Below are 115,343 nucleotides of genomic sequence, written 5' to 3' on the forward strand. Positions count from 1 at the left end.
GCAGCATTTTGTCACCGCGTTTCTGGATCTGCACTTGAAAGGTGATACTGATAAGGCCGCTTACCTGGACGTCGTCGAAGATGGCGCCGACGGTGTTTATGCCATGAACCCGAACGGGCAGGCTCGCGGCGACCATACTTACTGGCGTGGTTTTGGCCAGGGCTCGGCGGTAGGTTTGAAGCTGTACCGCAACTGATCGTTGTTGTCAGACCACAGGCCCGGCAACAACGCCGGGCCTCAGCCTTTCAGTTTTGCTACCAGGCGCCGAAGCCCACTGCGCACGCCCGTGTTCAGCCGACCACCAGTATAGCGTCCCTTGGCCATATGCCGTATCCGGTACACGCCGGGCACCTCGATGGGTTCGCCCTGGGTCCGCAACAACCAGCGAAACGCACGATCTTCGTAAGCCTTGCACCAGGTCTCTGACGGTTGCTGATAGTAGGACAGGCTCTCGCAATAGCCCACCGCACGGGCGACATCGCCCTGAGTAATCTGGAGCGGGCCGGTAGCACGGTCACGCGGAAAGTGTGAAAACAGCCCGGGGTCAACATCCAGTACCTGCAAAGGTGTCATCACTGGCGACAGCAGTGGCGAGTCCGGCGGCAACAATCCGGTGCATTGTTCGGCGGACGGAAACACCAGCGCATCACGCCGCCCCTGCAGCGCCTGAGCCAGGCCATCAAGGCAATCCTCGCGGAACAACAGGTCGCAATCGGTAAACCAGACCCAGTCGGCAACACTGTTTTTGGCGGCCTGGTTGCGGCCAATGGCCCGGCGGAATAACGCCTGGCGTGGCAGCTTCTGCCAATTCCAGCGCACCCCCGGTACATCCACGCCAGCGAAATATTTTAGCAGCGCCACGGTCTTCTCATCCTCGTCTCCGTAATAGACGGTCATCGTGACATCCATCTGTCTGGGCGGGAACAACACCAGTGAACTGAGCTGGTAAACCAGCATGTGAGCATAATTCCAGCAATGGCTGACGATTTCGATATGCAAGCGGCCTGCACGGGCCTCACGCTGTTCAGGGCCGGGCAGGTCTGGCAAAAACCAGCTGGCCGGCGCCAGGCCACTGGCGGCCAGGCGCAACAGCCGACCCTGCATGGCATCGCTCCAACGTGGCTCTGGCACTTTGAATTCATTCATGTTGTCTGGCTTTTTGTTTGGCTAGAGGCAAAAAAGAACTATCTTAGCGGAAAAATGCGGGTTAATCTCTCTGCTGCACCCACTCAAATAAAACAGACATAACAATAATTAAGACATTTGGTTGTCACTTTGCTGACAAACTCAACCTGTTAAAGTGAAATGATGCGATATACCCAATATAAAAGCCGTAACCAATACGTGCTCTTCAATCAGAATGTGCTGAACGCTTTCTGCGACTCCATTTTCACGATCAAACCCGAGCGCCTGACACCTGTCTGCAGCGATGAACAGGGGCGCGGAACCGTTGTGTTTTTTGAACATGAAGAACGTGAGCTGGTGCTCAAACGCTATCACCGGGGCGGCTTGATTGGCCGGTTTGTCAGTTCTACCTATTTTTTCCGCAGCCTGAAGAAGGCCCGTATGTGGCAGGAATTCGAACTGCTGGCGCAAATGCGGGACATGGGGCTGCCCGTGCCGCGGCCGGTTGCCGCGCGCTGCACCAAAACCTCACCTTGTACCTATCAGGGCGAAGTCATCGTCGAACGAATCTGCAACGCTCAGACATTGGCGGAGCTGCTATGCAACGAAGCCCTGGCCGAGAAAACCTGGGAAGCACTGGGTCTGGTGATTCGTCGCTTCCATCAGCATCAGGTCGATCATGCTGACCTGAATGCCTGCAACATCCTGATCAATGCCACCGGTCAGATCTATCTGATCGACTTTGACAAGAGCCATATCCGTGCGCGCCACGACCATGGCTGGTGCCAGAGTAATCTGAGCCGCCTGCGCCGCTCACTGCAAAAGTGGAAAAACCGGCAACCGACTTTCCATTTTGAAGCGAAGCACTGGCGAGCGCTGGAACGCGGTTACCAGGGAGCTCAGGTATCGCCCGTCCGGTCTACGCACGCCGTGCCGGTCGCCAGCCGCTAGCATTTCCTAGCGAAAACTCAACACACCGTCTTCAAGCGCACCGTGCCTCAGCAGTTTGCGATCGCGTTTGTAGTACTGGGTATTCACCCACGGCTCACGATCTCCCTGTTTGGGAAAGCGATGCATCATGCGTTGCATATAACCAGCAGAAAAATCATCAATGAAAGGTCGCGGCGTCATGGCTTTATCGGTTTCCCGCAACCGGGGCCGGCAACTGTGGGTGCCGGTCTCATCCAGATGATTGACCAGACGGCAGAAGAACTCGGCAGTCAGGTCGGCGCGTAGCGTCCATGACGCATTGATATAACCAAAGGTGAACACCAAGTTGGGCACACCAGAATACATCAGGCCTTTGTAGGACCAGGTGTCAGCAAAATCCAGCGGTTTTCCATCCAGACTGAAGCTGACTCCGCCCAGCACTTTCAGATTGAGCCCGGTCGCGGTGACGATGATATCGGCCGGCAGCGTCTGGCCACTTTTTAGTTGAATACCTTGCTCGGTAAAACGCTCGATATGATCAGTGACCATCTCCGTCTGGCCGGTCCTGATGGACTTGAACAGGTCCGCGTTGGGCACCAGGCACAGACGCTGATCCCAGGGGTTGTAGCTGGGTGTGAAGTGCGTGGCAACATCGTAGTCCGGCCCCAGCTCTTTACTCACCATGTGCAGCAGCTTCGCCTTCAGTTGTTCTGGCCGGGTGCGTGAGCGCCGGTAGATAAACTGCTGCAGCAACACATTCTTCCAGCGCGTGATGGCGTAGGCCCAGGTCTCCGGCAGCACACTGCGCATGGCATTGGCAAGCGTGTCTTTGTCCGGACGCGATACCACGTAAGTCGGCGAGCGCTGCAGTACCGTGACCTGCGCCGCCTGTTCTGCCATCGCCGGCGCCAGTGTCATGGCGGTGGCACCCGACCCGATAATGACCACACGTTTATTGCGGTAATCCAGATCCTGTGGCCAGTGCTGGGGGTGCACCACCGGCCCGGTGAAGTCTTCGCGGCCAGCAAAATCCGGCGTATATCCCTGCTCATAACTGTAGTAGCCGGAGCACATCAACAGCATGCGGCAGCGCAGCGTAGTCGTCTGGTTCTCGCCCACGTCAATGCTCAGCGTCCACAGCGCGTCCGTTTCTGACCAGTCTGCTTTTAGCAGTTTGTGCTGATAGCGAATATGCGGATTGATGCCACGCTCGTCGGCGGTCTCCTTTACGTAGTTCAGGATTGCCGGACCATCGGCGATAGCCTTGGCCGCGCGCCAGGGTTTGAAACGGTAGCCCAGGGTATGCATGTCGCTGTCGGAACGAATGCCTGGATAACGGAACAGATCCCAGGTACCGCCCATGTCGGCACGGGCTTCCAGAATCAGGTAGGACTTGCCGGGGCAATTCTCCTGCAGATGCGCGGCGGCGCCGATACCTGACAGGCCGGCGCCTATGATGATCACGTCCAGTGTTTCGCGACCGGCTGCGGAAGCTGTTTGATCGGTTGCTGTCGCCACTTCGTTTACCTCTGTTTTTTTGACGAGCCGGAAGTATACCTAATAAAACCCGACAGAAGCTCCGTAGGGTGAGTTGAGTCGCCATTTTTCACCTCGACACCCCAGGCGTACACGTTTATTCTTGCCAGTCCTTTTTGGTAATGTCAGCAGCGGGGAAGTAGTGTTCCGGTTTTTCCTGATTTCGGCGATCAATGTCGAAACCCAAGAGTCGTCATCATGAGTTGCGGGAGACTCGTGCAAAAAATTGGTGCCGCGCTGGCCGTATTGCTGCTGAGCACCCTGTGCCTGGCTCAGGAACGGGATGCGCTACTGCAACTCACCCCTTCGACAGATCACTATCAACTGACGCCCTACCTGCACGTACTTGAAGACGTGCAGGGGCGCTGGGGCCTGCAACAGGCCATCGCTGAATTTGAGGCAACACCAACGCCTGCGTTAATGCGGGGCATCGACAATTTTGGTCTCAGTGACTCCGTGTACTGGATAAAAGCCGATGTTCAGCTTCAGGGTGAATCCGACGGCTGGTTGTTGGAGATGTCCTACCCGGCACTTGATCGCATCGACCTGTTCTATCGGGACGGCTCTGGCGAGTTGATTCAAAAAACCGGCGGCGACACCCTGCCATTCAGCTCCCGCGACCTGCAATATCCTACGGTTGTGTTCAGCCTGGATCTTAGCTCCGATCGCGTATCGTCGCTGTATTTCAGAGTCGCCAGCCAGGGCTCGGTGCAGTTCCCGATGAGCATCTGGCAGGGTGATGCTTTCCGCAATAGTCAGGTCAGGAACCTGCTGGGGCTGGGCCTCTATTACGGCATCATGTTCGCCATGGTCTTCTACAATCTGTTCATTCTGTTGTCGATACGCGACCGCAGCTATCTTTACTACATTCTTTACGTGCTGGGCATCATTGGTTATCAGATGGCCAACGACGGTCTCGCGCATCAGTTCCTGTGGCCTGAATTCCCGCAATTCGGCACCTACAGCCTGACCTCTTCCGCCTGCCTGGCGCTGGTATTTGGCCTGTTGTTCTGCACATCCTTTTTGCAGGTTAAGCAGCACAGTCCGCTGTTACACAAAGGCCTGCTGGGGCTGGCCGTGTTGACGGCGCTGGCCGGAGTTGCGCCCGTCCTGCTGGACTCCTACACACTTGCTGCCATCGCCACACCGGCGCTGGGGATTTTTGTCGCGCTGGTGATTATGCTGACCGGCTCCTGGATCATGTTAAAAGGCTTCCGGGCAGCGCGGTTTTTCATGCTGGCCTGGGTCGTGTTCCTCATTGCCACGATCGAAGTGTCAATGCAGCGTTACGGTTTGCTGGGCAGCAACTTCCTTACCGAAAACGGGATGTATATCGGCACTGCAATGGAAATGTTGCTGTTGTCGCTGGCACTGGCGGACCGCATCAACACGCTGACCAGAGACCGCGAGCTGGCCGTGACGCGCCTGCTGGAGAACAATGCGCTGACCATCCAGACGCTGGAGCGGGCTGATTCGATGAAAAACGAATTCATCGCCAATGTCTCTCACGAGCTGCGCACACCGCTGACCGGCATGGTGGGACTGCTCGATATCGTGATCCCGAAAGTGGAAGGTCGAATCGAGACGAAAGACATGGAGAATCTGGCGATGATACGCAGCAGTGGCTGGCGCCTGACCTCCCTGGTCAATGACATTGTTGATATTTCTGCCATCAACCGGGATTACCTGCGGCTCGAACGTAAACCGGTTGATATCAACACCATTGTCAACCTGGTGCTGGCAATGTGCCAGCCTCTGGTCGGCAACAAGGATCTGACGCTGAAATCGGAGGTGCCCGCTGATCTGCCGCTGGCGTTTGCAGACGAGGACCGGATTCAGCAGATCATTTTTAACCTGGTCTCCAATGCTGTGAAATTCACTTTTTCCGGAAGCATCACAGTCAGCGCCGAAGTCCAGGGATCAACGCTTCTGGTCAGCGTCCGGGACACCGGCATGGGCATCGCGAAGGAACGTCAGGAAGCCATATTCGAGGCGTTCGAGCACGAAGACAGCACCATTCAGCGTGAGTTCGGTGGTAGCGGACTGGGCCTGTCCATCGCCAATAAACTGTTGCATCTGCACGGCAGTCATTTCGACGTGGACAGTGCACCCGGCGCGGGCGCCTGTTTCCGCTTCGGCCTGCCCCTGGCGGGGGAGGCTGATTTGGCGACCGAGCAGAGCAGCGACACATCCCGACTGCTGACGTTGACACCCAGACCGGTGCTATTGCCATTGGCAGCGCCAGAATCACACACGTCGGAAAGTCCGGCAGTGAGCACTGGCAAGTCAATCCTGATTGTCGACGATGAGGCCATCAACCTGCATGTGCTGCAGGAATATCTCAAGGACCACTACCGGCTTCTGCTGGCTCAGGACGGCTTTGAAGCGCTGGCCATTCTCGAGCAAGAACAACCCGAGCTGGTGTTGCTGGACCTGATGATGCCACGCATGAGCGGTTATGAACTTTGCCGGAAGATTCGGGAAATACACTCACCAGGTGATTTGCCCGTTCTTATTCTGACCGCGAAGAATCAGGTCGAGGACATGGTCGCCAGTCTCCGGGCAGGGGCCAACGACTACCTGTCCAAGCCTTTCCTGAAAGACGAATTGCTGGCGCGTATCGACAAACAGCTTCAGTTGCACGACCTGATCCTGATGCGGGATGAGAACATCCGCCTGCAGGAACAGATCAGGCGATACCGCGACGCCGAGCTCAGGCTGCATGCGTCCAGACAGCGTCTGGCGTCAATGCTGGATGTTGGCAGCGATGCCTTGCTGGCTGTTGATGAAGGCGGAGATATTGTCTTTATGAATCGCCTGGCAGCTACTTTGCTGGGCGGCAACAATGCTGAACTGACTGGCAGGCCGGTTGAAATACTGGCCGGCAATCAGGATCAGCATCCATTCAATTTTCCATTTCAGCAGACCTATATTTCTGAGGACACGGAGGCACCGCGTTACTTCAGTTGTGAGTTACTTTGCTGCGCAGAGGAGACCGGTGCCAGCGAATCAGTAAAGACGCTGCAGGCCTGCATTCTGCCGCTAGACCTGGAGCAGGAATTTTACGTGATCGTACTTGAGCAGTTGACTGCCAGACCCGAACTGGCACCTGTGCCAGTAGCGTCAGGGGAACCGCCGCAAATGCCCAGACTGATCGAAGAAGTCACGCGTAATACCCAACGTGTACAACTGTTGAGCGAATTGTTATTACATATTTCCACCGACACCCTACAACAGCAAAGTCAGTTGCTGGACAAACTCGCGGCGCTGGATGTGTGGATGGAAGACCTTGCTCGCGTTGTGAACTTGAACGTTGACCAGGGCGAACTGGAATTCCGGCAGGCACTGGTGACATTAATGCAACAATGCGTAGACGTCTGGCAACGGACCACCCAGCGCAGCGTGCTCGACCTGGCCGAACAAAGTCGCATCTGGCGTGTCAGCATCGATAACGGTCGATTGCGGGCCCGTTCCATGGAGCGCTATCTCAACCTGAGCAAACTGCCGCGCAACCCTCGTTGGCGCGAAGTCAGCCGCACGGCCTATTACCTGCTGGGTAATCTGGCGTTGCGCCAGGACGACAAAGAGTCACTCGAGACCTCTCTGCAACGCATGCAGGACCTATTACGCAACCAGCGTTAGATTTCCCAAGCCTCTAAAAAATAAATAAAAATCCTGTATTTTTCCCGATTTCTCCCCGCCCTGCCTAACTTGTCCTTCGGTTTTACCGCACCCCGGCTGCTTCCTGTGTGAAGCTTAGCTCCCGTCATTCAGGCCAGCCGTGTGCCGTAGGTTAATCCCTGCCAGCCGGCCCCAAGTGCACTGGACACGTTTATGTTGATGAGAAAAATGGAACTGCCACAACGCTACAACGAACGCACCTTATCCGAGATGCGGGATGTCTTCCCACAATGCGCTGAGCGAGAGCTGCAACGCTGGGCACGGGCGCGAATTTATTTCCTGCTGGGCCGACAACCGGGCGACTGCCTCAACGAGCTGAGAGACATCGCCTGCTGGATACGGGATGAGCACAGCCACTGGTTGCTGCATGACTGGTTCTGGGATGAGTACGTCAGGATCAATTGCCGCGCCGATGCATGACCGGAGTATCAGCGTCAGTGACATCCGGATCACACAATACAGATAAACGATTGTTATAACAGAAGAGATTTTTATTATGGGAAAAGCATTAATACAGTCAGTCATCGGGCGCGCGGTCAGTATTCTTTTGGCGATAGCTGCCCCGGCTGCTCTGTATGCGGCGGACCCCATCGAGCAAAACGTGTCTCATGAAACAGCACCGTTTTGGCAAGGGTCCCTCTTTCTTGGACAATCGTTTACTGCGAATGCCACCGGTGATCTGGTAACGGTATCAATTCGCTCCAATGAGGCACAAACCGGTACGCTGACAGTTCTCGAAGGAGAGGGCATGTCCGGAACGGTCCTGCACACTCAGAATATAACCTACGTGGAATCATCCAGCGGATCGCTCGACACTATTACATTGAATACCCCTGTGGCGGTAACCCAAGATGCCGTCTATACACTCAAATTCAAGGGCCATTTCAACGGCCATGCTTTGCATATTGCCAGAGGCAATAGGTATAGCGGTGGGGTACTCTATATCGGATCTGATATATTTAGCACTATCGACATGACCTTCGCGGTACAAATCGCCGACAATCCTAAAGTCTCCAGCGCAACCTACGATCGTCAAACCGGGCAATTGGCCGTAACCGGCGTTAACTTTGTCGCCAACGGCGCCGGTGACGACGTCGATACAACCAAGCTCACAATCACCGGACAGGGTGGCAGCACTCATACGTTAAGCAATATTGCGGGAGTGGAAATCACCAATGCCACTTCATTTACGGTGACACTGAGCGGCGCCGACAAAGTAGCCGCCGACACACTGCTGAGCAGGAGCGGGACGAGCGCCACGGACAGTACGAATTACAACCTGGCGTTTGCCGATGATTTCATCACGGCCGTTACCGACGAAGATACCTCCGATGCCAGCAACACCATCACGGTCGCTAACCCTGTCGTCACACTGAGCACCGGATCGGCTACGGTCGCCGAAAATTCTGGCACATCGAGCATTACCGCCACGCTGAACCTCCCCAGCGCCAGCCCGGTGACAGTCAACCTGGCGTACAGCGGCACGGCCACCAGCGGCACCGACTATGGCGCTCCGTCCACGTCCATTACCGTGCCGGCCGGTCAGACCTCCGCCAACGCCGCCACTGGCATCACCGCCACGGGGGATAGCGTGTACGAAGGTGATGAGACCATTATTGTCGATATCAGTGCCGTTAGCGGCGCAACGGAGGATGGCACACAGCAGCAGACGATAACGCTTACTGATGCGCAAACCCAGCCAGTTGTCACGCTTGGCACTGGCGCCTCAAGCATCAGCGAGAATGGGGGTTCTACCACGCTCACGGCGACGCTGAGTCATGCCAGTGTGAATAATGTCATTGTCAACCTGGCGTACAGTGGCACGGCCACCAGCGGCACTGATTACGCGACACCCTCGTCGTCGATCACTGTGTCTGCCGGCCAGACTGTCGCCAACGCCGCCACCAACATCGCCACCATTAACGATACCGGTTATGAAGGGGATGAAACCATCATTGTTGATATCAGCTCGGTCAGTGGTGGCAGTGAGAGCGGTAGCCAGAGACAAACCATCACCATCACCGACGACGACAACGCGCCGCCGGTTTTTAATTCTTTCAGCGGATCGCTGGGCAGCGGGCTGGAAGACCAGGCAATCACTGTCAGTTTTGCCGCGCTGACCGCAGCCGGGGACGAGAGCGACCAGAATGGCAGCGTGCTGGCTTTTATTGTCAAGACGGTCGCCTCCGGCAGCCTACAGATCGGCGGTAACCCCTGGTCAGCGATCGGCAACAGCGTCATCCATAGTGCCGCCGATGCCATCTGGACGCCTGCTCAAAATGCTAACGGCACACTGAATGGTTTTACCGTGGTGGCGGTCGACAATCAGGAGGCACAAAGCAGCACGCCGGTGATGGCGCAGTTTGCCGTCACGTCGGTCAATGACAGCCCCGTCGTGACAACAAACACTACGCTGACGGTCAACGAAGGCGCGACCGCCACCATCACCAATGCAGCGCTGAACGCCACCGATGCGGACGACAACAGCGCCGACCTGAGCTATTCCGTCACCACCGCATCAACTAACGGACGCCTGGAGCTGAGCACGGATGCAGGCGTTACCATCAACAACTTCACTCAGGCTGACATCGACGCCAACCGGTTGCGCTATGTCCATGATGGTGGCGAGACCACTGCCGACAGCTTTGCCTTCTCGCTCGCTGACGGTGGTGAAGATGGCGCCCAGGCCGCGACCGGCGTCTTTACTGTCACCGTCAATGCGGTCAACGACGACCCTGCCCTCAGTGGCCTGCCCACGTCCATAACCGTGACCGAAGACCTGGCTGGCAATGTTGATTTGTCCGCTGCCACGTTTACCGATGTCGATGCCGGTGCCAACAGCATCAGTCTGTCTCTCACGGTAGCGGCCGGGAGCCTGAGCGCCAGCAATGCGGGCGGGGTAACGGTGTCCGGTTCCGGCACCACAAGCCTGACGCTGAACGGGTCTGCTGCCAATATTGATAGCTTTCTGAACTCGGTCAGCAGCATTCAATATACCGGGGCTGCCAATGCCAACGGTAACAATGCCACGACCCTGAGTGTCACCGCCAATGATGCCGGCAATGCCGGTGCCGGTGGCGGCACTAATGTGGCCCTGGGCAGCGTTGCCATCCATATTACCGCCGTCAACGACGGACCCAGTGTGGCGGCTAACACCGCGCTGCCGGTCAACGAGGGCGCGACAGCCACCATCACCAACGCAGCCCTGAACATCACGGATGTGGACGACAACAGCGCAGGACTGACCTTCTCCGTCACCTCCGTACCGGCAAACGGGCGCCTGGAACTGAGCACGAATGCGGGCGTGACCATCAACAGCTTCAGCCAGGCTGACATCGATGCCAATCGGCTGCGTTATGTTCATGATGGTAGCGAAACAGTCAGCGACAGCTTTGGCTTCTCCGTTGCTGATGGCGGTGAGGATGGAACTCAGGCGGCGACTGGCAATTTCTCGCTCACTGTCAACCCGGTGAATGACACACCCGCCATCAGCGGCGACCCGGTTCTGATGGTGGTTGTCGATACACGCTACAGTTTTACGCCGTCGGCAACCGATGCGGAGCGGGATACGTTGAGCTTCAGCATCGCCAACAAACCTTCATGGGCGACCTTTGATGGCAACACTGGCACATTACACGGCATGCCGAAAAGCGGCGATGCAGAGACCATCCGGAACATCACAATCAGCGTCAGTGATGGCACTGCAACTGTGTCCCTGCCAGCTTTCGATTTGCTAGTGATAGAACTGGAGGATGATGAATCAGGCACGACCGTTAATGAGGTGGTCTCCGGCAACCGCGTGTTTACCAACCCCAATGTCACACCTTCAGGTGTGATCGACGGTGGCTTTCTGGCCGGGCAGGTGACTAACAACGGACTGATTCGCGATGTGACGCTGGTATCAGGCACCCGGATCGAAGGCGGGGCACTCAGCGGCACCATTATCGGTGGCGGCAGCACCCCGGCGCTTATCAGCAATGCCAATATTACGCCGGGCACCAAACTGGAAAATGTCGTGATCAGCGCCAACACCACGTTGGGGGCTGACGTCCAACTGGGAAGCAATGTCCGCTTTGAGTCGCTGGACAATATTCCATCGGGCGTGGAACTGACCGGCGCCATGGCCACACTCGACTGGAACAACGGTGACCTGCGTGTAGTGGTAGATCTGCAGAGTAGCATTCTCACCTCCGCGAACGGGAACCCGGACACAAGTCTGATTCACTCCATCCAGCTACCGGATGGCTACGCGCCAGATAGCTATTCGGTCGACCAGAATGCTGACAATGGCGAAATTGAGGTAGCCGCCAACAATATGCGCAGCACGCTGTTACCGGTGCGGGTAAGCATGGCGGACCCGGATGCAGAGGAAGGCACGTTTATTAACGACGACGGGGATATCGAATTCGTCACCGGCAGCCGCCGTGTGGTAGTCAGTTACCCGGTGCTGCAGGACAAGTCCGCTTTCACCGCGTTCCTCGCATCCTTTGGCCTGGATTCCAGCTACGACACACGTGCCAACCTGGTGGCCAGGCCCAGGGCGCCGGCAGAAACCGCACAACAACGTGGTAATGGTCAGGTTTCCGCGCTGAGTGCCAATTTCTATTACATGGCGCGTCCCGACGTGATGGCAGTGGCTGCCGAACCCGGCAAAGCACCAGGCACCTATTTCGAAGCCGTACCGGGACTGGCGGGCGCCACGCTGATCACCCTGGTCTTTGCAGATGACAACGGAAAGCTCATGCAACAGAATGTTGTGCCGGTCCCGGCGGACTGGATGCTGTTGAAAGAAGGCCTGACAGCAATGCCCGATACCAGTGCCATTCGCATCGACCCACTGGGTATCATCTCGGTCAGTTTTCCCGGACAGACGGTGCGGGGCCACAGCGGCTTCGACGTCGTCCGCGACGCCCAGCACCTGGCCCAGCCTGACCAGGTTGTGTTCCAGTCGGCCGGTGACCTCAATCAGGATGGCAACGACGATTACTGGGTGATTTATCCCACCGGCGACCGACAGGCCCTGCTGATCTTTCCGTGAGTCCCATTTTGACGAAACCGGCCCAAGCGCTCATTGCAGCCAATTGGCACTTGCAGATGTGGGCCGACAGGCATAATCTGCGGCATGTAACAAAAAACAAAAAAATGGGAGTTACACGATGCTAACAACTAACAGGACCGGCTCTGGCCTGCCTGGCGTAAAATTGCGCCTGGCCAGTGCCCTCGTTTTGACCTTCGGCCTCAGCGCCCCTGCCGCCCTGACAGCGCAGGAAAACGTCGAGTGGGTCACCCTGGGTGGTGACCACGCGCATACCCGCTACACGCCGGCAGATCAGATCAATGCCGACAACTTTACCGAACTGGAAACGGCCTGGGTCTGGGATGGCGCCAGCTTCAACTCGTCCAGTGGTCGCTCCACCCCCAGTTATGTCGATGGCATGCTGTTTACCGTGGCCGGTGAACGCCGTCACGTTGTTGCCATCGACCCTGAGTCTGGCGAAACCATCTGGTCCTATCGCGAACCGCATACGTTCCGCCATGAATACTCCATGCGCAAAGACTACGGCAAGGGCGTGGCCTACGGCGAAGTCGACGGCAGGGGTGTTATCTATATCATCAGCCCGGCCTTTTTCCTGACCGCGCTGGATGCCAAAACCGGCGCACCACTGGAAGGTTTTGGTGGCCCGGTCGGCCTCGATGGCTTCCCGGAAACCGGCGTTGTTGATATGCAGCGCATCATTGCCGAGTACATGGGCTACGATTTTGACCCTTATTTCGGCATCCCGATAGAAGAAGGTTATATCACCGCGTCATCGCCACCCATCGTGGTCAACAACACCGTGGTGGTAGGCAACTCGGCCGAGCAGGGCTACAACCAGACCCGTATTGAAAACATCCCGGGCGACATCCTTGCTTTTGACACCAAAACCGGCGATTTCAAGTGGAAATTCAACGCCATTCCTGAAGCTGGCGAGTTCGGCATCGAAACCTGGGAGGGCATCCCCAATCCGCGCGAGCTGACGGGCGAAGTATCGCCCTGGGCACCGCTGTCTGCCGATGTTGAGGCAAACATTGTTTATGCCGTCACCAACCCGCCTACCATTGACTACTACGGTGGCCATGCCCCGGGCGACAACCTGTTCGGCACCAGCATTATTGCCATGGACGCTGAAACCGGTGAGCGCGTGTGGCACTTCCAGTTTGTGCATCACGATGTCTGGAACTATGACACACCCACCGCCCCGGTGCTGCTGGATGTGGAGATCGACGGACGCACCGTGCCCGCCATTGCGCAGGCCACGAAACAGGCATTTGTGTATGCCTTTAACCGTCTGACCGGCGAGCCACTGTGGCCCATTGAAGAACGTCCCGTGCCGCAGTCGCGCATCCCCGGCGAGCAGCTTGCTGCTACCCAGCCTTTCCCGACCAAACCCGCGCCATTTGATATGCAGGGTCTGACCGAGGACAACCTGATCAATTTCACGCCAGAGCTGCGCGCGCAGGCGGTTGAAGCGATTGCCGATTATGAAATCGGTCCTTTGTTTAACCCGCCCCTGCACAGCGACAATGACATCGGTAAAGTGGCAGCACTGTGGTGCCCTGGTGATGGTGGCGGCGCCAACATTCCCGGCCCGGCCGTTGCCGACCCGGTTAAAGGCATTCTTTACGTTACGTCGCGTTCGGCCTGCTCATCACGCATGGTTTCGGCCGCACAGGAACGTGACTCAATGATCGAGCTGCCAACAGGTACAACTTTCTCGCGTTATGCCTCGTTGCGTGCCTTGCCGGTCCGTGGGCCACAGGGCCTGCCTTTGTACCAGCCACCGTATAGCCGCATCACGGCAATCGACATGAACACCGGTGAGCACCTGTGGATGATTCCGGTCGGTGATACCCCCGATCGCATCAAAAATCACCCGGCGCTGGCGGGCGTGAGCCTGGGCAACACTGGCACTGGCGCTCTGGCACCGATGACGGTGACGCCCAGCATGCTGCTGTACGCCGGCCAGGGTGAAGGCGATGTGCCCTATCTGTTTGCTGTCGACAAGATGACCGGCGAAGAAATAGGTCGTGTCGAAGTGCCCGAGAACAGCAATTTTGGCATGTCCAGTTACATGCATGATGGCAAGCAGTATGTGATTCTGCAGACGGGCAGTACATTAACGGCAGTTGCACTGCCGGACTGAGAAACCCAATTGCCTCGCACTGCCTGCCTCGAATACGTTTTCGGGATTTTTAGATCAGGGTGAGGTTTAAATAAGAACGGGCGGAAGGCCATGGCTTTCCGCCCGTTTTTTTATGGCAACTCTGTGGTAGCATTTCAGGCGCCGCTTCTGTTGATGAGGGAACACACATTGAAAATCAAAGTTTTAATTGTGCTGGTCGCTATCGTGAGTGTAGCAATCGCTGCCCTGATGCGCTCCCCTTCGGTTAACGACATTGCGATACCGTCAGGCAACGATGCCATAGAACGCGGCCGCTATCTGGTTCACGCAGGTGGTTGCATCAGTTGCCACGAAGATGACGCAGGCACACTGAGTGGCGGCATGGCCATTGAGTCTCCCTTTGGCACTTTCTACGCATCAAACATTACACCTGACCCCGTGACCGGTATTGGCAACTGGCAAGGCAGTGATTTTTTACTGGCTCTCAAGCACGGCCGCACACCCGAAGGAAGTTTCTACTTCCCTGCTTTTCCTTATCGGGCTTACGCCGATATCAGTGAAACGGACGTACTGGATATTGCCGCCTACCTGATGTCTCTGGACCCGGTCACTGCGTCCACACCCGAGCATGACCTGCCCGCCTGGACAGGCCGCTGGCAGATGGCTGGCTGGAACCTGCTCGCCGACATGGCAGAACCTGAACCGGCAAGCTATGACGACCCACAACTGGCACGCGGCGCCTATCTGGCACAGACCCTGGGCCATTGTGGTGAATGCCACACGCCGCGCAATGCGCTGGGCATTCCACAATACGACCAGGCCTTTGCCGGTGGCGAACTGCCGGACGGGCACGTCGAGGCCATCAATACGGAAGCACTGGCTAACTGGTCAGAAGATGACCTGGCACTGTTCCTGTTTATCGGACTGAAACCCGATGGCGACTATGTTGGTGGCAAAATGGAACCGGTGATTGAACACAACACCGGCCAATTGACGGATGAAGACCGCCAGGCAATGGCAGCCTTTCTGAAGCGCGGCGGCAGATAACGGGCAGGCAACAGAAACGTCCGCCTACCGCCCGGAAATGCACCGCTCAGGGTTAACCGCAGCTGGCAACTCCAACGGATCAGCAACCACCCTCCCCTCGTTCTCCAGTTGCTCAAACGCTGCCTGTTGCAGCATTCTCACTTCATGGCGGGACATGCCCAACTCGTAACCGGAACATTCGTTTTCGCCGAGCGAGCGTGGATCACGCCCGGTGAGGTTGCCGAACACCACCAGGGCTTCCAGATAATAGCCGTAAGTGCTGGCGTGGTAGTGATCCCAGGTCCACAAGTTGATCTTGTCTGGCTCGATACCGTCATAAGGATTTGGGTCAGCGATGCCAAGCTCCATAGCGCGGGTCCAGGCTTCACCGACCGGGTTGACAGCAACCACGCCCGGTGCGGCGGCAGCCAGATCGTAACCGGCGCGAACATCCAGTGCCATCTGTTCGATGGGTTTGCCACTCCAGGGACTCTCGGCTGGATAAATCTGGTCGGCACGGGACCAGGTTGCAGTCAGGTACACGTCTACATCCGGATTCTTGCTGCGCAGGAAGTCAGTCATCGCCGCGGTACTGGTCACCAGCCCGTCGGGGTTACCCGGATCACTGGCATCCAACGTGCTGTAACCGTGCATTACCACCTGGTCCCACGGCCGGCGGCCGATGACACCGAGCTTGTTTTGCAGATGAAAATCGATATTACTGCCACCGCGGGTCTCCAGATAAACATCATAGTCCAGACCCGCCTGGTCTGTGAAAGACTTAAACAGGGCCGGCACACCGCCGATACCTTCGTTGTTCAGATCGGTTACGGTATCAGCCCGATAAAAGCGTGAGGCGGAGCCGTAACCATAAGTGAAGCTGTTGCCAATGAACAGGACACTGGTGTCCGCCAGAGCGTTTACGGGGCTTGTCAGCAGCGCCAACATGGCAACCTTTTGTAGTGTGCGAATCATGGTTATTTACCTCATTAATCCTGTCCCGAGCCTGCGGCTCGTCATTCCGGCATAAGTGAACAGAACCAGGACTAATGCCAGATCCCGCGACCAATCTTGTAACAACATACACGTAATCGGGCTCTTTTTGTCAATCAAATGCAGACACTAGGTCATCGTCGTCCTGTCTCGCAATCCGTGTACCAACCGGTAGAGTGCTGGCAACACCACCAGTGTCAGCAGCGTTGAGGACATGATGCCACCAATCACCACCGTTGCCAGAGGTCGCTGAACCTCGGAACCAATTCCGGTATTCAGTGCCATTGGCACAAAGCCCAGTGAAGCCACCAAGGCTGTCATCAACACCGGACGCAGGCGGCCAAGTGCGCCTTCCATCACCGCAACATCCAGAGACCGACCCTGCTCGCGCAGATCGCGAATAAACGACAGCATGACCAGGCCGTTTAACACTGCGATACCGGATAGCGCGACAAAGCCGACGCCGGCGGTGATAGAGAAGGGAATGCCACGCAGGGTCAGCGCCAGCACACCGCCCGTCAGTGCCAACGGAACGCCGGTAAAAATAATGCCGGCGTCGCGGAACGAGCCCAGCGCCATCATCAGCAGAATGGCAATGATCAGCAGTGTCACTGGCACTACTAACAACAAGCGCTGAGACGCTGACTGCAACTGCTCAAATGTACCCCCGTATTCGATCCAGTAGCCGGGTGGCACATCAACCCCACGCGCAACCGCCTGTTGCACGTCACCCACAAAGGAGCCCAGATCACGGCCACGTACGTTCGCCGACACGACCATGCGGCGTTTACCGTTCTCCCGGTAGACCTGGTTGTAACCGCTGGCAATGCTGAACTCCGCCAATTCGCGTAACGGCACGTAACTGCCATCGTCCAGGGTGACGGGCAGGTCGCCATAACGATCCGGATTTGTGCGGATGGACTCGGGCAGACGCACCACAATATCGGAGCGTTGATCGCCTTCATAGAAGGTTCCTGCAACTGCACCACCCAAGGCCATGGCGACGGTATCCTGCAAGTGAGCGATGTCCACGCCGTACCGCGCCATGACGTCGCGTCGAGGTTGTACTGTCAGAACCGGTAAACCCGTAGCCTGCTCCATGGCAACATCGGCGGCTCCAGGCACAGTGCTGATGGCGGCTTCAATCTGTTCGCCTACCGCCAGTAATTGCTCAAAGTCATCACCAAATACCTGCACGGCAAGCTCGCTGCGCACACCGGCGAGCAATTCATTAAAACGCATCTGTATCGGTTGCAGGAATTCATAACGGTTGCCCGGCCACTGTTCCACTACCGCCTCCAGATCCGCCACCACAGCTGATTTAAGTTTGTCCGGATCCGGCCATTCATTCCGCTCTTTCAGAATAATGAAAGTGTCGGCCACACTGGGCGGCATGGGGTCTGTCGCGACTTCAGCGCTGCCGATTTTGGAGAATACGCGCTGTACTTCTGGCACCTTGCCAATCTCACGTTCCAGCACCTTTTGCAGTTCGACCGATTGTTGCAGCGATGTGCCCGGAATACGCAACGCGTGCATGGCGATATCGCCTTCATCCAGATTGGGAATGAATTCGCTGCCAAGACGACTCGCGAGCACAATACAGACACCAACGAATGCCAACGCCGCCAGCACCACAACCCAGCGAAAACGTAGTGCCATCTTCAGCAACGGTTCGTAAGCCCGTTTTGCCAACGACATCACCGGATTGTTTTTTTCCACCACCGGTTTACGGAACAGGATAGCAACACAGGCCGGCACAAAGGTGATCGACAACACCATGCCACTGAGCAGCGCAATGACCACCGTGATCGCCATCGGATGGAACATTTTGCCTTCGACGCCTTCCAGCGCAAAAATCGGAATGTAAACGGCGGTGATGATAAAAACGCCGAACAGTGCTGGTCGAATCACCTCGCGGGTTGCCGCTGACACCGTCTCCAGTCGCTGCCTGATGTCCAGCCGCCCGTTGGCACTGGCTTCACTCAATCGTCGCAGACAGTTCTCCACGATGATGACACTGCCATCAATTATCAGACCAAAATCGAGGGCGCCCAAACTCATCAGATTGGCACTGACCCGACTCTGCACCATGCCGGTGATGGTCATTAACATGGCGATCGGAATGACGGCAGCGGTCAGAATCGCCGCGCGGATGTTACCCAGCAGCAGAAACAGCACAGCAATCACCAGCAATGCACCTTCAAGAAGATTCTTCTCGACCGTTGCCAGTGTTTTTTCAACCAGTCGGGTTCGATCATAGACCGTGTTGATTTCAATACCGGGCGGCAACGTCTCTCTGATTTCATCCAGACGCGCGGCGGTATCGCTGGCAACGGTGCGGCTGTTTTCACCAATCAGCATAAACACGGTACCCAGAACGGCTTCCTGACCATTGTGGGTGGCAGCCCCTGATCGGAGCTCACGACCGACACTGACAGTGGCGACATCACCGACACGGATCGGCACACCCTCGTGTTGCGTAACCAAAACCTGACGCAGGTCATCCAGCGACTCTGCCTGCCCCGGCACACGCATCAATAGCTGTGAGCCGTTGCGTTCTATAAACCCGGTGCCACGGTTGTTGTTGTCACGCGCCAGAGCACGAAACACAGCTGCGCTGTCGAGTCCGACACTGAGCAGTTTCTCCGGGCTGGGCGCCACCAGTATTTCTTTTTTGAAACCACCAATGGGATTTATCTCGACCACGCCCGGGACGCGCAACAGTTGTGGCCGGATGATCCAGTCGTGCACAGATCGCAGGTCCGTTTCAGTCACAGGCGAGCCATCGGCGTTGGTGGCGCCGGGCACTGAATCCACGGTGAACATGAATATCTCACCCAGACCGCTGGCGATTGGACCAAGCCCTGGCTCGAGCGTTGTTGGCAATGATCCGCGCACTGACACCAGCCGTTCGCTGACCTGCTGGCGCGCAAAATAGATATCGGTGCCCTCTTCAAACACAACCGTCACCTGCGACAGACCGTAACGCGACAGGGAGCGGGTGTATGACAGATTGGGTATGCCGGTCATCGCTGTTTCCAGTGGAAATGACACCCGCTGTTCAACTTCCAGCGGCGTATATCCCGGAGCGGCCGTATTGACCACAACCTGGACATTGGTAATGTCGGGGACTGCATCAATCGGCAGGCGGTAAGAGTTCCACACGCCCAGCGCCATCAACATCCCCACGATAACAATCACCAGGCCACGTCGGGCCAGCGAAAAATTGATAATTGCAGCTAACATGGAAAATCCTCAGTGATTGTGGGAAGCGCCGGATTTTTCGAGGTCAGCTTTGACTATATAGCTGTTCTCCGTCACATAACGGGTGCCGGGGGCCAGCCCACTCAGGACTTCTGCCCAGTCACCCGACTGTCGCCCCAGCTCCAGCACACGCGCCTGGAAGTCGTCACCATCGCGGACATAGACCACTGTCGCGTCCCGGAAAGACTGCAGTGCTTCCCGCCTGACAGCCAGTGGCACCTCGTATTCACCGGTGCGAATGTCGGCGCTAACCCAGGTACCGGGAATCAGTCGTCCGTTACTGTTATCCAACACAACCCGCGCAATCACTGCCTGATTGCGTTGAGCCTGGGGCAGCATCATGGCAATAGTGCCAGTGTGGATTGTTGACATGTCGCCTGCACGAAGAGACACGGGCATACCTAGAGCAATCTGCTCACGGTCTGACGGAAATATTTCCAGGTCGACCCAGACCGAAGACAGGTCGGTGATGACCAGTAGCTCACCGCCATTGGTCTGCTCACCCACATTGGCATCGCGTTGTGTGACCAGCCCGCTCACCGAAGCCACCATCGTGTAACGATTCAGGCTTTCGTTGCTTTCAATATCCAGCAGAAGCTGACCTGTTTCAACCCGGTCACCCACGGCGACATGAACCTGCTTTATTTCGCCGTCAAACCGGGCGCTAATATGAGTCACCTGATCGGTATTGGTCCGGATGTGACCGTAGGCAGTCACCAGCTCCGCCATCACTACCGGCCCCGCCTGTTCAGTGACGATGCCCAATGCCTGTTGTGTTTCGGGTTCGATGTGCGTTCTGCCCTCAACCTCGGCGTGGCCTTCGTGACTGTCATCTTCATTGGCTTCGTGCGAACCTTGATGAGGTTCGTCCTGAGCGTCGACACGGGAATCAGACTCATGCTGAGCGTCACCACAGGCTGCCAGCGACAACACGAGCATCAGGATCATCATCAGTGTTTTTATTGAATACATGTTTTTAAACCTCATTCCGGAGTGCGGGTTGGCACAAGACGTATACCCGTCAGTCGTTCAATTTCGATCATGCGCAAGTGCGCCTGTATACTCGCCTCCGCCAGTTCACTACGCGAATCCAGTACATCGTTCTGAGCCTGTAACCATTCAAGGTAACTGTAGCGGCCCAGCTCATAGGCTCGCCGCGATTCCGACAGCGCTTTCTCGAAGCGGGGGATGACGTTGTCTCGCAACGCGTCGACGCGATGTATGCTGTGCTCGAGTTCCAGGTACAGCACTAACAGTGCCGTCTGTATCCGCACCCGGGCGGCGTCTTCGCTGGCGACACTGCGCTGCAGATTGGCGCGCGCTTCGGCGATACGGCCCTGATTGTTATTGCCTCGATTCAAGGGAATGGTGATACCGGCCACAAACCCGGTATCAGAAGTACTCTGCATGCGTTTGATGCCTGCGTTGAAACGCCACAACCCCTGACTTTGCGCCTGCGCCAGGCGAAGCTTTGCATCGTGTAATCGTTGTTCCGACAGATAACGCGACAGCTCCGGGTTCTGATCAATACGTGACACCAGTTCTGTAAACGGGGCAAGTGTCGGCAAATTCAGCGGATCACCTTCGACATGACTGAAGGCCGGCGACAGCTCGCCCCATTGCGCAGCCAACCGGTGATAGGCCGCTTCCAGTTCATGGTCAATATCTTCACGATAGAGCACACGCCTGGCCAACGCTGCCTGGGCACGAGACAACTCGGCGGTTAGCGTAGTGCCTGCATCAACCCGGGCCCGGATAGCGGCAACCGTCTGTTCTGCCAACGTCAGTGCCTGATCGGCGATGTCACGCCGCATCTGCTGTGCCAGGGCTTCCGTGTAGTGGCGTGCGGTTTCGGCAGCCGCGTCCAGACGCATGACATTGGCCTCGGCGGCCAGCACCTGCGACCCGGCCCGCGCCGTATCAATCCGCCTCTGGCGAAGCCCTCCCTCCAATACCCAGGCGATGCTCACGGTGGCTTCGACGCCAGACAGACCTCGTGCATTCCCCGTTCCGAGGACATTTTCGACGCTGACACCCAGTTCCGGCCTGGGAGACAGTCCTGCCTGCAAAATGCGCCCATCCTGGGCGTCCAGTGCATAGTTGAATGCGAGCAATTCCGGGCTGCGCGTTAGCGTGGAAACGATGGCATCGTCCAGCGAAATGCTGTCTGCCGCATAGGAATTGCTGACAAAAAGCAGCAACAGCGTGCACAGCAACGGCACAAGTGGCCAACGCCGGGTTCCGACGCGAGCCTGAATGGTTCTGTTCATTAATCTGGTTCCATTAAAAATGCATACGAACTGACTGTCCGACACCAAAACCGGCGACGGATGATCAGACTACTTAATGTGCAGGTTTAATGGTTGGGCGGAGGAACCGGGGGGGGTGTAGGAAACGGAGCCATAGGCTGGCTGGTGGGCGGCTATTTTATCGTTAACCGCATTATCAAGAATGACCGGGAGTGAGTACGGAAGACCCGCAGTCAGATGGATGTGTACGCCGTGATTATGGTGGTCATGTCCGGGGTGATCGTGGCCGGGATGATCGGGTAGAGTCTCAGGGCCCGCGTGTGCATGCGGTGCATCATGATCTCCCTGATGAAAAGCGTACCCCAACGGGTGATCATCGTCAGGAAGGTGGGCACCCTGAGCCGCTCCGAACAGCAGAGAGTGGTTGAGCAGCAGAATGAATGCAAGCGCGAGCTTTTTGTTCAAGGTTCGAGGCTCTTTATCTGTTCGGGCAAAACATAAGAATGCATTATTTCACGCTAACATTGCGCAATCTTCAGCGTCAAGGCTGCATCAGTTATGTCGCCGAGTACCGCGTCAGTCGACGCGGTACTGGTCGTGACAGTTGCCACAGGTGGCGCCGAAGGCACGGATAGCAGCAATAGTCGTATTGCGATCACCACCGGAGGCTACCGCAGCAAATGTGGTGGCGGCGTCCTGCAGGTCCATGGCTTTCTGCCGGAAGTCATCTGTGTTGTCCCAGATCACCGGCAGAGCTTCGGTATCAACATCAAATTCCCGGGTGTCGTAAACGCTGAACACGTCCGGAATCATCGGGGCCAGTGCAGCGATACGCAAGGCATTGCGTTCAGCCACGGCGGCGTCGAATTCGGCGCCACGAGCCATGGCACCAATGGGCGCCATATTGAACCCCAGCAGCTTGAACACTGCCTGTCGAGTTTCGGTGGCACCCACCGCCAGCTCTGCTGGGGACGGCGGCGTATTATTCTGCGCATAAGCGGATACAACAAGGGCTGAGGTCAGCGCCAGCGCGCCCACACTGAGAACTTTTTTCAACATACGATCTGCTCCAGTTTTTTATATTGTCGACTACAATCGATTTGCCAGCGCCCAAAGAATATACAGGATTGCTGTCATATGCCAGTCAATGCGCTCCGGCTGCTATCCTCAGTCTCTGCTGCGGCGCGTGTCAGCTCTCGCGCATTTTTTCCACAATGGCAGATGTTGAACAGTTATCAAGAAACGCCAGTACACGTACGTCGCCGCCATAGCTGGCAACAAATTCGCCACCGACCACGGTGTCGACTGAATAATCGCCACCCTTGACCAACACATCCGGGCGTAGCAACTGCAACAGGGTTTCGGGCGTGTCTTCGGCAAAACTCACCACCCAGTCCACTGCCGACAGCCCGGCGAGCACGGCCATGCGACGCTCTACCGGGTTGATGGGTCGACCACTGCCCTTGAGCCGTCGCACAGAAGCATCATCATTGATTGCCACAATCAAACGATCACCCTGTTTGCGGGCATCTTCCAGGTAGCCGACATGGCCAGCGTGGATGATGTCGAAACAACCATTGGTGAAAACGATCTTTTCGCCATGGGCGCGGGCATCCTCGATAACGGCGGCAAGCTGCTCTGCGCTCATCACACCACGACCTGTGCCTTCCTGCAGTTGAATCGCCCGGCGCAGTTCGGGGCCACTGATGGCGGCCGTGCCCAGTTTGGCGACGACCAGCCCTGCTGCCAGATTCGCCAGCGCCATACCAGTCTCCATGGTTTCACCGGCGGCCAACGCAGATGCCAGCACTGACACCACGGTATCGCCGGCACCGGTGACATCAAATACTTCGCGAGCCTGTGCGGGCAGGTGCAATACTGGTCGCGCCGCCTGAATCAGGGTCATGCCGTGTTCGCCACGGGTGATCAACAGCGCGTCCAGGTCCAGCTTTTCGCGCAAGGTCTGGCCCTTGTTGATCAGCTCTTCTTCCGTGCGGCAGGGCCCGACCACGGCCTCGAATTCACTCAAATTCGGCGTCATCACCGTGGCACCGCGATACTTGATGAAATCATGGCCTTTTGGGTCCACGACCACCGGAATGGCACGTTCGCGAGCAGCCTGAATCAGCAGTTGGGGCTGACCCAGCGAGCCTTTACCGTAGTCTGACAGAATCAGCACCTGGGACGTGGTCATGGCATCAATCGCCTGTTGTTGCAGGCTGGCAACGTCGGCGTCAGCGAACGGTTCTTCGAAATCGACGCGCAGCAGCTGCTGATGCTGGCTGGTGACCCGCAGCTTGGTAATGGTAGGCGCGCTGGCAGAGGCCTGAAAATGGCACAGTACGCCGGCAGCGGTCAGGCGACGGGCCAGTTCATCCCCGGCCTCATCCTGACCGGTAATGCCGGCCAGCGTGGCGGCCGCGCCCAGTGCGGCAATATTCAGGGCGACGTTGGCAGCCCCGCCGGGACGATCATCGTTACCATTGACTTTGACCACCGGCACGGGCGCTTCCGGCGAGATGCGCGACGCCCTGCCGTGCCAGTAGCGGTCGAGCATGACATCGCCCACAACCAGTACGGTTGCCTGCTGAAAAGGAGGCATCTCCAGTTTCATTGTGTTCCCCTGCAAAATCCTGCGTGGCCGGCCAGCGGCGGTTATGTGGGCATGATACCACCGGCCAGTGCCGCCATAAACCACGCCCACCACCACTGCCGTGAGTCTGCTACAATGCCATAGCTTTGTACGCAGTGGGCTGACTGGTAGCGGGTTAATGACAGCCTGTAGCGGACTAATAACAGCCTGTAGCGGATTAATAACAGCCTGCTCACGAATAAAAACAGGACAACGCGTGGCACGACCAGCAAAACATGACGCTAAACTGAGCGATTTCCTCGGCCCCCGCTACTGGCCGACCTGGCTGGGTTATGGCTTTATCTGGTGTATAGCCCGGCTGCCCTTTGCCTGGCAGATGGCCATTGGCCGTGCGCTGGGGCTGTTGAGCTACAAAATCGCACGCAGTCGGCGTCATATCTGCGAAGTTAATATTGCCTTATGTTTTCCCGAACTGTCTGCCAGCGAACAACAGAAACTGGTGCGGGACACCTTCATTTCCAATGGTATTGGTGTCATGGAGATTGGCCTGGCCTGGTGCCGGAATCCGGAAGATTTCCGTGACCGTGTCACCGCCACCGGCCTGGAAAACCTGGTCGCGGCGCAGGCACAGGGGCGCGGCGTGTTACTGGTCAGCGCGCATTTCTCCACCATTGAGTTTGTGGGTTGCCTGATGTCTTTGCTGCACCCTTTTGATGTCACCTATCGCTACCATAAGAATCCATTGTTCGACACATTGATGAAGCGTGGCCGTCAACGCCACTATGGCGCGGTCATAGAACGCAAGGAAGTCCGCCATGCGCTCCGCAGACTGAAAGAAGGGCACGTGGTCTGGTATGCAGCTGACCAGGACTATGGCGCCAAATATTCTGTCTTCGTGGATTTCTTTGGCATCAAGGCCGCGACCATCACCGCAACCCAGAAATTTGCCAGTTTCAATAATTCACCCGTGATATTTTTGTCGCACTATCGCAATCCGGACAATGCCAGCTATCACCTCTATTTCAGTGAACCTTTACCGAATTTCCCCACGGGCGACGAGCACGTGGATGCACGTCGTATAAATGAGTTAATCGAAGAAGCCATTGTCAGAGAGCCCGCGCAGTACATCTGGCTGCATCGTCGCTTCAAATCAAGGCCCCCGGGCATGCCCAACCTGTACCGACGCCAGCCTGTTGATCCGTCAAAGAGCGAGTCTCAGTGATGCACCAAGATGCCATGCCAACCATCAGCGGCATTGGTCGCATCCGCTGGATCACCGTTATCATCAGCCTGCTGCTGTCCTGGCTCGCCCTGACACTGAATGACCAACCCAACCATGATGCCTATCAGTACGTGCGGGCAGCCGAAATGGCACTGCAAAGCGGGATATCTGACGCCTACGCGCATTATCAGTGGGCGCACTACTCCCTGTTACTGGCTGGCACTCATGTGCTGACTGGCCTGGATATGTTCGCGGCAGCTCACCTGCTTAATGCCTTGCTGTTTGCCCTGCTCAGTGTCAGCTTTGTCAATCTGGTTGCAGCCGCCACACCTTCACGCCGGGTGGTCTGGCTGTCGGCACTGATCATCCTGATATACCCGGCGCTGAATGAAATCCGTCCTCTGATTGTTCGCGATACCGGGTTCCTTGCGTTCAGTCTGCTGGCCATGTTGCAACTACTTCGTTACTGGCAGACGTTCCGCCTGCGTCACGGCATCTTTTTTACTCTGGCCTGTCTAATGGCCGCCATGTTCCGGCCCGAAGCGATCGCGTTCTGGTTTGTGGCGCCACTGGCATTGCTGGCCAATCAGTCCCAGTCACCTGCGGCACGCTGGCAGGCACTGGGCCTGATCACCGGCATCAGCGTGCTGATTGCCGTCTCGGTGACTGCCATCGTCGCTGCACTGGGGCAAATCGACCTGACACAGTTGTTACGCAGTTTTGCCGGTATCTATCAGCCTTTTGCCAACAACATCGCCCAGCTGTTGGGAGACAACACTTATGAACTGAGCCGGGCTGTTTTCGGTGATTACGCAGCACAGTTTGTAGACCACAATACACATTTCTTTCTGCTTTTCGGCCTTCTTGGCTTGCTGCTGGTGTTTATCATGAACAGTCTGGGCCTGGCCGCTACACCGCTGTTGATATACGGCGTTGTGAAAAAACTGCATCGCCTGCCCACCGGCGCCGCGACTGTATTTCTTGGCTGGTCGCTGACCGCTCTGGTCATTCTGGTCGGCTTCATTCTGCTGACCCGTTTTACGACTGGCCGCTACACGCTTATGTTCTGTCTGACACTGCTGTTGTGGCTGCCGTTTGTTGTTGATCGCGCGTGGAACCTGGCAGCAGCCAATAACCGGCGCAATACGTTTCTTCGAATCGTGATTTTTCTGGCGCTGTTCTCCGCCATCGATGCACACGTTTCTTTCGGTTCATCGAAGGCGCATCTGGACACAGCGACCATCTGGCTGCAGCAGAATACCCGGGCAGAAGCACCATTGGTGACCAATGAGATTCGTGTTGCCTATAATAGTCAACGCGTCGCTGAATACGATACCGTTGAGCGTGAAATTGATACCTCGCAGATCACCGAGGCACAGCCCGGCAGTATTATTGCCGTGTCGTTGCGGCGCAGTTTTTCGGCACTGGTCGAGGAGCAACTGGAGAGTGGGGAACTGCGATTGTTGCAGCAGTTCCCGACGGAACGTGGCGGTGACTTTCTGATCATGGAGAAAGACTTCTGACGCCTCGCAAGCGGTTCCAGGCTATCAGGACTCCGGACGTTTGGTCACCAACACATCCTGCATGATCAGGTAATCCAGATCTGAACCAAAAAACATGGCCAATGCATCTTCCGGCGAACAGATCATGGCTTCACCCGGGCGGTTCAATGAGGTGTTCAGCACAACACCATACCCGGTGTGTTTTTCCATTGCCAACAGCAACGCATGGAAGCGCGCGTTGACAGCTTTGCGAACAATATGAGCGCGCGTGGTGCCATCTTTGTAAACCACTGCAGGAAACATGTCGCGCCATTTTTCCTTGACGTCAAAGGTCAGGGTCATGAAGTCCGCCGGATGTTCGCCTTCCAGCATGTCGGTGGCGACACTCTCCAGCATACTGGGTGAAAAGCAGCGCCAGGCTTCGCGGAATTTTACTTTCTTGTTGATCATTTCAACGCTGTCGTGGGAGCGCGGATTACCCAGGATGCTGCGGTTGCCCAGAGCCCTTGGACCAAACTCCATACGACCCTGGAACCAGCCCACCAGATGTCCTTCACCGAGCAGCGCTGCGGCTGTTTCGGCTGGATTCTCCACCACTTCCCACACCGGCTTATCGCGGTGCGATTCACACGCCCGTACACAACGATCACTGGTAAAACGAGGTCCCAGGAAGGTATGTCGAAGCTTGCTGACCGCTACGTTGCGTTTGGCAACGGCATAGGCGCCGGCACCAATGGCAGTGCCAGCATCGCCAGCAGCCGGCTGCACAAACAGTTCCTTGACACTGGGCAGTGCCAACAGGCGCTGATTCAGCTTGACGTTGAACGCACCCGTGCCGGCGAACACAAGACGCCCACTGTCCTTGATGACGTCGGACAAATAGTGCGTTGTCATCGCGGTGGCTATCTGCTCGTAAAGCCGTTGAATGGATGCAGCGTAATGCACATAGGGGTCCTGGAACATATCACCGGCACGACGCGGCCCCAGCTTTTCAATCAGCTTGGGGCTGAAGTAATGCCCAACATCGCGATGTTTGTACCGTCGCAGCCCGACTGTCCCGATCAGTTTGGTATTCATGCGGAAGTTTTTGCCGCTATAGTCAGCCAGAAAAGACAGGTCATATTTGTCCGGGTCACCATGCGTGGCAATGCCCATGACCTTGGCTTCGCCATCCAGCATATTAAATCCCAGGTAATCGCAGATCGCAGCGTACATACCGCTGAGTGAATCGGGCTCGTACAGCTCCTTGATTTTGTGGATCTGGCCGTTCTCGCCGTAACCAAAAAACGTGGTGGCATATTCACCTTTCAGGTCGATGCCCAGAATCGCGGTCTTTTCCCGGAAACCACTCAGGTGGTAAGCGCTGGAAGCATGCGCCAGCTGGTGTTCAACCGGAACGAAACGAATTTTGTCCCAGGGAATGGCCAGCTCGCCGAGCATCGCACGCACCTGCCGCACATAGCGGCGATAACGTCGATTACCATTGATCAATGCATCGAGGCCACGCTCAGGCGCGTACCATAACCGGCTGGCATAGTGCCAACGCGCCGGGCTGAACAGTGATATTGGCGCATAGGCGATGGCCACCTGCTCTATCTGTCGCGGTTTCAATTTGGCTGAACGCAGGCAATAGCGGACCGACTCCACGGGCATCATGCCTTTGGCGTGTTTGCTGCGGACCAGGCGTTCCTCCTCGACAGCCGCGATAAGCTCACCGTCAATGTAGAGTGCAGCAGCGGAGTCGTAGCCCAGTGCGCCAGATAGCCCGAGTGTGATCAATGACATTGGTATTCCTGCTAGTCCTTTTCTGTCTTTTTCTGAAATGTACGTTTTTAACTAAGAGTGATTCATGTGCCTGTTTCAGCGACATCATCTCCGGATTCGATCGCTGCCGCCGCGTCCCGCAAATCTGGCAACAGATCCGGGCGTTGCTGCCAGTTGGCAAGCCAGCGTCTGATATCACGCCTGAAGTAGCGACTGAATGCGGATGCACCCTGTACTTCGCGCATCGCATCCAGATCCAGCACCACCAGCGCGTCACGGGTTACAACAAAGTTGGTGGCTTTCATATCGCCGTGGACAAATCGATGTATTTTCATCGTGCGCAACAGGTCGCTGATCCGCTCCAGCGTTTGTTGCCAGCGGGCGCTGTTTATAGGCTCATCCCCCACGAATTGCAAGATATCAGGGCCCTCTGTCAGCGCGGTGACATAATAGGCCTGACGTCGCAGCGGCCCCCAGCGCCGCTCCAGCATTAGCACCGGCGTCGGCGTAGCCACGCCAAACGTCTGCAGCATGTGGGCGCTTGACCAACAGCGCCAGGCCCGCGTGGGCCGGAACAGGCGACGAATGCCGTACCAGACGTTGCGCAGGTTATAACGCTTGACCACGTAAGTCCTGCCATCCAGGGCGATCGCAGTTACCGTGGTGGAATCCCCATCCTTGAGCATGGTGCCCTGATAAAAAAAACTGTCCGGGTCCCGGATAAACGCATCAACCTCCGAAGACATCAATGCGCGCTGGCAGACCGCAAAGCGTCCCCATTCACGATAACAAACACGTTCTTTGCTGTCGCGGAACAAGGTTGGTTTTAGCGCTCGCCATTGCCGCGCACGTTCGCCTGGATGGTTAGCGCTGCTGCCCTCTTGTCTGATATCGCCGGCGGCCACCTTAGCTACCCCCATTATTGGCAGCAGGCGCGTCCGAGCGGGCACGCGCCAGTTTGCGCTGATCGCGTCGCCAGGTTTTGTTGGCACGGGCCTGGATTCGCCGAATAAACGGCGCATGCACGACCAGAGCTTCCCGCAGTGGCAACCCGGTATATAACGTCAGGAAACGCAAGAGATCGGTTTTCGTCAAACCAATACCGAAGCTGGAGAAGTACAGGCCGGCTATGTCTTTCTCAATCCAGCGCGGACTGAGTGTGTCGCGTATCATGGCGCGATGCAGATCAATGACCGACAATTTCGGTTCAGCGCCAGGGTCAGGCTCACCGCCGGGCGGGCAATGCAGCAGAAAATGGCACAAGTAAAAATCGCGATGGCAGACACCGTTACCATGCAGGCGGCGACTGATGTGTGCGACCTGCTCAAGCAAACGACGTTTGAACACAAAGTCAGGACGACCTTGCGGCCACCTTGCACACAAGGTCTCAAGACTCACGGTATCGGTGAGCTCATCAGTAATCAGGAAGGAGTCACGATGCGCCGGGTTCCAGCCACGCTCGCCAAAGCCGGCGACGCTCATGGTCGGCACACCCAGCTCGGTCAGCCGACCAATGGCCAGCCATTCCTGTCGGGCACTGACAACAGGCAGCCGTACACTGATCAGGTTCTTGAAAATCTCGGACCAGCCGACGCCATGATGAATCTTGATAAAATAGGTTTTGCCGCCGGTCTCAAAACGCAATGTGCGACGAGTCTTTACCGATCGATAGACTTCGCCCTGCAACTGGTCAGCGACAACAAAGGGATCACGACCACGCCACTGAGCAGCAATATCTTCACGCAGATACACGGTCATAGCCACCCCCATGTTCATACCTGCTCTTGTTCTGCAGCGCCTCCTCTATAATAACCAGCGCCTGATCGGCCAGACCAAACAGATCAACCTTGCCGGCGTAAGCCAGGCCATTGCGCTTCCAGCTAGCGCGGTCTGAGGAAATCAGCATTTCGTGCAGGCGAGCATTGAGGTCAGACTGCGAGAACGGCGATGGACATACCTGACCGGCACCCGCGTCGGAGACATGGAAAGCATAACCACAGGTATCTGTCGTCAACACCGGCAGACCATTGATCACCGCTTCCAGCAAAGTATAACCTGCGCTTTCGCTAAGCGCCGGGTGTAACAATAAATCACAGCCCTGCAGAAACAGTGGCACATCATCACGACCGCCGAGAAAGTGACAGCGCACATCGATACCCAGCTTTCTCGCCAGACGCTGGTACTTCGCTGGTTTATCCTGACCAACAATAAAAAACCGGGTCTTGTTGCGAATAGCCACAGGCAATGCTGCCACCGCACGCAGAGCGCGGCTCAGCCCCTTGACGCGAAACCCTGAACCAATCTGCAGAACTGCATACTCATCGTCCTGCACAGCAAACTGCTGCCGGAACTGTTGCCTCATCGCAGACGTTTCCGGGGCGGGCAATCGATCCTGATCCAGGCCCGGTGGCAATCGGTGCAGACGATCCTCACAACCTGGGTAATGCTCACTGAAATCCTGATATTGCCGGGGTGACAACAACATCACCCGTGTCTCGCTAGCGGGCCCGAATACGGCCTGTTCGTTGCGCGCAAAATGCCGGTACCGTGGCAAATTGCGAGTAAAGAAACGGCGTTCGCGTTGCATACGTTCAGCAAAACACGGATCAGCGGCGAAGTATAGATCCAGACCCGGCATCTTGCTGAAGCCGACCACGGCGGCAACCGGGTTCTGCCGCAGCGCTGCACCGACCCATTCAGAATAACGCTGGTACATGACATGCCGCGACAGCGCACTGACCGGCACCCGGATCACCGTCACGCCATCAGGAATATCACCCTGCCACTTCAGGCAGTACACCCGAACTTGATAGCCTGCCGCCACACAGCGCAGCGCAATGCGCATAAAGTCGCGCTGTTGCCCGCCGTACGGAAAATATTGATAGATAAGGAACGCCAGCGTCATGGCCCAACCCCACGCGAAAAGCTGGCCTGAGCAATAATGCGTTGCAGATGCGACAACACGGCTTCCGGCGGCGCAGACCGATAACACGCGGGCGTTACCACAAAACTGCTGCCATCGCTCAGCGTGTCCGTCAGTGGCTGACCTTGATAATGACAATGTTTCTTCATACACGGTGCACAGGGAAGGTCGGATCTCAACTGCAGTTGATGATAGCCGAAAGTCCCTGATAAAAAAGGATTCGTGGCGCCATAAATAGAAACAGTCGGCCGGTTCAATGCCGCCGCCAAGTGACCCAGGCCGGTATCCACAGCCACCACACCAGTACTGGCGGACAGCTCGCCAGCCAGTGCGCTCAGCGACATTCTGGGCAGCACGGTAACCCCCGGCAGCCCCTGTGCCACATTGACCGCCCGCGCTTCTTCGTCAGCGGTCCCCCAGGGCAGTTTCACGTTATACCCGGCATCGCTGGCAAGCCGCGCCAGCTCGCGCCAATAAGGCTCGGGCCAGTGTTTACTGTCCCAGGTGGTGCCGTGCAGGAACATCAGCGTCGGGGGCGAATCGGGATCCGGTGCATGACTGTCTGCGCCTGGCAACGCAATGCCATAGTCCAGTGTATTGGTGTCAAACGCATACCCCATTGCCCGGGAGAATAACTGCCGCACCCGCTGCACTGCGTGCTCGGACCTGGGTACCGCATGGCGACGGTTATAGAGCCAGCTGGCGGCCGGCTCCTTAATACTGTTGCTGTCGAGACCGGCTATGGGGCCACGCGCCTGACGACTGATAAAGGCACTTTTTACCAGCCCCTGCGCATCAATGATGAGGTCGTACTGTGTGTGTTTCAACTGCTGCCGGAAACGACGCACTTCGGCACCAAACAGATCTCGCCACCAGTGCTTTCGCCAACGTCGTATCGCGACCGGAATCACGCGCTCTACTGACGGGTGCCAGCCCGGTATCTCCGCAAACGCCTCTTCCACCACCCAGTCAATCTTCAGACCCGGAATGGCACGCGCGGCGTCGGTCACTGCCGGCAGAGTATGAATAATGTCTCCCAGTGATGACGTCTTAACGATCAATATGTGCAAAGCAGTCTTTCCATGTGGTGCTCCGGGTTTGATCTGACATCAAGGCCGGTTTGCGCTGGAGGCTATCAATGGCTGCGACACTCGTCGCAGAGCTTCTATCACCTGTGCCGGCATTAGCTCGGTCAGACAACGTTTATGTCCCAGGGGGCAGATACGTTTGAAACAGGGTCGACATTCAATATCGATTGACATACATTCTACCCGATCTGTCAACGGCGGCGTAAATTCAGGCGAAGTTGAGCCATACACCGCCACCACAGGTCGATGCAGAGCGGCCGCAATATGCATCAGCCCCGAATCGTTGCTCACCACGGCACCGGCTACGGACAACAGGTCAATCGCCTGTGCCAGTGAGGTGCGCCCGGCCAGATTGTGGCACCTGCCCTGATCCGGGATGGTTAAACGGGCAATGATTGCCTCGGTCACAGCACGATCCTTGGCGGAACCGAACAACCATACCTGACCACCCGCATCCAAATGCGAACTGGCAACAGCAGCGTAGTGTTCGCTGGGCCATTGTTTGGCGTCACCGAACTCAGCGCCAGGACATAAGGCCAGAATATCCAACTCCGTCACCAGGGAAAACTCATTCATCGCCGCCAGCACCTGTTCCGGATCGGCGCGTAACTGCGGCACCGGAATCGGCTCTGGCAGTGCGCCCGGCAGTGCGGCATCTTTCGGCAACGCCAGCGCGAGAAAACGTTGCACCATCAACGGCAATTTCTCTGGCGCCAGTATACGGCAATCATTGAGTATCCAACTGCGCATTTCCCCACGCCAGCCAGTCCGCAGCGGAATCGCAGCGAACCACGGCACCAGTGCGGACTTGAATGAATTAGGCAATAGAATGGCCTGGTCATAGCGATGGGAACGCAGTTGCCGACCGAGCGCAAAACGGCGCGTCAGCCCCAGCTCACCGTGCGCAAACGGCAGGTCTATCGCACACGCCACCTGCGGCATGCGATCCAGCAGCGGTCGGCTCCAGGCCGGCGCCAGCACATCTATTTCAGCGTCAGGGTGTTGTACCTTTAACTCCATGAACAGCGATTGCGCCATCACCATGTCACCCACCCAGGAAGGGCCAACGACAAGAATGCGGCGAGGCGAGGTTGCGTTAGTTGTCATAGACAGAGAACACCTTTTGCCAAAGTTGAATCACATCTGCCTGAACTTTTTCCAGTGGTGCCAGCGCGCTGGCAATGGCTTCATCATTGGCCCGGGATTCGGGACCTGACTCCGTGTATTGCAGGGCAAACTCGTGCAGCGTCGCACGCAATGCCAGGTAGGCCGCGATCAGCCGCTCAATTTCCGCCTCCGAAAGCACGCCACAACCGGCTGCGGCTTCAAGAATTCGAATATTGTCGGAATAGGTCAATAGCGCCGGGCAGTCGACGGACTGGGACAACACAAAAAACTGTACCATAAATTCTATATCCACAATGCCGCCTTCGCCCTGTTTGATCACAAACGGTGGCTGTGAAGCGTTACGGCCGGCCTTGCGTGTCAGCTCCTCGCGCATGCGTTTGCGCATCTTGACGACGTCTTCAGCCAGCACCGCCCGATCACGAGGCTGAGACAGAATCTTTGCCCGCAACGCCTCATAATCAGCCGCCATCGCTGCGGAGCCAGCCACCGCCCTCGAACGCACGAGAGCCTGCTTCTCCCAGGTCCAGGCGTCTTTCTGCTGATACTGCTCAAACGCGGGCAAGGTACTGACCAGCAGCCCGGATTCACCTGAAGGCCGCAAACGCATGTCAACTTCATAGAGTTTGCCGGACACAGTATGCGTGCCCAGCATGGTGATCACACGCTGCGCCATGCGAGTGTAGAACTCACGACTGTTGATGCTCTTCTGCCCGTCGCTGGTCACAGTATCTTCATCCAGGGCGCCGTCGTGCAGAAATACCAGATCAAGGTCAGAGATGTAGCTCAACTCGATGCCGCCGAGCTTGCCATAGGCGATTGCAGCAAAATCCATGGTGCCGTGCTCGCCGCTCAGATTGACCGGGTAACCGTGCTTGTGAGTCAGATGCTGCCAGCACAAGGCCAGCACCTGCTCCAGCACGGCTTCGGCGGTGAACGTCAGATAGTCACTGACTTTCATCACCGTCATGGTGCCGGTAATTTGCGCCGCCGCCACTTGCAGCGTATGCGACATTTTAAAGTAACGCAGGTACTCCATCTGTTCTTCAAAGCTGTTTTCGCCAAGGCGCAGCAGACCCTGCGCCAACTCGGCCTGCAGCTCGGATTTTTCCGGAGGTTTCTCCATCACCGTCAGCAGTTCATCCAACAGTACCGGGTGCTGGCTCAGGAACTCGGCGACAAACGGACTGGCAGTGCACAGACGCACAAACTGTTTCATGGCACCGGGGTTCTCGGCCAGCAGAACAATATAGGCGGTCCGCCGTGCCACTGATTCCACCATTTTCATGACCCGGGAAAAACCCACGCTGGGCGTTTTCTCGGTTGCCAACGTTGCCAGCAGCAACGGCATGAATCGCGCAAAACGCGCCCTGCTCTCTGCCGGCAGTGTCTGGAAAACCTTGTCCCGGCGGAACGCCAGCAGTTGTTCACAGGTCTGTGCTGGCGCCTCATAACCAAGATCTGCCAGCAATTTTGTGGCTGCTTCCTCGCTCAGTTCCTGCTGCCAAAGGCCCTGCAACTCATCGTCATCGACATCATGCCGGCTGGCGTCATCGTCATCTTCGTCGGTATGAATGACATCGGTAAAATGCTGTCTGACTATGTCACGGTGCTGTTCCAGAACAGACATCAATGCCGACCAGTCAGCATGTCTGACATCAGGCACCGCCATGGCCAGTGCCACCCGCAGCTGTTCCTGCTCCGACGCTGGCAGCGACTGCGTCTGTTTGTTGGCAAAACCCTGCAACTTGTGCTCAAGGTCGCGCAGAAAGCTGTAAGAGTTCCGCAAGGCCTGCACGGTGTCGGCAGGCAGGTATTCGCCTTCGCGCAGCACGTCCATGGCGTTATACAAGGAGGTCTGCTGCAGGCGTTTGTCACGTCCGCCATGCACCATCTGTAATGCCTGCACCACAAACTCGACTTCCCGGATACCGCCGGCACCCAGCTTGATGTCCTGGCTCATGCCTTTTTTGCGAACCTGTTTGTTGATCTGCTGCTTCATGCTGCGCAGCGATTCGAAGGCGGAAAAATCGAGGTAGCGTCGGTAACTGAAAGGTCGCAGGCGCTGCATCAGCTCTGCACCCGCCTCCCGGTCGCCAGCAACGGTGCGTGCCTTGATCATGGCGTAACGCTCCCAGTCTCGTCCCTGGGACTGATAATAGTTTTCCATGGCATCAAAGCTGCAAACCAGCACGCCCTCGCTGCCGTACGGACGTAAGCGCATGTCAACACGAAACACAAAGCCGTCCGCTGTGACGGCGTCAAGTGCATCCACCAGCTGCTGGCCCAGACGCAGGAAGAATTGCTGACAACTGATGCCTTTGCTGGTTTCGCCGCTTTCGGGATAAGCAAAAATCAGATCGATATCGGACGACAGATTAAGTTCTGATGCACCCAGTTTGCCCATGCCCAACACAACCAGTTGCAGGGCCTTGCCCGAACGCGCTGCCACCGGTTCGCCGTGCGTCTGCACGGCCCAGCGGTGCAGTTGCGCCAGCGTCACGTCCAGACAGGCCTCGGCCAATGCAGACACTTCGGCAGCGGTTTCGCGCACTGAGGATAGTTTACAAACATCCCGCCAGATCAGCCGCAGCATCTGCCGTTGCTGAAACTGCCGCAACAGGGTTTTTAACCCGGCCTCGTCGGGCGTGTCTGTCAGATCCGCCAGGCTATCCTGCAGCTGGCCATGATAGTCATCCCTGATCAGATGTAGCAGCTCCTCACTTTTGACCAGCTCCAGCAACAGGGTCGGCTTTTCAATACAGAGGTTGGCGGCGTAATCACTCGCTGCCCACACCAGCGCCATCTGTTCGGCCAGCCGTCGCTGTTCCGCCAGCAGCTCAGGCAGCCCGGATGGCGCTTCCTGCTCACGTTCCAGCAGGCGCTGCCAGTAGCGCTCAATGATGGGCGTCAGTGCATCAGGCAGATGCTCGCAGGGTAATTGGTCAAGTGCGGATACGGCGTTGTCGGGCATGATTTCCTTGATTCGATCGGCCCCTGCCGGGCAAAGGGCGGTCTGTGTTCCGGGTTCCTGGGTTGACGGTCACCTGAGGATAACTGTCATACTGGCTTAACTGTCATAACCAGCCCGATAAGTTTATACTGCAGCGCCTCAAATACAAGCCGCACACGTCCGCGCGCGGCGCATTCAGGATTGTCATTGTTATGCTGCTGTTCCGACTCAACAACCTCTCTCTCGCCTTTGGCGACCAGCCCCTGCTGGACCAGGTCAACCTGACCATTCACAAAGGTGAGCGTATCGGTATCCTGGGGCAGAACGGTGCCGGCAAGTCCACCTTCATGAAGGTGTTGATGGGACAGATTGTGGCGGACAGCGGCGAGCTGTGGCGAGCCGAAAGCATCAAGGTTGCCTATCTTGATCAGAGCCTGCCCGCGCAGGATGAACAGACCATCTACGATTATATCGCCAATGGCCTGGAAGGCCTGGGCATCGTGCTGGCCCGCTATCACGCGCTGACCCACGATGAAGATCTGGATTGGGGCGACGAGAAGAACATGCACGAACTGGCGTCGCTGCAGAAGCAGATTGAAGAGCGCGACGGCTGGGCCTTTGAGCACAAGATTGAAGGCATGCTGGATATTCTTAATCTGCCCGCTGACGCCCGCATGAAAACCCTGTCGGGCGGCAGCCGCCGTCGCGCCGCATTGGGACGGGCCCTGATCAGCGATCCGGATCTGTTGATGCTGGACGAGCCCACCAACCATCTGGATATTCCCACGATTGAATGGCTGGAGAAGGCAATCAAGGATTTTCGCGGCGCCATACTGGTGATCACGCACGATCGACACTTTTTGCAGCAAATCAGTAACCGTATTATTGAGCTGGATCGCGGCCATGTCCGCAGCTGGGATTATGGCTATGAAAGCTTCCTGACTTTCCGCGATCAACAACTGGAAGCCGAAGACAAAGCCAATGCCGAGTTTGACAAAAAGCTGGCCGACGAAGAACGCTGGATTCGGCAAGGCGTCAAGGCCCGCCGCACCCGCAACGAAGGCCGCGTGCGGGCGCTCGAGGCCATGCGCAAGGAACGCAGCCAGCGCCGGGAACAGACCGGCAAGGCAAAATTCGGACTGGAACAGGGCGCCAGCTCCGGCAAAATTGTGGTGGAAGCGAACAAGCTCAGCCACGGTTATGACAAACCCATACTTAAGAACTTCTCCACCAAGATCCTGCGCGGCGACCGTGTTGGTTTTATCGGCGCCAACGGCAGCGGCAAAACCACCCTGCTGCGCATTCTGCTGGGCGAAACCCAGCCGGACGCTGGCGACGTAAAACTGGGCACCAACCTGGAAATTCTTTACTTCGATCAGTTACGCAATAAGCTTGACCCGGAAGCGACGGTGATTGACAACCTCGCTGAAGGCCGTGAGTTCATCGAAATCAATGGCAAGAACCGACACGTCATCAGCTACCTGCAGGACTTTCTGTTCCCGCCCAAGCGCACCCGGCAACCGGTCAAATCGCTGTCCGGCGGTGAACAGAACCGCTTGATTCTGGCCAAATTGTTCAGCAAACCTGCCAACCTGATCGTACTCGATGAGCCCACCAACGATCTGGACATGGAGACTCTCGAACTACTGGAAGAGCTGCTGCTGGAATTCACCGGCACGTTGCTGGTCGTGAGCCACGATCGGAAATTCCTGGACAACGTCATCACCAACTGCATCGTGTTTGAAGCACCTGGCGTCGTCAAAGAATATGTCGGCGGTTATCAGGACTGGCTGGATCAGGGCGGCAAAATGATGTCGTTTGAAGACGCGCCATCGGAAGCCAAAGCGGCAGCACAGAAAGTTGCGGAACCCGCCGAAGCAGCTCCATCTGCGCCAGCGCCCGCTCCTGCACCCAAAAAAGCGACAGCGACCAAAAAACTGTCCTTTAAACAACAGCGCGAACTGGAACAGGTCACTCAGCAGATCGAAAAAACCGAAACCGCCATTGCCGACATCACCGGCCAGATGGAGGACCCCGGCTTTTATGACAAGCCGGCCGCCGACGTCCAGGCCACCCTGCAACAAATGGCCGCCTTACAGGAAACGCTGGATGCGCTGTTTGAACGCTGGGCCGAGCTGGAAAGCGCCACCTGAGACAAACAACGGCAGGAAATAGAACTGTTTTGATTGTCCGTCCGTATCAACCACACCAGACGGACAGCCTCCTACTTCACTGGAGAGATCATGACAGGATCCGAAAATAAAAGTACCACCGCCCCGGCCAGCAACAGCAAACTGCTGATATTCATCATCCTGGCAATCGTATTTGCCGCGCTGATTGCCATCGCTGGCAGCGACGGCAGTGCCCGCATCAATGCCAGTGGCGTCGATATTCCGGTGTTTGCCCTCTGCGCCGTCATGGCTTTTGCCCTGAACTGGCTGATTTTTTTACCCTCCTATCTGGCTCAGACCGAACACTATTTTGACCTGACCGGCAGCCTTACCTTTGTCATGGTGATTCTGCTTGCGCTGGCACTGTCGCCGCCGCAGGATTGGCGCGCGGCAATCCTGGCGGTGCTGGTCTGCATCTGGGCCACGCGACTGGGAGGCTTTCTGTTCCTGCGCGTGCGCAAAGACGGGCGCGATGGCCGCTTTGACGCCATCAAGCCAGATTTTGTGCGCTTTCTGCTGACCTGGACATTGCAGGCGGTCTGGGTATTTGTCAGCAGCGCAGCCGCACTGGCAGCCATTACTAACACTGGCCGCGTCGATATTGGCATCTTTGCGCTTCTGGGTCTCGCCATCTGGCTGACGGGTTTTATCATTGAGGTAGTGGCAGACGCCCAGAAACGTGCATTCCGCGCTGATCCGGTCAATACCGGCGGCTTTATCAGCAGCGGCCTGTGGGCATGGAGCCGGCACCCGAACTATTTTGGTGAAATCATGTTGTGGATCGGCATCGCCATCATCGCCGTGCCGGCACTGAGCGGCTGGCAACTGGTGGCGCTGATATCACCGGTGTTCATTACCCTGTTGATCACTCGCGTCAGTGGCATACCCATGCTGGAGGCACGCGCCGAAAAACGCTGGGGCGACGACCCCACATATCAGGCATATAAAAACAGAACGGCACGGCTGATCCCGCGCCCGCCGCACTGATCAGACACTGAACCCTCAACAAGCGTCGCCGACTGCCGATACAGAGTCTGAATCTACCTATTTTTCCAGACCCTATCGGTACTCCATATCATGAACAGTATTCAAACCCGGCTGATGTCGGTTATCGTTGGCGGCATCGCCTTGTTGTTGGTCGTCAGTATCGCCGCTATCTGGTCCCTGACCGGCAAAGTCACAGAGTACCGTGACCTGATCGACACCCAGGTTCAACAGGAACGCGACATCCACAATCTCAACCTTAACTTCAAAATCCAGGTCCAGGAATGGAAGAATGTTCTGTTGCGCGGACAGGACCGCAACCGCCGCGATGAATACTGGGGCCGCTTCACCAATCTGCATGAAGAAATTCAGTCACGCGCCCTGTCACTGGTGAATGCCATGGCACCTGGCGCCGCCCGCAATTCGGTGCAGTCATTTCAGCGCAGTCACCAGCAACTGCTGGCGCAATACCAGAATGGTCTGAATGCCTTTAACGCCACCGGCATGAACCATAGCGCCGGCGATGAAGCCGTGTCCGGCATTGACCGCGAACCTACTGCGTTGCTACAACAAGCTGCCGACACCATTAGCACACAGAATGAAACCATTGCCACTGAATTGTCACGCAGCAGTCAGCAGGTGGCCGGCCTTGCACTCGTCGCGGTACTCTGTGTTGCCCTGATAATTTTGCTGGCCACATGGCAGACCATCAAACGCGGCTTTATTCGGCCGCTGCAGCAAATCATGGATATGATACACAAGTTGTCAGAAGGCAACTTCAGCCAGTCACTCGCCAGTTCACGCAAGGATGAACTGGGTAACCTCACCCGCGATCTGGCATTCATGCAATCACAGATCGCTGGCATCATCGGCTCAGTACAGTCGACCAGCGACGAACTCAACACTGCATCCGCTGATATCAACCAGTCTGCCAGCGAAATCTCCCGACACACGGGCGACACAGAAGTATGCACCGACCAGGTTGCCGCGGCTATTACTGAAATGACACAGACTGTGCAGGAAGTCGCCGGCAACGCCAACAATGTTGCCGCGTCCGCCGAGCAGGTCAGCAAGGCATCTGGCGAAGGCATGGCGATCATGGATCGCACCATTGCGGCCATGAATGAGCTGTCTGGCGAAGTTGATCACGTCTCGAATGCAATGGCCCGCCTGGAGGAAGACACCGCGGCAATTGGCACTGTGCTTGACGTGATCAAAGGCATCGCGGAACAGACCAACCTGCTGGCGCTGAACGCAGCGATTGAAGCGGCGCGGGCCGGAGAACAGGGTCGTGGCTTTGCCGTGGTCGCAGACGAAGTCCGCGCGCTGGCCAGCCGAACACAGGACTCCACAGCGGAGATCCAGCGCATGATTGAGACAGTTCAGAGCGGCGCCGCACAGGCATCATCGGCAATGCGCAAGGGCCAGGAAAGAACGCTGAGCACTGTCGATCTGGCGCACGCCTCTGGCAAATCACTGACCGAGGTGTCGCAAGCCATTACGCACATCAAGGACATGATTACGCAAATTGCCACGGCGGCGGAGGAGCAAACGTACGCGACCGAAGAGATCAATAAAAATGTCATCAATGTTGTAGATCTGGTTCAGGCTTCCCGACGATCCGCGCAGCATTCAACACAGACAGCCAATACGCTTGACGAAACCTCTGCGAAAATGACCCAACTGGTCCGCAAATTTGTGGTTTAGGTTAACAGTGTAAAGCTAAACGGGCGTCTGCACTGTTGTCTGGTGATGACGCCTCAGCATTAGTGCGCTATTCTTGCAGGGTTGCCGCGATTGACGCGAACAAAAAGGGCTTCAGACCCACAAGGATCCAATAATAACATGCACACGCAAGACGCTACGCCATCGTCCTCCTACTCCAAAGCACAGACCATCGGACTTGTATTGGGGCCACTGCTGTTTGCGCTTACTCTTCTGTTTTTTGCCCCCGAAGGCCTCAGTTTCGAGGCACGCGCGGTATTGGCAACAACGTTGTGGGTAGCGGCCTGGTGGATCACCGAAGCGGTTCCGATTCCGGCCACATCGTTGCTGCCCATTGTGCTGTTGCCAGTCACCGGTGCACTGGACGCCGGTACCGTTACGTCAGCCTACGGCAACGATATTATTTTTCTGTTTCTCGGCGGCTTTTTTATCGCCACGGCAATGGAGAAATGGAACCTGCACAAACGTATTGCCCTGGCCATCATTGCCTTTGTCGGCACCAGCACGCAGCGCATCCTGCTGGGTTTCATGATCGCCACTGCGTTTTTGTCAATGTGGGTTTCCAATACCGCCTCGGTGATGATGATGGTGCCGATGGCGCTGGCGATCACCGCCCAGGTAGCCAGCTCATTAAAAGGCAAACCCGAAGCCGGTGACATCCCGATTTTCGAAAAAGCGCTGATTTTTGGCGTGGGTTACGCCGGCACCGTTGGCGGTCTTGGCACGCTTATCGGCACACCACCCAATATTATTCTGGCGGCGCAGGCGCGGGAACTGTTTGATATCGATATTACTTTTGCCAGTTGGATGCTGGTTGGCGTGCCGGTTGTGGTGATCCTGCTTGCCATTGCCTGGCTCTATCTGGGCCGGATAGCCTTCAGGATGAGCATCAAGGGCCTACCCGGCGGCAAAGCCCTCATCCAGCAGGAGCGTGTAGCGCTTGGCCGTATTTCTTTTGAAGAAAAAGCAGTGGCAACGGTGTTCACCTTTGCCGCCTTCATGTGGATTACTCGCGGATTTATCTGGAGCGACCTGTTGCCGGAAATCACCGATGGCATGATTGCCGTGCTGGCGGCAGTACTGCTGTTTGTCATTCCAACGTCACCGGCAAAACCAGCACGAATCCTGGACTGGCAGGACTCGGTTAATATCCCCTGGGGTATTTTACTGCTGTTTGGCGGCGGACTGGCAATTGCAGCCGGCTTCCGTGGCACCGGTCTGTCCGAATGGATGGGCACCCAGTTGACCGTGCTGGACAGCTTCCATTTGATCGTCATCATTGCCAGTGCAACATTTCTGATTCTGTTCCTGACTGAAATCACTTCCAACACGGCCACCGCCACCATGATCATTCCCGTTGTGGCGGCGCTGGCGCTGGCGCTGGAGATCCACCCGTTTGCGCTGATGATTCCCTGTGCGATGGCGGCCAATTGTGCCTTCATGTTGCCGGTTGGCACCCCGCCCAACGCCATCATCTTCGCCACCAATAAACTGACCATTCTGGAAATGGTCAAAACAGGTTTTGCCATGAACGTGATCGCAGCACTCCTGATCGTGCTGGCTGTCTACTTTCTGGTTCCGGTGATCTGGGGTCTGGACTTAAGATCGGTCCCTGCAGCCTTCGGGCTGTGAACATGCCCACGCCATCGTATACTCCCCCGGTCGCTTTTCTTGACCTGCTGCTGGATGCCGTCTGCGTCGTCGACCCTGACGGTCGTTTCGTTTTTGTCTCGGCGGCCAGCGAACAGGTTTTTGGTTATCGGCCTGACGAAATGATTGGTCGCCTTATCTTCGATTTTGTTCATCCTGAAGACATCGCGTATACCAAAAAAACCGCCGAACAAGTAATGACGGCCGGTGAGATTCGCCAGGTGGAAAATCGCTACATCCGCAAGGATGGCACCACCGTTCACATCATGTGGACGGCACGCTGGCTGCCTGGTGAAAAACTCCGCATCGGGGTCGCCCGGGACATCTCTCAGCGTCGACGCAACGAAGCGGTCCAGGTTGCACTGTACGCCATCTCGGAAGCCTCACATACCGCCGTCGACCTGAGCGAACTGCGGAATCAGGTACACAGCATCATCAACACACTGGATATCCCGGGCTTTTACGACGAAGACAGTTTGAGCCAGCAGGACCAGGACCACTGGCAATTGCTGGCCAAACAGGTATCGGAAGCGCTCTCTCGCCGCGCGTTACTGGACAGGCTGCGCTACGCGGCACAGTACGATCCGCTGACTGGCCTGCCCAATCGCGAGCTGTTGTCCGACCGCATTCAAACTTCGCTGGCTCGCGCTCGTCGTCAACAGACCTCTTTTGCCCTGCTTTTTATCGACCTGAACGGTTTTAAATATGTCAACGATACGCTGGGGCATGCCGCCGGCGACCAGTTACTGCAGCGAGTGGCCCACCGCCTCAGTCAGACCGTGCGCGAGTCCGATACCGCTGCACGACTGGGCGGCGATGAGTTTGTCATTCTGATCGAACGCATTAACGAACGCAGCAGTGCTCAGGAAGTGGCTGACAAGCTGATCTCAGCCTTTGAGAAACCTTTTGTTATCAACAACACAGAACTGCCGGTCAGACCCAGCGTGGGTATTGCGGTCTACCCGTATGACGGTGAAGACGAACTGAGTCTGCTGAAATATGCCGACCAGGCCATGTACGCCGCCAAAGGCCAGCAAAAACTGGCCTGACGGCTGCACACCACGGGCAGTTCACATGAGCCAGGTCAGCGGGGCACGTACTGAGGCTGAATCAAATGCCTTGGGTCGGCACCTTCGCGGGGCACCAGCTTCTGCGGCCGGGCGTACTGATTGTCGGTGCCGTAGACGTTGCCATCAGCATCCACCGAGAAGGAATGCATTTCCAGCCAGGCAGTGGGGCCTTCACCCGGGAGCAGCCAGGTATAGACATGGTTACCCTGCAGATCGAACTGCATGATCTTGGGCGGCCGAATGTCCGTCACCCAGAAATAATCTTCACTGACAATAATATCCAGCGGAAAATTGGGCCCGGTCACCCGCATTTTTAATTCGTAGCGCGGATAGGGATCATTGCTGTCGCGATTGGTCTGGCGGAACACCTGAATATTCATATTGTTGCGATCGACAACATACACATCGTGCTCCGGCCCCATGGCCAAGCCATGCACACTGGCAAACTGGCCAGGCTCGCCGCCACGGCTGCCGAACTCGGACAGGTAGTCACCCTCCGGCCCCAGAATGACCACACGCGCGTTTTCCAGGCCATCGGCCACCAGCACGGTGCCATCGGGCAGAAAAGCTACGTCCTGCGGTAAGCCAAAATGGTTTTCATCGTCACCGGACACGCCTTTTTCGCCCAGTGTCATCAGCAACTCCTGCCCGTCCTGCGAAAACACATAAATGACGTGATTGGTTTCATCCACTACCCAGATGCGACGCTCCGGGTCGTAGGGACTGACTCGCAGACGGTGAGGGCCCGGGCCATCGGTACCGGCAAACAGGTAATCCCAGTGATCCCAGACCTCCAGCACATCGCCTTCGCTGTTGATCACATACATGACGTTCTGCCAGGTACGTCCCTGCCCCTGAATCACGTTCCAGCCCATGGAACCGGGGAAATTGGTGTACTCGGGCGGAATCGGATCCGGCAGCTCGGTCTCCCCTCGCTGCAGCACGATGATGCGATCTTTGGATTCTACGTGGACACCTGAATTACCACCCCAGGAGTAGCCCTGGCGAGCAAAAGGCTCAATCCAGTCAACGGGAATGTCGTAAGGCATGGGGCCAACAGGCTCCAGGTCTTGCGCCAGGGTCTGGCCGCCCCATGTGGAGAGCACCATTGCGGCTGCACTGAACACAAACGCTTTCAGCGTAGTGATGGTCGTAATATCTCGCCCGCTTGTCATAAAGCCACCTTCATTGTTTTTGTGTAGGCATTTTCTTCGAGACTAGCACAGCGAGCACCTGACCCCTAGTTTTTTACACGATTGATAAAATCCTGGCTTGTCGATAAGCTCAACGCATGACCCTGATTGAAATGGCATTTGCATCGGAAGCTTACGAGCGCTGCTGGCTGCTGCGCCAGGCGGTGCTGCGCACACCGCTGGGCCTGACGCTGGATATTCGGGAACGTACCGCCGAAGTCGGGCACCGGCATTTCGCCCTGATTACCGAGTCCAATGACCTGGCCGCCTGCATCAGCGTTGTGCCGATGACAGAGGGTCACGCCAAACTGCGGCAGATGGCGGTTAATGAAAATATGCAGGGGGCCGGGCTGGGGCGGGAGCTGATCACGCGGGTCGAAAGCTTACTGGCCCGTCAGGGAATCTGCCATCTGCATATGCACGCCAGAGACACTGCCATCGGCTTTTACACCAGACTTGGCTACCAGGTGGAAGGTGACCCCTTCGTCGAGGTCACCATCCCACACGTTAAAATGACAAAAACGCTGCCAACTCAGCTTTCTGGTTGACGGCTTATTGCGCAGCCGCCAGTCGTTGCACTATTTCGTAGTGCGCACGAACAAAGCGGTAAAACTCTTCTTCGATAATGCGCTCCTGATCACTGTGCGCGCCAAACCCAAGCGGGCCGTCCTCGGCATCGATGGCCGGCCCAACGCCATAACACTGGATGCCGCGCGCCCGCAGGTAGGCCATGTCGGTAGCACCGGTACTCATGGTGGGGATCACGGTAGTGTCATAGTGCGCCTGCATGACTTCCTCAATGACCCGGAAAGCCTCCGTGTCCAGTCGGCTTGAGGCACCAGGTCGCACATCACGCGCTGCCCAGTTGACGTTAACGCTGGCATCATTAACGACGTCTCGCAGTGCCACCAGAAATGCTTCCGGGTCTTCCTGCGGGAGCAGACGTACATCAAGCGTTGCCGTGGCATCGGAGGGGATCACATTGACGCGATAACCACCGTCGACAATGGTGGGCGAAATGGTGCTGAACAATACTGCCGCATTGCGCGGTTCATTCTGTTTTAGATAGGACAGCGCCCGATCGAAGTCAGCGGTGCCGGGACTCAGCAGCGCACGGTAACGGGCCGCCGCCTCAGGCTCGGAAACTGCTGCCAGGCGAGAGAAGTAGGTGCTGATGGTGTCGCTGAAACGCACCGGCGGTTGCCAGTCGGCGGCTGCGGTGATGGCTCGCGACAACGCCACAATGGCATTGCTTTGCAGCGGCACGGAGCCGTGACCGGCGACACCGGTGCTGCTTAGCTCAATGGCCCGTGGCAACTTCTCGCCAGTTTGCACGCCAGCGTAATGTACCCGTCCGCCCTGGCGCACCACACTGCCGCCTTCGGCGATACAATGCTCGGCGTCGATCCGGTGAAAGTGTTCGTTGACCATGTATTCAATGCCAATGCGGGTGGCGCCCTCTTCGCCCGACTCGGCCAGGAAAATGACGTCGCGGTCCAGTTCGACGTTCTGTCGTTTCAGCAGCAGCATGGTCATCAGCGCCGCCGCGACGTTGTCCTTGTCATCGACGGTGCCGCGTCCGTAGATCCAGCCGCCATCACGTTCGGCACTGAACGGCGGAAACACCCATTTGTCCGGGTCTACATTCACCGTGTCCAGATGCGCCATCAGCAACAGCGGGCGTTTGCTGCCGTTACCGCGCAAACGTGCCACCACATTGGGCCGATGCTCTTCCAGGGCATGGATATCAACCTCGATGCCTTCGCTTTGCAGCACTGACACCAGGTAGTCGCTCAGTTCGATTTCACGCCCGGGTGGATCGGTGGTGTCCATGCGCACCATGGTGCGGAAATGTTCCAGTACTTCTTCATCAACCTGGGTCCAATCCAACCCTTGGTCCTGGGCCAGGCCCTGGCTGGCAACAAACCCCATCAACACGGCACTGGCGGCCATGGTCAATCGCTTGAATACGCTCACGTGGCGCTTCCTCCAGGTCAAGCCGGTCATCGGCAAGACCTGAAGCGTACACCGCATCCGGCAGGCTGTCTACGCACCGCCGGCCGCCACCCTGGTTATTGCTCAGAAGGTTTTGCGCAGCCGCATTTGTATGAAGTTACGCGGATTCACCCGTTCCTGTTCGGAGAAGGCAATGGTCTGCATTACTCGATCTGACCAGCTTTGCCGGTTGATGCGGAAATCATCCCATACCGTATATTCCACTCGAGCAGTAAAGCTGTCACTGAACGTGTATTCGCCAAACGCGGTCAGGTAGTGACGCAATTCTACGTCGCGTCGCTGATCCGGATTAAATGTTGTTTCACGAAAATACGGGGTGTAGTCCAGACCCCACACCAGATTCCAGGTGGGCAGATCCTGTTCGAAATTTGCCGATCCGGTGAATGGCCTGACATCCGATATCTGACGCTCGCGCCCGGTGGTCGGGTCGTTTACCCGGGCATGGTCATACCGTGCATTCAGCGTCAGGCGGCCCCCGCTTAGCCCGATACGGTCCAACGGCAGTCGCAGGTCAAGCTCTACCCGGTCCAGTGACCCATCGCCAATATTACCAATTGCCGTCAGACCGTCTTCCAGCGGCAACACGTCGACCACATGACTTATCTCGTCATGGCGGAGTGTCAGTGACAGCACGGCATCGGCGCTTAAACGACGCTCAAGTACGGCCTCGGATACCCAGCGCTGTTCCGGACGCAGATCCAGGTTACCGCCCAGCACTTCATTGTTGGTCAGTGACGACGAGGCGGCAAAATCATTAAAATTTAACTGCCCCAGTTCGCGCTCCAGGCGTAAACGCAGCTGATGGTTTTCAATAAAATCCCAGGTCATTGCCAGGCGTGGCTTCGGGTAAAAAAAGCTGCGCTCGGCGGAGGCAGTGCCGATCTGCCGGATCCTTGACCGCTCAAGGCGAGCACCCGCCTCCAGCGTCAGTGAGTCGCTGCGTTGCCAGGTGGCAATGGCGGCTATCTCGGTACGCAGTTCGTTAACTTTCGTGGTGGACTGCGGAAGGGGTACGTTCTGACCATCAACAGTAAAACTTTGCTCGGTATCCAGCACGTTGTAAGCCAGTTCAGCACTGCTCTCCACTTTCATCCGGTCAGTGGGCTGCCAACGCAACACACTGCGCACAATGGACTCTCCGGTTTCACGCTCGGTGTTAAACCGTTGCAAGGTTGTGCCCATCAACGCAGAACTGACGCTTTCAATACGGCGTTGATTCTGAATCAAGCGAGCTTCCAGCGTCATGGTCTCCGACAGATTCTGCTCGGCCCTGACCCCCAGGTCGGCATCGCGGTTTTCCTGGGCAAAATCAAAGTGGCGCTGTGACGTCGGTGCGACATACTGCGTCCACTCTTCAAAGTCATTGATGCTGGCGCCGCCGGTAATTTCCAGCCGGCCTGCTGCCACGGGCGCGGCCCAGTCCGCACGACCACTCCAACCACCACCGTCAAACTTGTTTTCCCGTTGCTCGATATCCGTGACCTGGCCGCTACCATCGCGCCGCACCAACGTGCCGGTTCCGGTTGAATCGTTGATGGAAAGGCTGCGGCCGATATTAAACCCCCAGTTTGTGCCGCTGTCGCTGCTGCTGAACTCGTAGCGCCCGCTCGGAAGAGTGGGACCTCCTTCAAAGAAGTAAGTGCGCGCCAACAGGGATTGCTGCCGTGTCGCTTCATCGCTGAGTATCACATTGGCGACAACACTGTGACCCTGCATGTCGATGCCCGGCGCGCCGCCACGTATCAGTTCAACATGTGATACCCGACCCGCCTGAATGCGACCGAGCACAGATGAGACATTGTCAGTTTTGGACGCCGGCCGTGCGCCATCGATCAACACATTACCGCCGGCGCCAGCAAAACCACGGACATTATCACCGTTGTCGAGCTGAAAGCCTGGCAGGCGCTCGACCATGTCTTCCGCCGTCGCGGGGCTGGAGGCGGCAAAGAAATCCGGGTTGTAGACCAGCACCGCATCACGTGCGACACCTTGTTGTTTTTCTGGTTCCTGTGCCTGCACGGTCAGGCCTGGCAGGACAGCTAACAAAACAAGTAAAACTAAGTGTAATTTCATTGGTTTTTTCCTTCGTTAATTTTCAACTGCGGTAGTTGCTATCACCAAATCCGGGGCGCAGGAATCCGCATCGCAGCATCGCTGCGATCGGCATGGTTGAGTTCAGGGTTAAAGGGTGCGGGCTTCCCTGCCCGCAGAGGAGGGATCAGTTGGCGTGTAACTCCAGACGGCCGCTGACCGAGCTCATCTCGACAATGCCGGTTCCCTGTCCGGTGGAGAAATCGAGGCTGCGTGCCGGCCCGAATCGGGCGCGAGCGACTTCATCATCTGTAATATTGTTAATGATATTGCCACCGGCATGGCTTTCCAGATTGAATTGTGCATCGATATTACCGGGCAAATTCAGGATTATCTCACCACTGACAGTGCTGCCGATGATGACGGGTGAGATTGCTTCAGTCAGCATGACTTCGATGTCACCGTTGACGCTGCGCAGGGTGAGCTCACGGGTTCGTCTCAGCTGTGCCTCCACCGAACCATTAACCACGGTCACTTCCACTTCTTCGGCAGCGCTGGTGATGTCCAGCCCGCCATTAACGGCTTCATAGTAGGCGCGACCTTCTGAACCGGTATCGCGTATATCACCATTGACGGTCTGCAGATCTATGCGACCGCTATTGTCAGTGCTTCTGATATTGCCATTGACGGTGCGCAGATCAACGCGATCGGACAGGCCGGTCGCGGTGATATTACCATTCACCGTGTTCACCTCACTGCCACCCGCGACACCCGAGATATCAATGTCAACGTTGACCCCGATAAAACTGACGCGACTGCCCACGGGCACTACCATCTCCAGGTCTGACTCTTCCGCCCGGCGAGCCCTGCTGCCATTGATGTTTCGGGGCATCAGCACTTCAAAGTAAGTGAAGCCACTGTTTGAACGCAGCTCATAACCTTCTGCAAGTTCGTCCAGGGTACCGGAAACCCGGAAGCTGTTATCGTCTCCAACACGAATAACAACATCACCCCGCATGACCTCTATTTCAAAACTTTCGTTGGCACCAACCTGCCGGACCTCATCAATGGCAACTGGCGCCTCTGCTGCTGACAACATCTGCATGGTGATTACTGAAAATGTCAGCGCTGCTGCCCTGATCCATGACTTTGCTGAATTCATAATTCGTCTCCTGAAAAATAATCGTTGGCATCGACGCGACCGATCAGCCGCAGATAGTCAATTTGCTGAGCGTAAAGGCGCTGCATCTGCGCAAGCAGTTGTGGGTCGTCCGGATAATATTCCAGTGCGGTACTGACCTGACCAATCGCACTGTCCCAGGCGGCCATCTGATATTGCCAGTCACCAAAATTTCTGCTGCCTGGCATCAATTGACTTAACTGTTCAGCTTTGATGGGCTCAAACTGCTGCGCGATAACTACCTGTGCTGCGACTGCCTCTTCTTCCACTACATCATCACCGCCGGCTATTGCCGGTCCGGTGTTTTCCGGCACCAGTACAGCACGCCATCCCATGACCAGCATCAGGGTCAGTGCGCCCGCCACAGCCATTGGCTGAATTAACGCGGACAATCGGCGCTTTCTGACAGGCTCCCGTGCTGGCAGCTGGTCCGCGAGTGATGACCATAGATCGCGCTCCGGCTGAAGGTCGCTCGGCAGTGCATCTATCAATTGATCCAGTTCTTGTTCAGTCTTCACTCAGGAAACCTCTTAATAACTGCCTGGCACGGTGGTACTGGGACTTGCTCGAACCTTCGGCAATGTTCAGCAGCGTTGCAATTTCATTGTGCTGATGGCCTTCCAGTGCAAACAATACAAACACTGCTTTCGCCTGAGCTGGCAGACGCTGTATGGCCTGCTCAAGATCCCGAGCCCCGCCCACACTGCCACCGTCAGTGGCAGCGCCAGCATGTTCCACCCACGCATCCATCTGATCCGGGGCTACAAACGTCAGCCGTCGGTCCCTTCGCCAACAATCAACCGCCGTGCGTGTCGCTATCGTATGCACCCAGGTGGCAAAACTGCTGTCACCTTTAAAATCGGGCAGGCGTTGCCAGACCTTAACAAATATTTCCTGACTGGCGTCTTCAGCTTTCTGTCGATCACCGAGCAGACGCCAGCACACCGCATACACGCGCCCGATGTGTTGCTGATACAGCCAGTGAAAAGACTGACGGTCTCCCCCCTGTGCCAACTGTATGGCTTTGGTAACGTGTGCTGACATGAACCGATTGTATTCCCTGTTTGCTTAGTTAGACGACAACAGACGCCATAGGGTTTGAATCGGCGGAAATTATTTTACCCGGGAAGGTGAGATGCCGGAACTTAACCTGGGGTATAGCGATTCCCGGGCCAGAGATGGCGTAGCATCAACGTCAATGGCGTCCAGCTCAAGCCTCACGCCGGCGGGGTAACGACCCGGCTGAATATCCCCGAGCGCAGACCAGGCCAGAGCATTATTGCCCCTCCTGAAGCCAAAAACAGATTAACGATCAGTGCGGCGCCTCGCAGCGCCATGTGCTGGTAGATCAGCGTATGCACAAGCACCAGCATCAACAACAGAATGCCAGCCAGTAACTGCAGCAGCGACGTGCCGCGCAAGTCATTGTTGACCGATTGCGACAGCACAATGCAGGCCACCAGCACCAGCCACAACGTCGTCGTAGCGGCCAGGCCAGTCAATACAACCAGCAACGCACTGCCAGCAATGGCGACCGGCGTGCCCCAGACCAGCCCGATCCAGAGATTGTTGAGTGCGTCCCGGGTTTTCCGCCGTGCCAGCCAGATATTGATACCACTGACACACACCACAGACAACGCCAGTCCAAACACGCCATACAGAAACAGTATCGGCAAGCCACCAAATTCACCAAAGTGCAGCCGGAATACCGAAAATATCGCTTGCCGCCCAACAGAACCGTCGGTGTATCCGGCTTTGCCAAGATACTGCCCAGCGTGATCAAAACGATACTGCTCGGCATAGATCAGGCGGCCTTCGTGTTCGGCGCCTATGATCATGTATTGCTGCGGCGTATTGGCTTCCTCAATCGTGACGTAAAATGGTTTCGCGTCAGGCGCAACAATGGCCAGTTCATTCAGAGCCGCCTCCAGGTCCATCACCGCGACTTCCTGTTGCAGTGCCGGCGCTGCCCCATACACTTCATCCACAACACGGCCAGCATTGCCTTCGAACAAGGCGCTGGCAAAAAGCATGTTCATCAGCACGGCGATGCCAAAGTACGCCCCGGTGACGGCAATCACCAGATGGAAAGGCGCGCCCCAGACACTGAGCCGATTGTGCAAGTCGGTCTGCTGCAGGCGCCGGGAGCTCCCCCAGCGCAGACTGAACGCATCGCGGATGATATTGGGGTGGGAAAACAGACCGGAGATAATAAGGCCACAAAGCATGGCACCGAGTATGGAGACCACCACCATGCCAAAACTGCTCGGCAAATGCAGGTAGACGTGAAGATCTGCCAGCATCGTTGTCCACTGATGGCTGAGATCGTCACCGCGACTGCCGTCTTCGTTCAGATACCAGGCGCCTTCGCTGGAGAACAGCGACGCGCGCGGCTCATCAGGGCGCGGCAACATCAACAGAATGTCGCCGCCGACGTCGGGGGCAATCTCATGCAACTGATTGTAGACCAGCCCGGCGGTTTCAGCTGACATGGACTGGAACTCGGCTACGTCGGGTTGCTCCCAGCGCTCAAGGTATTTGGTAAACACCACAATCGTGCCAGATACGCAGATCAGATACATCAGGGCCCCGGTCAGCAGGCCCAACCAGGAATGGCTGCTGATGGAGTTCTTGACCAGCGAGGAAGGCAACGAAAGCTTCATTGTCGATTATCCGTATAAAACCAGGAAACTGACCAGCATTGCCAGCGTGAACGTCAAAGCCGGCCAGTACGATTTCGGCACTGCGCATGCCCACCAACAGGCCACACCCCAGACAGCAGGCATGGCATAGAGTGTCAGCACCAGCCTGTCGCCCTGCTGCCACGGCAACAGCTGTGCCAGTGCTGTTGTGGCCAACGCCGAAGCAGCACCTGCCAGTGGCACAACCACAATAAACAGCCAGCATTGGCGGGCAAATGCACTGGCATTCGGAAGCGCCAGGCCTGCACTGGAGGCTATTGCCGGCCGATCGGAAAGCTCGCGACGGGCCGCTCTGTCCGGCGATCGTTTACGGGCGTTAAACAACACCAGCAACCACGCCAGCACGGCGCTGACCAGAAAAACCTGAACAACACCAAACTCGACACCACTGGCAAGCGTCCATACCCACATTGCCAGCGCCAACAAGGCCCAGGCTGCCGGCACACGCCATTTTTTTGAATCAGCGCGGTCGCGCCAGGACAGGTAAAGGAGGCCAACTCCGGCGCCGTTTAATAACAATGCAATAGCTGCCACTGTCAGCATTTGACGTGGAGCTCGCGGCGGCACAGTGAAATAAAAGCAGGCAAAACGGTGCCGAGCTTGTACAACATGTCATAACCTGAGGAGGTGCGGATTTATTGCCCGGCATGAGCAGGGACGTATATACGCCAATAATAATGATATTAATTCTTATTTGCAACAAGCCCGACAACAGAGACAACAATTGAGTTGGTGAATTTGCGGTATCATGCCCACCTCACTTCCCAGACAGGCAAGCTTCACACATGGCCGCCAAATCAACCATATTTAAGGCAACGTTGCAGATATCCGACATGGATCGGCACTATTATCAGGAGCACAGCCTGACCATTGCGCGACATCCGTCCGAAACTGATGAGCGCATGATGGTCCGCCTGCTGGCGTTTTCGCTTAACGCCCATGAGCGCCTGGAGTTTGGCCGGGGGCTGAGTACGGAGGATGAAGCGGATCTTTGGCAGAAGGACCTGACCGGTGACATCGAACACTGGATAGATGTCGGCATGCCCGACGAACGCCTGGTGCGTAAAGCCTGCGGACGCTCACAACAGGTCACGGTCTATTGTTATGGTGGGCGCATTGCCGAGATGTGGCATGAGCAGCACAGTGCGCAGTTTAACCGTCAGGGCAATCTGCGTATCGTCAACCTGCCACTGGAGCAGACACAGACGCTGGCGCTACTGGCGCAGCGCACGATGAACCTGCACTGTCTGGTCCAGGACGGGTTGGTGTCATTCAGCGATGATAATAGCGCCGTCGATCTGGAACCGGTGTTGTTGTACCCGGCTCAGTAACCGAACCAGACCGCCCCGATCAGGATGACAGAGCTGGCCAGGAACAACTTCAGCATCAATGGCATCAGAAAGCGAAACCAGCGATCGTAGGGAATACCGGCAATGCCCAGAATCCCCATCAAAATGCCGTTGGTGGGAATGATCATATTGGTGAAACCATCCCCGAACTGATAGGCGAGCACCGCTGTCTGCCTTGAGATATTTAACAGATCCGACATTGGCGCCATCAACGGCATGGTCACGTAGGCCTGGCCGCTGCCAGAGGGAATAAAGAAGTTCAGCAGACTCTGCATCAGCAGCATGCCAACCACCGCCAGTTCGGCGCCGACCATGGTCAATGGGACGGACAGACCATGCACGATGGTATACAACACTTCGCCGTCTTCCAGAATCAGGGCAATGCCTCGGGCCATACCAATCAACAGCGCCGTGGCCGCCAGATCGGTGACACCTTTGGAGAATGCAACCGCGGTATCGTCCGGGCTGATACGGGCCACTACCGCGGTGATGATGCCCAGCGCCACAAACAGGGCACTGAGCTCGGTAAGATACCAGCCGTAAAAAATGACACCCGCCACCAATGTCATGATACCCAGCATCATGACCAGCAACACCAGTTTGCGGGTCCGCGTCAGCGGTGGATATTGGTCGGCAGAGACATCTTCATGTTCGTTGCGCAGGTCATAAACCAGACTCGCACCCGGATCCGCCTTGACGCGCTGCGCGTAACGGTACACATGATGGAAACCCAGCAGTAACAGTGGCAGAAAAATTGCCAGCCGCAAGGCAATACCTGAGCCTGGGGGCAGATCGGCAACGTCCTGCGCCACCATCACAGTAAATGGATTCATCGCAGCAGCACCGTAGCCAATGCCGTAACCCACAACCAGAATGCCGACCGCGGTCATCGCATCCAGGCGCATGGCCAGACAGAACGTCATCAACAATGCCACCAGGGTTATAAACTCAACTGCCATACCGAAGGTGCTGGCTCCCACGGCAAACGCAAACATGGGAAAGAATATCAACAGCCCGGTGCGCGTACTGAAGCGCTGCAGAATTCGACCCAGTAGCGCTTCTATGGCGCCCGTGTGGCGTATCACCGCCAACACGCCACCCACAATCAGAACAAAGAAAATCACACCCTGCGAGTCGGCCATGCCCCGGGGCACGGCCGTGAGCAGATCCACCACGCTGAGCGAAGGACTGTCCTCGAGCAGGGTAAAGGTGCCGGGAACCACCAGTTCCCGGCCCGCTTCATTCAAGGTTGTCTCAAATTCCCCGGCCGGCAGTACCCAGGTGATGACCAGGGCCAACACCTGCATGGCAAACAGCAGTACCAGCGTATTGGGTACCTTGAAGCTTCTCACTGTGGCTGCAATCCGCGGCGGCGCAACATGTGCTCAATATCAGGCAGACGCCCGGCAAAGTCCTGATACAGTTGCATGGCATCGACGCTGCCACCGCGTGACAACAGGGTATTGCGGAAGCGGTCACCGTTCTCACGCGTCATGCCACCGTTCTCCCGGAACCATTCGACAGCGTCCGCATCCAGCACTTCACTCCAGATATAAGAGTAGTAGCCGGCAGAGTATCCGCCCATGATGTGGGAGAAATACGGTGTGCGATAGCGCGGTGGCACCGGATCATAGTTCAGGCCGGCCTGCGCCAGAGTATGCGCTTCGAATGCCATGACCGCGTCGGCATCCGGAATTTCGCCGGGGGGCAACTGATGCAGAGCCTGGTCGATAATGGACGCAGCCAGGTACTCGGTAGTGCCAAAGCCCTCGTTGAACTGCGCAGCCTCCAACACACGATCCAGCAGATCCTGCGGAATGCGTTCGCCGGTCTCGTAGTGCAGGGCGTAATTTTCCAACACGTCGGGCCATGTCGCCCACATTTCATTAACCTGCGACGGAAACTCTACAAAGTCGCGCGGCACAGAGGTGCCGGCAAAACGTGGATACTCAACATCAGAGAACAGCCCGTGCAGCACATGGCCGGTTTCGTGGAACAAGGTGGTGACTTCATCAAAGGTCATCAATGTCGGCTCACCCGCCGGTGGCTTGGTGATATTCAGATGATTGCCGATCACCTTGCTGCCACCGAGCAGGCCGCTTTGGGTGTTGTAGCTGTTCATCCAGGCGCCACCGCGTTTGCTGCCGCGCGCATAGAAGTCGCCCAGCATCAGCCCAAGCCCGGTGCCATCCGCATCAAACACTTCCCATACCTGAACGTCTGGGTGGTACGTGGGCAGATCATCGCGTCGCTCGAAACTCAGGCCGTAGACCTGTTCGGCTGCATAGAAGACGCCGTTGTCCAATACGTTATTGAGTTCAAAGTACGGGCGCACTTCCGACTCATCGAATGAGTACCGTGCCTGACGTACTTTTTCAGCATAGAACGCCCAGTCCCATGCCTGCAGTTCGAAGGGCTCTTCGGCGGTTTCATCAATGACACGTTTTATTTCCTCGCCTTCCAGCCGGGCGTTGGCAACGGCCACGGGCGCCAGACCTCCCAGCATCTGGTTGACGACAACCTTGTTGCCGGCAGTCTGCTCGGACAGGATGTAATCGGCATGTGTCTCAAAGCCCAGCATCTGAGCACGTTCGGCGCGCAGCTTCAGGGTGTCCGAGACAATCCCGGTGGTATCAAACTCATTACCGCGACTGCCACGGGCCACCGACGTTTTCTGGATGCGTTCGCGCAGCGCACGATTTTCCAGCGACGTCAGTGGCGGCTGGCCGCTGGTGTTGCGCAGCGTGATTACGTACTTGCCATCTTCGCCACGACTTGCCGCTTCATCGGCGGCCGCCTGAATCTGGGCATCCGACAGACCAGCCAGTTCTTCGCGCGTGTCGACCACAACGGCCGAGGCGTTAACTTCTGCCAGCACGTTCTGGGAAAACTGTGTGCTCAGACTTGCCAGTTCGCTGTTGATTTCCCGCAGGCGTTCTTTCTGGGTTTCATCCAGCTGTGCGCCGGCACGAACAAAACCGGTGTGGTATCGTTCCAGCAATCGGTCAGACTCAGGGTCCAGTGCCAGCTCTTCGCGCTGTTGATACAGGGTGTCGACACGGGCAAACAGATCCGGGTTCAGCGAAATCGCATCACTGTGCGCGGCCAGTTTCGGCGACATTTCGCGTTGCACGGCCTGCATGTCCGGATTGGTGTTGGCACCGTTGATGTTATTAAAGATGCGGGCCACGCGCGTCAACTCCTGACCTGAACGCTCAAGAGCAACGATGGTGTTTTCAAAGCTGGCTGATTCGGGGTTGTTTGCAATTTCCTCGACCTCTGCCAGCTCCAGCTCCATTGCACGCTCGTAGGCCGGCAGAAAGTGCTCATTGCGGATCTGGTCAAAGGGCGGCATACCATAAGGCAGATCGCTGGGCGCCAAAAGCGGATTGGTGTCGGCTTCCATGGCAGCCGGGGGCGTGTTGTCCTGCATGTCCGTTTCTGTGACGGCGGTCTCATTGTCGCCACAGGCGCTCAACAGCAGGCTGAAACCCACAACAGGAAGTAGTGCGGGCTTGATAGCAGATTTAAGCGATGCTAATGAAGCAAGCGGCGCAAATGAGGACAGTCGACTGGTAATTCTGAGAACAGGTTTCAAATCAGGCTCCTGGGATAGTGGAGTGGGTTGACATCGAGGGCGCCTTGATGAGCGCCAGCGTTGTTGATGGCATTGATTGTTGATGGCATTGATTATAGCCATGCTAAAGGCTTCAGGCATAGTTAGGCCAGAGGCCGGACCCAAATGGGCCCGGCATCGAGTATAAAAGGCTTTAGCAGACACTACCACTCCAACATCATTCACCCAAAAGCTCTGGGTCGTGGCGCTGGCTCACGGCACCGTGACTGAGCGTCGGTACAGATGCCAGGTGGCATGACCAAGAATCGGCACAACAATGCCCAGGCCCACAAACAGTGGCAGCGAGCCGAGCAAGACCAGCCCTACGACAATGAGATACCAGGCGGCCATCGCCTTCCAGTTTGTCTGCACTGTACGCAGTGAGGTCATCAGTGCGGTTCCCAGACCTGTTTTTTGTTGCAGCATCATCGGCAGCGAGACAACTGTCGCCATGTAAACCACGACACTGTAGATAAAACCGATGAGCGTACCGGTTGCCAGCAATTGCCACCCGGCCGGCGTCATGAAGATCTGTTGAATCATGGCAACGACATCAGCCGGTGCCCGTTCAGCGAAAAACACGCTGTAGAGCAGCTCTGCCGTCATCAGCCAGGCGACGAACAGAGCGGCCAACAGCACCCCCATGATCGCAATCCCGCCGCGAGAGGGCGCTTTTGCCACATCGAACACGTGGTACCAGGAATAGTCCATGCCCAGTTCCCGGCGCCGGCTTAGTTCATACAGGCCGGCGGCCGCCAGTGGGCCTATTAACGCCAGTCCACCGACCAGCGGCAACAGCAGGGGCAGGAAATTCTCACCCAGGCCGATCATGGCAGCAAACAGTGCTATCAACAGGTAGATCAGGGTCAGAAAAACCCCGTGGGTGGGTTTGGCTTCAAAATCGGCCAACCCCTGACGTAGAACCGAGCGAAGTTCGGCGGGCTGGACAGTATGGATGACAGGCGTCTCACTACCTCGGGCGTCTGCAGATACATCGGTTCGCGCACTCATTGGCATTCTCCTCAGATCACAGCTTTCGGGTTGCTTGTTTGGCTCCTTTTTTTACTTGGCTCCTTCTTTGTTTACAAGGACACCATATCACAAGACCTGTTCGATGTAGCGAAAGTTGCAACGGCTGTAGGCCTGCCCGGAAGCCGCCGATGTACGCAACAGATCGATGCCACGGGTATCTCCCTGTGTTGTCCGGGTCTGGGACTCGGCAATGGTGAAGGTCAGGCTGTCACCATGATCAAAGGCGACACTGAGCTGAGTGCCCTCTGTCTGCCAGTTGCCGGCGAGGAAAACGGAGGTGTCACTGCCGGCAGCATCATCCCATTCGTAGATCTCGAGCATCGCCAGACCGTTCGCTGACAAACTGAGCTCGGCATCAATGCTTTCACATTCGCTCATGTAAACACGGGCCAGCTTTTCGATATTCAGATCAACGCTGCGGACTTCCGCCTGTCGCCGGGTCGCGATTTCCCGGCTGGTCAGGTACAGCCCGATGTTGTCGTCGGTATAGGAATGATTGTGCACGGAGTGGGACTCAACATGGACATCCGTCAGGCCGTGCCGCTGAAGCACATCCTCCAGGGCGTGAATGGTGGCCTGGTCGCGAACAACGCGCGGCATCACTATCGTAGGGTGCGTGATGCCGACGGGCACTTCGAGGTCCCGCAACTGCGGCGACAACCCCAGCCCGGCAATATCACCGGTCAGGGCCCTGAGCTCCGACTCAGTCAGGCTGTTATTGAACACATGCACTTTATTGGCAGCGCAGCCGGCAAGCAGCAACAGCAACAGCATCGACCTGATCATGACCATTCCGGCAAACCCTCACGTGCTAATTATTTAACATAATGCTAATATATTAACACCTGAAGGATGAGTCAATCACTTATGGGGACGGAGGGGATACTTTTTGATCAAAAAGTATCCCCTCCGTCCCCATAAGTGCCATAAGTGTCAGTGGTCAGTTTTCTTCCAGGACAACGGCGGTGCCGTAGACCAGAATCTCGGCAGCACCGGCCATGACGTGGCTGGTGGAGAAACGCACGTCAACGACCGCGTTTGCGCCCAGTTGCCTGGCCTCTGACGTCATGCGGTCAATCGACTGTTCGCGGGCTTCAGCCAGCATTTTGGTGTAGTCGCTGATTTCACCGCCGACCAGCATGCGCAGACTCGCCAGAATGTCGCGACCGACATGGCGGGCACGAATGGTATTGCCGCGGACCACGCCCAGGGTTTTGACTATTTTACTACCGGCAACGGCCGGTGACGTTGCAATCATCATCGTTCAATATCCTTGTAACGCTCGTGCTTGTGATGAAAAAGTGTTTCACGCAGGATGGATACAAACAGGATGGCGATGCCAATGACGGCAAAGACGCCACCCAGCTTCACCCACAAGGGCATGTCCGGACTTGTCAGCCATTCCCGGGCAAACTCCCAGCCGCCATAAAGCAGCAACATGATCAGGCCTACGGACATCAGCACCCAGCCCACACTGCGCTCCAGACGTCGGTAGACACCACTCCAGTAGCTTTGCCAGAGCGCCTTGTCAGGGTCCTGCGGTTGATTGTTCATGGTCAGCTCCTTCAGTGATACCAGTTCGTCAAATTCACGCCGCAATGCCGCATCAGCAGCCAGCAGCTCATCAAACCGTTGTCGTTGAATCGCATCGGCTTCGTCGTCGAGGACGGCCATCATCAGCGCTCGCGCTTCGGAATCAGTTGTGTTCATAACCATTTTCCTTCATCAATTGCCGAAATCGTTGCCGGGCTGCGTAGAGCCGCGACATCACGGTGCCGATCGGAATGCCAACAATGTCGGCCAACTCACGATAACTGTGGTCATGCATGTCCTTGAGACACAGTATTTCCCGGTCCTCAACACTCATCGCCTGCAGCACCCGATGCACCAGCACACTGTATTGCGCCGACTGACAATTTTGGCCGGGACCATCGGTCTCTGCAGGCTTGGCATCGATTTGCCCGACATCACCATCCTCGCGCCGACGTGAGTGGCTGCGCAGATGATTGAGAGCGATGCGTCGCAGAATTGTGTAATACCAGGGATAAAACGGCTGAGAAGGATCGAAACGGGAGATGTTCTGCCAGGCACGGGCAAATGCTTCCTGCGATACGTCGAGGGCATCATCGCTATGGCCGGTCAGTGACAGCGCATGGAAATACGCTGGCCGCTTAAGCAACTCAACCAGTTCCCTGAATGCCTTGCCGTTACCGTTCCGGCATTGCTGCAGTAAATCACTGTCTACGTGTATGTCGACTTTCATGGCTGGCATTCGCTTCCGTCGTCACCGTGTATCCATGACGCCGCGTTTGTGCAGCGTCTGAATATCATACACCGCCGGTCCCGGGTTTATTCGCCAGCCAATTACAAAACCTCTGTCGTCAGACCACAGACAGGATCAGGCCATACAACGTGAACTGCAGCGTGTGATAGCCACCATCAATGAGGAACAGTTTCAGACTACGCTGGGCAAACAGATAATTGATGCCAAAGGATGTCGCGACCCAGCCCGCCCCTGCGGCCACGCCCGCACCCAAGGCAAGTTGCAGGCTCGGATCGGGCCCCAGAAACATGGCAAACACAAAGGCGGCTATCAGGGACAGCAGCAATGCGCCGCCGAACACTTTAACCGGATTGACGTTGTCCGGGTTAACGCCGGTTTCACGTTGCCAGACCTTGCCGAACCCTATTGGGGAATACCATACCCCGCCAAGCGCAAAGGCCGAGAAGCCGGCAAGAAAAATCGCAATATAATTGATTTCCATACAGATTTCCTTTTTTTATTATTAAACCCGCATTTATGCCGTTATGGGGACGGAGGGAATACTTTTTGATCAAAAAGTATTCCCTCCGTCCCCATAAGTGGCCGTCATTCCGGCAGGATGCCGGTCTGTCTACCGTCCAGGCTCAGCGTATTCTTCTGCGCCCAGTAGTCCTGCACGCCTTCCCTACCGCGTTTTTCAGCCCATTTTTCCAGCGTTACCCGTTCACTTTTGTAGTCACAATGTGGCACCGCATAACCGCAGGAGGTCTGCACCATATCAATGGCCAGGCGGAAGATCTGACGCGCACCGTGATACTCAGGGAATTCACCGATGAGCTGATCCCAGTCAGCGTCACGTGGATGAATCACCTCAGCCTGACCATATAGACGCAGAATCAATGGCTGTTTGCCGAAGGAGCAGAACATGATGGTCATGCGCTGGTTTTCCATCACATGCGCCGCGGTTTCATTGCCACTGCCCGTCATGTTGAGCCAGATGGCTTCATTGGGTCCCAGAATACGCAGACTGTCCATGCCTTTGGGAGACACATTGACGCGGCCTTCGGCGCCGGCTGTGCCAACAAAGTAAATATGCTGCTCGCCGATAAAGTCGGTAAGCGTCGGTGATAATTCGCTGAATTTTTCTGACATGGCTGCTTCCTGTTGTCTCGTTTTACTGTTTCACTGATTCGCTGTTTCCCTGAACACCCGTTTAATCCCGCAGGCCCCTGCGCCATATTAACACCGGAAATCTGATTACAAAGCCTTCCTCAAATACTTGTCATTGTAATGTAGCGCACAGTTTTAAGGTCTGCTGTCGTGTTATGATATTTTTCAAATGTAAATCATCCAGCCGATCGACCCGGCTGCGTCAGGATCATTCGATGTTGACTGTGCACAGTCCTCGCAAATTCATCCGCGTCTGTCTGCCACTGGTGCTGGCCTGGACCGGTATGGTTGCAGGCGCAGTCAATGCAGCCGACGCCCCCACAGCCCCCGACCAACAGGCAACCGGCAGCGCGGGGAGAGCCTTCAGCGAAGAGAGAGCCTTCGGCGCGGAAAGAACCTTCAGCACAGAAAGAGCCCTTTTCCAGCGCGCCCGCGAAGCATTGGCACAGAATGACACCGCAACTTTTGCCGCGCTGCGCGAACAGCTCACGGGCTATCCGTTATTGCCCTATCTTGACTACGCCATGCTCAGCGAACGTCTGGCCTCACTGGCACAGGCAGACAGCGACGGCGAGCGTACCGACGGGCAATTCTTTGAGATAGACCAGTTCCTGCAACAGAACCAGAACTCCTACCTCGGTGACCGCCTCGAGCGCGAATGGGTCAGCGCGCTGGCGCGGGAAAATCGTGGTGCAGACCTGGTGCGTTACCATAACCCTGCCAATACCACGACGCGTCTTACCTGCCGTGCCATGCACGCAAATCTGGAACTTGGCGACTACACCACACTGGCCGACGCCGACCGTTTGTGGAACGTGTCTGTTTCCCAACCCAACGACTGCGACCCAGTGTTTGAAGCCTGGATGGAAGAAGGCTTTCTGACCCCGGATATCGCCTGGCAACGCTTCAGCAAAACGCTGCAGGCAGGACACCGCCGCCTGGCCAGCTACATCAGCACCCTGATGCCCGCGCGCGAGCGTGAACTGGCGGAGCTTTACCTGCGCATCGACCGGGAACCGGAGCGATTGCGCGACATGGACTCACTCAGCGCCCGCAACAGCGAAACCGAAGAAATCATCCTGCACGGCATCCGGCGCATGTTGACCATCGACGCGCCGCTGGCCATGTTGCTGCTGCAAAGTCATCACGACCGTCACGAATTCAATGCGGACATCTTTATCGAGCACCAGCGCATGATTGCACTGCGCCTGTTACTGCAGGGTTTTGTCAGTGAAACCGAAACGCTGCTGCGCAACACGCCCGAGCTGGTGACAGAAACACTGGTCAGCTGGATTCTGCGTGATGCGTTGCGCGGTCAGGACTGGGCACGTGTCGAAACCTGGCTGGCAAGACTGCCGGAGGATGCACGCGACAGCGAACGCTGGCGCTACTGGCAGGCGCGCATGCTGGAACAGAAAGGCACGCCGGAGGCCGATGCGCAGGCACAATCTCTGTACCGCCTCGTGGCCGCAACACGCAGTTATTATGGCTTCCTGGCAGCCGATTTACTGGGCCTGGATTATGAGCTGGCGGATACGCCTGTGGCCGTGGACGAGCCACAACTCAACGAGCTTTACGATATGCCCTCCATCGTGCGCGCCCACGAACTGTACTTACTCGGCGACGAGGTCAGTGCGCGCAATGAGTGGCAATATGCCGTGCAGCGCATGACACCACAGCAGGTTGCCGCCAGCGGCAAACTTGCAGACAACTGGGGCTGGCACCGTAACAGTATTCAGGCCATGATCCAGATCGGCTATTGGGATGATATGCAATTGCGTTTCCCGCTGGCCTATAGCGACCAGTTCGCCAGTGTCGCCTCTGAGCTCAATGTCCCCAAGCAACTTCTGTTTGCCATTGCGCGCCAGGAAAGCGCGTTCATGTACGATGTCAGGTCTCCCGCCGGTGCCCGCGGTCTGATGCAACTGATGCCCGGCACCGCCCGGGAAACTGCGCTTAGCGCGGGCATGCCGGTGAATACGGCGGACCTTTATCAGCCTGGCGTCAACATACGCCTGGGCAGCCGTTATCTGGCCGGCTTACTGGAAGAATTTGATGGCAACCGGGCGCTGGCTGCCGCCGCCTATAACGCTGGCCCCAACCGGGTAAAACAGTGGCTGCGTCGCAGCGCCGACAATCCGGTGCCGATGGATATCTGGATTGAAACCATTCCCTTCCTGGAAACCCGTGGCTATGTTCAGAACGTGCTGGCCTACTCGGTTATTTACGGTTACCGCATGGGAGAGCCGGCGCCGTTTCTGACAGAGGCGGAAGCCGGCGCTATTTTGTAGCCAGAATATCGTAGTGCGCGCCTGCGCCGATCTGCTGAAAATGCGAGAACCCGCAAGACGTCAGCAATTTCTGAATGTGCTGCGCAAAGACGCGGCACCACTGTGCCCAGGCTTTATCGCAATCTCTGCCATTCCGGCCGTGTCAGAAACGGCTGCGTTGATTGCCTGGACTTTTGCATGCGCCTGATTGATGCGCAGATTGTCCAGCAGATACTCAAAACTGCTGGCGACAGGCTCGAACGCGATAACGCCGGTGCAATGCGGGTTCCGCGCCGCAATGAGCGAGTACAAACCCTGATTGGCGCCGATATCTATAAAGCTGAATTCGGCGTCTAGACCGTCAAGATAATCTGAGAAAGCATTGCCATATCGCCCAAGACAGCAGAAATGAAACGTGGCGTCAGTCCATTTGGTTCGCAGATAAACGCCATAATGTGACTTGACGCAGGACACATTGTCGATCGTTATGGTTTGCAAAGAGTTCATCCGTAACACCCCGAACAGTACAACAGACGACTATGCTGCAAACGTTGTGACAAATTCTTAACACAGCACTGAACAGCACGCAGCGATTGAAGTTTTGCCCATTGCGCGTCACCATTACGCAGACCTGCAAGGACGCACACGCCTGCGCTTGCCCGCATTGGCCAAAAACGCTGCAAGGACCTCACTCATGACGCCACCCTCCTCGACCATTGAATCAACCCAACAGTCGCCCAGCACGCCAATAGAACGGACTCAGAAAACGCGAGCGCTGCTTATCGTCAATCCTAAAAGCAGGCAAGGTGCAGAAGCCGAGCTCGACCTGGGCCTGGAACGGCTGAAGCAGGTCGGCATGGAGGTCGAGTACCTGATTTCGCACAGCCCCGACGAAAGCTGCACGGCAGTGAAAGAACGTAAAGCGGACCTTAACCTGGTCATTGTTGGCGGCGGCGACGGCACCCTCAGCTCCATGATCAAGACCCTGTTGGAGTGCAAACTGCCGCTGGCCATTTTGCCACTGGGCACTGCCAATGACCTGGCCCGCTCGCTGTGTATTCCGGAAGAGCTTGAACTGGCGTTTGAGATCATCGCAGCCAACCATCGGCAAGCTGTCGATGTTGGCGAAGTTAATGGTCACTACTTCTTTAATGTTGCCAATATGGGTCTTGGCGTGCATGTAACTGAAGAGCTCAGCAGTGAAGACAAGAAACGCTGGGGGGTGTTCAGCTACGCTCATGCATTGATCGCCGCCATCATGCGCCACGACCAGTTCCATGCGCGTTTGACCCTGAATGACAAACACTATCGCGTGCGTTCGATGCATCTGGCAGTGGGCAATGGACGCTACTACGGCGGCGGTAATGTCATCAATGAGAACACCCATATCGACGACGGTAAACTCTCGCTATACAGCCTGCGGCCTTTGTCGACCTGGGAGTTCATCACACTGGCACCACTGCTGCGTAATGGCCAGCAGAGCCGTGACCGCCGTGTCTTCTGTGCGCAGGCTGAGGCAATAGATATTGATACTGGCAAACGGCGACTCGCCATCCATGCCGACGGCGAGCCGGTCTGCCACACTCCCGCCCGCTTTCGCGTGCTGCCAAAAGCACTGGAGGTTGTCGCGCCTGCAATTGACGAGCACAATCACATCAAAGATCATGCAACTGAATAACAGGGAGTTATAATCAGGTGAGTATATTACGCTCGGAACGGCAAGTGGCCTTGCAGGAACTGAACCGGATGCTGCTGGAGTCTATCGATCACTACCGGGACTCAGCCGAATTTGTTGATGATCAGCACGCGGCACAATTGTTTACGCGCATCGCCGACCAGCGTGAACCGTTGGCCGAGCAACTGGCACGTGCGATACGTGAAACCGGTGACCTTCCTTCGGCGCCGGACGCTGACGTAGAAACCGGCGAGCAGTTGCTTCACCGGCTGCATGCCTGGTTCACTGCTGATCAGGCGAGGGATGTCCTTGAGCAACGCCTGCAGGCGGAGTCAACGCTGGCTGAGACACTGGCGGAGAATCGGCATGAGACTCCCGATTCAACTTATCAGGCACTGCATCAGCGCTTTGTATCACTGGTGGAAAACGCCACTCAGGCCCTCAAAGAAGGCCTTTAGGGCAAAGCATTGCCGTCAAGGCCCTCCTCACGGCGTGGTGTGGGTCCCCAGCGGCAGGCCTTCTTCCATCACCGGCTCATCCAGCTCGTCCAGTTCATTAAAGCGGATCATGCTCTGCAATTCACGGATATAGGCCTGCCCGCGTTGCGAGTATCGCAGCAGACCTTCTGACAGCTCCAGCCCGGTGATCAACTCTTCATTCGCGCGTAGCCGCGAGCGCATCGCCCGCAAATCCCGATATGCATCATGACTGTTCAGATTGCGAATATAGCGCTCCACCGACTGTTCCGGTGAATCGAAAGCAGCCACTTCGTGGCGGGCACCGGCCGGACGTGATTCCGGGACCAGGCCACAACCCTCGACATAACACCAGTGGCCAAAGAAGTTGTTGCCTTCCTGGGCGAAACGCGACAGCCCCCAGCCGCTTTCTTTGGCCGCCTGTGCCAATGCCAGCGATGGCGGCACCACATCGACCCGGCGCAACAATGTGTCCCAATCACCCGGCTCATTGATATCAAACCCGGCTATCTCGTAGTCTTCTGCGAGCCGGTTGATCTGGCGTTGCTGCCGACCTGACAGCTCACTTATGTTGTCGCGCAAGCGCAGCAAGTCTGCGCGTAACTCCAGAATCTCTTCGTTGCGCATTTCCACCAGGGGCAGGAAATAACCAAAGAACGCGTCCTTGCGCGCATCGGTGTCTTCGAACAGCGCGAAGTCCGGCAATGGCTCTGGTTGCAGCGTCGGCCAGGCGCGCCAGCCGATCAAGAACAGACTCAGTGCGCCGATAGCCAGCATCACGTGTGCCGCCACTATCTGCGTGGAATTCCCCGCTGCGGCCGGCTGTTTCTGCTTTTCCGACAGTGTTTTATCAGACATGATTGAGTGCTTGTCCTCTCTGTACGTAGCCATGTTACTTTAACATGGGAGTCAACGTTGGCGATGCCATCTTGCTCATTTCGTTTGCTGATTCTGCGTCATACTCTGTTGTACCGGCATTGGCGAAAAACACCAGAGTCTTGTCAAATTCACCGATGCTTACGTAGCAGACCGATCAATGGTTCTGTGGCGAAATTCTTAATTGATATTTTTCAAACACTTAACTTTAGTATGTAAAATTGGCCCCGCTTTTGCAGAACTAACGATCAGGGCCGTGTTCTTTAGAAGCACGGTCACCACCATAGAGAGACTGACAGCAACATCAACCCAAAAGGACAATAATTGTGCGCATATTGCTAACTGGCATACTCCCCCTGGCGTTACTCTCCGGTACGGCACTTGCCGAGGAATGCAAAGACATCAATTTCACCCTGGACAGCGATGATATTCGCAGCCTGACGCTTGATGTCGGCGCCGGCTATCTGGGCATCATCGGATCTGCAGATGACAATGCCCCCATCGAGGTGCAGGCTCGGGCCTGTGCTGACTCTCGTCGCCGTCTCGACGACATGGAAATTCTGACTGAGCGACGCGGTGACACCTGGGAGCTGGAGACGGTGACACCAGACCAGAATTTTAATGTCTTCTCATTATTCTCCGGGTCCTTCAATGCCCACATCGACATCGACCTGACGGTGCCCGCGGGTCTGCTGCTTGATATCGATGACGGCAGCGGCAACATTGATGTCCGGAATTTTCACGGTGAACTGTTGATCGACGATGGCTCCGGTGATCTGCGTATTGTCGACTCCAGCGGCCCGGTCCGAATCGATGACGGCTCAGGCGATATCGACATCAGCGATGTTGAAGGCAGAATCGACGTTGACGACGGTTCAGGCTCCATGACAATCACAGGCACCCGGGATGTGCGCGTGCGCGATGGCTCCGGTGACATCCGGGTACGTGATACCGAAGGTGATGTTGTCATCGCGGATGATGGTTCAGGCGATATCCGCATCGAACGCGTCAGTGGCAACGTGCGTATTGACGATGATGGTTCGGGTGATATCACCGTGCGCGATGTACAGGGCGACTTTGGCGCCCGTGACACCGGGTCCGGTGGCATAGATTACCGCGACATTGGCGGACGCATCGACGTTCAGGATTAAGGCCTGCCCAGGCATCCTGCCCGTTCCATTGCATCGCGCAAGGGCGATGCCAGATGGTCCGGGCAGGTGCGGGTGAGCGAGACTGTCGAGCACTGCTGAAACTGGCAGAACGATGGCAGGGCCTCAACAAAAGAGGCAATCACTGACGATTCATCCGCTTCGCCGCTTTCAATGTGCAATGACTTGATTTCCAGTTCACCGGTTTTACGATGTGCCTTGCAGTCCATGCGCCCGATAAATTCATCACGGTAAAGCAACGGCAAACAGAAATAACCGAACTGGCGTTTGCCGGCCGGCACATAACATTCAATCTGATAGTCGTAGTCGAACAGCGTCTTCAGCCGGTCACGCTGGATCACGCTGTTGTCAAAAGGTGAAAGAATCTGTAATCGATCTGCTGCGCGAGGAAGACGGCGCTCCAACGCACCTGCAGGCAAAAAATAGACCTCGCCTCTGGTGTCGACCTGCTGCAAGCTCCCGTGTACCACTCGTTCTTCAATAAGCACTTTGACGGCGCCGCGAAGTGCCGCATTTCGCCGCAAATAGGTCAGACCTTTTAGTGACACCAGGCCATGGCACCTTAACTGTTGATCCACGATGTGATTGGCGAATTCCTCCAGCGTCGGCATCTGTGTATTCACATCTGCGGGCAACACCCGTTCAGCCAGGTCATACACTTTCTGGAAACCCTCACGATCACAGACCATCAGATCGCCCTGCATGTACAATTGTTCCAGCGCCTTCTTGGCCGGTTTCCAGTCCCACCAGCCAGCGCGCTTGCTGGCACCAGAGTCCACATCTCGCGAGCGCAACGGGCCGTCGCTCCGGATACGCGCCATCAGTTCGCCCATCAACTTTTCATCGCGGTTCCGGAACCAGTGGACCTGGCCACTTTTGATGGCGTGTTTGTACGGCAGAGAGAAACGAAAATCGGCCATTGGCAGGAACGCGGCCGCGTGGGACCAGTACTCAAAAATCTCACCTGCCGCCAACAACTGATTCAACATGGCAGGTTTGAATCCCGGCACCCGGGAATACAGCACATGGTGGTGTGCACGCTCAACCACGGAAATGGTGTCGATCTGCACGTAACCCAGATGCTTAATGGCATCGCGGGTGCCCGCCAGACCACGCCCGAAAGGCTGTGCCTGCGTCAGACCCTGAGCGGCCAGGGCAATGCGGCGCAGGCGTCCATGATGCCGGGAACCTGTCAGTTCAGTCACGGCGTTTCACAACCATTTTCGGCCAACCCCTGGTATTCGTCCCGATCAAACACAGATGTACCCGCAAAGGTTGCTTTGTACGCACAGCAACGATTCTGCGGATCGCTCCATTGTTCATCCATAAAGTCTGCCTTGATACCGTCCAGCGTCAATTCCTCGTTCATCATGCGGATACGCCGTTGGCGCCGGCTTCCAGAGACGCAAGGTCTGTCGGGGAGTCAGGCTCATCAGGCTTCTCCTGTTGTTGGTTAATTGATCCCGCTCGGGACAGCCTCGCCCCGGTATTCCGGCGTCTTTCTGACATCCCGGCATCTGACCGCGACATGACCCAATTATTTGTTACACTTCGGGTCCTGACAACACGACAGGGAGATGGGTCTTACAATGCCACAAACATACGCTTTTGCCGACCCCCTCATACTGTATGGTGTACCACATTCACTGTATACCGGTGTCGTGCGCTGCTATCTGCGCACCCAGGGCATTGCCTACATCGAGCGCCCCACCTCGCATCCGGACTTCGCACAACGCATCATGCCGACAATCGGGCGCAGCATCATTCCCGTTGTCATGCTTCCGGACGGCCGCATCATTCAGGACAGCGTCGACATCATTGACCACTTTGAGCAGTGTCGCGTGCCCTGGCCCGCGTATCCAGACGGTCCGCTGCACCGGATACTGGCCATCATCGTTCAATATTATGGCAGCCAGGCCATGCTGCGACATGCCATGCACTATCGCTGGTCCTACCTCGGGCAACAGGAAGCGTTTCTGCGTGACGCCTTCGCCGCTGGCTCCGGACACGACATGGCGGAAAAGATCATGACTCGCATGCAATCCTATCTGCCGCAACTGGGTATCACCGAGACCAGCATTCCCGTGATCGAACATTCATTTGAGTCGCTGCTGGATATTCTGGAACATCATTTCCGCGAGCACCCGTATCTGTTTGGCGGCCGGCCTTCGGTGGCTGACTATGGTCTGATCGGCCCCATGTTTGCACACCTGGGTCGCGACCCGGTGCCATCAGATCTGATGAAGCGCCGTGCGCCACGGGTATTTAGATGGGTTGAGCGGATGACCGCACCCAGACTGGATGCACCCGAATTTACGCAGTACGGCACTGACTACTATGCCAACGACTCGCTGCCGGAAACGCTGACGCCGCTGTTCGCACATATTGCGGAAGAGATATTCCCCGAACTCACCAGCAAACTGATGTTTATGGATGACCATGTAAATCAGTTAAAGCCCGCTGACGGGCAGCCGGTTTCCGACAAACCACATCAGCGTTATATCGGCGTGATCAATACACGGTTCCGCGATGTGCCGGTTAGCGCCGGTGTGCAGCCCTATCTGTTGTATATGCTGCGTCGCGCAGATGCCGTGATGGCAGGGCTGAATGAGTCAGAGCACTCACGCGTGCTGGCGGAACTTCAGCGCCACGGCCTGGATCAGGCCCTGCCCGGGCACCGGGGCTACAGTGTGGCAAGGCAAAACCATATAGAAGTCTGGGAGATAGCAAATTGATCGTTTATACGTTCTCGCCCATTTGCCTCCCCGTTAATTGGCAAACAGAACTGGTCACCGATGCCGAAGAAAAATGTCGGACACTTCAGGACCTGCTGGCAAAGTTCCCCGGTGTGGATATCCAACCTTGTCGCTGGCCCATGGGCTACGGCTCCCTTGCACACGATAGTCTGCCTGTGTTCTATCAGGCGGCGGCAGAAATCAGCTTACCTTCCATGATGCAGGAAGACGACGTACTTGGTGCGTCCCTGTTCTGCTACGACAATTGCCTGGCCGTGCTGGTCGTTGAGCTGCAAACATCCGTCGATCTGGACAATATTGACGACCTGGCGATCAGCCAGCGCATCGAGACACTGGCAACAGGCTATCTGCAACCGCTGCTGTGTTTTCTTTACGAGCAGGAAAGCCGCGGACGTCTTATCGCGCCAGCATCGTATAAAGTGTACGCTGATACAAAGACAACCCTGTGCGAAGGCAGACCGCTCTGGGTTGCCAGAATGCTGGTTCAGTCGCCGAGCCTCACAGCCGATCATTATCAGGCCTGGCTGCAAAACGTGGATGACGCTTCGGACCTGTTCTTGCTGGGATCCGGTAATTCATTGCTGTGCGACTATGCCCACCTGGCCGATATTCAGCGCGTGATGGTACTGTCGCAATTCCATGCCGCCTTGATGCTGCGCACGGAATCGCTGCTGGACAAAACCCTGACGCAGTTCAATGGCGCATACTTTGAACAAACCCATTCGCAACTGCATGACTCCGTCGACCTGCATCAATATCGCAATGATCATATTGAATTTATCAGTATTCAATATTCGGCGGCGCAGGCCGGCATGCAGGGCAAACGCCGCCAGTTGTTGGCGCAATTTGACAACGCATGGCAGGTACCGGAACAGGAGCAACGTCTGCAGCAGTTGGCGCAACTGGTACAGAAGCGGCTGGATCGTCTGGTTGATGCTTCGCGACGTGCACAAACCCGCAGCATTCAAACCATACTGACTTTCCTCGGTGGCCTTAGCCTGCTGGCACTTGTGGTCGATCTGGCAAGCCTGAGCAATGACATGGAGCACAACGAAACTGTCGGGATCCTTGATCTATTCACGTTGCTGTCCGCTGAAAACGTACTCAGTGTCACGGTGCTTATCGTGGTACTGTTGACTGCATATTTTTACAGGAACCACGAGTAACCCATGAAACGAATTCGGTATACCGTCACGCTTTCGGCACCTGTTTTCCCGTATCAGAATATCCTGGCGTACCTGACCCCGCATCTGGGTCAACATTTCGCAGGCGCCTGCTGTCGCCCCATCGACGGTATCTGGTCCACTGAGGGCCACCTATACCAGTCACACTACGATCACGTGGCGCAGGAACCGGGCATGCAGATTCTGATCAGCGTGCTGCCAGAACAAAAAGCAGCCGCCTATCAACAGATACAGATAATGCTGCAGGCATTGAAACGGGACCTGATGCTCGACCTTGACTGGGTGCATGTGGAGAGCGAAGAGGTTGAGGCCGGTCACTTTCAGCTCAGCCAGTTGACAGAATAAGTACGTTGGTTGAATAAGAGCCTTTCATGATCTCCATGCCTATGATCAGCCTCATCGACATCCTGCTTCGCATGATGGTGCTTGGCCAGTTGCTGTTACTGGGCGGGCTGCTGTTACGTGAACCCGCCACCACGCTCAGGCATTTGCTGCTCGCCGCTGGCATCAGCGTGGCTGGCCTGGTGATGTTGACAGCGCCAATCCCCGACCAGCACTACGGACTGCTGCGTAATCTTCTGCTACTCTTGACCGATGCTTTTGCATTCATCTTCTGGCTTCTGATTCGCTACCTGTTTGACGACGAATTTTGTCCCGGCAAATGGTCAAAGCCGACGCGGCTGGCATTTGCGCTGGCGGCTGCCGTGTACGTTTATGCGCTCGGCGTACAGGCAGGAAACTCGCCCCTGCACGATGTGATTCATGCGCTGGGACTGATGCTGACTGTGCATGCCGGTTATATCGCCTGGAGCGGATTTACCGATGACCTGCTGGATGCCCGCCGCCGCGCCCGAATCATGGTTGTGCTGGGCATCAGTGTGTACAGTGCAGTGCTGGTTTTGTTTGAACTGGCCGATGAGCATTTTCGCAACACCGCTGTATTCGGCCTGGCCAACGCCATAGTCCTGCTGTCGATTATCAGCTTCGCCATGAGTCGACTGTTTCGTCTACGCCACGATCCAGCCCAGCGCGAGCAACCAGATACGGATACCGGGATCAAGCCTTCCGAAACCGGCATGACCATCCCGGCTATGCCCCTCTCTACTACAACTTCGCTATCCTCCATTGATTCGGCACTGGCACAATCGCTGGATGCGTTCATTGCCCGACAGGGTTATCACCAGAACGGACTGACCATCTCGTCACTGGCCGGGCAGCTGGCGTGCCCCGAACATCGTCTGCGCCGCCTGATCAATCAGACCCGCGGGTATCGTAACTTCAACGGCCTGCTCAATGACCTGCGAATAGAAGATGCCAAAGCGCGACTGAGCGATCCGGCGTATGACAGCACACCAATTTTAAGCCTCGCGCTGGACCTGGGATACGATTCCATTGGCCCCTTCAATCGCGCCTTCAAAACTAAAACCGCACAGACACCCGGCGAATTCAGGCGCAGCATTCAGAATCGGCGCTAATTTTTGGGAATCGGCAAGACCTTGCTCGCATGCGCCGGGCAAACTCCAAAGCCTCAGTTCTGCTTTGGAGTTTGCTGTTATGTCTGTTCGCTCAATTATTGCCATCCTGGTGCTGGTTGTCTTTGCTGGCCTTATTTATCTGATCTGGCCAGCCTATGGGTTCATGGCCGAGACCAACCCCTCCCTGCGCAATCCCTGGCGCTGGCAAGATGTTCCTGTCGCAACGACCTGTCAGTCGTCGCCGATGGCGCCAGATTTGCAGTCGATTGCGGAGCAAGCCTGCGCGTTGCTATTGGCGCATCAGGCCCGTGTGCACGCACCTTCGCTTTCGGCGGCGGTCGCCATAGACGGCAGACTGGTCTGGAGTGGTGCGGTCGGATGGGCAGACCTGGGATCTCAGTCGCTGGCAACACCGCAAACCCTGTATCGTATTGGCTCCACCTCAAAACCCGTTACCGGTACGCTGCTCGCGCGCATGGTCGATGCCGGCATTGTTGAGCTGGACCAGCCCATTGGCCACTACGATGACGCACTGCCCAATTCTGACTGGCAACACCTGACACTAAGGCAACTGGCTTCGCACATGGCGGGCCTGCCGGAATACGAAACCAACCGGGACACATTGGGCCTGTATCACTCCATGGCACTGCGACGTGGACATTCAGATGTGCGCGAAGGTCTGGCTCTGTTTGATGGCAGCCCTCAACGCTATGCAGCCGGTAGTGCATTCGAGTATTCGTCCTTTGGCGCATTGCTGATTGCCTCGGTTTTACAGAGTGCCGGGGGACAGCCATACGCTGATCTGGTGCAGCAGTGGGTGCTGGAACCACTGGCACTAAACTCGCCTGTGGTTGACCAGGCTGTGACTGGCCGTGCCAGCTTCTATCAACTGGATGGCAGTCGTGTGCAGCCGTGGCGACGCGTTGATCTGAGCAATAAGTTACCCGGTGGCGGCTTTATGTCGCGCCCCGAGGACATGGTGCGATTGGGGGCGGCCTGGCTGGACCCGGGGTTTGTCAACGTTGACACACGCGAACGCTTCTGGACTCCACAGACACTTAACAACGGCAACGTCAATGAGCAGTCGTACGCTCTGACCTGGCGCTGGAGCGACACCGGCAACTACGCACATCACGGCGGTGTGTCCAAAGGCGCCATGGCCTGGCTGGCCGTGCATCCGGAACAATCCATGGTGATTGCATTAACCACCAATGTGAAGCTGGCAGAGTTCGGCGATTTTTCCTCAGTACAGGATTCACTGGTCGCATTGTTTAGCAAAAACGATGATTCAACACAGATAGATGCAAGCGAATGACCAGGCCATCAAACAGCAACCGGCCAGACCGGGGCGGGTCCTTCGGGGTCATCGGGCTCGCGGCTGGTCAGCAGGTAGTCGAGAATGGCATCCCGGATCGCCGAGCCCTGCGCCAGCCCCTGGTTGCCAAACAGACGATTGAACTCGAGCACGTAGGGATGACCACCAACCAGCGCAATGTCGAATCCGGCGTGATCCACACCCAGGTCGAGCGCCAGCCGCAAAGCCAGGTCTGTCACTGCGGACGGCACCGGGCTGTAGTCAATCTGACCGCCCTGGGCAACGTTGTTGTAAAACCCGCGGTCAGACTGCGTACGCCAATAGGCAGTAATGACTTTTGCGCCGACCACGACCACCCGTACATCACGATCAATGGGCAGATATTCCTGCACATACAGCACAGGTGAGCGGTCGCAATAGCGCTGCCAATCCTGACGATTCTCTATCAACCAGACGCCGTCTCCCATGCTGGCTTTGGGCAGTTTTGCAACAAAAGGCAAGGACATCAGCTGCCATAATCGGTCCTGAGCCTCGGCAGTATTGGCGTCGATTTCAGTCCAGGGCGTATGCGCCGGTGCTACCACCTGAAATGCTCGAGTCATCTCGACCTTGTCATGGCCTATTCGGTAACTCGCTTCACTGGGGAATACCCGGCACCCAAGCCCATAAACCAGTGCATTAAGCTGCCAGTATTCGGGAAACAATACCCAGTCAGCCTGGCGCAACAGCTCTTTCTGACGGAACAGATCGTCCGGTTTGAGTACGGTTGTGCCCGGCAGGCCGAGGGTACGGAAAATATCGAACGAGACCAGGTTCATTTACAGGTTGGTACCATCAGAAAAAGGCGCATTCTATGCTTAATTCCGGCGTTGGCAAGCGCTATTTTAGCCTGCCCGCCTCACCCTGATCACCAGGCCATAACATCGTACGACAATCATCAGTCAAAAAGGCGCACCGCTGTAAGTGGGCGCATAGGGCTGGCCCTCTGCTTCCGCCCGCCGAGCCCCCGCGAGTATCCCCGGCATGGCGTAATTGCCCTCGTGACAGGCATATTCGTAAAGCCGGTCATCACTGCGGTTCATGGGCAGTTCACCGCGCCATGGCTGTGAGTAGTTCTCCGGGTCAGTGACCTTAAACTGATAAAGAATCACATCCTCACTGACGCGAGTGAAACGCTCCACCACATGCATGTCGGTAGATCCATAGAAACGATGGCGAAGCGACGACCGCAGTGTCTGTTGCGGATGAAAGTGACTGGTTTCCACCACCAGTGTATCGCCTTCATAGCGGCCCACCGAGTGGCCCAGCCAAGGGTTGGTGGGCGAGTTCGGCATGGCGCCCTCAAGCGGGATGATACGCGCGTCATGATTCATCTCGGCGAGCAACATGACATAGTCGCGGGTTTGAACTATCTGCGTGAGGTTGTTATAGGCCACGGGCAATTTGGGTGGACCGGCGGTAGAGCCAAAACCCACAACGCAGCGCTCGCCCATGGGACGCACTTCCGGCCCGTCGTAGGACTCCCGCATCTGCATTGCAGCAATATGGTTGGCTCGCCCCTGTTCGTTATAAGGCAGTTGCCCATCCGGTGGATCAATAATAATGGACGTTCGCACTTCGCCATCAATGACTGCGAGTCGATCGCCGGGATCCATCCAGAAGGCATTGTATCCGCCCACATTGACACCGGATGGCGGCGCGTCGCGCTCAGGGTCACCGGGTTGATCCGCGGCCCTGCTACGAGCCTGCACCTGTGCTTCGATCTCGCTGGCCTCTTCGGCAGTCAGCGACTGCCGGCCGGCAAAACGATCCGGGCGCTCAAGGGTAGTCTGCGTCGCGATGGACCAGTTGCCCTGTAAATCGGGAATATCATTGTCAGTCTGAATCAGGCGAGTCTGACTATTGTCGGCCTGCGGGCTGAAGTCGACGGGTAGCAGCAGAACGGTAAGACAACCCAGGCCCAGTGTTGCGCGAAGAACAAACGAGCGAGACACGTGCATAACACTATCCCCTTGCTTTTTTTATTGTTGGTTCTTCATTTCGCCACATTTGACCGATCCAGTCAAAATGTTTCTTACCCACAGGCAGGCGAACCGGCGTCAGGTCGATTCCAGCACCAGGGCTTGAGGCAGGTGTAAATGCAGACGAAAAGGCGCACAATTTTCGGCATCGGGCTGTTCTGACAGTAGTTCTATGGACACGCCGCCGCCCAGTGCTTCCAGACTGGCACGCACTGCATCCATTCCCACGCCACGACCCGATGTCATACTGACCTGCTCTGCAGTGCTGATACCGGCATGGAAAATCAGCTCCGCCAGTTCACCTGTTGTACTTTTGGCGGTGGCAATGCCTGCCTGTCTCGCTTTATCAGCCAGTCGCTTCAGGTTCAGACCACGGCCGTCATCGCCGACCTGCAATACAAATTCATCACCCAATATTGCACCATGCCACTGCAACTGACCGGCCTCAGGTTTTCCCAGAGATACACGCTGTTCCGCAGGCTCAATGCCATGATCCATACTGTTGCGCATTATGTGTGTCAGCGCGCCTGCCAGTGCTGGCAGGCAGCTAGCGTCTAGCCGGATCTGTGCAAGCGGCCCGGACAAACTGACAACTGGCGCCGGCTTGTCCAGCTCCCTGGCCAGACGCGGCAAATCGCCGCTGAGCTCCAGCAGCCAATCCCGAAGCGAAGGCACACCAACCTGACTCAACAAATTAGTCAGCGCAGTATTTTTCTGTTCCAGCGCCAGCGCTTCAAGCTGCGCCAGCAGCGACGCCTCGATCTGTGTGCCGGTTGCCTTCTCGGCTTCCAGGTACCCAGATAACCGTTCCCTGTGCACCCGCCGATAACACTCCAGTGCCTGCATGACCACTTTCAGTTCTGTATGCAGCAACGGCGCATTGCGCTCCAGCACAGCCTGCTCCGATGCGTGCAGACTGTCCGTCACTGACAACAACCCCAGTGTTCTGGCGTTACCTTTGATGGTGTGCAGGTCGCGATAGGCCGTCTGCCATTCACCTTCATGATTGGCATAAACCCAGCTACTGACCTGCAGCAATAGGGCCGCAACGCAGTCGCAGGACTGCTGTATAAAATCGACAAAGCGCGAAGGCGTCACCGCCAGGATTTCTTCCAGCAGTCGCATTTCACGCTGCTGCTCATCGGCCTTCAGCTGCAGCGCGCGTATCTGCGTGATGTCGCGCACCACCAGCATCAGCCTTTCGACACAGTCGTCATCATCCACTAACGGTCGCCAGTGCAATTCCAGCAATTTGCGCTCGCCATCAAAGTCCAGTGTGATCTCGGCGGGCAAGTGATGTGCGTTGCAATCATACAGCAGCACATCTTGTTCAAGCACCGCCATCAGTGCCGCAGCTACCTGCTGCCGTTGATCGGCTCCCAGCGTGCTACGGGTAAATAACAGGTCCATGACAGGCTTTCCGGCGAGGTCATCGAGGGCAAGAATGCTGGTTAGATGAGACGAATAATCCTGGTTTAGGGTCAGGTCTGACTGAATGATACAGATACCCTGGCGCATATTCTGCAGGACTGACTGAATTTCACGATTTCTGGCATCCAGCCTGGCTGTATGCTCGTTTACCACGGCCAGTTGCTGCTCGTGGGCCAGCTCCACCAGTGCTCGCGCGCGCAGGAATCCCACGTAGGACCCTTTCCAGGTGATGATGACACCTTCGGCGTCTGGTTGAATGTGAACCTTCATGAGCACATGCTCAGTAATGGCATCAAGTTCCGCCACCGGGCAATTTGTCAAGAAATGCTCCAGTAACTTGGGTTGACCCTGATTCGCCAGTAGCGCCATACCGTACCGCGAATAGACGTACCCTTTAAGGCTGCGCTCACAAACCAGGCCCATCGGCTGCATGTCCGAATCAAGTACCGGGAAAAAATGTTCCTGCTTGTGATCGCGAAAAACCTCCAACACCTGCAACATGTCTGTGCTGACATGAACGGGACGGATGACGTCCAGGCCTCGGAGAATCCCCGGGTTACCTACGCCCTCGAGACTGGCAAGCAAAGCCTCGGGATCATGAAATCGGCGATCGGATTGACCCGTGTAAGCGGTCTTGTCACTTATTGCAGTTGCTTGAGCAGGCATGTTCAGCCCTCGCGTGAAGAATCACAAACACGCACTAAGTTATAGCTGAATTATTGCGACCGTATGACAGCCGTGGTTTTTATCTATCGTCATGAAAGTGACATTTAGATCAGCTAGCATCCTCGCTCCAAATGTACATTGCTTAGCAAGGAGGTGCCATGTCCATCATTATTCTCATGGCGTTGTCCATCCTGCTGGCGTTAGCTGGCATCATCGTTTATCGACTAAAAAGACAGCTCGAGGACCAACGTCTCAGAATCGCAGACCTTGTCCGGAACGGGGAAAGAGCGTTGCTGACTCAGGAAGAAGACGAAGCATGTCAACGTAACCTCCAGTCAGAGATTAACAGCCTGAAGGCACAGATTTCCCAACAACAGCTGCAAATGCAACAAGAACAGAACAGGTTGCTTAGCGAACGTAATGCGGAAGAACGTCACGCAGAGCATCGACTCAATGTCATGCAGCAAGACATGCAACGGGCGCAGTCACTGAACCATCGCTGGCAGGGCCTGAGCCGGGAGATAGACGAACTGGGTCAAATCGTGAACACTTTTGAGCGCTGGAATGCCAACCTGGACGAGATGCTGCAACACAACCAGGCGATGCAGCAGGAAAGTCAGGCGTTTGCGGCCATCACCAAGCAAACGGTATTGCTTTCCCTTAACGCCAGTATCGAAGCAGCGAGGGCCGGCGAGCACGGCCGCGGTTTTGCCATCGTTGCAGAAGAAGTTCGCGTACTGGCTAACCGATCAGAATTGCTGAACTCCGGCTACTCCGAACGCTTGTTACAGAGTGCTGCCGTGACCACTACGACCTTCCAGGACATGCAGGCGTCAAGTCGCATGATTCATACGGCAATACAGGAGTTGCGCCTGCAGTGTCAGACACTGGCAGACGCTACCCGGGATCTGGAGGAAGAGCATGTTCACACCAGAGCAGCCTGAATCCGGGCACCTCGACTCGGCCACCCGTGACCAACTGGGCGTGTTGCTTTGCCGCGGCCTGAGCGACAGCACCACCAGTCTCAGCCAGCCCCAGACACGCTGCCCGAAGGACAGCGCAGGTGAGGCCAACCAGAAAAACAGTTACCTGACTCTGCTCAGCCTGAGCAGTTACAGTTTTCATAGCCTGGCGCTGATTGTCGCCAACAGTTCCCGGGCGACAGTCGACGTCACGACTGACCTGCTGCTGGAAATGGGCAATACGTTTTGCGGCAGCCTGAAGCGACAATTATCCCAGCACCTGCCCAACCTGGGCATGTCCACACCCAACGCCATGACGGCAGGCTGCCTGCCGGCGTTACTCGACAGATGGCCGCAATCATTTGTCGCGGAATGCCATGACAGCCGTGGCCTGCACGTGAGCGGATGGTTACTGCTGCCATCGAATTTTTCATTGCAGTTTGTTGCCGATGTAACTGACGACGTAGTCAGCACCGGCGAGCTGGAATTGTTTTAACCCATTACAGAGGACTACCTTAATGTCATCCATACTGGTTGTTGATGATTCTGCTACCGTACGCGACGATGTTGCCAACTTTTTGCGTCAGCACAGCCTGAATGTTGTGACCGCGAACGACGGGCGTGAAGGTTTGCAGCAACTGCAAGCCAACAACACAATCAAACTGGTCATCTGCGACGTCAACATGCCGCACATGGACGGCCTGACCATGGTGGAGAAATCCCGCGGGGAACTACGCAGCCAGGTCCCCATCATCATGCTGACCACCGAGAATTGCCCCAAGATGAAGGAACGGGGCAAGGCGGCCGGCGTCAAAGGCTGGATTGTGAAACCCTTTAATGGCCCCGGCATTCTGGGCGCCATTCAAAAGCTGATGGCCAGTTAAGGCAAGTATCGACTCCATTTGGCGCCACTGTGCGCAGCGGCGCGAATGCCTTTGAGCAGGGAGTCACGTTGTCACAGCAGGCTGTCCGTAATTCTGCGCAGGTGTTGCTGATCGTCCTCTGCCAGTGATGCCATGACCGAAGCGGCCACCTGCCGAAATGAAACGTCAGCATCCTTGAAAACTGTTTTTCCAGCGCCGGTCAGCGTCACCAGGCTAACCCGCGCATCGCGTGCAGCCACTTCCTTGCTAATCAAACCGACTTTTTCCATCGGGTTCAGAAGGCGGGTGACCCCGGACGCGCTAAGTCCTACCTGCTGGGCGAGGTCGATTCGACGCATTTTCTGCGCTGGCGCACTATGCAACTGTTTCAGAACCTGAAACTCGGTGAAGCTGATGCCATGAAAGGACAACGGCCCCGACAGCTGCCTCTGGATTTTTGTATGCAACGCCACAAGTTTGAGCAGGAGCTCACTTTGTGATGAATTAGCCATGATGATTATCCTTGCTTGATGTTTGAGGCAGCAACTATATTGCAATATGCTTGACTGGTCAACTATATTACAGGCCGGTGGTTAGCAAAGTTGCCTTCCAACCGCTAATCACCTACTATTGCGGCCGCTTCAGGTGTTCTGCCGTCAGTTGCAACCTGCCGCCCTGCTTCAACAAGGGTCGACCGAACTGACAGCAGAATTAAACGGGAAATTGGTGCGATGCGCTGTGATCATCATGCGCTCAATGCCAACGCTGCCCCCGCAACGGTAAGCAAGTAAGCCACATCGATAAACCACTGTCAGTCAGCGCCAGGCGCAACAATTGATGGGAAGGTGATGAGGCTTGATAGACGTCAGCAGACGGCTATGACTTGCAAGCCCGGAGACCGGCCTGATGCCAACGACACGCTGCGGAGGGCAGTGCTGCGGAAAGTAGCGCCTGCTGTAGTGTATTATCACAGCTCCTTTCTGTTGCAGTTTCCTCGCCGCGTTTAACTACGTAACGCACTCGGGTGAGAGATTGCACATGTTGAAAAAACCTTCAAAAACAATTGATATCGCAGCGCTTAGCTGCGCCGCACTGTTCATTGCCACACTACCATTAGCCACTGCCGTCGCCGCGCAAGCGGATGCATCTGCCAACGCTGAAACCCAGGAAGTCATTATCACTGCCAACCGGTTGAACCAGCCGCTGGGTGAAGCCATGGCCGCTGCCACCGTGTTTACGCTGGACGATATCGAAGCGTCACAGGCGGAAAGCCTGTTCGAACTGCTCGCCGGTGCACCCGGCATCCAGATGGCCCGGACCGGAGGCCAGGGCACTCAGACCAGCCTGTTCATGCGTGGCACCAACTCCGACCACACACTGATTCTGATCGATGGCGTCAAAGCCAACACCGCCAGCGAGGGTTTCGCCCGGCTGGAGAACATCCCGGTGACCCAGATCCAGCGCATTGAAGTGGTACGTGGTCCTCAGTCCAGCCTCTACGGCGCCGATGCTATCGGTGGCGTCATCCAGATTTTTACCAAACAGGCCGAACTCGGCAATGCTGATACTGGCCTCAGTGGCAACCTCAGTGCGGCGGTAGGCACTGAGGCCACTGCCAATGGCAACGCTGGCATCAACATTCGCAGCAACAACACGGCACTGGCACTGAATGTGTCGCACCAGCAGACCGATGGTATCAGACCTATCCATACGCCAACGCCGAGCGCCCGTCGCAGCGCTTATGAAAATGACGCAGCAAACCTGTCCATTTCACACCAGTTCAGCAACGGCGCCGCATTGCGTGGCGGCTACGATCTTCGGGATTCCGAATTGAACTACGACGGTGGCATCAACAACACTGAAGGTCGTACCGCCAACCTGGCACTGGCTTTGCCAATCAGTGATAGCTGGCGCACGGGTCTTCAGGTCGCGCGCTTTAATGACGACAGCGTCAATGACAGCACCTTCTCTTCGCGCAGCCGTACGCGTCGAAATACCTTCAACTGGCAGAACCATGTGCAGGCCAATGACAACAACTCTTTGGTAGTGGGCGTGGACTTCGAGTCCGAAGACCTGCTTTATGAATCCAGTGGCGCCGTCCAGACTGACACAACGCGCGACAACAGAGCGGTGTTCGCGGTACTGGATACAGACCTGAGCGCTTTTAATACTACCCTGTCCCTGCGCAGCGACGACAATGAGCAGTTTGGCCAGAAAACCACTGGCAAGGCTGCCATTGGTACAGACCTGGGTGACAACCTACAAGTGTGGACCTCATACAGCACCGCGTTCAAGGCGCCCTCACTGGTGGAACTCTATGTCGACTTCCCGGGCTTTTTCTTTTTCGGTAATCCCGACCTGCAACCGGAAACGTCGCGCAACATTGAAGTCGGCCTGGAAGGCAGTCATGCCGGAGCCGCCTGGTCGGTTAACGCTTTCCGCAATGAGATCAAGAACCTGATTGCCACTAACGCGTCCTTTAACAGCCTGACCAACGTCGAACGCGCGACCATCAATGGCGTCGAACTGGCTGTTAATGGCACTCTGTTGGGCTGGAATGCCAATGCTGCACTGACGCTGCTTGATCACGAGAACAGCGAGACCGGACAGGAACTGTTACGGCGTCCCAACGAGATACTGAGTGCCGGCATTTCCCGCGAGTTCGATAAACTCAACGTTGGTCTGACCTGGCTTGTACGCGGCGCCCAAAAAGATGTTGATCCTGTGACATTCGGCACTTCGTCAGTTGCAGGCAACGCTGTATTCGACCTGGTCCTGGCCTATCAACTGCTCAACGATCTCAGCCTGCAACTGAAGGTCGGCAATCTGTTCGACAAGGACTACCAGGTGGTGGATGGATACAACACTTACGGACGCACTGCTCTGTTGACCACACGCTATCAATTCTGAGGAGTCGATAATGCCCATTTCCACACTAAGACACATGACCCGGTCCGAGCTTCTGACCATTGCTGCACTGATCGTTGTGGTGGCCGCCATGCGGATGATGCCACACCCGATGAACGTGACGCCGATCGGGGCACTGGGCCTGTTCGCCGGTGCCATGCTGCCTTCGCGTCTGGCCTGGCTGTTACCTGTGGCTGCGCTGTTTCTTAGCGACATGATTGTCGGTTTCTATGCGTTGCCAGCCTTGACGCTGGTGTATGCCGGGTTCTGGTGCAGCGCCGTTATCGGGCGTGTGTGGCTGGCCCGGAAGCGAACGCCCGGGCGATACGTCGGTGCTGTGCTGGCGTCGGCCACGGTATTCTTTGTCATCTCCAACCTGAGTGCGTGGCTGATGTATTATCCTCGCACCCTGGAAGGGTTTGTGCAGTGTTATGTCAGCGCCATTCCTTTCTTCGGACGCTCATTGCTGGGCGATGCGATGTACACAACATTGCTGTTTGGTATCTACGGCTACGTTCGACGCTACCAGCCCCAGTGGCAGACCGCCTGAGGCCAGTGTTATGCGCATTGTTTCATTGCTGCCCAGCGCCACCGAAATTATCAGTGCACTGGGCGCACATCAAGGCAAACATCACGAGTTGGTCGGCATATCACATAGCTGTGACTATCCACCCGAAATCTGTGAACTTGATGTATTGACCAGCACACGGGTACCCGTGCATGAAAGCCAACTCGTCATTGACCAGTTTGTACGGCAGGAGCTGGCGGCTGGTCGCGGGCTCTATGCGCTCGATATCGACTTGCTGGAAAAGCTACGCGCCGATGTTATTGTCACGCAGACTCTGTGCGATGTGTGCGCAGTTTCATCCGGGGATGTATATCAGGCGGTGTCCGCGCTGCCTGGCGACTGCAACCTGGTTGAGCTGGCGCCTTCCTGTCTGGAAGATGTCTACAACGACATCATTCGTGTGGGCGATGCAGTGCAGTCCGGAACCGCGGCACGTTATCTGGTAATGCAGTTACGCGGACGCGCGGAAGCTGTTGCCCGCCAGCAGATCCTGCAGGGCGAACGAGTGCTTTTCCTGGAATGGCTGGACCCACCATTCAGTGGCGGGCACTGGATACCTGATCTTATCGAGCTGCTCGGCGGCAACAGCTGCCTGGTGGAGTCCGGTCAGCGCTCAGGTACATTAAGCTGGCAGGCGATCTGCGACAGTGACCCGGATATTATCGTTGTGGGTTGCTGTGGTTATTCACTTGAGGAGTCCGAGGCAGCGCTGCAGTTGCTGTCCAGGCACGAAGCCTGGCTGTCGCTGCGGGCGGTGCGCGAGAACAGGGTGATTGTGGGTGACGGGAACGCCCATTTCAGCCGGGCCGGGCCGCGGCTGATTGATGGGCTGGAATTGCTGGCAGCAAAACTGCTGCCAGCAAGTTCAAAGCTGACTGGCGCCTGACGTATTCTCCCGGCAAAACTCATCCCGGGGTTTCAGGGAACCATCGTCACGGTAAAAGCTATCCAGAGCGTTGTAACGCACATAAATTTCTCGGCGCGTTGCGCCCGTGCAAATGACGCGATAGCTATCATTGTCATACACCGTGGCGTAAGACGGTGCTTCGGGCCTGTCATCCGATGACGCGCACGCGCTCAGCATTATTGCCGCTATCGCTGGGGCGATATATTTCAATCGATAAATCAGTGACTTAATCATAAGTCCTCCTTTTCGATGATTGCTCCATACACTTCACCTTAACATCTTTGACCTATTTTGTTCCAACCACGGCGAACGCCGCCCCCGTTGGATCCAACCCGACAACGATAAAGTCACCACCGGGCACCTCTTGCGGCGGCATTAGCACCTGACCACCGTTTTCAGTGATCGTGGTCACCACGGCCTCTATTGACGCTACGCGGAAGTAAAACTGCCAACAGGCCACTGGTTGCTGCTCGGGTTTGTGCATCATCGCGCCAATCACGCCACCGTGACGAATGAAATCGTAGGTGCCCATCGGTCCCATGTCCATTTCGCCGTCTTTAGACCAGCCGAAGTGCTTGCTGTAGAACTCCCAGGCGGCTGTCTGATCGGTTGTGTACAATTCGTTCCAGGCACAATGGCCGATTCGGGGTTTATCTGCAGCGAACGCCAGGCTGTGACCGCCGCTGGTATCCTGCATGATATAGAAGATCACCCCTTGCGGGTCATGGATCATGGCAAACCGCCCGATACCTGGAATATCGGTTGGCGGAATATGTTCGCCGCCGCCATCAGCCTTGACAGCTGCCACCGTGGCATCGGCATTGTCGACCCCGATATAGCCCATCCAGGCAGGCTGGGCGCCCGCCTCCAGCATGTCAGGAGTGAGTTCCATAACACCTGCTATTTCATGGCTCTCACCGGTGTCTGCGTCCTTTGCTGTAGCCAGCCAGTAGCTGAAACCGTCCATCGCATTATCGGTATATGTCCAACCCAATATTTTGCTATAGAATTCTCTGGCCTTAGCTGAATCAGTGGTCAGCAACTCGTACCAGACAAAATCACCCTCTTTGTTACTCATCATTTTTCTCCTTGATGAACGTGACGTTTTACTCCGCCTACAGTTCCACAACGGGCATGAAGCCACCATATATCATGCGTTTGCCGTCAAACGGCATCGGATTGGTGTTGGGGTCCATTCTGGGATCACTGCTCATGATTTCATGCAGCTTTTCCATCGCAGCGTCGCGGGTCGCCTTGTCTGGCCATTCAATAAATGAAAACACGACTGCTTCCTCTTCAGTCGCCTTCACGGCACTGTAAAAATCCGTGACCTTGCCTTTAGGCACGTCATCCTGCCAGCATTCCAGTACGCGAACCGCGCCACACTCCATGAATATCGGGTCTGCCAGCCTGGCGTGGTCGATAAATGCCTGTTTGTTAGCTTTGGGTACCGCGAGCACAAATCCGTCAATATAAGACATAGCATTCTCCTGTTAGTTGCATTCAGTACTCATTGGTCGCTTGAGTAGAGCGCAAATCGACAGGCAATAGCAAATTATCGTCTTGGGGACACGGGGGCTTGAAGGGAAAGGCTTAGTGCGCTGCGTGTCTGACAACGGCGGTGATCAGGATTTAGCCACCGCCGTGCTGCCATGACTCACCAAAGCGCCAATAAACATCAGCATGGCGCTGACTGCAAAGGTCAGCCGAAAGTCCTGTTGCCAGTCGATCAACAGTCCGGCCAGGGCCGGGCCGACCAGTTGTCCCAGCGCAAAGAACACAGTGACAAAACTGACTGCCATGGCAGCATGTTGTGGTTTTACGGTGCTGGTCGCGGCCGCCAGTACCGACGTGAACAGACCGGTCACCGACAGCCCGACCAGGACAAAATGCACCGTGAACGCCCAGGTCTGCGGCCAGATTACCGGCAGTAAGGTGGCAACAATGGCGACGGTCATACAAAACGTCAGCGCACGGCCGTGGCCTACCTTATCGGCCAGCCAGCCCCAGACCGGCCCGGAGAATATCGAGACAAAGCCCATCACAGCAACCAGCCGACCGGCGATGGGCGCGGCCACGCCTGCGTCCAGGGCAAAACTGTACATGAACAGCACCTGCACGATATAGGTCAGGCCGACCACACCGTAGATAAGTGCCATACGCACGACATGCGGGTTGCGGTAAGCGATCGCCAGACCCTGGCGCATGGAAATCGTTTCTTCGTGCTGCGGCGGATCGCGCAGAAAAATGCTCACCAGCACTATGGCAAGTACCGCGATACCGGCAAAGCTGGCCCAGATCAGTCGCCAGGATGCTTCGTCACCCGACTGGGTGATGATCGGCACCAGGGCACCTGCCAGCAGTATACCAATGCCCACGCCGCTACCGGCAAAGCCGATGACCATGCCACGACGTTCCGGATACCAGGCTCCGAGCAGAGAGACCAGTGGAGTAAAGGTAAACGCAGTGCCAAACCCCATCAGCGTCATGCAAAGCATTAACAGGGGGTAAGCAGAGAACAGACTGAGACCGGCATAACCAATGGCCCCAAGCGATAGCCCCAGCAGTATTGAACGCTTGCCACCGTAGCGCCCTGCAAACACGCCGGCATAAAGCAACAAAACCAGATAACCCAACGCCGTCAACGTGCCCAGATTGGCCGCCTGTGAGTAGCTAAGCGCCAGCGTCTCACGCATGACGGGCAATACCAGCCCGTACGCAAGACGGCCAAAGACCACCGCGACCAACGTGCAAAGCATGCTGATGGGGACGAGCACAAAGACAGGAGGCCGGCTGGCGGAGATAGACATAAATCAGGGCTTCTCAAAAAACCGGCGATTGTAGCACAGCTGACGGATCGGACTCGACGGCGCCAACACCTTACTGGCATTTGACTCGGTGCCGGGGGCTCGCGTTAACATGTATGAACACTTTGAGAAGAAGGAATCTGACCATGAGTGATCTGACAACACGAAAATGTAAACCGTGTGCAAAAGATGCCAGCCCGATGGGCGCCGAACAGGTGAAACAATACCTGGCCATGATCGACGCCGGGTGGAAAGTGGAAAACGAAGGCAAACAGATCAGTCGCACGTTCAAATTCGACAACTATTATCAGACATCAGCCTTTGTGAATGCGGTGGTGTGGATCGCTCACGGTGAAGACCACCATCCCGACATCACCTTTGGTTACAACAAGGCCACTGTGGTTTACAGTACGCATGCGATCGGCGGGCTGTCGGAGAACGATTTTATATCGGCCGCCAAGGTTGATGCACTGACTCAGTGAATCAGCATCGTTCCGATCATTCCCAACAGGAATCCGATGATGGCACCAACTGCTGGAAACCCCTCTCCGGTGGTTCGTGCGTCGGGGGCAATGTCTTCAAAAATCAGATAAAGAATGCCACCACTACAAAACATCAAAACCATGGCCAACGTCTGCTCATTACCTGATAACCAGGCAAAACCGACCCACGCCGACATCGGGCCCAGGAAAGGCGTCAATAAAAATATCAACCACAGGTGCTTGCGGGAAATTCCGCTGCTTTGCATTTCCTGATGGGCTGCAAATCCTTCAGGCAGGTTCTGCAGCGCGATCAATGCGGCCAGCAGATACGCACTGATTGAATTATGCGCGGCAGCAACACCAATCAGGATTGCTTCGGGCAAAAAATCAAGCGTCATACCCATAAACAACGAGGCAGTATTTTTGGTACGTTCAGCCCAGATACTGAACTGCCAGAACGCAAGCCCTCCGAACGCAAAGGCCACGGCGGCCGGCAGCACTGACAAACTCTCCATGCCGCGTGGCAATAACACCAGTGAAATGGCAGCCAGCAGCGCGCCGCCACCAAAATACGTCACAAAACTGTCCAGCTCACGTTGTGTGCAGAAAGTTGCCCAGGAAGATCTGGAAGAGATCAGCGCGCCCAGGGGTATGGAGAGGCCCGCCAGCAGCGCCAGTACCAGAGCTATTTCCAGCGATATCATCCGTGTGCCACCTCGTTACTGTTGCGTGCTCAATTGACCGTAACACTCGACGCGGTTGCGGCCGGCCGCTTTGGCTGCATACAAAGCCTGATCAGCGTGATCGAATCCGATAAAGCTGTCTATGCGCTGAAAAACATGGCTACTACAATAATATCATAATGCCCATTCGCGATTTGACAAGCCATTCTATATTTGGCAGCATTTTTACTCACGAAGCTGATCAAAGGGCTTTGTTCATCCCTTCGTCGGCTTCTGACATATTCACACATACACTCGAATTAAGGAGCCGACCATGACTAGCATGAAACTACTGGCGTCCTTAGGCGCCGCAATTTTTTCTGTATCCACCGTTGCACAGACACAGTCTCCATATCTGCAACCCGACGACACCTGGATCAGTCTCAGTGGCACGGTCGAGTCAGTTCATGAGGACGCATTCCTGCTGGATTACGGACGCGGGTCCGTCACGGTGGAAATGGACGACGGTGATCGTGACGCAGATGCTTACGCGCTTCTCAAAGGCGACAACGTGGTTGTCAATGGCTTAATTGACGATGATTTTTTCGAAATGACTACCATTGAAGCCAGCAGTGTTTATGTGGAATCCATCAGCGCCTATTTCTACGCCAGCGCAATGGATGAAGAGTCCATGCCGATAGTCTATGACCCGATTGTTACCGTGCATGGCCCACTTGTAGTGGGCAATACTACGCTGCAGGGTACGATCACCTCGGTCGACCCTGATGCGCAGGAGCTCACACTGAATACCGGCGCGACAATGCTGACCGTCGAGGTGGACGACCTGGGGTATAACCCGCTGGACAATGAAGGCTATCTGCAGCTGGACCCTCAGGATGTGGTCACCTTGCGCGGTTCAATATCGCAGGACCTGTTTGACGGTCGTGTGTTTGAGGCCGACGATATTATCAGCGTCAATTCATAATTCTGAGCGAGGTCAACCCGGTGCTTTATCTGCACCGGGTTTTGGCTCGGGGGCTTGCTGAGTTTCGCTTTTTGGTGCGGCGTCGCAAAGTCAGATTACTCCGAACGCAGCGACTTGACCGGATCTGAGGTCGCCGTTCTGAAGCACTGCGCCGCCACCGTCAGGATGGACAGTATGATGGTACCGGCAATAACCAGCACAAAAACCCAGAGGCTCAAATTCGCTGGTGCCGAGAACTGTTGGAAGTAGTAGGAGGTTGCCAGATACGCCAGACCACTGGCCAGCACACAGGCAAGCAAAACTGGCTTGATGAAATCGAGCGTCAGCAGTTCAACAATCGAGCGCGCCGACGCACCCAGCACTTTGCGTACACCAATTTCCTTGGTGCGGCGTTCGGTTGAATAGAAGGCTAAGGCGTATAAACCCAGTGCCGCAATCACAATCGTTATAAATGCAGCAAACTGGGCCGCGCGATTGATGCTGTTGGTCTCCTCATAAATCTGCTGATTGAACGTCTGCTCATAGAACTCACGATTGATGGGCGCGTCGGGACGGTGTCTGGCCCAGACCGTGTCGATGTGATTTAGCGCGCTGGTGCGCTGTAAAGGGTCAATTCTCACCAGCAAAGCATTCATTGGCTGGCGAGTAGCACGCAGAATCGCGGTCGACCGCATGGTGTCTTCCATGCCGCCGGACAGCCTGAAGTCGTTGACAACACCCACCACCCGGAAATTCAGATCGTTAATGATCAACACTTCGTCGATGGCCTCGTCAACACTGCCGAGACCAAATTTTTCCACCGCTGCCGGTGTGATCAGAATCCCGAAAGTCTGTTCACTGTCAGGCTGGCCATTGGGCATGTAGTCTGCAGGGAAGTCCTGTGAAAAGTTGCGCCCTGCCAGGATCTGTAGTTGCAGAGCATCAACGTAATTCTCGTCCACGCCTAGATGACTGACCGCTTGCGCCTGCTCAATGGGCTGGCTGGAGTGCCGCCAGGGATTAAACCCACCATTATTGGGTGGTGCACTCTGGGCCTTGCCCAAGGTAGTGATACCCGGATGCTGTCGCAATTCGTCAACCAGGGCATCGTAATTGAACTGCTCGGGATTTCTCGGGTTGTACATGGCGTCGATCACCACCAGATTACTACGGTTGAACCCAATATCAATTTCATTCAGGTATCGCACCTGCACGCTAATGCCGATGGCAAGAATGACCAGTATCACGGCAAAGGTGAACTGAATCACCGTCAGCCCTGAACGCACCAGTCGACTGGATCTGCCGCCGTCCCGTTTGCCGCTGATCGCATCTGTTGGCGCGAACCGGGACATGCGCAACGCTGGTACCAGGCCTGACAGAAAGCCGGTCACTAATACGAACAGCGTAATGATAAATGCCTGCGAAGAGCCAAACATGCTTGAGAAAGTGAAGGCCGTGCCAGTCAGCGCGTTATAGGGACCGATGGCAAGATAGATGACCGGTAATGCGACTACCAGCGCCAGCAGGGTCAACAGCATGGACTCCACCAGAAATTGCGTCAGCAGATCGTTTCGGGTTGCTCCCAGGGTTTTACGCACGCCGGTCTCTTTGCCCCGCTGCTGCATTTGCGCCAGCGACAGGTTGGCAAAGTTGATACAGGAGCTCAACAGGATCAGTGCGGCAAAGGTGACCAGACCGCCTAGCACCAGTGTGCGACTATAGTCGGCAACCGCGAAGCCCTGGCGCGGCGACAATTGCAGATCGGCCAGTGGTTCAAGGTCCAGCGTGATATCAATACGTTGTACAAAGTCGCGCTGCGTATCGGGGACATTGCGTTCAACAAAGTTTTCGAAGTCGGCACGTATGGCCTCAACTGAAGCGGGATCCGGTATGACTACATACGCCATGGTGCCACCAAAGCCAGCCCAGGCCGTGCTGTTCATAAAGTTTTCCCCGGCAATCTGTTGACCGGTCGGACTGCCGATCATGATTTCGATATCGATATGGGTATTAGGGGGCAGGTCTCTTATCACGCCTGTCACCCGCAGATCAGCCAGATTGTCGATAGTCAACACTTTGCCCATGGGGTCTTCCGGGCCAAAGTACTTGCGTGCAGTGCTTTGCGTCAGAACAACCGTATTAGGTTCGACCAGTGCTGTCTCTGAATCGCCCTGAATAAAATCGAACGTGAAAATCTTCAGGAACTCAGGCGTTACCCACCAGTACTCGTTGGTTGCCGACACATCGCCGTAGACAAACAGGCCGCTGCCCTGATTTATCTTCGCCGCCTCTTCTATCTGGCCGTAATCCTGAAGCAAGGGATTGAATATGCCCTCGGCGATTAAACTGGCATCAATGCGCTGGCCTGAGGTCGAAGTCAGGCTGGTCACCACCCGATAGATATTCTCGTGGTTGTCGAAATGTTTGTCATAACTGTTGGTGTACTGCACATGCATCAACACCAGTATGCTGCAGATCAGCCCCAGGCTGAGGCTGAGTACCTTGATGGCAGTAAAACCAGGTTGCTTGCGAAGATTACGTAAGGCAACGATCAAATAATTCAGGAACACGGTGGATACCCCCGCTGGGAGAATGGGATCAACTGTTTACAGAGCTGCGTCTTACAGAACGGCGTCGGCATCCGCTTTGGCATTGGCATCGACAATCTGGCCGTCGAGCAGACGCACCACCCGTGTGCCGTAGGCCGCGTAGTGTTCCGAGTGCGTGACCATGATGACGGTAGCGCCTTCCTGGTTCAGCTCTTTCAACAGCGCCATGACCTCGTCACCATTTTTTGTATCCAGGTTACCGGTTGGTTCGTCCGCCAGCAGAACTTTGGGGTTGGTCACGATGGCACGAGCGATGGCAACACGTTGCTGCTGACCACCTGATAACTGCTGGGGATAATGTTTGCTGCGATGATCGATGGCAACTCGTTTAAGCACCTTTTCCACGCGAGCCTTGCGCTCGTCAGCGGGTACCTTTTGATATAACAGCGCCAGGTCTACGTTTTGTGCCACGGTGAGCTCATCGATCAGATTGAAGCTCTGAAAGATCACCCCGATATTGGCTTTGCGGATACTGGCGCGCTGCGACTCATTGTAGCCGGCCAGGTCTTCGTCGTTGAAATAATAGTGACCACTGCTCGGCGTATCCAGCAGCCCGAGCATATTCAGCAGTGTAGACTTGCCACAACCGGACGGGCCCATGATGGAGACAAACTCGCCTTTTTCCACGGTCATGCTGATGTCATCCAGCGCGGCGGTTTCGATATCTTCGGTTCGGTGTACCTTGCAAATATTCTCGAGCTTAATCATGGTCTGCGTTCCCTGGTGTCACACTTTAGTTATTGACTTAGCTGCACACGATCGGCTTCAGCAATGGCGCCATACCCGGAGGTAATCACCCGCTCGCCCGCGCTCAGACCGTCCCTTACTTCGATAAACCGGTTGTTGCGTCGACCCACACTGATATCCCGACGATAGGCGTTCTCGCCGGCGTCATCCAACACAAAGACCCAGTTGCCACCGGTCTCCTGCACAAAACTGCCAACCGGTAACAACAGGGTTTCCTGTGGACTGCCCAGCACCAGCTCCAATTGCAGGGTTTGACCGCGACGAAGATTCTCCGGCACGTCAGTGTCAAAAATCAGATCGACTGTGAAAAGCCCGCTGGTGATTTCCGGGTAAACCTTGTCAACCACCACACTGTAGTTGCTGCCGGCCAGCTGGAAGCGTGCACTCTGTCCTGGTGCCACCCGGGACACGTAAAATTCATCAACCTGGGCGGCAATCTTGTACTGGTTGACCACATCAATCTGACCCAGGCGCTCACCGTTGATTTTGCTTTCACCAATCTGTACAGGCATTGAGGTCAGTTGTCCGGTAATGGGCGCACGCACCAACAGGCTCTCAAAGCTGCTTTGAGACAGGGCCAGGTTCTCTTCCAGCTTCTCGATCTGCTGGGCTATCTGTAACTGGCGATCCTGACGAATGCGATCCTCCAGCGCCTGACGAGCTTCGGTGTTGGCGAGCAGGCGCCGGTTAAACTCAAGGTCATCAATAATAACGTCAAAATTTTCCTGTGATATCAGCCGCTCAGCCACCAATTCCTGCTGCCTGCGCATCTGACGCTCCAGGGTGATAATACGGTACTCCAGATTGATAATCTCTCGCTCGGTGCTGAGCTGGGTGGTCTCGAGGCCGTTGGCAATATTGGTAAGGTTGTTGAGCTGTTCGGTGATGGCGGTATCGTTGCCGGCGACGCTCAGACGCAGAGAGGTGTTGCTAAGCTGCAGCAATGGTTGACCGGCCTCGACAAAAGCCCCTTCCTCAACAAAGATGCGCTCTACGACACCGCCGTTAACGGCGTCCAGAAACACGCTGTTCAGCGGTTGAACGGTGCCCCTGACCGACACCACGTCTTCCAGCGTGCCCATTTGCACATTGCTGATGATCAATTGATTGAGGGGAACACGTGCGGTACGGACTGACGCATTGCTTATCGCCTGGTACACAAACCAGATCACGGCACAGGCGACAACAAGCGCTATTGCCCATTGCCACCAGGGTCGGCCCTGCTTCTGGATAACCTTATCCATCGCCATATTGTTATTCCATTATTCTTGTTCTGTGCCGTTCGATGCGGACGGCTAACGATAATTCAATTATTAACGGAGCTCAACCTTGAGTGTTAAATTATTAACATTCCGGCAGCGCCACGGCCTGTTGTACCTGTTGTACCTTTTGTACTTGCAGCAATATCCGGGCCAGATATTAAATTATCGAAAATACAATGGCCTACGAAAATTCAAGGAATGGAAAGCCACTCAATGGTAGCGAAAGTGAATAAGTAGTGGCGAAACGGGAACAATTTGCGACTCATCAACAACCCGCCATTTGAACGATTTCGTTGGACGGAACATCGGGATTAGTGTCAACTAGCTGGACAGTTACTACAAGGAGTAGTTGAAAATGAGCGTTGGAACGATTCTCTTGATTGTGCTTGTTCTTATACTGGTAGGGGCGCTTCCGGCATGGCCGCACAGCCGAAGCTGGGGTTATGCACCAACCGGCGTCCTGGGGACGGTACTGGTAATCGTGCTGATTCTGGTGCTTCTCGGCAGAGTGTAGTCGGAACGGGTCGGCAGGGCCGGTATCAGCCGAGAAGTATTATCTCAGTTGACTGTCCTTGCTGCCCCGGCGATTGAGGCCCGGGGCTTGAGACGCCTCTTCTTCAAGCGCCGACTGGCAGCTGATGCACAATTGCACACCAGGGATGGCCTTGCGCCGTGCCTCGGGAATTTTATTGCCGCACTCCTCGCACAGCCTGGCACTTTTGCCATGTGTCAGCCCCTGACGAGCGCGCTCGACAGCTTCTTCAACACTGGCATCTATCTGATCCTGTACGGCGCCATCGCGCGACCAGCCACCGGCCATGAGTATTCTCCAACACAACGCTGACCCATATTAGTCCTCACCGGGCCTGTCATCAACCAGCCGGGCATACACATCGCCGCTGCCATCACGTACCTGACCAAGGTGCTGGCTCATGTCCCCGGCCGACAGCCAGCTCCCGAACTGCAGTCGGTGTGTTTCGCCAGGCGCCAGGTTGTACTGGTATTGACCCAGTTCTTCCAACCGGCTGATACAGGCCAGCGCCATGTCGATGGCAGCGGGGATATATTCAAAGGACAGCGCCGCCAGTGGCCGGGACAAGCCCTGCAGCACAGCCAGTTCAAAGCCTTCGACATCAATTTTGCAGAAACGTGGTTCTCCCCAGGTGTCAATCAGGTCATCCAGCGTGGTCACCGGCACTGTTACCTGCCGGTCCCACTGCACCTTGCTGAACGAGGCGTCCTGTTGCACGCGCGCGATCCAGTCCTGCGACAGGGTAGTGACCGTCGGTGTGCGAGTGCTGATGTGCAGCGTTGCTTCACCGGGCTGGGCGCCGACGGCTTTTTCTTCCAGAATGATGGCGACATCTTTGCCATAACGGCGCTGCAGGGTCTGCATGAACAACGGTTGCGGTTCCATGGCCACCACCCGGGCCCCCAGCGTACGCCAGGCCATCAACCGGTTGCCAACATGGGCGCCCACTTCAAAGCACAGATCATCACGCTGGATAAACTGGCCATAAAGTCGGCGCATGCGTGCCTGTCGGCCGGGAATGCCGTAGTACATCAGCAAGGATCGCCACAGACCCAAACGTGCCCGCCAGCCTGGTGTTGCTGTCACTGCAAGCCCTCCTGCTGCCTGTTGGAAAATGCTTCGATGAACTGATCGCGCAGCCGATCCATACGCCATACCGGCGCATCGTCATCAGGCAACAGACCCGGCTGCCATTGCCAGTCTGCGACCGCCTCAATGACGGCAGGGTCATGTGCAAGCAGATGCACGGGCACCTGTTTGTCCTCGCTGTCTCCGGTAATAAAAGGCGCTGCCGGATGATCGCCCAATACCATGACCACCAGATCTTCATCACCATATTCCTGAACGTAGGACACCAGGGTCTGCAACATATATTCAATTGATTGCCGGTAATGGTCACGAATACTGTCAACATCAGCCCAGACCTCTTCCGGGCTGAGCCCGGATTGCGCCTGAATATCAAAGGCCCGGCCATCGCCCACTTGTTCCCAGGGCAGTAACTGCGCCACTGGGGTCCAGGGTGCATGCGAGGAAATCAGCGCCAGCTCTGCCATGACTGGACGCCGGATGCCATCGCCGCGCTCGCGCTCATGCAGCGCGGACCACACGTACTGGTCGGGCATGGTGACCCAATTAAAAGGCAGGCCCTGGTAGCCAAAATTGTGTGCGTCGTAAATTTTGTCATAACCGTAATAACCACCCTCTGGCCAAACCAGACTGATAGCAGGCATGGCTGCAACGGTGCGCCAACCGGCATCACGAAACAGACGGTTAAGGGTCGCACGCTGACTGATGACGAGACTTTGATAGCGGGTTTCGCTGTCAATCCAGGCACCGGAAAGCGCTGAGGCGTGCGCCAGCCAGCTCAGCCCACCGACGGTGGGTGCAGTCAGGAACGCGCTACGCATATGGACACCGTCAGCCGCCAGTGATGATTGCGCCTGACTCAGCGTTGCCCGCACGGAATCAGCAAATGGCTCGCGCTCAAGCAAGGCCCGACCATAGGATTCAGCGAACACAATGTAGACATCCTTGCCTTGCAGACGGCCGAACAGGCCTGCGCCGGAGCGACCGCTCCATTCATCTTCGTTCACGATGGCGGCAAATTGACGAATATCGCGAACACTGAACACCGTTTGCTGCCCGTGCAGTACGAGTTGATCCCAGGCAAATGTGCCCGTGCGCCGCCACCCCGACATGTCGAGACTTATGCCCACCAGCAACAGGGTGACTAACACAGCGCCTGCCAGGCGCGGTGCTTTTCGAAGGCAGTGTTGGATACGTCGAAGCGTGACATAGGCCAGCCAGCACAACAGCCCCGCCGCCACCGCGAGCATCAGTCCTACGGCCAGCGCCGCAAAATCACCGAGCACGCCGGTCAGCAGGCGACTGCCATCGGCCAACAGATTACTGTCAAACACCAGATTGAACGGCCGGGCAAAGATTTCATGGGTGACCAGGTCTGACCCGCGCAGCAATACAGCCAATCCCAGCAGCACGGTCAATACCCAGCGACACAGATCGCCGGCACGGCCGGGCACCAGCAACAGCAGACCGATGACCATGAACTCCAGCGGCAGGAAAACGAACGCCTGAGGACTGATCCAGACCAGTCGATTGGGCAGGGTTAGCGCCACAAACAAGCCGACAAAGGCGGTCAGTGTCAGGACTTGGCGGGCAGTTGGAAGGTAACGCAATTTGAGGGCCATCGTTGTTGTGTCAGTGACAGAATACGCAGTGTACCCCATGCTGGACCATGTCGTATCTGCACAACTGACCCCACACCGCAAAATAAGGCGACATACGTTTACCAGAAGCGATAGATGCTATACTGCTGACAACTTGTCAGCGCTGATGTTTGACCTCTCGTCTCAATCAGCCGCACCGCACACTCTTTAACTCGTTAAACTCCCTCAGGAAACCTCATATGAGACCACGCTACCAGCTACTGACCGCGCTATTTGCCATTCACATGACGGGCGCTGGATTCGTGCATGCGCAGGGTCGTCCAACGCCCTATCCGTTGCCGGATACACCAGTGGCACTGGCCACTGCTAATGCGGAGATGACTGCCACCGTCATCGCCCAGGGCATTCCCCGGCCGTTCGGATTTGAGGTTCTGACCAATGGCGACATCCTGATCACCGATCGTTACACCCCGGCGCTACGCGTGATTCGCAACGACGTGCTTGATCCGCAGCCGCTTGGCGGACTGCCTGAGATCCGCACCGGCTTCCATTCCGGATTGCTGGATGTCATTGCGCATCCGCAATTTGCTGACAACGGCTGGATTTATCTCACTTACCACACCGCGCTGGCCAGCGACGGCGAGTATGCCATCACCTTGGGCCGTGGTCGCTATGACGGCAGCAACGAACTGAAGGATTTTGAGCAGCTCTTCATTGGCACGCCGATGACCATTTCCGGTGGCTCCCGTATGGTGTTTGCCCATGACGGCACACTCTTCATTACCGTTGGCGGCGCCATGGACAGACGCCCCCTGGCGCAGGATCTGACGCGACTGGAAGGCAAAGTACTGCGGCTGAACGATGATGGCAGTGTGCCGGCGGATAACCCCTTTGTCGATCAGGCCGATGTTCGACCGGAGATCTATTCGTACGGTCACCGCGACCAGTATGCCGTTGCCATTCATCCCGTCACCGGTGAACTGTTTCACGCCGAACTGGGTCCATTGGGCGGCGATAAGCTCAACGTCATCAAGGCCGGTGGTAACTACGGTTGGCCGCTGTATGGTTATGGCAGTTACAACGATGGCGAGCCCATGAAGAAACTGCCCCAGGAAGGGTTTGAGTCTGCGCTGCTGATCTGGCAACCGGGTATTGTGCCTTCCGGCCTGATGTTCTACACCGGCGATGCATTTCCCCAGTGGCAGGGCAACATGCTCACAGGCAGCATTCAGCGAGGACGCCTGCCTGGCAGCGGCGGCCTGGAGCGCATCGTGTTCAACGAAAACATGTGGGAACTGCAGCGCGAAACCATGGCAACGGAATTGCACCAGCGTATCCGCGATGTCGCGCAAGGGTCAGATGGATCTATTTATCTGCTGACCGAAGAAGATAACGGCGCCGTGATCAAACTGCAACCAGCGCAATAAACACGATTGACTGGCGCGCTGTGCACCGGCGCGCCACCTTAACACTTCCTGGAGAGTGCATATGCAAGATGCAAACAATAAACGTCGAATAGCTGCCTGGGTACTGGTTGTGCCGGCAACACTGTTTTTACTGATGGCGGGCACAACCAAAGTCCTGGGGGCCAATCCGCTGGCCAGTATCGATGCGATGGCGCCGTGGGTGTTCTGGATCGGTCTTGGTGAAGTAACTGCGGCGGTTCTTTACGCCGTGCCAAGAACATCAATCATCGGCGTGCTGTTCCTGAGTGCGCATCTGGGTGGCGCCATTCTGTTTCACATTATCAGAGGCGAAAATTTTGTTGGCCCCGTGCTGACCAGTTTCTGGTTTCAGTCACTGCTGCTCGTCAGCGTCTGGGTCGTGGTTTTGCTGCGTTACCCGGTAATCGTCAGGCTTGTCACTCAGGGCAAGTAAGCCGTGCTGTGACTTCAATTTCTATTTTCATTTTGTCGTCCAGCAAGCCAGCTTCGATCATCATGGCTGCTGGACGAACCTGACCAAGGTGTTTCTTCAGTACAGGCCAGCAAGGTTCAAAATCCGTTTTATCGGGCAGCACGTAGGTGACTCGGACGATGTCCGACAGATCGCTGCCTGCCTCCTGCAACGCTTTTTGAATATTCAGGAAACATTGCTCGGTCTGTTCAACAACGTTGTCCGAAATCGTCATGTTATCGTAGTTATAGCCTGTGGTTCCGGAGACAAAAACGTAGTCTCCGTCCACCACAGCTCTTGAATACCCGATCATGGCTTCGAAGTCAGAGCCACTGGAAATCAATTTTCGACTCATCAATATCCCATCCAATTAGTCTGTCTGTATTGTCCATCTTTCATCTTCGCACAGCACACAACCGTCACCTTCAAACATGCGGGCGGCCTGGTCGTCACCGCGCAGATGCATTCTTAACCAGGCCGTCATTACGCCCCGGTAACTGCCGCCAGTCTGCATCGGCGCCAGGTGAGTGGCTCCGCGCAGCGTCAACCAGGTTACCGGCACATCGGTGTTTTCGTAGATCGGCTTCTGGTGTGTTTCGGGTGGCGAAGTGACATCCTCGGCACCCGACAACAGCAACATGGGGCCATGTTGCCCACGCACGGCGGTCGGATTGAACTGCACGCCCTGAATGTACGGCTGTAGCGCAACCACTGTGTTAATGCGCATGTCGCGGCCCAGGTAGATGGCGCCCTCACCGCCCTGCGAATGCCCGGCAACCCCGATGCGCGCGGGATCCAGTCGTCCCTGAAACGGACCGCGCTCACTGTTCAGGTTGAGCGCGACATCCAGGCAACGGCTCATGTCACGACCGCTACCCGGATTTGGCGTCATGGCGGCAACCACAACAAAACCGTGACTGGCCCAGTGTTCCAACAGATCGCGATAGGCGGCCGGGCTGGTGCCTGTACCATTGCCCCAGATAATAATGGGGTGACGACCATAATCCATATTGATGGGATGGAAAATGCGGCAATGGCGCCCGCCCTGTGTTACGTCCACACCGGCGTAAGGACCGGGATCAAAAAAGGATTGATGCAGCGCCTGGTTATCCAGATAGGGCGCCGGCGCCACTGCGCACGCCACAAGCATCGATAAAACCAGAGATGCCAATATTGCGTGCGTCCCGACACTTACCGGTTTGTCAGGCATGCTTCTTCCTGCGCTTTTGCTTGATCGCGTACATGGCCTTATCCGCACTGGCCAGCAGCTCGTCGGCATCTGGCACCTCGTTTCCCTGCCAACTGATAACGCCGACGCTGGGGCCGTCGTACTGCAGATCCAGACCTGGCAAAACAAACGTGCCGGACATGGCGTCTGTTATCCGCGCCGCGATGACACCTTCGGCGTTATCAATCTGCTCACCATGGTTGACTGCTACCAGAATGAACTCGTCTCCACCATAACGCGCGGTCAGGTCACCACTTCGGGCCGTACTTTGCAGGCGCTGGGCAATCTCCTGCAGAAAGTCATCGCCGACGTCGTGGCCATGGGTATCGTTGATGACCTTGAAGTTATCCAGATCGACAAACGCCACATACACGGTCTCCCTGGTGCGTGCAGCATGACCCAGCAGACGTTTCATTTCGTCGACCAGATAACGTCGATTGGGCAACTGCGTCAAAGGGTCATGACGCGCGTGCAGGGTCAGGGTGGCATTGGCAGCTTCGAGCAGCTCATGCTCATGATGACGCTCAGCAAACAGCGTCAGTATCTGCCAACAGCTTTGCACCATGGCCTGCTCCGAGTCGCTGATGCTGTTCTCGCCCCCTATCAGCAGCACACCACCGAGCAACTCGTCACCGCTGGCAGCTGACATCAGGAACAGCAGACTCTTTTCGGATTGGCCGGTTAACGCCAGCGCCTCCTGAATGAGAGGATCGGCATAGTTGGCTTTGACAAACAGCGGCTGGAATCCGACTGAGGCACGAGCATCGCCCAGCATGGTGGCTATCAGCTCATGATAAGGCGCCTGGTCATCCTGCAGGAGACGCGTTGAGCCCCGTTCGGCAACAAAAGGCACTGCCCCTTGCCAGAAATTTCGCGCAGTAAAACTACGCGTGAGACCACGTAGCAATGTCGGCAATTCCGAGGCCGACAGACACATGGCACCTATTTCTGCAACGAACTGCATTTCCCTGGCACGCAACTCGGCGGCCAGTGCACGCTCGGTGGCTTCGCGGGCGACCTTTTCCCGAGACGCCTGTTGCGAAATCAAGCGGGTGAAGAGCTCCAGGATTTTGCTGACATCCGGGCTGACATCAACTTCTTTGGCGCTGGCTCCACACAATGTGCCGTACAGCTCGCCATCGTCGGTATAAACTGCGCTGCTCAGGTAAGTCTGCAGGCCCAGGGCAGCAGCGGCCTCGGAATCGCCCCACACGCCGGGCACGTCTCTGGTCAGGAAACTCTTCTCGTCCAGCGCACGTTTGCAAAGGGTGTCGCTCCAGGGCACCAAGAGACCTTCAGGAATGTTAAGGTCACCCATGTTGCGGGAATAAAGAATGCGCTGTACACCTGCCGCTTCATCAATCGTGGTGAGGTAGGTACTTTCAAGATGCGTCATCTTTTCCAGAAGCTCCAGCATGGGTCGCGTCAGCTCTTCCAGATTATTTGCCCGCGACACCGAGTTCGCCAGGTATTCCAGAGTGTCTACCATACACCCTCCGGTTCATTGGCCCGTCTAGAAATGGGCACGATCAGTCAGGATGACGTCGGCATCTTTCCACGCCATGAGTAGACGTTGTCGAGCCAGGTCGGCCTCTTCGGTTTCTCCGAGCTGCTCAAGCGCTTCGGTCAGCCCATATAAAGCCCAGCCGTTCTCCTGCAACAGTATCAGGTCTCTTTCAAATACATTAATCGCCTGATTGTATTCGCCGGCATCCAGATGCGCCTGCCCCAGAAACAGACGCATGGACTGAAGCCAATCCGGCGGCTCCATGTAACGCAAGGCATCCTGCAGGGCAACCGCCTGACGAAACGCCTGAATGGCTTCATCGTAATTGCCTCTGGCGCTGGCTATTTCGCCGGCGAGCGCGTAGGACGCAACCGCCAGCATGTCAGCGGTGGTATTGACGGCCGCCCGCTGGCGGTCCAGAACCGGTTCGTTGCGCAGTTCCTGCAGATTGTCATACTCCGCCTGTGCGGCATCGATATCATCCTGGTTCAGATACGCCGAGCCATGCATGTAATTGAGCATTCCCGCCAGGTATGGCTGGTCTGGCGCAGGGTTCTCCAGCGCCAGCAACTCATCAAATTGGCCGAATGCTCTAAGGGTCATCCAGTGCGCCACCAGATTGCGCAGTCCCCGCCCTTCAGCCAACGCTTCCGGGTCTGCCATCGCCGCCATGGGGCCGGAAATGGCCAGCGCTCGTTCACTGTTTCCCTGCAGGATGCCGGCCCAATGGATGAACATGGTGGCATGACCGCCGTGATTGGTAGCCGACAAAGAGTCTGTGCCGGTGCGAGGCAGTGCACGATTGCCCCAGGCAGCGACCACCTCATCATCGGCGCTTAAAGAACGCTGGTTGGTGTTGATGGCATCCTGATATCGACCAAGGCGCATGTAGATGTGACCGGGCATGTGTACCATATGCCCGGCCATTGGTGTCAGCGATTCCAGACGATCAGCCGAATCTTCAGCCCGACCTGGCTCAAGCGAAGCTTCCAGCAGATGGATGTGCAGGTGGGTCAGCCCCGGATGAGCGGGATTCTGCTCCATGCCGGTTTCCATGACCTCCAGCGCGCGCTCTACACCAGGCATCGCACTGCCGTCATCCTGGTCATAATAGGTCCATGGCGTGGACATCATGATGCCGTGTGCGACCAGGAAAGCCGCTTCCAGGTCATCGGGGTTGTTGGCGTAGTTGGTTTCTGCCGCGTCGATAAACGCCTGGGTGCGTGCCGCTGTGTCAGGGTAGGTGTCAGTATCAAACAGGGGCGCCAGCGCCTCGATCAGGCCCTGCTCGGCTTCCGGTCGGGTATTGCGGGCCGCCATGGCGGCATTAATGGCATTGCGACCAGTGCCCATGGGGTCATCCGGTGCCGCGCCATAGCGACTGTTGGGATTGGGTCCGCTGGCCAGCGCTTTACCCCAAAGGATCATGGGGTTGCCGGGTTCAAAGCACAGCGCAGCGTTAAACGAGGCGATGGCCTCTGGGAAATAGTAGCTGTAGGTCAGGCGCAGGCCCTGATCAAAGTAGACCTGGGTTGATTCCATGGCTGTGCGGATGCTGCGCCGATAAGTGCCGGCGTCAGACAGAACCGGCGCCAGGTCGTCAGCGCAGGCCGCCATGTCCTGCAGGGCAATCTGACTGATGGCCGGCGCGGGAGCACGCACAGCAACAGCTTCCTGAGGCTCCGGCTCATCGCTGCCGCAGCCAGCCAGAACGGCCAGCGCGATGGCGCCCAGCAGTATTGGGAATTTGCGATGGTTGTTTTCTGATTTCATGGTGAACTGCATCAGGTGTGTACTCGTGTTGTGACCAGATTAAGGCGTGTGCTGATCTCAGATTCCGTCATTATTGGCCTGAAATCAGACATTTGATGCCTATGACTATACGCCTGTGCGCTGCAGGCGCCAAGCCATTGGCGGGGCGCTGGACTGAGCGAGTCCGGCCTGTCAGTCGAAATCAACCGACATGATGGTAACCGGTGTCCCGTTGAATAACTCTTCGCTGAATATCTGCCATCCCAGCCCAGCATAAAGCTGGGCCTGATCCGGTGTGTACAGATACAGGCGTTTGACGCCGTTTTCCTGTGCGTGCTGCATGACACGTTTTACCAGTGTTGAGCCTATGCCTTTTTTGCGATGATCTTCGGCAACATAAACACTGGCCAGCCAGGGGCTGAGCTCAGGGTGGCTGCTCATGTCGTCGGCCAGAATACAGGCGGAGCCCAGCAGCTCACCGTCCTGCTCGGCCACATACGTCGTCGGTATCACCTTGCCTTCCAGATCTTCCTGCATTTCTTCGATACGCGCGTCCAGTGAGCGATGCGGATTCAGATACGACCACTCGGCATGATGCCACTGCGCCAGCGGCCGCAGGTGGTGGGGTTTGTCTTTGAGTGTACTGATCAGCGTCATGCGGCAGGTTCCGGTGATTAATAAAGAATCGGCAGGTTAGAAGTCGTGGCGTATATGTAATAGCATTGCTCTCCCGTTTTCAAGCCGAGAGCTTTTCCTGATGCGCCCACGCAAGATTCACCGCCTGGTCGGCATACTGCTGTTATTGCCGTTCGTCGCCTGGTCAACAACCGCCATATTCTTTCTGGTCCGCCCCGCCTACACCGATGCCTATGAACAACTGCAAGTGCAGCAACTGCCCATGGGCAACATCATTCAGTTTGTGCCTGACCCGTCATGGCTGGAAGCGCGATTCTCCCGCACGGTTCTGGGCGAGCATCTGCTGGTGCGTGATGCTCAGGGCTGGCAGCATCTGGACGCCTTTGCCCTGGACCCAAAGCCGGCACCCTCAGGCGAGGAGCTACGCCTGCTGATTAACGATGCCATTGCTCATAATCGGGAACGGTACGGCACCGTCGACAGCCTCTCAGGCATGACCGCCGTGACCGACACGGGCGTTGAGATCAGCGTGAACTGGGAGTCGCTGACAATGTCACAACACGGCCCGAATACTCGCTGGATAGACAAAGTCTATGACATTCACTACCTGCGCTGGACCGGGTTCGAGAATTTTGATCGCATTTTTGGCCTGTTTGGCTTATTTTTGTTGATCTACATGACCTACAGCGGCGCGCGTATGGCGTTGGGGCGACGATAACAGAAATAAAACAACTGATAACAGTTGGGGAGAATGCTGGATGTACGCTGACAAGAGAAAAGTTCAATCACTGGCAATTGCACTGATGACATCCTGGCTGGCACTGACTGTCGGCAACGCACAGGCCCAATCGGACGATTCCTATGAACTGCCAGATCCGGCCCGTTATGAGGAGGCTATACAGCGCTTTGAGCAGATGGACGAGCAGTCTCCTCCACCGGAGGACGCCATTGTCCTGACCGGCAGTTCCAGCATCATGTTCTGGAATCAGGACGCCCCTGCAGATCTGGCGCCACTGACGGTTATCCCGCGCGGTTTCGGCGGCAGCGTGATGCATGATATCGTGCATTTTCTGGATCGTGTTGCGTTGACTTACAAACCACGCGCCGTGCTGATCTATGAAGGCGACAATGACACCGGGCGTAATGACATTCCTAACGATGTTATTATTGAGCAACTGGAATCCATCATTGATCGCATTCACGCGGAACTGCCGGACGCTCGCGTGTATGTTCTGTCAGTCAAACCCAGCGTCGCACGCGAAGCCACCTGGCCAATTGCACAGGCGTTGAACGAGCGCTACCAGCAGGTGGCCGCGTCGGATCCATTGGTGCATTACATTGATGTCGCCACCCCCTTCCTGCAGGCCGATGGCACCGTGATGACAGACATCTTTGTTGACGACAATCTGCACCTGAACGAAAAAGGCTATGACATCTGGGCGGCCAGCATACGCGAGGTGCTGATGCAACACGAAGCCCAATACGAATAAGTATGGCGAAAGAATGGGGACGGAGGGGATACTTTCTGGTCAGAAAGTATCCCCTCCGTCCCCATTCTCATACAGTAGAATAATTTATGACCCCTGCCTTTGCATTCCCCAACTCTTCAGTTTACCGATTGCCCAGTCCCAGACGTATATCTGGAACGATATTTTGAGAATATCGCCTATCATCAGGATGCGTCCCAGGAGGCCCGCAAACAGACCGTATTTTTGCTCCTTGATGTGATGCACGGTTCCGTCAATCAATTCGAAACCCATCTTGCCGTCGAACTGCTTGGACGTATGGTTCAGTGCAATCTCAATCTTGAAACCTTCCCGGTATCTGCCAGGCACTGCATCCCACAGTCTACGTGTGACGGCTCGCTCGCCACCGATAATGGGCGTGTAGCGGAGCAGTTTGTTGAGCCAGATGGTTTTGCGCATGCGTACGCCCACATACATTTCAACGCGCCCGTCGACGACCGGTTCTACGATGCGAGACAGCATCTGTGGCGTGACACCCGTGACGTCAGCGTCGAGAAACAGAATCACATCGTGTTTCGCCGCCTGTACTCCGGCCGCCATGGCCGCGGCTTTGCCACTGTTCTGGTTCAGCACCAGCACGCTGGTCGCCCCCGCCTGCCTCGCAAGTTCAGCGGTGTTGTCGCTTGACCCGTCGTCAACGACAATCACTTCCCTGGCATACGTACATTGAAGTGCTTCCTGCACGCACTGACCTACAGTGGCAGCTTCGTTAAAGGCTGCAATAACTACAGAGACCATTGTTTTCTCAACCTGTTGCCCACCAAAATGTATCCACCAATTGTGACCAGCACAAACAGCAGAAAGGCGACTTCCACGTATTGCATGACTTCCCCCAGCCGATACGTGGTGCCGATAACCGAATAGGCGATAACTGTCAGCACAACCGTCACCGCAATGACACCTGCGGTATTGACGACCAGGTAGCTGCGCAGCGGCATACGGTGCACGCCGGCCAGGACCTGAGCCAGTGCCCGGGTGCCATAAATGAATTTGGACATGAAGAGTAACCGTTTGCCACCCGCCGAGAACGCTTTCTCCGCACCGGCAAAAAATCCCTCGCCGACTTTGCCGGACACGCGCGCCAGTGTCGACGCGGGGAAACGACGACCGAGACCATACCAGAGACAGTCGGACAGCATGGTTGCGATGATCGCCAGCAACAGTACGGCTGCAAGATCGATACGCTGAGTGGCAGCGAGATAAATGGCCGGCAACAACACCAGTTCACCGGCGATAATCATACCGACAAAAAGGGCCATGTAGGGATAGGCAGAAAACATGTCCAGAAAGGACAAAATGTATTCCTGAAAAAGACGCATAGAGTGTGACATCCTGTTAACAAAGCTCCTGCTGATTCCGATGCTATCTAAAAAACGACCAGGAGGCAAAGCAGTTTGTCACTCAATTGAAATGGTTTGCGCGCAGCAATGGGATCAAGAATGGGGACGGATCAAGAATGGGGACGGAGGGAATACTTTTTGCTCAAACTTTTTGCTCAAAAAGTATTCCCTCCGTCCCCATTCTTTCATTCTTTTTAGGAAGGAAACAGGGTTTTGAGGGCTTCGCGGGCGACCAGATCGCCGTGTTCCTGTACAAAATGACCGGCGTCGGCCACTTCCAGTGGCTCCGGGCAGCCACGAATGAGTTTACGCACGTTCTTCATCACCTTGGGCCCCAATACCGGATCACGCATACCCACGGCCATGAAACTGCGCCCCTGCCACTCGTCGCGCCACCAGTCACGCGCGCGTCGGGAAATCTCGGCACCGTCTGCATTCAGATGATCGGGCACCAGGTTGGGGAAGCGGCGCACACCGGCCTTGTAGCGCAGGCTAGGGTAAGGCGCGGCATAGGCCTGCGCCTCGGCATCGGTCAGCGCCGGTTCGGCGCGCTTCATCAAGGCTGCGATATCCAGATCCGGCCGGCTTGTGCAGTACGCACGCCAGTCTTCAAAGCCCTGACCCAGGGGGACGTCTCCAGTCCCCAGACTCGTGTTCATGATCAGCAAATGCGTAAACAACTGGCCAAACTCCATGGGCAAGGTCAGCCCCAACAGGCCACCCCAGTCCTGCACCACCAGTGTCACCAGTTGATCTTCGCGTCGGGTATCAATCACTGCGCGGATAAACGCCAGCAGCATGTCACGGTGACGGCTGAAGGTGTATATGGCGTCGTCTTCGGGTTTGTCGGAACGGCCAAATCCAATCAGATCAGGCGCAATCACACGCTGCCCGGCCGCCACAAAAACCGGCACCATTTTCCGGTACAGATAACTCCACGTCGGCTGCCCATGCAGGCACAACACAATGGAACTGGCATCGGCAGGGCCTTCGTCAAGGTAGTGCACCCGTACACCCTCAAAGCCCGGCAGGTTGTCCAGGTAGTGAGGTTGATAGTCGTACCCCGGCAGCTCTGCAAAGTTTTCATCGGGTGTACGCAATACGTTCTCATTCAACATGTTCAGTCTCTCTCAATCGTTGATGGGAGTGGAATGGTTAAAAAGTATTCACTCCGTCCCCATTAATAGAAAACAGCGAGCCATACGGTGTCAGTGTCAGGCAGGGTCCAGGCAACACGGTGGCGGCAATGCGCAGGAATGTCGACATAGTCACCGGCTCGCAGATGCAGGTCGTCGCGTTCGCTGTCAAACGCGATAATGGCCTCTCCCTGCACCACCATCACCCACTCGTGTCGGGTCTGGTCGTACCATTCATGCAACGGCGTGGCGTGACCGTGCGACACAATTCGCTCGATTTTGACGCCATTGCCTGCATGGCTGGCCAGCACCTGGATCAGCTCGTCCGTGCCGGGCGTTGCTGGCAGGTCTGCCAGCAGGTTGCCTGAACTGAACGCTTGCCTGTGAACCACCATGTCAGCCTCTCCGTTGCGTTTAGCTGTTATCATACCTGTGCGGGCACAGCTCGCCCAGCCATGACTTAGCAGGAAACGTTTTGACATCATCGGGCGCCGACACGACTCCATCACCTGAAGCGACCGCCGCGCTGCGCCGTGTGCTGCTGCTGATGATACTGCTGAATGCCTTTGCCACACCGCTGATGCTGTCCTCAGCCAACGTGGCACTGCCCTCCATCGCCACAGACCTCAGCCTGGACGCTGTGATATTGGCCTGGGTACCCATGGCTTACCTGATGGCGAGCACCATATTCGTGCTGATTTTTGGTCGTATTGCCGACAGTGTCGGCCGCAAACGCATCTTCCTGTTTGGCACCGCCGCCGTTGTGGTCAGCTCCGTTTATGCCGCCTTTGCCGTCAACAGCACCATGCTGCTGAGTGCGCGTTTTCTGCAGGGTGTCAGCGCGGCAATGCTGTATGCCACTCAAATGGCACTGGTGACCTCGGCGTTCCCCGCCAAAGAGCGCGGCAAGATGATCGGCCTGGTGGTCAGCTGCATTTATGTGGGCCTCTCCGCCGGACCCTTGCTGGGCGGTTATGTTATTGACCTTCTGGGCTGGCGCGCCGCCTTTCTGCTCCAGGTGCCGCTTGCCCTGGTGGTGCTGGCCCTGGGCGTGTTCAAGGTCCAGGGTGAATGGCGCGGCCGCACCCGGGTACCCTTTGACCTGCCCGGCGCCATCGGCTGGGCGATCAGCATTGTATTGTTCTGTGTCGGCGTTTCGCGCCTGCCAGCGCTCAGCGGCCTGCTGATACTGTCCGCCAGCGCCGTGAGCTTTACGCTGTTCCTGCGTCATGCCCGGCGCAGCGCCAACCCGATCTGGGATGTGAATCTGTTCTTTAACAATCGTGTCTTCACCGTGTCCAACCTGGTGTCCTTGCTGATGTACAGCGCCACCTACGCCATCGTGGTGCTGATGAGTCTGTACCTGCAGACCCTGCAGGGCCTGTCGGCAACCAGCGCCGGCATGGTACTGATGATCCAGCCCATCATCATGGCCGCGCTGGCACCGGTCACCGGACGTCTGTCAGACAGGGTAGAGCCACGCATACTGGCAACCGCCGGGATCACCATCACCACGATGGGCCTGTTTCTGTTATCGCGGCTGGATGCTGACAGCAGCCTGCTCTATGTCATCGGTTCACTGGTGATGACTGGCAGTGGCTTCAGCCTGTTCTCGCCGCCTAACGTCAATGCGATCATGAGCTCAGTCAGTGATGAACATGCCGGCACGGCCTCCGGAGCGGTCGCCACCACCCGACTGCTGGGCCAGCTTAACAGCATGGTGCTGGTGACGCTGGCGCTGGCGTTGATGATGGGCAACACACCGATCAGCCCGGAAACCTATCCTGACCTGGCCCAAGCCGTGGAGCTGAGTTTCAGCATAGGCGTGGCTCTGTGTGTTCCGGCCATCGTCCTGTCGCTGCTGCGTGGGCGCGTTCACCCTCGCCAGCATGCCGCTGACAAACCGAAACATCCCACTCACAAACACCCCACTCACAAACAATAGGCGAGCTGTCGATATGTCAGTGTTTACGCAACTCAGCGATACGGAAATTGCCCGGTTTGTCAGCCGTTTTGATGCCGGCGCCTTTGTTACCGCCGAGGGCGTCAGTGGCGGCAGCGAAAACACCAACTATTTTGTTGACTGCAGCGGCGGCCGTTTTGTGCTGACACTGGTAGAACGCGGCCCCAGCGCCGACCTGCCATTTTTTGTCAGACTGCTCGACTGCCTGCATGCTGCCGGGCTGCCCGTGCCTCATGCCATCACCGATCGCGATGGAAACGCCCTGCACACGCTCCGCAACAAACCCGCGCTACTGCAGCCCAGGCTCAGTGGCAGCCATGTCGAGCACGTCAATGCCAACCAGTGCGCGGCACTGGGCACAATGCTGGCGAAATTGCATAACTCAGCCTGTGACCTTGAGCGCACCAGTGATCGCGGCGCCGACTGGACCGTGCAGAAAGCAATGAGCTTACTGGATACCGTTTGGAAGTCGCATACGCCGTGGCTGGAGCCGGCGCTGCTGGTGCTCAAAGAGTGGCTGGATTTCTCGGGCAGCGAAGGCTTCAAGAACACCGACCCGGACACCAGCCTGCCGACATCCATCATTCATGGCGACCTGTTCCGCGACAACGTGTTATTTGAAGGCGACCGCATTACTGGCGTCATTGATTTTTACAACGCCGCCACCGGCTGGACCCTGTTTGATATAGCGGTCTGTGTGAACGACTGGTGTGTTGACGACTTTTGCCTGAATACAGATCGCACGGATGCGCTGCTGACAGCCTATGCCAGCGTCCACCCGTTCAGTGCGCAGGAACGGGCGTGCTGGTCACAAATGTTGCAACTGGCGGCGCTGCGCTTCTGGGTGTCGCGCCAGCAGTATGCGCTGGAACATAAAAACCAGGCCGGCGTGCTGGTGAAAGATCCAGAGTATTTTCATCGCGTCATGAAGATGCATGTGCAGAGCGGCCAGACTGTTGATCTGCCCTGATTCCTTTTTTGGCTCTTTTCCTGATTCTTGTCCTGATTCCGGTTCCGGTTCCGGTTCCGGTTCTGCGGCAAACACATGAATATGTCTTTATGACCACCAGTTTGTTAATGTTTGACCCTGTCGCCCGTTACGACTAAATCAACAGGACAACAATAAAATGCCTGACAATCAGCCCCCTCGTCTGCCAGCCAAACCCATACTGGCCCCCTTTGCCCTGTTCCTGCTGGCCAGCCTGCTGATGTACGCAGCACTGTTTCCGTTACTGTCGTGGACGGTGTTCTCCGAGGACGACTCCCACCTGATGCGCGTGGCCATCGACTACGCCTGGTGGCAGCACTTTTTTATGCCGGAAATTTACCGTGAACTGTCTGCGGCCAACTACACTCCGATTCCACTGGTGATCTACAAGACCCTGGTGTCATCGTTCGGTTTTAGCACCCATGCCTTCCTGATCTTCATGCTCGTGGCCATCAGCCTGGTGTCGGCACTCGCAGCCGTACTGACCGAGCTGATGACGCGTAACCGGATGGCGTCCTGGGCAGTCATGCTGCTGATTTTCTCCAGCATGTCCATGCACACACTGATCACCCGCTTCTACACCATGCATTATCTGATTGGCGGCATATTCGCGCTGGCAACGCTGGTGGTGATTTTTCGGCGGGATGTCAAAGACTGCTCACCGTGGCTGCCCTCGCTGCTGTTGTTGCTGGCGCTGGTGTCGAAAGAGGTCTACCTGGTGCTGGCACCACTGGTGGTGCTGATCGCACTGTACCGCCGCAACATCAGACTGGTCGTCGGCGCTGGCCTGGCATTATTGGTTTATCTGGCTTTGCGCACCTGGATGCTCGGCATGTCGGTCGACATTGGCGGCGAAAGCAGTTATTTCGCCGGCTTCTGGGGCATCAGCAGCGAAGCCTGGATCAGCTTTATCGCCTGGTACATGAAAACCAGGATGTTCATTCTGGCGGCGCTGGTACTGGCCCTGTTCATGAACTTCTGGCGCACGCTGCTGTTGTTGCCGCTGGCCCTGATTTTTGCCGCCCCGGGGCTGGCCGTCTCGCATGGTATCGTTGAACACACCCTGCATGGCGATCGCATATTTTTTGCCGTCGATTGTGCACTGGCGCTGGTTGCCATTATCTCGCTGTCGCAGTCGGCGTTCTTCCAGCGCGTTGCCCGGCCACTGCCACTGCTGGCTGCGTTCGCACTGTTCCTGGCCGTGTATGTGTTCAACAACGCCAGCTACCGTACCCAACTGGAACAGACCGCAGATTTTCGTATTACCCAGTTCCTGCTCGACAATCTGGCAGACCTTGAAGGCGCCACCCTGTTTGTTCCCATGAACTTCATTCAGGGTGACCTGATGCGGGTGAATGATGCCCTGGAGCAACCACGTTTTCTCATCACCCAGAACTGTGTCGCGGCACTGGGCGCCGCCGAAGGTGAGCTGTTCATGTTCAACGGCGCCGGTGAAGCCATCACTCGCGCCGAGCTGACAGCCAACTGCGTACCGGCCAGTGTCAATCCGGTGGTGGACATCGCGCCGCGTTACAACAACGGTCTGCTGCAATGGCAGCTGCAGTTCCCGGAAGGTTTCAGCGGCGGCGTGCTGTTTGTGGACCGTGCGTTTGCTGTGCCGATTCCGGCGTTCTCCCAGCAACTGGTGAAACCAGCGCCGGGCGAACGCTACCAGCTGTTTGCCAACAACGGCGTCAACTGGTGGTTCTCCGAGATCGCGCCGATGGACATCATCACTGACTGACCGGCCGAGCCCGATCCGGGCTCACCATCCGCAAACAGCCTGTTGACAGGCTGAACCCTCACTGT

The 115,343-nt window shown here is 56.3% G+C and carries 102 protein-coding genes and 1 riboswitch (1 of these 103 cut by a window edge); of the genes, 42 read left to right on the forward strand and 60 right to left on the reverse strand.

The window, feature by feature from the left end:
* Positions 1 to 196 carry the final stretch of an alpha/beta hydrolase family protein gene (locus tag PHACT_RS07765; protein WP_070116655.1) on the forward strand. The gene continues 1,097 nt to the left of window position 1, outside the view, so only the last 196 of its 1,293 coding nucleotides appear in the window; the start codon falls outside the window, past its left edge; its stop codon occupies positions 194 to 196.
* Positions 197 to 237: 41 nt separating this feature from the next.
* Here PHACT_RS07765 and PHACT_RS07770 read toward each other — a convergent pair whose 3' ends face one another.
* A complete protein-coding gene (locus PHACT_RS07770; RefSeq protein WP_070116656.1) occupies positions 238 to 1,146 on the reverse strand; it encodes a glycosyltransferase in 909 nt (302 codons plus the stop codon).
* 162 nt (positions 1,147 to 1,308) lie between these two features.
* On the opposite strand from PHACT_RS07770, the gene PHACT_RS07775 reads away from it, so the two are divergent.
* The gene (locus tag PHACT_RS07775) at positions 1,309 to 2,076 is read left to right on the forward strand and encodes a 3-deoxy-D-manno-octulosonic acid kinase (RefSeq protein ID WP_169819416.1); all 768 of its coding nucleotides are present in this window, start codon (positions 1,309 to 1,311) and stop codon (positions 2,074 to 2,076) included.
* 6 nt (positions 2,077 to 2,082) lie between these two features.
* On the opposite strand, the gene PHACT_RS07780 is transcribed toward PHACT_RS07775, so the two are convergent.
* Complete coding sequence (locus PHACT_RS07780) at positions 2,083 to 3,573, reverse strand: flavin-containing monooxygenase (protein ID WP_070116658.1); 1,491 nt, start codon at positions 3,571 to 3,573, stop codon at positions 2,083 to 2,085.
* Between the two features lie 216 nt (positions 3,574 to 3,789).
* Between PHACT_RS07780 and PHACT_RS07785 the strand changes: the two genes are divergently transcribed.
* From PHACT_RS07785 to PHACT_RS07805, 5 genes are all read left to right on the forward strand, one after another.
* Positions 3,790 to 7,233 (forward strand): 7TM diverse intracellular signaling domain-containing protein, encoded by a 3,444-nt coding sequence (locus tag PHACT_RS07785; protein ID WP_083264432.1) that lies wholly within the window; start codon positions 3,790 to 3,792, stop codon positions 7,231 to 7,233.
* Between the two features lie 192 nt (positions 7,234 to 7,425).
* A complete protein-coding gene (locus PHACT_RS07790; protein ID WP_070116660.1) occupies positions 7,426 to 7,692 on the forward strand; it encodes a hypothetical protein in 267 nt (88 codons plus the stop codon).
* A 76-nt stretch (positions 7,693 to 7,768) separates the two neighbouring features.
* Complete coding sequence (locus tag PHACT_RS07795; protein ID WP_070116661.1) at positions 7,769 to 12,310, forward strand: cadherin-like domain-containing protein; 4,542 nt, start codon at positions 7,769 to 7,771, stop codon at positions 12,308 to 12,310.
* A 118-nt stretch (positions 12,311 to 12,428) separates the two neighbouring features.
* The gene (locus PHACT_RS07800) at positions 12,429 to 14,456 is read left to right on the forward strand and encodes an outer membrane protein assembly factor BamB family protein (protein ID WP_139141473.1); all 2,028 of its coding nucleotides are present in this window, start codon (positions 12,429 to 12,431) and stop codon (positions 14,454 to 14,456) included.
* A gap of 168 nt (positions 14,457 to 14,624) precedes the next feature.
* Positions 14,625 to 15,482 (forward strand): c-type cytochrome, encoded by an 858-nt coding sequence (locus PHACT_RS07805; RefSeq protein ID WP_169819417.1) that lies wholly within the window; start codon positions 14,625 to 14,627, stop codon positions 15,480 to 15,482.
* Positions 15,483 to 15,506: 24 nt separating this feature from the next.
* Here the strand turns inward: PHACT_RS07805 and PHACT_RS07810 are convergent, their stop codons facing one another.
* From PHACT_RS07810 to PHACT_RS07825, 4 genes are all read right to left on the reverse strand, one after another.
* Positions 15,507 to 16,436, reverse strand: a complete 930-nt coding sequence (locus tag PHACT_RS07810; RefSeq protein WP_070116663.1) for an SGNH/GDSL hydrolase family protein — start codon at positions 16,434 to 16,436, stop codon at positions 15,507 to 15,509.
* Between the two features lie 147 nt (positions 16,437 to 16,583).
* Positions 16,584 to 19,700 (reverse strand): efflux RND transporter permease subunit, encoded by a 3,117-nt coding sequence (locus PHACT_RS07815; RefSeq protein WP_070116664.1) that lies wholly within the window; start codon positions 19,698 to 19,700, stop codon positions 16,584 to 16,586.
* Positions 19,701 to 19,709: 9 nt separating this feature from the next.
* Positions 19,710 to 20,690, reverse strand: a complete 981-nt coding sequence (locus tag PHACT_RS07820) for an efflux RND transporter periplasmic adaptor subunit (RefSeq protein WP_070116665.1) — start codon at positions 20,688 to 20,690, stop codon at positions 19,710 to 19,712.
* A gap of 11 nt (positions 20,691 to 20,701) precedes the next feature.
* Positions 20,702 to 21,988: a TolC family protein gene (locus PHACT_RS07825; RefSeq protein WP_070116666.1), complete on the reverse strand. Its 1,287-nt coding sequence runs from the start codon at positions 21,986 to 21,988 to the stop codon at positions 20,702 to 20,704.
* A 191-nt stretch (positions 21,989 to 22,179) separates the two neighbouring features.
* Between PHACT_RS07825 and PHACT_RS16185 the strand changes: the two genes are divergently transcribed.
* Positions 22,180 to 22,395, forward strand: a complete 216-nt coding sequence (locus tag PHACT_RS16185) for a hypothetical protein (RefSeq protein ID WP_139141474.1) — start codon at positions 22,180 to 22,182, stop codon at positions 22,393 to 22,395.
* 148 nt (positions 22,396 to 22,543) lie between these two features.
* Here PHACT_RS16185 and PHACT_RS07830 read toward each other — a convergent pair whose 3' ends face one another.
* Positions 22,544 to 23,026, reverse strand: a complete 483-nt coding sequence (locus tag PHACT_RS07830; RefSeq protein WP_070116667.1) for a c-type cytochrome — start codon at positions 23,024 to 23,026, stop codon at positions 22,544 to 22,546.
* Between the two features lie 130 nt (positions 23,027 to 23,156).
* On the reverse strand, positions 23,157 to 24,581 hold the full coding sequence (gene hldE, locus PHACT_RS07835) for a bifunctional D-glycero-beta-D-manno-heptose-7-phosphate kinase/D-glycero-beta-D-manno-heptose 1-phosphate adenylyltransferase HldE (RefSeq protein ID WP_070116668.1): 1,425 nt from the start codon (positions 24,579 to 24,581) through the stop codon (positions 23,157 to 23,159).
* 235 nt (positions 24,582 to 24,816) lie between these two features.
* Between hldE and lpxL the strand changes: the two genes are divergently transcribed.
* Both lpxL and PHACT_RS07845 read left to right on the forward strand, forming a co-directional pair.
* On the forward strand, positions 24,817 to 25,782 hold the full coding sequence (lpxL, locus tag PHACT_RS07840; RefSeq protein WP_070116669.1) for an LpxL/LpxP family Kdo(2)-lipid IV(A) lauroyl/palmitoleoyl acyltransferase: 966 nt from the start codon (positions 24,817 to 24,819) through the stop codon (positions 25,780 to 25,782).
* Positions 25,779 to 27,305 (forward strand): phospholipid carrier-dependent glycosyltransferase, encoded by a 1,527-nt coding sequence (locus PHACT_RS07845; RefSeq protein WP_139141475.1) that lies wholly within the window; start codon positions 25,779 to 25,781, stop codon positions 27,303 to 27,305. The genes lpxL and PHACT_RS07845 overlap by 4 nt, the downstream gene beginning before the upstream one ends.
* A 24-nt stretch (positions 27,306 to 27,329) precedes the next feature.
* On the opposite strand, the gene PHACT_RS07850 is transcribed toward PHACT_RS07845, so the two are convergent.
* The 7 genes from PHACT_RS07850 to glnE form a co-directional block, all read right to left on the reverse strand.
* A complete protein-coding gene (locus PHACT_RS07850; RefSeq protein ID WP_070116671.1) occupies positions 27,330 to 29,069 on the reverse strand; it encodes a carbamoyltransferase family protein in 1,740 nt (579 codons plus the stop codon).
* Between the two features lie 62 nt (positions 29,070 to 29,131).
* Positions 29,132 to 29,968, reverse strand: a complete 837-nt coding sequence (locus PHACT_RS07855) for a lipopolysaccharide kinase InaA family protein (protein ID WP_169819418.1) — start codon at positions 29,966 to 29,968, stop codon at positions 29,132 to 29,134.
* Positions 29,955 to 30,806 carry a lipopolysaccharide core heptose(I) kinase RfaP gene (rfaP, locus tag PHACT_RS07860; RefSeq protein WP_070116673.1) on the reverse strand — a complete coding sequence of 284 codons (852 nt, stop codon included), beginning with the start codon at positions 30,804 to 30,806 and terminating at the stop codon, positions 29,955 to 29,957. Before rfaP ends, PHACT_RS07855 begins: the two co-directional genes overlap by 14 nt.
* Positions 30,787 to 31,953 carry a glycosyltransferase family 4 protein gene (locus PHACT_RS07865; protein WP_070116674.1) on the reverse strand — a complete coding sequence of 389 codons (1,167 nt, stop codon included), beginning with the start codon at positions 31,951 to 31,953 and terminating at the stop codon, positions 30,787 to 30,789. The genes rfaP and PHACT_RS07865 overlap by 20 nt, the downstream gene beginning before the upstream one ends.
* Positions 31,950 to 33,041 (reverse strand): lipopolysaccharide heptosyltransferase I, encoded by a 1,092-nt coding sequence (gene waaC, locus PHACT_RS07870; RefSeq protein WP_083264437.1) that lies wholly within the window; start codon positions 33,039 to 33,041, stop codon positions 31,950 to 31,952. The genes PHACT_RS07865 and waaC overlap by 4 nt, the downstream gene beginning before the upstream one ends.
* Before the next feature lie 39 nt (positions 33,042 to 33,080).
* Positions 33,081 to 34,166, reverse strand: a complete 1,086-nt coding sequence (gene waaF / locus PHACT_RS07875; RefSeq protein WP_070116676.1) for a lipopolysaccharide heptosyltransferase II — start codon at positions 34,164 to 34,166, stop codon at positions 33,081 to 33,083.
* The gene (glnE, locus tag PHACT_RS07880; RefSeq protein WP_070116677.1) at positions 34,156 to 37,158 is read right to left on the reverse strand and encodes a bifunctional [glutamate--ammonia ligase]-adenylyl-L-tyrosine phosphorylase/[glutamate--ammonia-ligase] adenylyltransferase; all 3,003 of its coding nucleotides are present in this window, start codon (positions 37,156 to 37,158) and stop codon (positions 34,156 to 34,158) included. Before glnE ends, waaF begins: the two co-directional genes overlap by 11 nt.
* A 191-nt stretch (positions 37,159 to 37,349) precedes the next feature.
* Between glnE and PHACT_RS07885 the strand changes: the two genes are divergently transcribed.
* The 5 genes from PHACT_RS07885 to PHACT_RS07905 all read left to right on the forward strand — a co-directional run bounded on the left by PHACT_RS07885 (position 37,350) and on the right by PHACT_RS07905 (position 44,716).
* The gene (locus tag PHACT_RS07885) at positions 37,350 to 39,290 is read left to right on the forward strand and encodes an ATP-binding cassette domain-containing protein (RefSeq protein ID WP_070116678.1); all 1,941 of its coding nucleotides are present in this window, start codon (positions 37,350 to 37,352) and stop codon (positions 39,288 to 39,290) included.
* A 90-nt stretch (positions 39,291 to 39,380) separates the two neighbouring features.
* Positions 39,381 to 40,295, forward strand: a complete 915-nt coding sequence (locus PHACT_RS07890; protein WP_070116679.1) for a DUF1295 domain-containing protein — start codon at positions 39,381 to 39,383, stop codon at positions 40,293 to 40,295.
* 90 nt (positions 40,296 to 40,385) lie between these two features.
* Positions 40,386 to 41,999, forward strand: coding sequence for a methyl-accepting chemotaxis protein (locus tag PHACT_RS07895; RefSeq protein ID WP_070116680.1), 1,614 nt, complete (start codon positions 40,386 to 40,388; stop codon positions 41,997 to 41,999).
* 138 nt (positions 42,000 to 42,137) lie between these two features.
* Positions 42,138 to 43,649, forward strand: coding sequence for an SLC13 family permease (locus PHACT_RS07900; RefSeq protein WP_083264438.1), 1,512 nt, complete (start codon positions 42,138 to 42,140; stop codon positions 43,647 to 43,649).
* Positions 43,650 to 43,651: 2 nt separating this feature from the next.
* The gene (locus PHACT_RS07905) at positions 43,652 to 44,716 is read left to right on the forward strand and encodes a GGDEF domain-containing protein (protein WP_070116682.1); all 1,065 of its coding nucleotides are present in this window, start codon (positions 43,652 to 43,654) and stop codon (positions 44,714 to 44,716) included.
* 35 nt (positions 44,717 to 44,751) lie between these two features.
* Here the strand turns inward: PHACT_RS07905 and PHACT_RS07910 are convergent, their stop codons facing one another.
* Positions 44,752 to 45,912: an NHL repeat-containing protein gene (locus PHACT_RS07910; protein WP_070116683.1), complete on the reverse strand. Its 1,161-nt coding sequence runs from the start codon at positions 45,910 to 45,912 to the stop codon at positions 44,752 to 44,754.
* A 116-nt stretch (positions 45,913 to 46,028) separates the two neighbouring features.
* On the opposite strand from PHACT_RS07910, the gene PHACT_RS07915 reads away from it, so the two are divergent.
* Entirely contained in the window at positions 46,029 to 46,478 is a 450-nt protein-coding gene (locus PHACT_RS07915; protein ID WP_070116684.1) for a GNAT family N-acetyltransferase, read from the forward strand.
* Positions 46,479 to 46,482: 4 nt separating this feature from the next.
* Here PHACT_RS07915 and PHACT_RS07920 read toward each other — a convergent pair whose 3' ends face one another.
* From PHACT_RS07920 to PHACT_RS07950, 7 genes are all read right to left on the reverse strand, one after another.
* Positions 46,483 to 47,907 (reverse strand): M20/M25/M40 family metallo-hydrolase, encoded by a 1,425-nt coding sequence (locus tag PHACT_RS07920; protein ID WP_245730638.1) that lies wholly within the window; start codon positions 47,905 to 47,907, stop codon positions 46,483 to 46,485.
* A 102-nt stretch (positions 47,908 to 48,009) separates the two neighbouring features.
* The gene (locus PHACT_RS07925; protein WP_070116685.1) at positions 48,010 to 50,019 is read right to left on the reverse strand and encodes a TonB-dependent receptor plug domain-containing protein; all 2,010 of its coding nucleotides are present in this window, start codon (positions 50,017 to 50,019) and stop codon (positions 48,010 to 48,012) included.
* Positions 50,020 to 50,164: 145 nt separating this feature from the next.
* Complete coding sequence (locus PHACT_RS07930) at positions 50,165 to 51,139, reverse strand: DUF4097 family beta strand repeat-containing protein (protein WP_083264439.1); 975 nt, start codon at positions 51,137 to 51,139, stop codon at positions 50,165 to 50,167.
* Positions 51,136 to 51,675 (reverse strand): hypothetical protein, encoded by a 540-nt coding sequence (locus tag PHACT_RS07935; RefSeq protein WP_070116686.1) that lies wholly within the window; start codon positions 51,673 to 51,675, stop codon positions 51,136 to 51,138. Before PHACT_RS07935 ends, PHACT_RS07930 begins: the two co-directional genes overlap by 4 nt.
* The gene (locus PHACT_RS07940; protein WP_070116687.1) at positions 51,665 to 52,201 is read right to left on the reverse strand and encodes an RNA polymerase sigma factor; all 537 of its coding nucleotides are present in this window, start codon (positions 52,199 to 52,201) and stop codon (positions 51,665 to 51,667) included. Before PHACT_RS07940 ends, PHACT_RS07935 begins: the two co-directional genes overlap by 11 nt.
* Before the next feature lie 173 nt (positions 52,202 to 52,374).
* On the reverse strand, positions 52,375 to 53,820 hold the full coding sequence (locus tag PHACT_RS07945; protein ID WP_070116688.1) for a PepSY-associated TM helix domain-containing protein: 1,446 nt from the start codon (positions 53,818 to 53,820) through the stop codon (positions 52,375 to 52,377).
* A 6-nt stretch (positions 53,821 to 53,826) separates the two neighbouring features.
* Positions 53,827 to 54,402 (reverse strand): hypothetical protein, encoded by a 576-nt coding sequence (locus tag PHACT_RS07950; RefSeq protein WP_070116689.1) that lies wholly within the window; start codon positions 54,400 to 54,402, stop codon positions 53,827 to 53,829.
* 242 nt (positions 54,403 to 54,644) lie between these two features.
* On the opposite strand from PHACT_RS07950, the gene PHACT_RS07955 reads away from it, so the two are divergent.
* Positions 54,645 to 55,190 (forward strand): YaeQ family protein, encoded by a 546-nt coding sequence (locus PHACT_RS07955; protein ID WP_070116690.1) that lies wholly within the window; start codon positions 54,645 to 54,647, stop codon positions 55,188 to 55,190.
* Here the strand turns inward: PHACT_RS07955 and PHACT_RS07960 are convergent.
* The 9 genes from PHACT_RS07960 to PHACT_RS08000 form a co-directional block, all read right to left on the reverse strand.
* On the reverse strand, positions 55,184 to 56,560 hold the full coding sequence (locus PHACT_RS07960) for a YfcC family protein (RefSeq protein WP_245730640.1): 1,377 nt from the start codon (positions 56,558 to 56,560) through the stop codon (positions 55,184 to 55,186). The genes PHACT_RS07955 and PHACT_RS07960 overlap by 7 nt on opposite strands.
* Entirely contained in the window at positions 56,557 to 58,806 is a 2,250-nt protein-coding gene (locus tag PHACT_RS07965) for a M3 family metallopeptidase (protein WP_317622253.1), read from the reverse strand. Before PHACT_RS07965 ends, PHACT_RS07960 begins: the two co-directional genes overlap by 4 nt.
* A gap of 231 nt (positions 58,807 to 59,037) precedes the next feature.
* A complete protein-coding gene (locus tag PHACT_RS07970; RefSeq protein WP_070116691.1) occupies positions 59,038 to 59,835 on the reverse strand; it encodes a DUF2189 domain-containing protein in 798 nt (265 codons plus the stop codon).
* 87 nt (positions 59,836 to 59,922) lie between these two features.
* Positions 59,923 to 60,642: a hypothetical protein gene (locus PHACT_RS07975; protein ID WP_070116692.1), complete on the reverse strand. Its 720-nt coding sequence runs from the start codon at positions 60,640 to 60,642 to the stop codon at positions 59,923 to 59,925.
* A gap of 154 nt (positions 60,643 to 60,796) precedes the next feature.
* Positions 60,797 to 61,117, reverse strand: a complete 321-nt coding sequence (locus PHACT_RS07980) for a YbjQ family protein (protein ID WP_070116693.1) — start codon at positions 61,115 to 61,117, stop codon at positions 60,797 to 60,799.
* Positions 61,114 to 61,566, reverse strand: coding sequence for an anti-sigma factor family protein (locus PHACT_RS07985; RefSeq protein ID WP_070116694.1), 453 nt, complete (start codon positions 61,564 to 61,566; stop codon positions 61,114 to 61,116). The genes PHACT_RS07980 and PHACT_RS07985 overlap by 4 nt, the downstream gene beginning before the upstream one ends.
* Positions 61,553 to 62,128 carry an RNA polymerase sigma factor gene (locus PHACT_RS07990; protein ID WP_070116695.1) on the reverse strand — a complete coding sequence of 192 codons (576 nt, stop codon included), beginning with the start codon at positions 62,126 to 62,128 and terminating at the stop codon, positions 61,553 to 61,555. Before PHACT_RS07990 ends, PHACT_RS07985 begins: the two co-directional genes overlap by 14 nt.
* A gap of 109 nt (positions 62,129 to 62,237) precedes the next feature.
* Positions 62,238 to 62,621 carry a DUF1761 domain-containing protein gene (locus PHACT_RS07995; protein WP_070116696.1) on the reverse strand — a complete coding sequence of 128 codons (384 nt, stop codon included), beginning with the start codon at positions 62,619 to 62,621 and terminating at the stop codon, positions 62,238 to 62,240.
* A gap of 104 nt (positions 62,622 to 62,725) precedes the next feature.
* On the reverse strand, positions 62,726 to 63,271 hold the full coding sequence (locus tag PHACT_RS08000; protein WP_070116697.1) for a pyridoxamine 5'-phosphate oxidase family protein: 546 nt from the start codon (positions 63,269 to 63,271) through the stop codon (positions 62,726 to 62,728).
* Between the two features lie 233 nt (positions 63,272 to 63,504).
* Here PHACT_RS08000 and PHACT_RS08005 point away from each other — a divergent pair, with 233 nt between their 5' ends.
* A complete protein-coding gene (locus PHACT_RS08005) occupies positions 63,505 to 65,580 on the forward strand; it encodes a transglycosylase SLT domain-containing protein (RefSeq protein WP_169819419.1) in 2,076 nt (691 codons plus the stop codon).
* Positions 65,581 to 65,640: 60 nt separating this feature from the next.
* Here PHACT_RS08005 and PHACT_RS16040 read toward each other — a convergent pair whose 3' ends face one another.
* Complete coding sequence (locus PHACT_RS16040; RefSeq protein WP_169819420.1) at positions 65,641 to 66,057, reverse strand: FkbM family methyltransferase; 417 nt, start codon at positions 66,055 to 66,057, stop codon at positions 65,641 to 65,643.
* Positions 66,058 to 66,253: 196 nt separating this feature from the next.
* On the opposite strand from PHACT_RS16040, the gene PHACT_RS08010 reads away from it, so the two are divergent.
* Together PHACT_RS08010 and PHACT_RS08015 are read left to right on the forward strand one after the other, a co-directional pair.
* Positions 66,254 to 67,237 (forward strand): lipid kinase, encoded by a 984-nt coding sequence (locus PHACT_RS08010; RefSeq protein WP_083264442.1) that lies wholly within the window; start codon positions 66,254 to 66,256, stop codon positions 67,235 to 67,237.
* 17 nt (positions 67,238 to 67,254) lie between these two features.
* Positions 67,255 to 67,692 (forward strand): ferritin family protein, encoded by a 438-nt coding sequence (locus PHACT_RS08015; protein WP_139141477.1) that lies wholly within the window; start codon positions 67,255 to 67,257, stop codon positions 67,690 to 67,692.
* Between the two features lie 27 nt (positions 67,693 to 67,719).
* Here PHACT_RS08015 and PHACT_RS08020 read toward each other — a convergent pair whose 3' ends face one another.
* The gene (locus tag PHACT_RS08020) at positions 67,720 to 68,568 is read right to left on the reverse strand and encodes a glucosaminidase domain-containing protein (RefSeq protein ID WP_083264443.1); all 849 of its coding nucleotides are present in this window, start codon (positions 68,566 to 68,568) and stop codon (positions 67,720 to 67,722) included.
* Between the two features lie 344 nt (positions 68,569 to 68,912).
* Between PHACT_RS08020 and PHACT_RS08025 the strand changes: the two genes are divergently transcribed.
* Positions 68,913 to 69,737 (forward strand): DUF4097 family beta strand repeat-containing protein, encoded by an 825-nt coding sequence (locus PHACT_RS08025; RefSeq protein ID WP_070116699.1) that lies wholly within the window; start codon positions 68,913 to 68,915, stop codon positions 69,735 to 69,737.
* Here PHACT_RS08025 and PHACT_RS08030 read toward each other — a convergent pair.
* Together PHACT_RS08030 and PHACT_RS16325 are read right to left on the reverse strand one after the other, a co-directional pair.
* Complete coding sequence (locus PHACT_RS08030; protein ID WP_070116700.1) at positions 69,734 to 70,960, reverse strand: winged helix-turn-helix domain-containing protein; 1,227 nt, start codon at positions 70,958 to 70,960, stop codon at positions 69,734 to 69,736. The two genes, PHACT_RS08025 and PHACT_RS08030, sit on opposite strands and share 4 nt — an antisense overlap.
* Positions 70,957 to 71,127 (reverse strand): hypothetical protein, encoded by a 171-nt coding sequence (locus tag PHACT_RS16325; protein ID WP_169819421.1) that lies wholly within the window; start codon positions 71,125 to 71,127, stop codon positions 70,957 to 70,959. The genes PHACT_RS08030 and PHACT_RS16325 overlap by 4 nt, the downstream gene beginning before the upstream one ends.
* A 217-nt stretch (positions 71,128 to 71,344) precedes the next feature.
* Between PHACT_RS16325 and PHACT_RS08035 the strand changes: the two genes are divergently transcribed.
* The 5 genes from PHACT_RS08035 to PHACT_RS08055 all read left to right on the forward strand — a co-directional run bounded on the left by PHACT_RS08035 (position 71,345) and on the right by PHACT_RS08055 (position 76,485).
* Complete coding sequence (locus tag PHACT_RS08035) at positions 71,345 to 72,490, forward strand: glutathione S-transferase family protein (RefSeq protein WP_070116701.1); 1,146 nt, start codon at positions 71,345 to 71,347, stop codon at positions 72,488 to 72,490.
* A gap of 113 nt (positions 72,491 to 72,603) precedes the next feature.
* Positions 72,604 to 73,677: a hypothetical protein gene (locus tag PHACT_RS08040; protein WP_139141478.1), complete on the forward strand. Its 1,074-nt coding sequence runs from the start codon at positions 72,604 to 72,606 to the stop codon at positions 73,675 to 73,677.
* Positions 73,678 to 73,680: 3 nt separating this feature from the next.
* Positions 73,681 to 74,040: a hypothetical protein gene (locus tag PHACT_RS08045; protein ID WP_070116703.1), complete on the forward strand. Its 360-nt coding sequence runs from the start codon at positions 73,681 to 73,683 to the stop codon at positions 74,038 to 74,040.
* Between the two features lie 26 nt (positions 74,041 to 74,066).
* The gene (locus PHACT_RS08050) at positions 74,067 to 75,170 is read left to right on the forward strand and encodes a helix-turn-helix domain-containing protein (protein ID WP_083264444.1); all 1,104 of its coding nucleotides are present in this window, start codon (positions 74,067 to 74,069) and stop codon (positions 75,168 to 75,170) included.
* Positions 75,171 to 75,249: 79 nt separating this feature from the next.
* Complete coding sequence (locus tag PHACT_RS08055) at positions 75,250 to 76,485, forward strand: serine hydrolase domain-containing protein (protein WP_139141479.1); 1,236 nt, start codon at positions 75,250 to 75,252, stop codon at positions 76,483 to 76,485.
* 8 nt (positions 76,486 to 76,493) lie between these two features.
* Here the strand turns inward: PHACT_RS08055 and PHACT_RS08060 are convergent, their stop codons facing one another.
* The 3 genes from PHACT_RS08060 to PHACT_RS08070 form a co-directional block, all read right to left on the reverse strand.
* Positions 76,494 to 77,303 carry an ATP-grasp domain-containing protein gene (locus PHACT_RS08060; RefSeq protein ID WP_070116706.1) on the reverse strand — a complete coding sequence of 270 codons (810 nt, stop codon included), beginning with the start codon at positions 77,301 to 77,303 and terminating at the stop codon, positions 76,494 to 76,496.
* 123 nt (positions 77,304 to 77,426) lie between these two features.
* Positions 77,427 to 78,485 carry a hypothetical protein gene (locus tag PHACT_RS08065; protein ID WP_070116707.1) on the reverse strand — a complete coding sequence of 353 codons (1,059 nt, stop codon included), beginning with the start codon at positions 78,483 to 78,485 and terminating at the stop codon, positions 77,427 to 77,429.
* 99 nt (positions 78,486 to 78,584) lie between these two features.
* Positions 78,585 to 80,603, reverse strand: coding sequence for an ATP-binding protein (locus tag PHACT_RS08070; protein WP_083264445.1), 2,019 nt, complete (start codon positions 80,601 to 80,603; stop codon positions 78,585 to 78,587).
* 158 nt (positions 80,604 to 80,761) lie between these two features.
* Here PHACT_RS08070 and PHACT_RS08075 point away from each other — a divergent pair, with 158 nt between their 5' ends.
* The 3 genes from PHACT_RS08075 to PHACT_RS08085 are packed head-to-tail and all read left to right on the forward strand — an operon-like array spanning position 80,762 to position 82,449.
* Entirely contained in the window at positions 80,762 to 81,547 is a 786-nt protein-coding gene (locus PHACT_RS08075) for a methyl-accepting chemotaxis protein (RefSeq protein WP_070116709.1), read from the forward strand.
* Complete coding sequence (locus PHACT_RS08080) at positions 81,525 to 82,061, forward strand: hypothetical protein (RefSeq protein WP_070116710.1); 537 nt, start codon at positions 81,525 to 81,527, stop codon at positions 82,059 to 82,061. The genes PHACT_RS08075 and PHACT_RS08080 overlap by 23 nt, the downstream gene beginning before the upstream one ends.
* A gap of 22 nt (positions 82,062 to 82,083) precedes the next feature.
* Entirely contained in the window at positions 82,084 to 82,449 is a 366-nt protein-coding gene (locus PHACT_RS08085; RefSeq protein WP_070116711.1) for a response regulator, read from the forward strand.
* A 71-nt stretch (positions 82,450 to 82,520) separates the two neighbouring features.
* On the opposite strand, the gene PHACT_RS08090 is transcribed toward PHACT_RS08085, so the two are convergent.
* The gene (locus PHACT_RS08090; protein WP_070116712.1) at positions 82,521 to 82,940 is read right to left on the reverse strand and encodes a MarR family winged helix-turn-helix transcriptional regulator; all 420 of its coding nucleotides are present in this window, start codon (positions 82,938 to 82,940) and stop codon (positions 82,521 to 82,523) included.
* 158 nt (positions 82,941 to 83,098) lie between these two features.
* A riboswitch (cobalamin riboswitch) is annotated at positions 83,099 to 83,349 on the forward strand.
* Between the two features lie 117 nt (positions 83,350 to 83,466).
* On the opposite strand from PHACT_RS08090, the gene PHACT_RS08095 reads away from it, so the two are divergent.
* The 3 genes from PHACT_RS08095 to PHACT_RS08105 are packed head-to-tail and all read left to right on the forward strand — an operon-like array spanning position 83,467 to position 86,789.
* On the forward strand, positions 83,467 to 85,338 hold the full coding sequence (locus PHACT_RS08095) for a TonB-dependent receptor domain-containing protein (protein ID WP_070116713.1): 1,872 nt from the start codon (positions 83,467 to 83,469) through the stop codon (positions 85,336 to 85,338).
* Positions 85,339 to 85,348: 10 nt separating this feature from the next.
* On the forward strand, positions 85,349 to 85,885 hold the full coding sequence (locus PHACT_RS16190; RefSeq protein WP_139141480.1) for a DUF6580 family putative transport protein: 537 nt from the start codon (positions 85,349 to 85,351) through the stop codon (positions 85,883 to 85,885).
* Positions 85,886 to 85,895: 10 nt separating this feature from the next.
* Complete coding sequence (locus tag PHACT_RS08105; RefSeq protein WP_070116715.1) at positions 85,896 to 86,789, forward strand: ABC transporter substrate-binding protein; 894 nt, start codon at positions 85,896 to 85,898, stop codon at positions 86,787 to 86,789.
* Here the strand turns inward: PHACT_RS08105 and PHACT_RS08110 are convergent.
* The 4 genes from PHACT_RS08110 to PHACT_RS08125 form a co-directional block, all read right to left on the reverse strand.
* On the reverse strand, positions 86,769 to 87,044 hold the full coding sequence (locus PHACT_RS08110; protein ID WP_070116716.1) for a hypothetical protein: 276 nt from the start codon (positions 87,042 to 87,044) through the stop codon (positions 86,769 to 86,771). The genes PHACT_RS08105 and PHACT_RS08110 overlap by 21 nt on opposite strands.
* Positions 87,045 to 87,096: 52 nt before the next feature.
* The gene (locus tag PHACT_RS08115; RefSeq protein ID WP_211284386.1) at positions 87,097 to 87,891 is read right to left on the reverse strand and encodes a VOC family protein; all 795 of its coding nucleotides are present in this window, start codon (positions 87,889 to 87,891) and stop codon (positions 87,097 to 87,099) included.
* Positions 87,892 to 87,925: 34 nt separating this feature from the next.
* Positions 87,926 to 88,291 carry a DUF1428 domain-containing protein gene (locus PHACT_RS08120; RefSeq protein WP_070116718.1) on the reverse strand — a complete coding sequence of 122 codons (366 nt, stop codon included), beginning with the start codon at positions 88,289 to 88,291 and terminating at the stop codon, positions 87,926 to 87,928.
* A 144-nt stretch (positions 88,292 to 88,435) separates the two neighbouring features.
* Positions 88,436 to 89,620, reverse strand: a complete 1,185-nt coding sequence (locus PHACT_RS08125) for an MFS transporter (protein WP_070116719.1) — start codon at positions 89,618 to 89,620, stop codon at positions 88,436 to 88,438.
* Positions 89,621 to 89,763: 143 nt separating this feature from the next.
* Between PHACT_RS08125 and PHACT_RS08130 the strand changes: the two genes are divergently transcribed.
* Positions 89,764 to 90,099, forward strand: a complete 336-nt coding sequence (locus PHACT_RS08130) for a 4a-hydroxytetrahydrobiopterin dehydratase (RefSeq protein ID WP_070116720.1) — start codon at positions 89,764 to 89,766, stop codon at positions 90,097 to 90,099.
* Here PHACT_RS08130 and PHACT_RS08135 read toward each other — a convergent pair.
* On the reverse strand, positions 90,093 to 90,803 hold the full coding sequence (locus PHACT_RS08135) for a ZIP family metal transporter (protein ID WP_070116721.1): 711 nt from the start codon (positions 90,801 to 90,803) through the stop codon (positions 90,093 to 90,095). The two genes, PHACT_RS08130 and PHACT_RS08135, sit on opposite strands and share 7 nt — an antisense overlap.
* 292 nt (positions 90,804 to 91,095) lie before the next feature.
* Between PHACT_RS08135 and PHACT_RS08140 the strand changes: the two genes are divergently transcribed.
* Positions 91,096 to 91,746, forward strand: coding sequence for a hypothetical protein (locus PHACT_RS08140; protein ID WP_139141481.1), 651 nt, complete (start codon positions 91,096 to 91,098; stop codon positions 91,744 to 91,746).
* A gap of 95 nt (positions 91,747 to 91,841) precedes the next feature.
* On the opposite strand, the gene PHACT_RS08145 is transcribed toward PHACT_RS08140, so the two are convergent.
* The 3 genes from PHACT_RS08145 to PHACT_RS08155 are packed head-to-tail and all read right to left on the reverse strand — an operon-like array spanning position 91,842 to position 96,331.
* Positions 91,842 to 94,295, reverse strand: a complete 2,454-nt coding sequence (locus PHACT_RS08145) for an ABC transporter permease (protein ID WP_070116723.1) — start codon at positions 94,293 to 94,295, stop codon at positions 91,842 to 91,844.
* Positions 94,296 to 94,346: 51 nt separating this feature from the next.
* Positions 94,347 to 95,042 (reverse strand): ABC transporter ATP-binding protein, encoded by a 696-nt coding sequence (locus PHACT_RS08150; RefSeq protein WP_070116724.1) that lies wholly within the window; start codon positions 95,040 to 95,042, stop codon positions 94,347 to 94,349.
* Between the two features lie 29 nt (positions 95,043 to 95,071).
* On the reverse strand, positions 95,072 to 96,331 hold the full coding sequence (locus tag PHACT_RS08155; RefSeq protein WP_083264448.1) for an efflux RND transporter periplasmic adaptor subunit: 1,260 nt from the start codon (positions 96,329 to 96,331) through the stop codon (positions 95,072 to 95,074).
* 367 nt (positions 96,332 to 96,698) lie between these two features.
* Here PHACT_RS08155 and PHACT_RS08160 point away from each other — a divergent pair, with 367 nt between their 5' ends.
* Positions 96,699 to 96,857 (forward strand): DUF3309 family protein, encoded by a 159-nt coding sequence (locus PHACT_RS08160; RefSeq protein ID WP_070116725.1) that lies wholly within the window; start codon positions 96,699 to 96,701, stop codon positions 96,855 to 96,857.
* A 39-nt stretch (positions 96,858 to 96,896) separates the two neighbouring features.
* On the opposite strand, the gene PHACT_RS08165 is transcribed toward PHACT_RS08160, so the two are convergent.
* The 3 genes from PHACT_RS08165 to PHACT_RS08175 are packed head-to-tail and all read right to left on the reverse strand — an operon-like array spanning position 96,897 to position 99,583.
* Complete coding sequence (locus PHACT_RS08165) at positions 96,897 to 97,163, reverse strand: DksA/TraR family C4-type zinc finger protein (protein WP_070116726.1); 267 nt, start codon at positions 97,161 to 97,163, stop codon at positions 96,897 to 96,899.
* A 30-nt stretch (positions 97,164 to 97,193) separates the two neighbouring features.
* On the reverse strand, positions 97,194 to 97,961 hold the full coding sequence (locus PHACT_RS08170; RefSeq protein ID WP_245730642.1) for an FkbM family methyltransferase: 768 nt from the start codon (positions 97,959 to 97,961) through the stop codon (positions 97,194 to 97,196).
* Complete coding sequence (locus PHACT_RS08175) at positions 97,958 to 99,583, reverse strand: LTA synthase family protein (RefSeq protein ID WP_070116727.1); 1,626 nt, start codon at positions 99,581 to 99,583, stop codon at positions 97,958 to 97,960. Before PHACT_RS08175 ends, PHACT_RS08170 begins: the two co-directional genes overlap by 4 nt.
* A 218-nt stretch (positions 99,584 to 99,801) precedes the next feature.
* Between PHACT_RS08175 and PHACT_RS08180 the strand changes: the two genes are divergently transcribed.
* Both PHACT_RS08180 and PHACT_RS08185 read left to right on the forward strand, forming a co-directional pair.
* Positions 99,802 to 100,989, forward strand: a complete 1,188-nt coding sequence (locus tag PHACT_RS08180) for a PQQ-dependent sugar dehydrogenase (RefSeq protein WP_083264449.1) — start codon at positions 99,802 to 99,804, stop codon at positions 100,987 to 100,989.
* Positions 100,990 to 101,050: 61 nt separating this feature from the next.
* Positions 101,051 to 101,440 (forward strand): DoxX family protein, encoded by a 390-nt coding sequence (locus PHACT_RS08185; protein WP_070116728.1) that lies wholly within the window; start codon positions 101,051 to 101,053, stop codon positions 101,438 to 101,440.
* Here the strand turns inward: PHACT_RS08185 and PHACT_RS08190 are convergent.
* From PHACT_RS08190 to PHACT_RS08210, 5 genes are all read right to left on the reverse strand, one after another.
* Positions 101,424 to 101,828 (reverse strand): RidA family protein, encoded by a 405-nt coding sequence (locus PHACT_RS08190; RefSeq protein WP_317622254.1) that lies wholly within the window; start codon positions 101,826 to 101,828, stop codon positions 101,424 to 101,426. The genes PHACT_RS08185 and PHACT_RS08190 overlap by 17 nt on opposite strands.
* Positions 101,829 to 102,668 (reverse strand): alpha/beta hydrolase family protein, encoded by an 840-nt coding sequence (locus PHACT_RS08195; protein WP_070116730.1) that lies wholly within the window; start codon positions 102,666 to 102,668, stop codon positions 101,829 to 101,831. It lies immediately after the preceding gene.
* Entirely contained in the window at positions 102,661 to 104,175 is a 1,515-nt protein-coding gene (locus PHACT_RS08200; RefSeq protein ID WP_070116731.1) for a GGDEF domain-containing protein, read from the reverse strand. Before PHACT_RS08200 ends, PHACT_RS08195 begins: the two co-directional genes overlap by 8 nt.
* Positions 104,176 to 104,199: 24 nt before the next feature.
* Entirely contained in the window at positions 104,200 to 105,966 is a 1,767-nt protein-coding gene (locus PHACT_RS08205) for a tetratricopeptide repeat protein (protein ID WP_169819422.1), read from the reverse strand.
* A 171-nt stretch (positions 105,967 to 106,137) separates the two neighbouring features.
* Complete coding sequence (locus PHACT_RS08210; protein ID WP_070116733.1) at positions 106,138 to 106,602, reverse strand: GNAT family N-acetyltransferase; 465 nt, start codon at positions 106,600 to 106,602, stop codon at positions 106,138 to 106,140.
* A gap of 100 nt (positions 106,603 to 106,702) precedes the next feature.
* On the opposite strand from PHACT_RS08210, the gene PHACT_RS08215 reads away from it, so the two are divergent.
* Both PHACT_RS08215 and PHACT_RS08220 read left to right on the forward strand, forming a co-directional pair.
* Positions 106,703 to 107,299: a hypothetical protein gene (locus PHACT_RS08215; RefSeq protein WP_070116734.1), complete on the forward strand. Its 597-nt coding sequence runs from the start codon at positions 106,703 to 106,705 to the stop codon at positions 107,297 to 107,299.
* A 40-nt stretch (positions 107,300 to 107,339) separates the two neighbouring features.
* Positions 107,340 to 108,071 carry a GDSL-type esterase/lipase family protein gene (locus PHACT_RS08220; protein ID WP_070116735.1) on the forward strand — a complete coding sequence of 244 codons (732 nt, stop codon included), beginning with the start codon at positions 107,340 to 107,342 and terminating at the stop codon, positions 108,069 to 108,071.
* 84 nt (positions 108,072 to 108,155) lie between these two features.
* On the opposite strand, the gene PHACT_RS16195 is transcribed toward PHACT_RS08220, so the two are convergent.
* The 4 genes from PHACT_RS16195 to PHACT_RS08240 form a co-directional block, all read right to left on the reverse strand.
* Complete coding sequence (locus PHACT_RS16195) at positions 108,156 to 108,845, reverse strand: glycosyltransferase family 2 protein (protein ID WP_070116736.1); 690 nt, start codon at positions 108,843 to 108,845, stop codon at positions 108,156 to 108,158.
* The gene (locus PHACT_RS16520) at positions 108,833 to 109,426 is read right to left on the reverse strand and encodes a DedA family protein (RefSeq protein WP_245730645.1); all 594 of its coding nucleotides are present in this window, start codon (positions 109,424 to 109,426) and stop codon (positions 108,833 to 108,835) included. Before PHACT_RS16520 ends, PHACT_RS16195 begins: the two co-directional genes overlap by 13 nt.
* A 215-nt stretch (positions 109,427 to 109,641) precedes the next feature.
* On the reverse strand, positions 109,642 to 110,565 hold the full coding sequence (locus tag PHACT_RS08235) for a haloalkane dehalogenase (RefSeq protein ID WP_070116738.1): 924 nt from the start codon (positions 110,563 to 110,565) through the stop codon (positions 109,642 to 109,644).
* Positions 110,566 to 110,627: 62 nt separating this feature from the next.
* A complete protein-coding gene (locus PHACT_RS08240) occupies positions 110,628 to 111,011 on the reverse strand; it encodes a cupin domain-containing protein (RefSeq protein ID WP_245730647.1) in 384 nt (127 codons plus the stop codon).
* Between the two features lie 47 nt (positions 111,012 to 111,058).
* Here PHACT_RS08240 and PHACT_RS08245 point away from each other — a divergent pair, with 47 nt between their 5' ends.
* The 3 genes from PHACT_RS08245 to PHACT_RS08255 all read left to right on the forward strand — a co-directional run bounded on the left by PHACT_RS08245 (position 111,059) and on the right by PHACT_RS08255 (position 115,278).
* Positions 111,059 to 112,528, forward strand: a complete 1,470-nt coding sequence (locus PHACT_RS08245; protein WP_070116740.1) for an MFS transporter — start codon at positions 111,059 to 111,061, stop codon at positions 112,526 to 112,528.
* Between the two features lie 13 nt (positions 112,529 to 112,541).
* The gene (locus PHACT_RS08250; RefSeq protein WP_070116741.1) at positions 112,542 to 113,516 is read left to right on the forward strand and encodes a homoserine kinase; all 975 of its coding nucleotides are present in this window, start codon (positions 112,542 to 112,544) and stop codon (positions 113,514 to 113,516) included.
* 157 nt (positions 113,517 to 113,673) lie between these two features.
* A complete protein-coding gene (locus tag PHACT_RS08255) occupies positions 113,674 to 115,278 on the forward strand; it encodes a hypothetical protein (RefSeq protein WP_070116742.1) in 1,605 nt (534 codons plus the stop codon).
* The last annotated feature ends 65 nt before the right edge of the window (positions 115,279 to 115,343 follow it).

Origin of the sequence: Pseudohongiella acticola, from assembly GCF_001758195.1 — a bacterium.
Classification (GTDB): domain Bacteria; phylum Pseudomonadota; class Gammaproteobacteria; order Pseudomonadales; family Pseudohongiellaceae; genus Pseudohongiella; species Pseudohongiella acticola.

Excerpts from the sequence above, each read along its gene's own strand:
- PHACT_RS08215 (WP_070116734.1), top strand. The coding sequence starts at position 106,703 with ATGCGCCCACGCAAGATTCACCGCCTGGTCGGCATACTGCTGTTATTG.
- PHACT_RS08055 (WP_139141479.1), top strand. The coding sequence starts at position 75,250 with ATGTCTGTTCGCTCAATTATTGCCATCCTGGTGCTGGTTGTCTTTGCT.
- PHACT_RS08160 (WP_070116725.1), top strand. The coding sequence starts at position 96,699 with ATGAGCGTTGGAACGATTCTCTTGATTGTGCTTGTTCTTATACTGGTA.
- rfaP (WP_070116673.1), bottom strand. The coding sequence starts at position 30,806 with ATGACCGTGTATCTGCGTGAAGATATTGCTGCTCAGTGGCGTGGTCGT.
- PHACT_RS08180 (WP_083264449.1), top strand. The coding sequence starts at position 99,802 with ATGAGACCACGCTACCAGCTACTGACCGCGCTATTTGCCATTCACATG.
- PHACT_RS08000 (WP_070116697.1), bottom strand. The coding sequence starts at position 63,271 with ATGTCAGAAAAATTCAGCGAATTATCACCGACGCTTACCGACTTTATC.
- PHACT_RS16325 (WP_169819421.1), bottom strand. The coding sequence starts at position 71,127 with ATGATGAACGAGGAATTGACGCTGGACGGTATCAAGGCAGACTTTATG.
- PHACT_RS08250 (WP_070116741.1), top strand. The coding sequence starts at position 112,542 with ATGTCAGTGTTTACGCAACTCAGCGATACGGAAATTGCCCGGTTTGTC.
- PHACT_RS07790 (WP_070116660.1), top strand. The coding sequence starts at position 7,426 with ATGTTGATGAGAAAAATGGAACTGCCACAACGCTACAACGAACGCACC.
- PHACT_RS08010 (WP_083264442.1), top strand. The coding sequence starts at position 66,254 with ATGACGCCACCCTCCTCGACCATTGAATCAACCCAACAGTCGCCCAGC.
- PHACT_RS07980 (WP_070116693.1), bottom strand. The coding sequence starts at position 61,117 with ATGATGATTGCAACGTCACCGGCCGTTGCCGGTAGTAAAATAGTCAAA.
- PHACT_RS07925 (WP_070116685.1), bottom strand. The coding sequence starts at position 50,019 with ATGAAATTACACTTAGTTTTACTTGTTTTGTTAGCTGTCCTGCCAGGC.
- PHACT_RS08150 (WP_070116724.1), bottom strand. The coding sequence starts at position 95,042 with ATGATTAAGCTCGAGAATATTTGCAAGGTACACCGAACCGAAGATATC.
- PHACT_RS08155 (WP_083264448.1), bottom strand. The coding sequence starts at position 96,331 with ATGGCGATGGATAAGGTTATCCAGAAGCAGGGCCGACCCTGGTGGCAA.
- PHACT_RS07995 (WP_070116696.1), bottom strand. The coding sequence starts at position 62,621 with ATGGAAATCAATTATATTGCGATTTTTCTTGCCGGCTTCTCGGCCTTT.
- PHACT_RS08195 (WP_070116730.1), bottom strand. The coding sequence starts at position 102,668 with ATGCCTGACAAACCGGTAAGTGTCGGGACGCACGCAATATTGGCATCT.
- PHACT_RS07830 (WP_070116667.1), bottom strand. The coding sequence starts at position 23,026 with ATGTTGAAAAAAGTTCTCAGTGTGGGCGCGCTGGCGCTGACCTCAGCC.
- PHACT_RS07905 (WP_070116682.1), top strand. The coding sequence starts at position 43,652 with ATGCCCACGCCATCGTATACTCCCCCGGTCGCTTTTCTTGACCTGCTG.
- hldE (WP_070116668.1), bottom strand. The coding sequence starts at position 24,581 with ATGAAACTGGAGATGCCTCCTTTTCAGCAGGCAACCGTACTGGTTGTG.
- PHACT_RS16190 (WP_139141480.1), top strand. The coding sequence starts at position 85,349 with ATGCCCATTTCCACACTAAGACACATGACCCGGTCCGAGCTTCTGACC.
- waaF (WP_070116676.1), bottom strand. The coding sequence starts at position 34,166 with ATGACAACTAACGCAACCTCGCCTCGCCGCATTCTTGTCGTTGGCCCT.
- PHACT_RS08140 (WP_139141481.1), top strand. The coding sequence starts at position 91,096 with ATGACTAGCATGAAACTACTGGCGTCCTTAGGCGCCGCAATTTTTTCT.
- glnE (WP_070116677.1), bottom strand. The coding sequence starts at position 37,158 with ATGCCCGACAACGCCGTATCCGCACTTGACCAATTACCCTGCGAGCAT.
- PHACT_RS08060 (WP_070116706.1), bottom strand. The coding sequence starts at position 77,303 with ATGAACCTGGTCTCGTTCGATATTTTCCGTACCCTCGGCCTGCCGGGC.
- PHACT_RS07855 (WP_169819418.1), bottom strand. The coding sequence starts at position 29,968 with ATGGGGGTAGCTAAGGTGGCCGCCGGCGATATCAGACAAGAGGGCAGC.
- PHACT_RS08175 (WP_070116727.1), bottom strand. The coding sequence starts at position 99,583 with ATGGCCCTCAAATTGCGTTACCTTCCAACTGCCCGCCAAGTCCTGACA.
- PHACT_RS08070 (WP_083264445.1), bottom strand. The coding sequence starts at position 80,603 with ATGCCTGCTCAAGCAACTGCAATAAGTGACAAGACCGCTTACACGGGT.
- PHACT_RS08220 (WP_070116735.1), top strand. The coding sequence starts at position 107,340 with ATGTACGCTGACAAGAGAAAAGTTCAATCACTGGCAATTGCACTGATG.
- PHACT_RS07975 (WP_070116692.1), bottom strand. The coding sequence starts at position 60,642 with ATGATCAGGTCGATGCTGTTGCTGTTGCTGCTTGCCGGCTGCGCTGCC.
- PHACT_RS07810 (WP_070116663.1), bottom strand. The coding sequence starts at position 16,436 with ATGATTCGCACACTACAAAAGGTTGCCATGTTGGCGCTGCTGACAAGC.
- PHACT_RS08085 (WP_070116711.1), top strand. The coding sequence starts at position 82,084 with ATGTCATCCATACTGGTTGTTGATGATTCTGCTACCGTACGCGACGAT.
- PHACT_RS07770 (WP_070116656.1), bottom strand. The coding sequence starts at position 1,146 with ATGAATGAATTCAAAGTGCCAGAGCCACGTTGGAGCGATGCCATGCAG.
- PHACT_RS08080 (WP_070116710.1), top strand. The coding sequence starts at position 81,525 with ATGTTCACACCAGAGCAGCCTGAATCCGGGCACCTCGACTCGGCCACC.
- PHACT_RS07930 (WP_083264439.1), bottom strand. The coding sequence starts at position 51,139 with ATGAATTCAGCAAAGTCATGGATCAGGGCAGCAGCGCTGACATTTTCA.
- PHACT_RS07950 (WP_070116689.1), bottom strand. The coding sequence starts at position 54,402 with ATGCTGACAGTGGCAGCTATTGCATTGTTATTAAACGGCGCCGGAGTT.
- PHACT_RS08110 (WP_070116716.1), bottom strand. The coding sequence starts at position 87,044 with ATGATTAAGTCACTGATTTATCGATTGAAATATATCGCCCCAGCGATA.
- PHACT_RS08165 (WP_070116726.1), bottom strand. The coding sequence starts at position 97,163 with ATGGCCGGTGGCTGGTCGCGCGATGGCGCCGTACAGGATCAGATAGAT.
- PHACT_RS07955 (WP_070116690.1), top strand. The coding sequence starts at position 54,645 with ATGGCCGCCAAATCAACCATATTTAAGGCAACGTTGCAGATATCCGAC.
- PHACT_RS08035 (WP_070116701.1), top strand. The coding sequence starts at position 71,345 with ATGCCACAAACATACGCTTTTGCCGACCCCCTCATACTGTATGGTGTA.
- PHACT_RS08020 (WP_083264443.1), bottom strand. The coding sequence starts at position 68,568 with ATGTCTGATAAAACACTGTCGGAAAAGCAGAAACAGCCGGCCGCAGCG.
- PHACT_RS08240 (WP_245730647.1), bottom strand. The coding sequence starts at position 111,011 with ATGATAACAGCTAAACGCAACGGAGAGGCTGACATGGTGGTTCACAGG.
- PHACT_RS07850 (WP_070116671.1), bottom strand. The coding sequence starts at position 29,069 with ATGTCATTGATCACACTCGGGCTATCTGGCGCACTGGGCTACGACTCC.
- PHACT_RS07865 (WP_070116674.1), bottom strand. The coding sequence starts at position 31,953 with ATGACGCTGGCGTTCCTTATCTATCAATATTTTCCGTACGGCGGGCAA.
- PHACT_RS07910 (WP_070116683.1), bottom strand. The coding sequence starts at position 45,912 with ATGACAAGCGGGCGAGATATTACGACCATCACTACGCTGAAAGCGTTT.
- PHACT_RS07940 (WP_070116687.1), bottom strand. The coding sequence starts at position 52,201 with ATGTCAGCACACGTTACCAAAGCCATACAGTTGGCACAGGGGGGAGAC.
- PHACT_RS07825 (WP_070116666.1), bottom strand. The coding sequence starts at position 21,988 with ATGAACAGAACCATTCAGGCTCGCGTCGGAACCCGGCGTTGGCCACTT.
- PHACT_RS08130 (WP_070116720.1), top strand. The coding sequence starts at position 89,764 with ATGAGTGATCTGACAACACGAAAATGTAAACCGTGTGCAAAAGATGCC.
- PHACT_RS08255 (WP_070116742.1), top strand. The coding sequence starts at position 113,674 with ATGCCTGACAATCAGCCCCCTCGTCTGCCAGCCAAACCCATACTGGCC.
- PHACT_RS07900 (WP_083264438.1), top strand. The coding sequence starts at position 42,138 with ATGCACACGCAAGACGCTACGCCATCGTCCTCCTACTCCAAAGCACAG.
- PHACT_RS07890 (WP_070116679.1), top strand. The coding sequence starts at position 39,381 with ATGACAGGATCCGAAAATAAAAGTACCACCGCCCCGGCCAGCAACAGC.
- PHACT_RS07815 (WP_070116664.1), bottom strand. The coding sequence starts at position 19,700 with ATGTTAGCTGCAATTATCAATTTTTCGCTGGCCCGACGTGGCCTGGTG.
- PHACT_RS08200 (WP_070116731.1), bottom strand. The coding sequence starts at position 104,175 with ATGGTAGACACTCTGGAATACCTGGCGAACTCGGTGTCGCGGGCAAAT.
- PHACT_RS08115 (WP_211284386.1), bottom strand. The coding sequence starts at position 87,891 with ATGATGAGTAACAAAGAGGGTGATTTTGTCTGGTACGAGTTGCTGACC.
- PHACT_RS07800 (WP_139141473.1), top strand. The coding sequence starts at position 12,429 with ATGCTAACAACTAACAGGACCGGCTCTGGCCTGCCTGGCGTAAAATTG.
- PHACT_RS07990 (WP_070116695.1), bottom strand. The coding sequence starts at position 62,128 with ATGCCAGCCATGAAAGTCGACATACACGTAGACAGTGATTTACTGCAG.
- PHACT_RS16520 (WP_245730645.1), bottom strand. The coding sequence starts at position 109,426 with ATGCGTCTTTTTCAGGAATACATTTTGTCCTTTCTGGACATGTTTTCT.
- PHACT_RS07985 (WP_070116694.1), bottom strand. The coding sequence starts at position 61,566 with ATGAACACAACTGATTCCGAAGCGCGAGCGCTGATGATGGCCGTCCTC.
- PHACT_RS07795 (WP_070116661.1), top strand. The coding sequence starts at position 7,769 with ATGGGAAAAGCATTAATACAGTCAGTCATCGGGCGCGCGGTCAGTATT.
- PHACT_RS08125 (WP_070116719.1), bottom strand. The coding sequence starts at position 89,620 with ATGTCTATCTCCGCCAGCCGGCCTCCTGTCTTTGTGCTCGTCCCCATC.
- PHACT_RS16195 (WP_070116736.1), bottom strand. The coding sequence starts at position 108,845 with ATGGTCTCTGTAGTTATTGCAGCCTTTAACGAAGCTGCCACTGTAGGT.
- PHACT_RS08235 (WP_070116738.1), bottom strand. The coding sequence starts at position 110,565 with ATGTTGAATGAGAACGTATTGCGTACACCCGATGAAAACTTTGCAGAG.
- PHACT_RS08065 (WP_070116707.1), bottom strand. The coding sequence starts at position 78,485 with ATGCACGTGTCTCGCTCGTTTGTTCTTCGCGCAACACTGGGCCTGGGT.
- PHACT_RS07895 (WP_070116680.1), top strand. The coding sequence starts at position 40,386 with ATGAACAGTATTCAAACCCGGCTGATGTCGGTTATCGTTGGCGGCATC.
- PHACT_RS07970 (WP_070116691.1), bottom strand. The coding sequence starts at position 59,835 with ATGAGTGCGCGAACCGATGTATCTGCAGACGCCCGAGGTAGTGAGACG.
- PHACT_RS08050 (WP_083264444.1), top strand. The coding sequence starts at position 74,067 with ATGATCTCCATGCCTATGATCAGCCTCATCGACATCCTGCTTCGCATG.
- PHACT_RS08075 (WP_070116709.1), top strand. The coding sequence starts at position 80,762 with ATGTCCATCATTATTCTCATGGCGTTGTCCATCCTGCTGGCGTTAGCT.
- PHACT_RS08135 (WP_070116721.1), bottom strand. The coding sequence starts at position 90,803 with ATGATATCGCTGGAAATAGCTCTGGTACTGGCGCTGCTGGCGGGCCTC.
- PHACT_RS08105 (WP_070116715.1), top strand. The coding sequence starts at position 85,896 with ATGCGCATTGTTTCATTGCTGCCCAGCGCCACCGAAATTATCAGTGCA.
- PHACT_RS08095 (WP_070116713.1), top strand. The coding sequence starts at position 83,467 with ATGTTGAAAAAACCTTCAAAAACAATTGATATCGCAGCGCTTAGCTGC.
- PHACT_RS07775 (WP_169819416.1), top strand. The coding sequence starts at position 1,309 with ATGCGATATACCCAATATAAAAGCCGTAACCAATACGTGCTCTTCAAT.
- PHACT_RS07945 (WP_070116688.1), bottom strand. The coding sequence starts at position 53,820 with ATGAAGCTTTCGTTGCCTTCCTCGCTGGTCAAGAACTCCATCAGCAGC.
- PHACT_RS08205 (WP_169819422.1), bottom strand. The coding sequence starts at position 105,966 with ATGAAATCAGAAAACAACCATCGCAAATTCCCAATACTGCTGGGCGCC.
- PHACT_RS08185 (WP_070116728.1), top strand. The coding sequence starts at position 101,051 with ATGCAAGATGCAAACAATAAACGTCGAATAGCTGCCTGGGTACTGGTT.
- PHACT_RS08210 (WP_070116733.1), bottom strand. The coding sequence starts at position 106,602 with ATGACGCTGATCAGTACACTCAAAGACAAACCCCACCACCTGCGGCCG.
- PHACT_RS07785 (WP_083264432.1), top strand. The coding sequence starts at position 3,790 with ATGAGTTGCGGGAGACTCGTGCAAAAAATTGGTGCCGCGCTGGCCGTA.
- PHACT_RS08045 (WP_070116703.1), top strand. The coding sequence starts at position 73,681 with ATGAAACGAATTCGGTATACCGTCACGCTTTCGGCACCTGTTTTCCCG.
- PHACT_RS07820 (WP_070116665.1), bottom strand. The coding sequence starts at position 20,690 with ATGTATTCAATAAAAACACTGATGATGATCCTGATGCTCGTGTTGTCG.
- PHACT_RS08005 (WP_169819419.1), top strand. The coding sequence starts at position 63,505 with ATGTTGACTGTGCACAGTCCTCGCAAATTCATCCGCGTCTGTCTGCCA.
- PHACT_RS08090 (WP_070116712.1), bottom strand. The coding sequence starts at position 82,940 with ATGGCTAATTCATCACAAAGTGAGCTCCTGCTCAAACTTGTGGCGTTG.
- PHACT_RS08120 (WP_070116718.1), bottom strand. The coding sequence starts at position 88,291 with ATGTCTTATATTGACGGATTTGTGCTCGCGGTACCCAAAGCTAACAAA.
- PHACT_RS07915 (WP_070116684.1), top strand. The coding sequence starts at position 46,029 with ATGACCCTGATTGAAATGGCATTTGCATCGGAAGCTTACGAGCGCTGC.
- PHACT_RS07885 (WP_070116678.1), top strand. The coding sequence starts at position 37,350 with ATGCTGCTGTTCCGACTCAACAACCTCTCTCTCGCCTTTGGCGACCAG.